Raw genomic sequence first — 115,343 nt, forward strand, 5'->3', positions numbered from 1 at the left:
TTGATGTACTGAAAGGAAGAAATACCATTACCACCAATGCCCTTGAAGGACTAAAAGTTGTGGAGATGATTGAAAGAATTTATGCTATTAATGCTTCTTGAGTTTAATTCTTGACTACTAAATAATGAAATGGATAAACATAAATACCTAATAATAAAAGGATGTGCTGGTTTAGGTAATAGAATGTATACTTTATGTAGTGCTATAAGCTATGCAATAAAAACTAACAGGAAAATTTATGTAGATTGGTCTGATGGTCAATATGGAGAGAAGGGAGAAAACATTTTTTATAAATATTTTTCTCTTAATGAGGTGGATTCAGTTAATGATTTATCTGAAATCACAAGAAACATTGAAAGGTTAACTTTTTATCCTTCTGTGTGGCAAGAAAACTTATGGGCTAGTTTATATGATTTATATTTACATGATTCAGGGGGAATTTTTCAAAAGATAAAGAAAAAGTACCTAGGTCGAGGAAGATTAAATATATTAAATGAATTTTGGAAATATAAGACTAAGAAAACGCAAAAGAGAACTGATTCTGAAGCTCGAGCTCTGTTAGCGTTGATAGATAAAAGAAATATGGCTATGGGAGGAAGATATAGTTATGATATTAAACAAAACGTAGTTTTTTTTTCAGATTTTATCCCAGAGTGTGACTTAACATTATTAAAAACCCATATTTGTTTAAAACCAATAATTGAAAAAAGGGTAGAGGCATTTCTAAAGATTAACAAGCTATCTAGTGGGTTTATAGGTGTACATGTAAGATACACTGATAATAAACCTGATGCCGCTTTAGACGGTTTGATAGAGCATTTAAAGAATTTGGTTGATGTAGAGAACGCTAGAATTTTTTTAGCTACTGATAATATTAAAATAGAGATGCTTTTTAAAAATACTTTTAACGAAGACTTGGTTTGCTATCCCAAATATTTACCTGAGAAACTTAGTGGTGGTTTACATCAATATGCTTTACATACAGGTGAATATTTTGTGGCAGAAAAAATATTTCAGGAAAGCCTAATAGAACTAGGAATTCTTACTAGATGCACTACTTTACTATATCAAGGTAATTCAACATTCTCCCAAGTAGCTAAATCGTTTAGAAGTAGGAACTTTTACAGTGTTGATTGGTTAAATCTTTCGATTTTAAGCTAATCTAATTATTACAAATGATGCTTAATATTTGTGGTCAGCACGAATTAAACCATATTGCTCTTAGAACTCACTATAAGCACCATGCAGAGTTAGGAGGGTATGATCTACTAGCAAATTATACAACTCCTAAAGCAGTTATAGGTATAAATGAGCAGCGTCCTCCTGCTATGATTCTACAAAAGTATAAATGGCTATATGAGCTATTAATAAAGTTAAAGTATAAGCCCGATCTTCTGCATATATACTATGCTGAAGAGTATCTGAGGTTCTCTCCATTCCTTTTTCCTAAAATACCGGTTGTTGCAACATTCCATCAGCCACCGGAAAATTTGGAAAGAGAAGTTATTTATGGAGACTACAGTGGAAGAGTTGGCAAATTTACACATGCATTAACAAAAAATAGATTTTCTAAGCTAGCAGCTGCCATTATTTTAGAGGAGAACCAGCGAGCTATTCTGGAACAGGTGATGCCTACTGAAAAAATTCATTTAATTCCGCATGGCGTTCATCCCGACCTATTCAGGGAAATTGCTTTTGAAGAAAGACAACATATATTAACTGTCGGAAATTGGCAGCGAGACTGGAAAGTATATGAAGAAATCCTTAAAATATTTTTTGAGATTAATCCAGAGCTTACATTTGTACTTGTCAACAGAAGCTTACCAAGTGAAATATTAGCTAGGTTAACTAAGTATCAAAATTTTAAATATACCAGAGAAATAAGTGATAGCGAACTTGAATACTTTTATAGGTCTGCATATTGTTTATTTCTACCACTGCTATCAGCTACAGCCAATAACTCACTTATTGAGAGCTTAGTTTACGGGTGTCCTGTGGTCACATCTGATGTATTTAGTATTTATTATCCATTTAAGGGCAATTATATCTCTTTTGAGCATAGCACTGAAGCTTATATAAATAGCATAAAACACTTTGTTTTACTATCTGAGAAGAAAAGGAAAGACGTTGCTCTAAAGGCTCAGGAGGAGGTTGCCGTAATTAAATGGCCTCGAGTTGCAGAGAAAGTTTTACAACTTTACAGTGAATTAATTCGCTCCAGCTCTTAATGTAGCACAATAAAATGTTACCGTAGCTAAAATATTTTCCTGTATGCAGAAGATCACAGTTGGTACAAACTCTTTCGGTTATAACCAGATAAGAAACTTCATAAATTTACCTTTTCAAGAGTTTAAGGTTTGTAAAAAAGTTGACTTGCTTAAAATACCCAGCCATATATACTTTCAGCTGAAAAATCAATCTCATTCTTTTTTAGCTAATCTATATTATGATCTAGGACTAAACAAAGTAGCTCTTTATCATTTTTTTAATGCGGTTAACGTTGGTAACACGCCTTGGATAACTACATTTGAACATTACTTACCAAGAGGTGCTCATAGGCCAGGAGTATTTGCCAATGAACAGATTTACATTGGGTTTGTTATAAAAAGGCTATTGCACAGTAGCTGTAAAAAGCTGATAGCAATGAGCCAATTTGCTTATGATGCGCAATTAAATTACTTGAATGCTTATGGGAGTTATGCTGACGAGATAAAACAAAAGATGTTGATTTTGCACCCTCAACAAGCTAAGTTAATAGATTCAGTTGCTCAGAAAAATACCTCTCCTAATTTTGTTACTTTCACAATTACAGGGGCAGATTTTTTTAGAAAGGGAGGAAAAGAGATTCTTAAAGTTTTTATTAGATTGTTTGATCAAAAGCAGCCTGTTCATCTGAATATTGTATCCAATCTCTCATTCGGTGATTATGCCTCTAAGACTACATTAGAAGATCAGAAATGGGCTTTTAGTATTATAAATAAATACCCTCAAATAAATCATTATAATTACTTGCCCAATGAAGAGGTATTAAATTTATTGCGTTGCTCGGATATTGGTCTCTTACCTAGTTATGATGAGACATATGGGTATTCTGTACTTGAGGCACAAGCGGCTGGCTGTCCTGTTATTACTACAAATGGAGCGGCATTTCCTGAAATTAATAATGATGATATTGGCTGGCTTATAAAAGTTCCTCTTGTAGAGGATAATCGCTCTATACCCCGAAGCAAGGATGCAAAGATGATTTTCTCTAAAATTGTAGAAGATAAACTATACGAAATTGTAAGTGAAGTAATTAATAACAGATCTTTAATAAGAGAAAAAGGAACTAAGAGCTTGGTCAGAATTGAGCAGGATCACCGTCCAATCACTCGTGCTAATATTATTGAAGGCATTTATAAATCTGCTTTGATGTAATTTACAAATCAAGATATTCCAGAACATTAACTCATGAATCATTCTTAAATGAAGATTGCTTTACTCACAGATGGAATCTATCCTTATGTTGTAGGTGGGATGCAGAAGCACTCTTATTATCTGGCCAAGTACCTAGCTCAAAATGGCGTATATGTTGATTTGTATCATACGGGCCCAACAGAAGCTAACACAACTAAACTAGATTGCTTTACAGAAGAGGAACTTGCATTTATCAATCCCATCTACATTCCATTTCCTTCAGTAGGCAATTTTTTAGGGCATTATGTTTTAGAATCGTATTTGTATTCAGCAGATATATACCATCTGTTAAAGAAAAGAGAACTCGCAAACTTTATATACGCACAGGGATTTACTGGCTGGAAAACTATAATTGAAAAGAAGAAGGGAGCAAATTTGCCACATGTTGGAGTAAATTTTCATGGAGTTGAGATGTTTCAGCAGGCACCTTCTTTTATTGTAAAGCTTCAATACCTTTTATTAAGTGCACCAGTGGCATTTCTTCTGAAAAACACAGATTTTGTTTTCTCTTTAGGCGGAAAGCTTACAGGTATACAGATGGCTTTAACTTCAAAAAAAATACTTGAAATACCTATAGGGATAGAGACGCATTGGCTAAAGCAAAGCCAACAGGCAAAAAATGAAACCGTAAGAAAGTTTGTTTTTGTTGGACGCTTTGAAAGGAGAAAGGGAATAGAGGAACTGCAGGAAGCCGTAAAAAATCTTAGTGAAAAGCATACTTTTACTTTTTACTTCATTGGCCCAATACCTAAAGAAAAGCAACTTAAGAATAAAAAGGTTAATTACCTCGGCCTAATCAAAAATGAGCAGGAGATAAAGAGGGTTTTGAATAGTTGTGATGTGCTTGTGTGCCCGAGCTATTCAGAAGGCATGCCAACTGTAATTTTAGAAGCGATGGCTTCTGGCTTAGCTGTGATTGCCACTGACGTAGGCGCTGTAAGTTTGTTGGTACAGGAGGAAACGGGTTGGCTGATACCGGTAGCAAACAAGCAGGCATTAGAGCAGGCAATTGTTGAAGCAATAAATTGCAATGAAACAGATCTAGAATCCAAAAAGAACAATGCAATAAAATTAGTTAAGAATAGATATACATGGGATTCTATTGTTAAAGAAACCATTGAGAAAGTTGTTAATCTTTAACATATTAAAGTACATGATATTATATCTGTAGTTCTTATAATTGAAAACAATTCTTACTTTGTTATTAGTAAAGCTTAAGATTTATTATTAAAGAAATCATGAAAATAGCAATATTAAGCGCAGGTCTTGATCATAGAAAGGATCGTGGCTATGAGAACTCTTCTAGGAATCTTTTTGAGAGTTTAAAGAAAGAGAAAATACAATATTTAGAAGTTTTTTTATTTAAAGGGTCAGGTAAACAAAGTGAGAATGAGATAGTTCTAAAAAGCTTTATAGATTTAAATTTTTTAGCCAAATGGGGATGGAAGCTTATTGGGGATTCATATGGTTTAGAATACATTTTATTTGCTCTACAATTTATAATTTATGCTAATAGAAAGGGGGTGAAATTTGATACTATTTACACACAAGAACCTAGGGTATCAAAAACACTCTTCCGTTTTAAGAGACTATTACCTGGAAAACCTATTCTGGTATACACAATGGGTATTAATTTGACTCCAGAACATTATATCAATGTGAGTGATAGAGTACATCTTGTTAATATAGAGCATTATAAAGCTGCAGTAGAAGCATATCCTGATGCTAAAAAATTTTACTTAATTCCGAATCCAGCCTCTGATAGTAAAAAATATAGTGGAAATAAATTAAAGAAAGATTTACTAGAAAAGTATAAAGTTCAAACATCTAAGATAGTTTTAAGCGTTGGTGCTATTGATGCACATATTAAGAGGATGGATTATGTGATTCAAGAAGTTTCTAAGTTAGATAATTCTTGGTCTTTAGTATTATGTGGAAAAGTTTATGATCCCACTTTAATTAATCTTGGCGTTCAATTATTAGGTAGAAGATTTATTAATGTCTTGTTACCACCAGATGAAGTGTCTGAAGTATATGCTTTAGCAGATATTTTTGTTTTAAGCTCGCTTATAGAAGGTTTTGGAAATGTTACTATTGAAGCTATGCAGAACTCTCTTCCTGTTTTACTTCATAAGCGTGAACTGAATGAATGGATTGTGGAGGACATAGAATTATTAGTTGATATGACAAAAGAAGGTGCATTATCAGATAAAATTAGAGAAAAGGCTTCAGAAGAATGGCTAAGAGAAAAAGGTGAGAATCTCAATTTGCTATTTCATACCAAATATCAGTGGGGTGCAGTTAAAAATATGTATCTTAAACTTTTAGAGGTAAAATAGTCAAAGAAGAGAATAGGCGTAAATTTGTAATCTGTTCAAGTTACCTTTTATATTTTTTCATTCATTTCATTATATATCAATTTGCAAATAATTAAAAAGAAGCATATTTGTATTGCCCAAAATTTTACAGGTTATAGTATTCTTAACTTTAAAGAGCTCTTCATGCTTCTGATATTCTGGCTTTTTACAGGTATAGTTTTAGGCCCCTTATCAATTCCTTTATTAGCTATTATAGCACTTTACTTGCAGAATCAGGGGAGGCATTTATTTACTTTTATTACCTTTTTCTTCACACTTATACTTTCTGATAGCCGAATTTATGCTTTATCCTTTTCTCAAGATCTGAAGACTGTCTTGTTACTTGCCCTCTTTATTCCTTTTGTATTTCCGGGTCGTTCTTTTATTCAGTTGGATTTTTCTAAATCAATACATAAGGCTTTTTTACCATTCACTACTTTTGCTCTCTTATGTTTAATTTTTAGCCCTGTTACCTTTACTGCATTCCAAAAAACATTTTCTTATTTGTTGTTATTTGTAATAGTGCCAATACTTTGCTACAGCCTTTATCAATCATACAAGGAGATCTTTTTAAAAGCTATAATTTATTTGGGAGCGGCAGTCCTAATAGCAGGTTATATTATGTTCCTGATAAACCCAGCTTGGGTGATGTATGCAGGAGGAGGACGCTCTTCAGGAGCTTTAGGAAACCCGAATGGGTTGGGAATGTTCTGTTTTCTTTTCTTTATGTTGTACTTCACTATAAAGCATTACTTTCCGGAAGTTACTTCAATGAGATGGAACATCCTTATCTACGTTTTAATTTTCTCTTCTTTGCTCTGGAGCGGCTCCAGAGGCCAAACCATTGCAGTTCTTATTTTTATTTCCAGTAAGATTTTTTCAAGGCGTAACAAAACAGTAGGCTTGTTGCTTTCGGCAGCGATAGGGATTATGCTTGTAACCATTGATATAGATATGGTTGCTATTGCACATACACTGGGCTTTGAAGAGTACCTGCGGATAGAAACGCTTGATAAAGCAGGGGGCAGGGTAATTGCGCGTGAATTTGCCTGGAAACAAATCCAAAAGAATTTCTGGATCGGAAAAGGTTTTGGCTATACGGAGTGGATTTATCTACAGAACTTTTATGAGCTTAGTATGAAGGGACATGAAGGGAATGCTCACAATGCTTTTCTAACTGTTTGGCTGGATACGGGTTTAATAGGTCTGATCTTGTTCTGCATAGGCTGGCTTATTGTTTTCCTTAAAGCAGCAAAGAATTCGTTTCTGGCTTTCCCTATTCTTTTTGCTGTGGTGGCCTCTAATATGGTAGAGTCGTGGCTGGCCGCTTCTTTAAACCCTTTTACAATACAGCTGCTCATGGTTCTAACTTTGCTGGTCTTCATTGTAAAGGATCAGGATAAGGAGCTAAAAGCTACCCGGCCTGATCTATAACAGCATGTATTCTTATAAATCAATGCGTCCAAGGTTCCTATACCTCTATACCGAACTGGCAGATTATTTCCTGGCATGTTTGAAAGCTTTAGTTGAAGAGCACCAGGCAGAAATTCACCTGGTACGATGGCCGATAAACCAGGAAGCGCCGTTCCAGTTTACTATACCTGCCGGAGTGGTACTGTATGAGAAAGCAGCTTATAGTCGGGCAGAATTAATAAAGATTGCGCAGGAACTGAAACCGAATCTCATTTTCTGCAGTGGCTGGATGGATAAGGATTACCTGGCTGTAGTAAGGTCTTTTCACAAACGCATACCTGCATTGGTAGGTCTGGACAATCACTGGACCGGTGCTCTGAAGCAACAACTGGCATGCCTGCTATCTCCTTTTACTTTGCATCGCTTATTTACTCATGCATTTGTAGCCGGAGCGCCACAAGCCCTTTATGCCCGTAAATTATCCTTTGCCCCTTCTCATATCTTACAAGGATATTACGCAGCTAACGTACCGGTATTTTACCAGCAGTACCTGGATAACCTGGCTGCTAAATCTGCTGCTTACCCGAAACGCTTTCTGTATGTAGGGCGTTATGTGCCTCATAAAGGATTAGATGTGCTCTGGCAGGCTTTTACAGAATTACAGGCAGAGCAACCTAATGACTGGGAGCTATGGTGTCTGGGTACAGGCCCACTGGAAAAGGAGGCGGTAAAGCATCCGAAGATCAAACATTTTGGTTTTGTACAGCCTGCACAGTTAGTAGATTTTATAAGCCAGGCAGGTGTTTTTGTATTACCTTCGTTGTTTGAACCATGGGGAGTAGTAGTGCATGAGTTCGCAGCTGCCGGTTTTCCGCTGATATGCACCGATAAGGTAGGTGCTGCAACTGCTTTTCTGGAGGATGGTCATAATGGTTATATCGTGAAGGCTGGCGATATAAACGCGCTTAAAGATGCATTAGGGCGCATTATAAAAATGACCGACCCTGAACTTCTTGAAATGGGTAAAAAAAGTACGGCGCTGGCCTTAAAAAACAATCCATCTGTTTGGGCATCAAAACTTATAGAGCTTGTTCAGGTACGAGCAAATAGGTAATTTATAACTCTTAATCTCTAACTGATAACTACCACAACATGTGCGGCATTAGCGGAATAATAGGGGTAGAATCCGAACAGGCGCGTCCGGCATTGGAAGCAATGGTTGCTGCCATTGAACACCGGGGACCTGACGACAGCGGGGTAGTAGTGGAGGATGACGTAGCTTTAGGGCAGCGGCGTTTATCTATTATTGATCTTTCTTCAGCCGGCCACCAGCCAATGGTAAGTGAAGATGGCAATCAGGTGCTGGTATTTAATGGGGAGATCTATAATTACCGGGAGTTAAAACAGCAATTGAGTTCCTATTCATTTAGAACAAATACGGATACCGAAGTTATACTTGCCGCCTATGAACGTTGGGGAAAGGACTGCGTGCAATATTTCAATGGCATGTTTGCCTTCGCCTTATGGGATAAAGCGAAAAATGAAATACTTATTATCCGGGACAGGCTGGGTATTAAACCACTTTATTACTACCAGCAGAACGGAATCCTAATTTTCGCTTCCGAGGTGCGGGCACTGCTAGCAAGCGGGTATGTGCCCCGAAAATTAAACATTGCTGCCCTTTCAGATTACCTGCGTTACCAGACTGTGCATGCCCCTGATACGATGGTAGCAGGCATTAAAATGCTATTGCCTGGCCATGGATTGCTAATAAGGGGAGGAATACCCGAAGTGTTCAGGTATTGGTCAGCATCTGAAAACTACAGCCGCGAAGCGGAAGGAAAAAGCTATGAGGAAATAAAGCGGGATGTACATGAGTTACTTCTGCATTCAGTCGAGCGCAGGCTGGTAGCAGATGTACCATTCGGTGCATTTTTATCAGGCGGCATTGACTCAAGTGCTGTGGTTGGACTGATGAGCCGCGTAGCTACGCAAAAGGTAAAGACCTTTGCGGTTACTTTTGAAGAAGAAGAATTTAGCGAAGCAAAGTATGCCGCTGCAATAGCCAAAAAGTTTAATACAGAACATACCGAAATCAGACTTACACCAAGTGACTTTCTGGAAACAATTCCAGCTGCTCTTAAAGCAATGGATCACCCTAGTGGTGATGGCCCCAATACCTTTGTTGTTTCTAAAGTAACAAAGGAAGCAGGCATCACGATGGCATTGTCAGGGCTGGGTGGTGATGAGCTTTTCGGCGGGTATGATGTATTCAAGCGCTTGCACATGCTACAGCAGTATCAATGGGTGGCTGCTCTGCCATTACTTGCCCGTAGGTTTGTAGGACATTCGCTTAACAGATTAAAACCTTCTGTTGCATCTGCTAAAATTAGTCAGTTACTTGGGTTGGCCTCTTGGGAAATGTCGCATACATACCCCTTGACACGTCAGTTATTTCCGGATACTATTTTGCGACATCTGCTAAACAAGCAGGAGCTTCTTCCTAATAAGGTTCAGGAATTACTCGCTCAGGATGAGCAGCAAAGCAGAAAAGAACAAATACTACCAGTACTTAGCCAGGTTTCTGTAGCTGAATTCAGCACCTATATGCAGAATACTTTGTTACGTGATACCGACCAGATGAGCATGGCACATGCCCTGGAGGTTCGAGTGCCGTTTCTGGATTACAAATTGGTAGAATATGTGCTTGGTGTTCCTGATAAGTACAAGTATCCTTACACGCCAAAGAAACTCCTAACAGATTCGCTTGGCGACCTGTTGCCATTGAACATCATCAACAGACCAAAAATGGGCTTTATATTACCCTGGCAGCAATGGCTGAAAGGGGAGATGTATCTATTTGCGGAAGAGAAACTAAAAAAGCTGGGATCACGTGGGCTGCTTGATGCACAGGTTCTAGAGGACCTTTGGAATAAATTCAATGCAGGTGATCCGATGATTTCCTGGTCCAGGATATGGTATTTAATAGTATTGGAAAACTGGCTGGAGGATAACAGAATTGAAAGCTGAAGTATTGATCTGCATAGATTGGTTTCTTCCAGGTTACAAAGCTGGAGGTCCGATTAAGTCTGTCGCCAATATCGTAAACAGCCTCAAAGCCACCACGAACTTCAGTATCCTGTGTAGTAATACAGATTTTGGTGATTTTTCGCCGTATGAGGGCATTGAGCCTAACTGCTGGCTACATCAGCAGGGGTACAGAATAATGTACTTAGATAAAAAGCACCAGCACATTGCCACTTACAGGGAGCTGCTGAGGGAAAAGAAGTATGACATTATCTACCTGAATAGTTTATTTTCCTTCAAGTTCACATTGCTGCCATTCCTTGCTCATAAGCTTTACAGGAATAAAGCAGACGTAATACTGGCCCCACGCGGTATGCTTGGAGCAGGAGCTTTGGAATTCAAAAAGAAGAAAAAAAGCTTGTTCCTTTACATGGCTAAAGCTATAGGTCTTTTCAAGAACATAACCTGGCATGCATCCACTGAACTTGAAGCTTCAGAGATCAAAGCAGTATTTGGAGAGGCCGCAAAAATCAAGGTAGCTACTAATATTTCAACTGTTGCTTCAGCTGTAGATAAGCTTCGTGAAAAGACTGCAGATAACACGACTTTCTTCTTTTTATCCCGCATCTCCCCGAAAAAGAACCTACTTGGTGCACTGAAGATGTTAGACAGTACAGAATTAGATAACCAAGTCAATTTCAAAATTATTGGCCCAATAGAAGATCAATCTTATTGGAAACAGTGCCTGGAACAGATAGCTTTATTGCCTGACAATGTGAAAGCAGAGTATGTGGGCGCTGTGCCAAATGTGAAGGTTCAGGCGCTGCTTAAAGATTGCCACTTTCTGCTATTGCCTACGCTGAATGAAAATTTTGGGCACGTTATAATCGAAGCCTGGGAGGCTGGCTGCCCAGTTATTCTTAGTGATCAGACACCATGGCGCGATCTTGCAGCTTCTCAGGTGGGATGGGATATCGCCCTGGAAGATCAGGAGGAATTTATTCGCGTTATCCGCTACTGTATTCTCATGAATCAAGCGGAATACGAAATATACTGCAGGAAAACACAGAAATTTTTAAAAAACAGAGTTACAACTGAAGAAATACTAGCTCAAAATAAAGCACTTTTTAGGATTTAAATGACTGTAGAGAATCAAAAACAAGTAAAACTCGCTTCCTTTAATAACGACTGGTACAATCCTGGTGCCGGAACTATTAAAAGGACGCTATGGTATTTTATTAATGTTATCTTCTTCTTAAATCCATTAAACCCTGTAAGCGCTGTTAAAGTATACCTGTTGCGCCTTTTCGGGGCAAAGGTGGGTAATGGAGTAGTTATTAAACCTTCTGTTAATATCAAGTACCCATGGCTGCTGCGTATTGGTAATCATGTATGGATAGGCGAAGAGGTTTGGATTGATAACCTGGCGCAAATAGAACTCGACGATAATGTGACTTTATCACAAGGCGCAATGCTTCTTACCGGCAGCCATGATTACACTAAAGAGACTTTCGATCTGTTGGTGGGAGAAATAACCCTTGAAACAGGAAGCTGGATAGGAGCAAAGGCAATTGTTTGCCCTGGCATTACCTGCGGTTCGCATAGTGTGCTGGCAGCCGGATCTGTCGCAACCAGGAACCTTGCGCCTTATACTATTTACCAAGGCAACCCCGCTGAGCCGAAACGCAAACGCCATATAAAATAAAATTCAGCATTTATACTTATACCAGCACCCAAGCTTTGAAAGTCTCCATCATAACCATTGTTTATAACAACAGGGAAACGATAGCCGATGCCATTAAATCCGTACTAGGCCAGACGTACAAGAACATAGAATACATCGTTGTTGATGGGCTTTCGACAGACGGAACGGTAGACATTATCCGGAGCTATGGGAGCAGAATAACAAAGTTTGTTTCTGAGAAGGATGGCGGGCTTTACGATGCTATTAATAAGGGCATCAGGATGGCGACAGGTGATGTGGTCGGCCTTTTACATTCTGATGATATCTTTGGTAGCCCGGATGCCATTGAGCATGTTGTGAACGCATTCCAGATGCATGCTACTGATAGTGTGTATGCGGACCTTGTATACGTGGACCGGGCAAAACCTGATAAGATAATTCGAAACTGGAAGTCCGGTGCATACAAACGCCAGAACTTTATATATGGCTGGATGCCGCCGCACCCGACCTTCTATGTAAAAAAAACAGTTTACGACAGATTGGGTTTATATAACATGAGCTTTAAAAGTGCTGCTGATTATGAGCTTATGCTCCGCTACCTGTACAAGCATACTATTACAACATACTACATTCCTGAAACGCTTGTTCGAATGCGGGTAGGTGGGAAGAGTAATGTAACGTTGAAGAACAGGATACGGGCAAATAAAGAAGACTATAAAGCTTGGATTATAAACGACCTTAACCCACGCATTTATACCCGTTTTTTAAAGCCTCTCCGTAAAATATTTCAGTTTGTTTAAAGCTTTAGATTCATCCAAACAATTTCTACTTAACTCAAGCATTATCCTCTGGTTTTTAAAATACTCTTATTAAGAGAAAGGTACAGAGAAAAATAAGCTGACTGCTATTTGGCGAAGTATAAATACTAAAGTTGGAAAAGCGACTTTAGCAAATGCCTTAAAACAAAAAAGCTCTTGAAATTTCTTTCAAGAGCTTTTGCGGTCCGGACGGGACTCGAACCCGCGACCTCCGCCGTGACAGGGCGGCATTCTAACCAACTGAACTACCGGACCAATACTTTTAAAATCAGAGCCTTTTGCTCTACTTGCGTTACCGCAGTTTTATCTGCGGTCTGGACGGGACTCGAACCCGCGACCTCCGCCGTGACAGGGCGGCATTCTAACCAACTGAACTACCAGACCATTTTTGTGTTTCCCTTATCGTTTAAGGTGATGCAAATGTATAGGGTTATTTTTAATTGTGCAAGTGCTTCCTACTATTTACAGCCTATATTTTTGCATAAAAATCGTAAGATGTTCAAAACCAAATATTTTATTTTTTAAATGCACGATAATTTTTATACTTACGCATCACCATTAACGGAAACTGTTAAATTTGTAACTGAAATTAGCGATCGAAAATATGCTTTTGGATTTTGAACAGCCTATAGCCGCTTTAGAGGGCAAACTGCAGGAAATGAAAAAACTGGCCAGCGAGAGCCAGGTTGATGTTTCGGATGCTGTAAAGGCGCTGGAAGAGAAAATAAAAACTCTTAAAAAAGAAACGTATGCCAACCTTACCCGCTGGCAGCGTGTGCAACTATCTCGCCACCCCGACAGACCTTATACTTTAGATTACATCGAAGGTATAACAGATAAGTTCGTAGAACTGCACGGTGATCGCACTGTGGGTGATGATAAAGCCATGGTAGGTGGCTTTGGCGAGATAGACGGACGCAGCGTAATGTTTATAGGTCAGCAGAAAGGCCGCAATACCAAACAGCGCCAGTTGCGTAACTTTGGTATGGCCAACCCGGAAGGCTATAGAAAAGCGCTGCGCCTGATGAAGATGGCCGAAAAATTTAATCGCCCTATTGTTACGCTGATAGATACACCCGGTGCATTTCCTGGTTTAGAAGCTGAGGAACGAGGACAAGGGGAGGCCATTGCCCGCAACCTGAAGGAGATGTTTATGCTGAAAGTACCGGTTATCTGTATCATTATAGGTGAAGGTGCTTCGGGTGGTGCATTAGGTATTGCCATTGGCGACCGTGTAATGATGCTTGAAAACACCTGGTATTCGGTAATCTCCCCGGAATCCTGCTCTTCTATACTTTGGAGAAGCTGGAACTATAAAGAACAGGCTGCCGAAGCTCTTAAACTAACAGCTACAGATATGCTGAAGAATAAGTTAATTGATGGTATCATTAAAGAACCATTAGGTGGAGCACATACAGAACCAGTTAAGATGATGCAGACTTTCAAGAAAGAAGTTATTAAGATGCTGAACGAACTGGAGGCTATTGACGCTGAAGATCGTATCATGCAACGGATTGATAAATTCTCAGCTATGGGCGTGGTGATGGAAGGCTAAGTTTCATAGTTTTCTAGCTATAAAGTATGAATCCGGTGTGGTGCCAGTAAAAGCGCTGCTCCGGATTCATTTTTTTTGTACATTCATATCTGATAAGTTTTTCTTTACAGCCTAATCACCACTATGAAGCTACATGTATTAAATACCGGATTTTTTAAACTGGATGGAGGCGCTATGTTTGGTGTAGTGCCTAAAACCATTTGGCAGCGCACTAACCCTGCCGATGAAAACAACCTGTGTACATGGGCTATGCGTTGCCTTTTAATCGAAGATGGCGACAAGTTGATTATGATTGATAATGGCATAGGGGATAAGCAAGACGCTAAATTTTTCAGCCACTATTATCTGCACGGGGAAGATACTCTGCAAAAATCTCTGAACAAGGCTGGTTTTACGGAAGATGATGTGACGGATGTTTTTCTTACGCACCTGCACTTTGACCATTGTGGCGGTAGTGTGAAGTATAAAAACAGTGAAGGAGCGCTAGAGTTAGTATATAAAAATGCTACTTACTGGTCTAACGAGAATCATTGGAAATGGGCAACAGAACCTAACATGCGCGAAAAAGCTTCTTTCCTGAAAGAAAATATACTTCCCATACAGGAGAGCGGCCATCTGAAATTCATTGACCCTTCACAACCTTCTCCATTTCCACAATTCGATATTTTTTATGCAAATGGGCATACAGATAAAATGATGATACCCATTATACCTTATGAAGGCAGAAAAGTAGCCTTCATGGCCGACCTTCTCCCTTCTTCAGGCCATATTCCGTTGCCTTATGTGATGGGTTACGATACGCGCCCTTTGCTTACGCTGGAGGAAAAAGCTAAGTTCCTCCACACAGCTGCAGATGAAGGTATTGTGTTATACCTGGAGCATGATCCTGTTAATGAATGCTGTACTGTGCAACACACTGAGAAAGGCGTGCGTTTAGAGAAAACATTTTCTTTAAACGAACTATAAATTATGCGGATAGGCCTGGCACTATCAGGTGGAGCGGCCAGAGGCATTGCGCATCTGGGTGTACTTAAAGCACTGGACGAACTTGATGTTAAAATAAGTATACTTTCGGGCGTTAGCTCCGGGGCAATAGCTGCTACCTTTTATGCAGCCGGCTATACACCTGATGAGATTTTAAAACTGATAAAAGAGCTCAGTGTTTTTAAAATAATGCGCCCGGCATTTGGCACTATTGGCCTGATGCACTTATTGGAAGTAGAAAAACTTTATGAAAAATACCTGGGCACTGATGCTTCTTTCGAAAAATTAAATATCCCGGTTATAATAGGTGCTACCGAAATGAACCAGGGTATTGAAGTATATTACTCGAGTGGTAATATCATAAAACCGCTGCTTGCTTCATCGGCCGTACCTATACTTTATCGCCCCATCGATTTTGAAGGCAGGATGCTTAATGATGGAGGCCTGCTAAACAACATGCCTGTAGATTGCCTGGAAGGAAATTGCGACATAAAAATTGGCGTCCATACTAATCCTATAAACCATCAGGCAAAAATAACAACCATTCGCAGCATGATAGAGCGCACAGTACAGTTGGCTATCAATAACAACGTAAAACTACGCATGCACCTCTGCGACCTGCTCCTTGAGCCACAGGAGCTAAAATATTACCGTCTGATGAGTTTCAGAAAAGCTGACCAAATATTTGATATCGGCTATCAGTATACATTAAGTATGGAAAAGCACATTAAATTACTCGTTGAGGAGAAAGAAAAAACTTTATAGTATACCTTGATTTTATTAAGGTATACTATAAAGTTCCAGTCTAGGTATGACCAGTTTCTAACTTATTATTAAAATAACATGCCAATAATATAATTAATATATTATTTTATTGATTTATATATAGCTATTCTTATTAAATTTTCGTATCAGGAATAAGTATAAACTAATTCCTTCTATGAAAAAAACACTACTCTTTATCTTTTGCTTCTTGCCTTTTATCAGCTTTGCCCAGGAAAATGAGAGTTTTTTAATTAAGGCTAAAGTAAAACAGGGATCTTTAATGCTTGGGGGTACCATTTCTGCTTATGCCTATCAGTTTACCGATGAGCTTTCCAATTCATCTGAAATTCAAAAAGGAAATATCATTCAGGCACAAATGAAAGCCAAAAATGGTTACTTCGTGCTGCATGATCTGGCTGTAGGTCTTGATATTTCTTTAAACCATGTCAGTAAAAAAATAACTTCTGATACAGAGAAAGAACTTTTGCCTGACCGAACTACCTATCTGCTAGCTGGCCCTTTTGTAAGATATTATTTGGATAACGGTATTTTCGGAGAGTTAACAATCCAATCCGGGCTACTGAACTTATTTCCGTCTGGTAAAAAGTATAATTTAATGGAAGGGGGTTTAGGAGTTGGCTATGCATTTTTCTTTAATGAGAAATTTTCTATTGAACCGACATTGGCAGTAAGATACTTTCAACAAAAGGAAGACGACAGAAAAAATACCACGCTCGGACCTGTACTCGGGGTAGGTATACAAGCTTATTTATTGCGTAAGAAAGCACACGTAATTAAAAAGGCATTGTAAATATGTTTAATTATATGTATTTATACATTTTAATTAAACCGCCATACTGGCTACAAGTAGCTTTTATGGCGCTTTACAACTAACTACATGTTTGCTAAATTCTTATCTAAATTAATTTTTAAAGTTTCGGGGTGGAAGCTGCAAGGTAATCTGGCCCCACAGGACAGGCGTTGTGTAATGGTAGCAGCTCCTCATACCAGTAACTGGGATTTTATTTACGCACGCGCTGCTTTTTACCTTATGGATGCGCCAATCCGGTTTACCATTAAAAAAGAATTCATGCGCTTTCCATTTGGTGGTCTTCTTCGCGCTATGGGTGCTTTGCCTATCGACAGGTCTAAAAACACGAAAATGGTAGATGCCATGATCAGGATTTTTAAAGAAACTCCGGGCGATATGTGTGTAATGGTAACGCCCGAAGGCACTCGTAAGTACCAGCCACGCTGGCGCCGGGGCTTTTACCATGTAGCAGTAGGAGCAGGAGTGCCTATTGTGCTGGGTTATCTTGACTATGCTAAAAAAGAAGCCGGAATAGGGCCTACTATTTATCCGACAGGCGATATAGAAGCCGATATGGAATCTATACTTGCTTTTTATCGCACTAAAACCGCTAAGTATCCTGAACAGGGGGTAAGGTAATTAATTACTTAAACTTGCGCTGCCAAAAACCTACACCAAAATGCATATAGAAAATCTACGCGAAATTTGCCTCTCACTGCCGGGAGTATCAGAAGATGTTAAATGGGGAGCAGATCTTTGCTTTTTAATCGGGGGTAAGATGTTCTGCGTTACCAACCTCGAAGGAACACCTACAGTATCTTTTAAAGTACAGGACGAGGAATTTGAAGCCCTGACTGTTTCTGAAAGTATAATTCCGGCCCCATACATGGCCCGTAATAAATGGGTGCAGGTCCAAGACTGGGATAGGCTTACTAATCAAGAGTGGGATCATTATGTTAAACAATCTTATTCATTAGTAAAAACTAAACTAACAAAGAAACTGCAAAATGAGATAGATGCTATAGGCACAGGGAGCTAAGCTTGTTATCAAGTATAGACTCTAACTAAAAAGGGCTCGGCGAAATAATCGCCGAGCCCTTTTTAGTTAGAGTCTATACTTGCGTTATGCTATTTGCCTCAGATCTACAGGAATAACTCTTGAGATACCAGCTTCGATCATTGTAATGCCATACATCACATCAGTAGAAGCCATTGTACGTTTGTTGTGCGTTACAACTATAAACTGAGAATCGTTGGAGAAGGTACGGATAATATTGTTGAACTTATCAATATTGGCATCATCCAGCGGCGCATCTACCTCATCAAAAATACAGAAAGGAGCCGGCTTTAAGAGGTAAATCGAGAAGAGCAACGAAATTGCTGTAAGCGTTTTCTCACCACCGGAAAGCTGGTTTATAGTTAACGGACGCTTACCCTTCGGTTGCGCCATGATCTCGATACGAGATTCCAGTGGATTCTTCGGATCTGTTAGTACCAAGTCGCAATTATCTTCGTCGGTAAACAGACTACGGAATACACGTATGAAGTTGCCTTTTATCTGATCAAAAGCCTCCATAAACTTCTCCTTGGCAACAGTGTCTATTTCATTGATAGTGTCAATCAGGGTATTCTTAGCATTAACCAGATCGTTACGCTGCTCAGTTATGAACTTGTTACGTTCCTCGATCTCAGTGTAAGCTTCAGCAGCCATCGCGTTTACAGGGCCCATTCTATCGAGCGCATTCTTGGCTTCAGCTATGTGCTTGCTCAGTTCATCATTACTCAGCTCGATCAGTAACTCCTGCTCAGGTGCAGGAGAAGCGAAGTCTTCTTCCGAAATATTGAACTCGGCGGCCAAACGCTCCTGCACAGATACAAGCTTGATTTTCGTATCATTTATAGTTTGCTGCATACGCATCAGCAATTCATCTGCATTCTGGCGCTTGCGCTGTAGCTCACGTATGGTTTTGTCTTTCTCGTCCAGCTCGCCACGTAGCGTAAAATATTTCTTCTCTATAGCTTCCAGTTCATATCCAAACTCGCGGCGGGCTTCAGTCATACTTTCTACTATAGCCTCGTTTTCTTCAATAAAATCTGTAGCCTGCAATGTTTCCTCTTCGGAGCGGGAAAGCTCCTGACGAAGTCCCTCAATGCGTTCCTGGTTAGTTTCTACCGACTTCTGCTTGTAACTGATTTCCTGCTGAAGGCTGGCAAAACGGTTCTTTAACTGGTGGAACTGAATGTTCTGCTGATTATACATGCCAGAAATAACCGTAATCTGCTCTTGCTGCTGCTCTACCTGCGAAGTATAAACGGCAAGTTCATCTTCCAGTCGCTTCAGTTCCTTCTGATCAGCTTCTGCCTGAGGCGATACTTCACGGCTTTGGATTCTAAGCTCTTCCAGGCGCTGCTGTAACTCAGCCTGTTTCAGGTTAAAATTATTTTTGTTTTGCTGGTGCTGTTCATGCCTGATTCGGACAGTCAGCAGTTCCTGCTGCTGTTTGGCAACATCTTTCTCCAGCAGTTTTATACTTTCTTTCTGCGACTCGTTTTTGTGGTTAAGTAGGATCTGGTTCTGTGTATTTACACGACTTTGCAGAATATCAACTTGTTTAGTCAGTTCTGCTACCTCAAGCTCTAACTGCTCCAGGTTTTGCTTACGGCCTAAACGGTTGCCATCAAACAAGCCTACTGAACCGCCCGATAAGCTAAGCGGCTTTTTAATAGCAGAGCCATCTTTAAGTATAATCGTGCGGTAATCTTCAGAGGAAAAATCGTCTTCAGAATCATCGCTGATGTATACGTTGTTGAGCATATACTTAAGAAGGCTGCTATACTTTTTGTCAGCCGAAACAACTTCATAAGCTGCCTTTAATTTTCCGTCGCTGAAAGTACCGGTAGGTTCCAGTTCTTCTATTTCGGAAAGTATGATAAAGTTTGCGCGACCTTTGTTCTGGCTCTTTAGCAGGCTGATAGCATCCACAGCATCCTGTAGTTCATCCACTACAAAGAAGTTCATGTAAGGCTCGAGGTAACTCTCGATAAGTCCTTTGTAATCAGGCTCACAAACTATAATATCTGAAAGGAGAGGAGCTGGTTTATTCCAGTACTCGGCCTGGCATAAAAACTTAATTGCCTCCGGAAAACCTTCCATGTTCTCTACCAGCGATTTGGTAAGCGTGTACTGGTTCTGCTTAGCATCAAGCGTACGGTTCAACTCTACCAGTTGCTCTTTCAGCAGCTCAATATCAGCTTCTGTTTTCTCAATTTGCTGCAACAGCGTTTCTTCTTTGGCCTGCAAACGAACGAGCTCAGAAGTCTTTTCCTCAAGTATAAACTGTGCTTCGTGTAACTGCTCTTCCAGGGCACGGCCATCCTCATCGGCTGTCAGCTGCTGTTCCTGCAGTCGGCCAAGTTCCATTGTGGTGCTCTGGATCTGAACATTGCTAATTTCAAGCGACTTGTGCAACTGGAAAACCTCGTTCTGTTTCTGGTGCTGCAGCTTTGTCAACTCTTGGAAAGCCTCCTGCAGGGTTTGCTTTTGCTCATTAGCGTATTGTAATTCTTCCTTCAGATTATTCACCTGATCCTCGGCATCAGCAAAGCTTTCCTGTACAGTTTCCAGTTCTTCGCGCAGCTGAAGTATACTATCTTTAGTATGGTCGAGGTTGGCAGTGTCCTGGCCAATTTGCTGGCGCAGTTGCTGCATGCGCTCCTTCAGGAAGTTACTGCGCTCGGCCTTGAGTTTTATCTCATTTTCTAACTGGCGCAGCTTTGCAGTTTGCACCTGCATGGTTTTCTGGCTTTCGGCCAGAGCTTCCTGGGTGCGGTTCAGCTTTTCTTTCTGGTCGGCTATAGCATCTTCGGCTTCAGTAACAGCAACTACATAGCCTTCTTTAAGCTCAGTTTCATGCTGCACATCCTGCTCCAGGCGCTGCAAAGTATGCTGGTATTGCGAAATATTACGGCGAGCAAACTCTAAGCTATGCTTTTTATAGTCGTCTTTTAGTTGAAAATAACGGATAGCCTGTTTAGCCTGGCGCTCCAGCGTTTTCATATTCTTGCCAATCTCAAAAAGCACATCTTCCACGCGCTCCAGGTCGGCATCTGTTTCTTCTAATTTTTTAAGCGTCTGCTTTTTGCGAACCCTGAACTTAGAAATTCCGGCAGCTTCCTCAAATAAAAGTCGGCGGGAGTTTTCTTTATCGTTCAGCAGCTCATCTACCATTTTAAGCTCGATAATGGCATAGCTGTCAGAGCCGATACCAGTATCCAGGAAAAGCTCGTTAATATCTTTTAAACGACAGGTTACACCATTAAGCAGGTATTCGCTATCGCCGGTACGGTAATATTTACGCGTTACCGTTACCTGCGAGTATTCGGTTGGCAAAACGCCGCGGTTATTGTCGAAGGTGATGGATACCTCGGCCATTTGCACCGGCTTGCGGGTTTTGGAACCATTAAAAATCACGTTCTCCATTTTATCGGAGCGGAGATTACGGGTGCGCTGTTCACCTAAAACCCATCGTATGGCATCCACAATGTTGGACTTGCCACAGCCATTTGGCCCCACAATACCGGTTATACCTTCGTCGAAATTTATAACGACTTTGTCGCCAAAACTCTTGAACCCTTTAATTTCTAATCTTGATACTTGCATTCGCTCTGCGGAATCTCTTCAATCTAAACTCAAAAATAAGACTAATTCTGATACCTCTGTACTTTAAGCAAGTATAAAATAAAGGTTAATGAGGCTAAAGAAAGTATAAATAGCTATATTTGGTTAGAGACTTTACTATGGAAGATTATAAACTTTTACTTTACATTCTGGCAGCTGTAGCTTATTTCCTGTTCTCGGCCTGGCGAAAAGCTTTTAAAGGATCAGGTGAGGTTATGCCACCTAACCAGCAGCCAGCCAAAGAGAAAGAGATGCCTGTGAAGCCTTTAAGGCCGATAGCTCCACGTACATCGTTTGAAGATATTTTACGTGAATTACAACCAAAACTGGAACGTGCTAAAGAGCAGGAAGCTGCTACTTTGGAAGAGTATAAACCAAGGCAACCCAAGCCTGTAGTAAACTATGAAACGATAACTCCGAAAGCTATATCGCTGGAAGAACCTGCAGACAGAAGTGTAGCTGATAAAAAAATGCAGGAGAGTAGGCGTGAGGCTTTTAAACCATACGCTATTAAACAACAACAAGTATCGCCTTATGCCAAGTTGCTTCGCAACCCAAACACTGCGAGGGAGGCATTTATACTTTCAGAGATCTTCCAAAGAAAGTATAATTAACGCTTTCAGATAAATTACAGCAGACTTTTATACTTGGTGCAAGTATATTTTCAGGTAAAAAGAAGTTACATGTACTGCGTTAGGGCATAGGCTAAAATATTGGCTCCCATTTTAAGGGCTTGCTGGCGCTTCTCCTCAGGGTCGTTGTAAATTTCCTGGTCTTCCCAGCCATTCCCCAAATCGGTTTCATAAGTATAAAAGCATACCAACCGTCCCTCGTGTATTATGCCAAAACCCTGTGGCGGTTTATTATCGTGCTCATGAATTTTTGGCAGGCCGTTGTTAAATGGGTATTTCTGGTGATAGATCGGGTGATTAAAAGGAATCTCTACAAACTCGTATTCCGGAAATACTTTCTTCATCTCTTTCCGGATAAACTTATCCAGGCCATAGTTATCGTCGATGTGCAGAAAGCCGCCGCTGATAAGGTAATTTCGTAAATTTTGTGCTTCTGCATCGGAGAAAACCACGTTTCCGTGCCCGGTCATGTGGACGAAAGGGTAAGTAAACAACTCGGGGCTGCTAACTTCAACTACACCTTCTTCAGGCGCTATGTTCATGTTGAGGTTCTGGTTACAAAATTTTATCAGGTTGGGCAATGATGTTTTGTTTGCGTACCAATCGCCGCCGCCGTTATACTTTAGCTTGGCTATTTTAAAACTATACTTTTGCTGCGCCATTGCTGTACAGCACAGCGCTAGTAAACAAAATAGGAGATAAGTACGCTTCATAAACTCAGCTCAGGTGGTTATACTTGGTCTTAAAGAGGCTCATAAATATCATGCAGCACATGCAAGGTATGGCAGGCAACAAGTGCAGCAGTCTCGGTACGCAATCTGCTTTGCCCCAACGTTACCGGCCTGATGCCGGCATTATAAGCAGCAGCTATTTCGTTCTTAGAAAAATCTCCCTCAGGGCCTATCATGATGCAATGCGGCAGACCGTGCCTGTAGTAATCCTTTACGCTTTTAGTGGCATCATCTTCTAAATGAGCAATAAATGTGTTTTTAGCATCACAGGTCTGCACAAACCGCTGATAGGATTGCAGTGCATTCAGTAAAGGAAGATAGCCCTTCTGCGATTGTTTCATGGCACTGATTGCTATCTTTTCCAGTCGGTCTGTTTTAAGTTCACGCCTTTCAGAATGTTCACACAACAAAAAAGAAATTTCACTCACACCTATTTCTACTGCCTTTTCTACAAACCACTCCATCCGGTCCATATTTTTAGTAGGCGCTACGGCTATATGCACATAGTAAGGTAGCTTACCGAATTCTACCTGCTTATCTATCACCTGTAGCTGGCAGCGCTTTGGATGCGCATCCTGAATAATGGCTGTATACATACCGCCAACGCCATCTACCAGGTATACTGTATCGCCATGCTGCAAACGTAATACCCGTGTACAATGCTTGGATTCATCTTCCGGAAGTGTAAAAATATCGGAGGCAATATCTGGTGTATAAAAAAGGTGCACGCTTATGATCTGATTAAATAATGTACTTAAAATTTGGGGAAAATAATACCTGGCAAACTGACAAGTATAAAATTACCTCTCTAATTAGTATACGAAAGTATAAACTTCAGTGTAAATGTCCGAAAAAAGAAAAGCCTCCCTGGTTTAGCAGAGAGGCTTTAAAGTATAAATACAGGAGATTAGTCCAGAACCACCTCTACCTGAGGCGCACCAGCCAGAATCTCATCATTTGCATATTCTGCATACTTAGTAAAGTTCTTCACGAATTTACAAGCCAGGTCATGCGCTTTGGTGTCATAAGCTTCTTTATCGGCCCAAGTATTGCGTGGGTTTAACACCTCTTCCGGTACATTAGGGCAAGATGTCGGCATTTCAACACCGAAAATCGGATGCTTTACAAAATGTACGTCATTCAGCTCACCGTTAAGTGCCGCCGTGATCATAGCACGTGTAAATGGCAGTTTCATGCGAGAACCAACACCGTAAGGGCCACCGGTCCAACCTGTATTGATCAGCCACACGTTTACATTATTTTCTCTCATTTTCTGGCCCAGCATCTCGGCATACTTAGTTGGGTGAAGCGGAAGGAATGCAGCACCAAAGCAAGCAGAGAAAGTAGTTTGCGGCTCTGTTACACCAACCTCAGTACCAGCAACTTTTGCAGTATAACCTGAAATGAAATGGTACATTGCCTGGCTGGCGTTCAGCTTAGAGATCGGAGGCAAAACGCCAAATGCATCAGCAGTCAGGAAGAAAATATTCTTTGGAATATCAGCTCTAGAAGGCTCAATAGCATTATCAATGTGATTGATAGGGTAGGCCGTACGGGTGTTCTCAGTAACAGAGTTGTTTGTATAGTCTACTGTACGTGTTCCTTCTACAAAACGTGTATTTTCTACAATTGCTCCGAATTTGATAGCATCCCAGATCTGTGGCTCTTTCTCGCGGGTAAGGTCAATAACTTTTGCGTAGCAACCGCCTTCAAAGTTAAATACAGAGTCTGCAGCCCAGCCGTGCTCATCATCACCGATCAGTCCACGGTTAGGATCAGCTGAAAGGGTAGTTTTACCTGTACCTGATAGACCGAAGAAAATAGCTGTATCGCCTTCTGCGCCAACATTGGCAGAGCAGTGCATAGATAGGGTGTTTTTCTCTTGTGGCAGAATGTAGTTAAGTACCCCGAAGATACCTTTCTTCATCTCGCCGGCATAACCTGTGCCACCGATCAGGATCATGTTCTTTGTAAAGTTGATGATCGCGAAGTTAGACTGGCGGGTGCCATCTACTGCAGGATCAGCTTCGAACTCTGGAGCACAAATAATGGTGAATTCAGGCGTATGGTTTGCAATTTCCTCTTCGGTAAGGCGAAGGAACATGTTATTGCAGAAAAGATTCTGCCATGCCTGGGTGTTAACTATACGCAGGTTCAAACGATAATCCGGGTGAGCGCCGGCATAAGCATCACGCACATACAGTTTGCGGTCTTTCAGGAAATCAACCATCTTAGCATGTAGCTGATCGAATTTCTCGGGATCGAAAGCGATGTTTATATCACCCCACCAAACGGTATCTTCCGTTTTGGCATCTTTCACCACGAAACGGTCTTTGGGAGAGCGGCCGGTAAATTTACCTGTGTCGCACATCAGGGCGCCAGTGTCTGTCAGTACGCCTTCGCCATTTTTGATGGCTTCTTCTACCAACTCAGCAGGACTAAGGTTCCAAAGAATTTCTTTGGCCTCATTTATGCCTAAGCTATCCAAACCTACTGCATTAGATTTATTACCAGATTGTTTCATTTGAAAATAACGTGTTTTTAAGGGAGTAAGTAGTTTGTTTCACAACTATGCTACAAAAATAGAAAAAATTGCATATTTTACTAAGATTAAAACAAATTTATAATGGCATCCTATAACGTTACCATACCCATAACGGAAATTTTTTGCCAATGTGGGTGTAAACTAATATATTTACCTTCTATGTATACTAATCTAATCTAAACAATCACTCATTTAAACGTCTATGTCTGTCAACCAACAATCCCTTACCGAGCAGGTAAACGATCAAAACGCTTCGGGCGAGGCTGCTGCAAAGGGAAAACAAAAACACCCTAAAGGGCTGTACTTGTTGTTTTTCACTGAGCTTTGGGAGCGTTTCAGCTACTACGGTATGCGAGGCCTTCTCACCCTGTATCTTGTTAAAACTGCCCAGGAGGGCGGTTTGGGCTTTAGCGAGGCCAGTGCAACCCTTATTTACGGCTGGTTCACAGGACTAGTATATCTTACGCCTATAGCAGGTGGTTGGTTAGCCGACAAATATATCGGTCACCGACGTGCCATTCTTATAGGTGGTGTAACTATGGCTTTAGGTCAGTTCAGTTTGTTCTCTACTCCTTATTTAGGGGTGCAAATGACCTACCTTGGCCTATTACTGCTTATCCTGGGTAATGGTTTCTTTAAACCTAATATTTCTTCTATAGTAGGTAATCTTTATGCGCAGGGCGATCCTCGCCGCGATTCAGCCTTCACTATTTTCTATATGGGTATCAACATTGGAGCTTTCCTGGCGCCACTTGTTTGCGGTTACCTTGCTGAAGATTACTTCGCTACCAAAGAAATGGTGAATGGCGTTGAAACTGTAACGCGTTATGGCTTCAACTATGGTTTCCTTGCTGCTGGTATCGGTATGGTTATAGGCCAGATCGTATTTAATACATTAGGTAAGAAATACCTGGGTAACCTGGGTCTGAAACCTGTTAAAGCTGAAAACGACCCTGCGACAGGACAACCAGCCAAAGCTGCCAAACTATCTAAAGAAGAAATAGACCGTGTATCGGTTATCTTTATCATATCATTGTTCGTTATCTTCTTCTGGGCTGGTTTTGAGCAGGCTGGTAGCTCTCTTACACTTTACACTGACAAATACATTAACCGCGAAGTTTTCGGTTATCTGATCCCGACATCATGGTTCCAGTCTGTTAACCCGTTGTTTATAGTTGCTTTTGCACCGCTTACAGCAAACTTATGGTTAACGCTTGCAAAACGTGGAAAAGACCTGAGCATCCCTACTAAAATGGGTATGGGTATGGTGCTGCTAGGTATTGGTTTCTTCTTCATGGTTGGCGCAGTAATGGAGCGTGGCGGTTCTGAAGACACTGCTGTTAAAGCTAGCCTTGCCTGGTTAATTGCTACTTACTTCTTCCATACTATTGGTGAGCTTTGCCTTTCTCCAATTGGCCTTTCTATGGTAACTCGCCTTGCGCCTGTAACTTTAGTATCGATGCTGATGGGTGTTTGGTTCCTGGCTCCGTTCGTAGCGCAAATTGCCGGTGGTTATATCGCATCTTATGTTGAAGAACTTGGTGCATTAACTATATTCTCTGCAATTGGTGCTTTTGTAATAGTTGCCGGTTTAATTTTAATAGCACTTACACGTAAGCTGATGCACATGATGCACGGCCGAGGCTAAGCTATATTATTAATTTACAAAAAAGGGTCTGCTTAAATTAAGCAGACCCTTTTTTATTTAAAATATTTCATACTTTTGCAATCCAACACAAGCAGCACTTAACACACTGTCTATTTGTTGTTTGTATGTATTTATACTATATTTTAAATTTATAACTATAGCAGAATATTTACACTTTTAGCCCATGTTATTCTTATTCCGAAAATGGCAGCACACTGCAGCATTTTCATTGTTACTATTAGCCGGCACTGCCTGCAGTTCATCAAAAGATTCCAGTAATTCCGCTGAGCCAGAACCTGGAACAAAGATTTATACCATCAAGAAAGGAGCACATAGCTCCAGTAGTCCATTTAAAACGGTTTCTACAAGTTTAATGCGCTTTGAAGTGGTATTTGACAGTACAGCAATTTATTCCACCTCTACGCCCTCTAATCAAGCCGATATTAATAAATTATATGGGCTTTCCGATTGCAAATCTGATCATCATACAAACAGCGCACGATTTGGATGGCGTTGGTACAAAAACCAACTGGAAATCCATGCTTATACTTACAAGAATAAAAAAAGACAGTCAGCCTATATTGGTAGCGTAGCTATTGGCAAACCTGCTGTTTATGAAATTAAAATAGAAGACAACGAGTTTGTATTTACCCTTAATGGCGTGCAGACAAGACTGCCAAGAGCCTGTAACGGAATAGGTGAAGGCTACCAATTGTATCCATACTTTGGCGGCGATGAAGTTGCGCCGCACGATATTAAAATTAAAATTAAAGAACTGTTATAGGTTATTATTAATGCGGCGTCAGACCAATTTGAGATGGCAGTTGCAAGAAAGATACTTTCCTAAGTATAACATGTTCTTAAAGTATAAAAAAACGCCCCGGGCAATAATGCCCGGGGCGTTTTTTTTTTAAGTATAAACTATGGGATGCAGATTACATCATGCCACCCATACCGCCCATACCACCTGGCATAGCAGGAGCACCTTTATCTTCTTCCGGCTCTTCAGAAACTACACACTCAGTAGTTAATAATAAACCAGCAATAGATGCAGCGTTCTCCAGTGCAAGACGAGTTACCTTAGTCGGGTCAATGATACCAGCAGCAAACATGTTCTCAAACTTGTCGTCGCGGGCATTGTAACCGAAGTCAGCCTTGCCTTCGCGCACAGCCTGTACCACTACCGAACCTTCGCCACCAGCGTTAGAAACGATTGTTCTAAGCGGAGCTTCCAGTGCAGTTTTGATGATCTGAACACCAGTCTGCTCATCAGCATTGTATACATTAATGCCATTAAGGGCATCTAAAGCACGGATCAGGGCAACACCACCACCAGCAACGATACCTTCTTCAACGGCAGCGCGTGTAGCGTGTAATGCGTCATCTACGCGGTCTTTTTTCTCTTTCATCTCAACCTCAGTAGAAGCACCGATATAAAGGATAGCAACACCACCAGAAAGCTTCGCTAAACGCTCCTGAAGTTTTTCTTTGTCATAGTCAGATGTTGTAGTTTCCATCTGCGCCTTGATCTGGTTTACACGAGCAACGATATCATCTTTCTGACCTGCACCATTTACTATGGTAGTGTTATCTTTGTCGATGATCACTTTCTCAGCTTTACCAAGATACTCTAACGTAGCGTTTTCAAGCTTGTAACCACGCTCTTCTGAAATTACAGTACCGCCAGTAAGAATAGCGATATCTTCCAGCATTGCTTTTCTTCTGTCGCCGAAGCCAGGAGCTTTAACAGCAGCAATTTTAAGAGAACCACGCAGTTTGTTAACTACAAGTGTAGCAAGCGCTTCACCATCTACATCTTCAGAAACGATGATAAGTCCTTTACCAGTCTGAACAACCTGCTCCAATACAGGAAGCAATTCTTTCATGGTAGAAACTTTCTTGTCGTAGATCAGGATAAAAGGGTTATCAAACTCAGCTTCCATCTTCTCAGGGTTAGTAACGAAGTATGGAGAAAGGTAACCACGGTCAAACTGCATACCTTCAACAGTTTTCACCTCAGTTTCAGTACCTTTTGCTTCTTCTACAGTGATAACGCCGTCTTTACCAACTTTATCCATCGCATCAGCGATCATCTGACCAATTTCAGCATCATTGTTAGCAGAGATGGTACCTACCTGAGAGATTTCAGAAGAGTTCTCGATCTTTTTAGACTGCGCACGCAGGTTCTCAACAACTGCATGTACAGCCTTATCGATACCACGCTTCAGGTCCATTGGGTTAGCACCAGCTGCTACGTTCTTAATACCGGCAGTATAGATAGCCTGTGCTAATACGGTAGCAGTTGTTGTACCGTCTCCAGCCTGGTCAGCAGTTTTAGAAGCAACTTCTTTCACCAGCTGAGCTCCCATGTTCTCGATCGGGTCTTTCAGATCGATTTCTTTTGCTACAGAAACACCGTCTTTTGTTATGGTTGGTGCACCAAATTTCTTATCGATGATTACGTTACGGCCTTTGGGGCCTAATGTAACCTTCACAGCATTCGCTAATTTGTCAACGCCAGACTTAATTTTGCCACGTGCGTCAGTATCAAAAGTGATGTTTTTAGCCATAGTTGTATCTATTTCTTGATTTGTTTAAACTAGGTTTTACTTAAAGAATTGCCAGAATATCAGATTCACGCATGATCAGGTAATCGTTACCGTCTACCGAGATCTCAGTGCCAGCGTATTTGCCATACAAAACTTGGTCGCCTACCTGTACCTGCGGTTTTAGAGTGGCACCCTGCTCAGAAACTTTACCTTCGCCAACGGCTACTACCTCGCCACGCTGTGGTTTTTCTTTAGCAGTGTCAGGAATAATGATACCAGATTTGGTTTTTTCTTCTGCTGCAGCAGGAGCTACAATTACTCGGTCTGCTAATGGTTTAATGCTGATTGACATAGTTTGTTATGTTATGAAGTTTATATGGTTGATATTTTAGCTTTTTAACCTCAATGTTATTATCACTTCTTGTGCCAAGCATCGTTTTAAGCTCGTTTAAGCCAATATTTCAGAAAACAGGGCACATAACCTGACATTTTTGTCAGGTTATGTCAGGTTTACTTTGTGGTTACGCAATTTACTGCCATAAAGGGGAGCGGGTATAAAAGAAAAAAGCCGGCACACAGGCCGGCTTTGCAAATTCTTATAGTAATGCTTACTGCTGGTTGGCAGTATCTACCATGGCAGGAATATCGCCTGCACCCGGAATAGCAGCTGTTGTATCTGTACCGGCACCTGGTACTGTACTAGGTGCAGCAGGAAGCTGAGACTGACGTGCACGCTCTTCGTTAACGCTTCTGTTAACAGAAGTATCCTCAGAAGAACCAACAAGCATATGCGAAGCAAGTGTTAATACAATCAGAGCGATAGCAAATCCCCATGTAAGTTTCTCTAACAAGTCGCCTGTGCGCTTAACGCCCATTAACTGGCTTGTGCTACCACCAAATTGGCTTGAAAGTCCGCCACCCTTAGGATTTTGGGCCAGCACAACTAAAATAAGCAGTACGCAAATGAAAACAATAATACTGATGAGGGCGATGTACATATTAGTTTATGTTTTGTAATTTTTCTATCTGTTCGGCAAAGTAAGCTTTTTTTTCCGGACTTTTCAAAATCAGTTGTTCATATATTTTAATTGCCTTATTTACTTTTCCCTGCTTTAGGAAAATATTGGCAAGGCTCTCAGAAGCCATTCCTTTCTTTATTTTAGAACTTTTAAGCGAAAGATCTTCCTGTGGCTCCGGTTTCATTTTCACATTAGCCATCGTTTTCAGGCGCGGATTAAGCTTCAGAAACTGGTCAATAATATCTAACTGGTGGCTAAGTGCATGTGCACTAGGCTGTATGGCTTTCTCTAATTCGTGAGTTTTGCTATACTCCAGTATAAGTTCAGGATGAAAGTCAAATGGCCGTGGGGTTGTATTTTCATCCTTTAGCTGCAACACTTCGCCTAAACGGCTCGATCCCATCCAATAGCCCAGCGAATCTTCAGAATAAAGCCTGTCAATCTCATCCGGAGAGTAAATTATTTCAGCAGATTCGTGATCAGCTTCTATAATATCCGATACTTCAGTGGCAGGAGTAAATGGGATTTCTGAAGCAGGCTTTGCTATCTGTACAACTATATCATTCTCAAAGTATAAATCAGCTGCCTGATCAAGGGCTACATCCAGCGAAAGCGTGATTTCTTCTTTTTCAGATTCCTCCAGCTCCGCCAGCAATTCGCCGGTTTCGCTAAAATGATCTGCAAAAGTTTGTTCTGGCTCTGTGCTAACAGGCAGCAGCGGTGGTACCGCAACAGGCCGGGCAGCCAACAGATCGGTAGAAGAGGAGCTAAGTCTGTTAAATGTAAGCAGCATAGCGAGTTCAGAATCTATACTATTTTCAGCTTCTTCAGCGTTAAATAATACAGGATCTGTATCTTCTACGTCAGGTATAGACAAAGTATAAACTTCGGCTTCTGTTTCGTGTAAAGCTTCCGTTTCTTCAGTAAGTATAACTTCTGGTTCTTCTGAAACGGCAATCTCTTCGTAGGAAGTATAAACTACCGCTTCAGGCTCTTCAACGGCAACTACTTCTTCAACTAAAACAGCAGTAGCTGCAGTTTCTTCAATGGCAAAAACCGGCTCGGGAGCATACGAAGTATAAATAACCCGCTTTAAAAGTTGTCGGTCGGTAGCATACGAAGAGGCACGACGCAGACGTTGTGTAGAAAGCATACTGCCTTTGTCATAAGCTGATTTGGCCAATAACAAATGTGCAGTCTGACAATACGGAAAGGTAGCCGCAACCTTTTCCAGCTCTTCTGTCTGCTGGTCAGAGATGTTGGATACCTGTTGTATCAGTTGTAGGAAAGCCGATTTATTCATGCAAGGTTAATCGCTTATGCAGCGCCATTCATTACCAGTTAGCTACGCTTTTATTAAATACATCCGTTACCAGGCGCTCTGTCATCTGCTCAATTGAAGCAGGTGGAATCTGTGTTACATCCACGTTCTGCTGAAAGTCCTGTGAAATAGAAAACAGCTGATCGAAGTTCTGTTCCGGGTTCTTGGTATTCGTAAAACGAACCTGCACGCCCAACGTCAATCTGTTCAAAGCGGCCTGGTCATTATTGCCTTCGCGCTGAATTGCGGCCGGGCTAACAGTAAAGCTAACAATCTGTCCTTCCAATTGCAAATCGCCTTCACGTTGCAGAATGGTAAGATTCGTATTTCGGCGGTAAAAATTCTTAAAGTTGTTTGTTACGATCTGTGTCAGGTTTGCAGGTCCTTCGCCGGAGCTGTTGTCAAAGTTCTGAATAGAGATGGTTTTAATTTCGGGCGCAATAGAGGTTCCTGTAAAAGAATACACCCCGCAGCTGCTGCATACTACCAGCAACAGCAGCAAACTGTACCCGATAAACTTAAAGTTAGTCTTCAATGTCATACTGCTTTAATTTGCGGTAAAGTGTTCTTTCTGAAATGCCCAGATCATTGGCTGCATACTTGCGTTTATTGTTATGCTTTTTCAGGGCCTTAAGTATAAGCTCTTTTTCTTTGTCCTCCAAAGACAGGCTTTCTTCTTCTGTCTCATGGGTAATATCTTCAACCTTTTCTTCCTCTTCAACCTGGTAAGTGTCTACCTTTGTGGGATTTACCGGCAAGTAAAAGCCATCAGCTGACTCTGCATGCTGAAAACTACGCGCAGGCGCATAATGGTGGTCAATGTTTTCGAAAAGATGGCCATGTTCCTTTAAAAGCTCACTTCCGGGTGGCTGATGGGTTAGCAGCTCAAAAACTAGCTTCTTCAGTTCAGAAACATCACGGCGCATGTCAAATAGAACTTTGTATAAAATGTCGCGCTCAGAAAAACCCTGACTTGCAGCTTTATCCTTGCCACCAAATAAGGCAGGCAGGCTACTGGTTTGCTCGCGGGGTAAATATTCGCGTAACTTCTGCGCATTTACTTCACGATCATACTCCAGCACCGAAATTTGCTCCACTATATTTTTTAGCTGACGGATGTTACCCGGGAAACGGAAATTAAGCAGTTCCTGAATAGCATCTGGTGTCAGCGTAATCGGCTTTACTTTATACTTCTCAGAAAAATCGCTCGCAAACTTGCGGAATAACAGGTAAATATCTTCGCCGCGTTCCCGCAAAGGCGGTACAGCAATCGGAACAGTACTAAGGCGATAGTATAAATCTTCTCTGAAACTACCTTCTTCCACCGCGTTCAGTAAATTTACGTTGGTGGCAGCTACCACACGCACATCAGTTTTCTGTACTTTAGAAGAACCTACTTTTATAAATTCGCCATTCTCTAACACTCGAAGTAAACGAGCCTGTGTGCCAAGTGGCATTTCGCCAATCTCATCTAAGAAAATGGTGCCGCCATCAGTTACCTCAAAATAACCTTTACGAGCTTCCTGAGCGCCCGTAAAAGAACCCTTTTCGTGCCCGAAGAGCTCAGAATCTATAGTTCCTTCTGGAATAGCGCCACAGTTAATGGCTATAAACTGCCCATGCTTCCGTGGGCTGAGTTGATGGATAATCTTTGAAAATGATTCCTTGCCACTTCCGCTTTCACCGGTAATCATCACCGTCATATCGGTAGGGGCCACCTGTACCGCTACCTGTATGGCATGGTTAAGCAGAGGGGAGTTACCAATTATGCCGAAGCGCTGTTTTATACTTTGAATATCGATGTTGCGCATGTGTTTAATGTGCTAATGAGGTAATGTGCTGATGTGATAATTGTTTAATGTGCTCATTTTAAAAATGTCTGAATCAGCACATTATCAAATTAAACAATTAGCACATTAATCTACCGCTTCCCCGAAAAGGGTACCAACGCTGCAGTCGGTAACAAATACGTTTACATAGTCGCCTTTTTTGTAATGCTTCTTGTCAAAGACAACTACCTTGTTCTGGTCGTTACGGCCGCTTAGTTGCTGGTCTGATTTTTTAGAGAAGTTTTCTACAAGCACTTTATGCACCTTGCCGATATCGCGTTTATTCCGATTAAGGGATGTTTCGCGCTGTTTGTTAATCACTTCATCCAGTCGGCGCTTTTTTACATCCAGCGGAATATCATCTTCCAGCTTGCGGGCAGCTAAAGTACCCGGACGCTCTGAGTAGAAGAACATGTACGAGTAATCATACTGCACATAATCCATCAGGCTTAGCGTATCCTGGTGCTCTTCTTCGGTTTCTGTGCAGAAACCAGAGATCATATCGGAAGAAATACCGCAATCTTCACCAAGTATGCGACGGATCGCATCTACACGGTTAATATACCAGTCACGGTCATAAGTACGGTTCATCAGTTCCAGCACACGCGAGTTACCGCTCTGGGCTGGCAAGTGTATGTATTTGCAGATGTTGTCATACTTTTTCATAGTGTATAACACTTCATCTGTAATGTCTTTAGGGTGAGAAGTTGAGAAACGCACACGCAGATCAGGGCTCACAAGTGCTACCATCTCAAGCAATTGCGCAAAATTCACGTTTTCAATTCCATCTTCAGAAGACCAGTGGTAAGAGTCTACGTTCTGGCCAAGCAGCGTAACTTCTTTATAGTTCTGGTCAACAAGATTCTGTACTTCACGCACAATAGAATGCGCATCGCGGCTACGCTCGCGGCCACGGGTAAACGGCACCACACAGAAAGAACACATATTGTTACAACCACGCATGATCGAAACAAAGGCACTTACGCCATTGCTGTTCAGGCGGATGGGGTTGATGTCAGCATAGGTCTCTTCACGCGAAAGCAACACGTTAACTGCTTTCTGGCCACCGTCTACTTCACTTATAAGGTTTGGCAGGTCGCGGTAAGCATCCGGGCCGACTACCAGATCCACTATCTTTTCCTCTTCCAGCAACGTCTTTTTCAAACGCTCGGCCATGCAACCCAATACACCTACCACCAGGCTAGGCTTCTTCTTTTTATGGTAGTTAATCTGGCCTAAGCGGTTGCGTACAGTCTGTTCTGCTTTTTCGCGAATAGAGCAGGTGTTCAATAAAACAACATCCGCAAGTTCAATCTGTGAAGTAGTATCAAAACCATCCTCAAAAAGAATAGACGACACAATCTCGCTATCTGAGAAGTTCATGGCGCAACCATAACTTTCGATGTATAGTTTGCGCGATTTGCCTGTGTTTACTTCTTTGGTAACTTGTGTATCACATGAAGCGGCTTGCTCCGGCGTGCGATTATCTATAAACTCTAAATCTTTAATCAGTGAATCCATACTAAACCTATTATAAGCGCAAATATACAAGATTCCGCCTTAAAACGTGACAGAATGACAGAAACTATTGTAAAGTTAAAGTAAATTTAAAAAGCTGAATTTAGTATATAGGCTACACTTGTCAGCACATAAAAACCTTAGTAGCAGCAAAGTATGAAGTAACAGAAAACTAATTGCCCAACACAGCAAGTATAGCTTTGGCTTTGAGCAGGCACTCTTCGTACTCTTTATCCGGATCAGAATCAAAAGTAATCGCACTGCCAACCATAAAAGAAAGGTAGCTGGTAGCGGCATTGTATTGTATACTTCGGATAACTACATTAAAATCACAATCCTGATCTGCAGTAATGTAACCAAAAGCGCCTGAGTATAAACCGCGCTTTGTACTTTCTACCTCCTCAATTATCTCCATTGCCCTGATTTTAGGAGCCCCCGTCATACTGCCCATCGGGAAAGCACCTGTCAAAGCATCCACCAGATCACACTCAGGCCGGAGCTCGCCAACTATAGTTGAAATCATTTGGGAAACCTGCCTGAAGCCATAAATACCGAACATTTCCTCTACCTGAACAGTGCCCGTGGCGCAGGAACGCCTCAGGTCGTTGCGCACCAGGTCCACGATCATCATGTTTTCGGCAAGTTCTTTTTCATCGTGTCGGAGCTGGTGTTGCAGTATTGCATCTTCTTCTGGCGTTTCGCCACGGCGTATGGTTCCTTTAATCGGCTGCGAAATAAGTTTGCGGCCTTCTTTTTTGAGAAATCGCTCAGGAGAGGCGCACAACAGAAACTTATCGTAACATTTCAGGAAACCTGAAAAAGGAGTGGGGGAAGCCTGGTTTAACGACAAGTATAAACTAATCGGATCTATTTTAACCTGCTCTGCATAAAACTCCATACAGTAGTTAAGCTCGTATACATCGCCTTCCAGTATATGATTTTTGATTCGTTCTACCTGCGATTTATACTTCTCTTTGTATACTTTCTGCTGCACATTAACCTGGGCTGGCATAGCGGCTACAACACTGTCATGCGCAAGAATATCAGCAAGTATAAAATCAGGATTACCAACTGAGTAATTTATACTTACACTATCCTCTTTAAAGTATACATATACCTGCGGTTGAAAGAAAAACAAATCAGGAAAACCGACATTATCGGTGTGTGTGCTTTCTAATTTTTCTAATTGATTTTTTAGATCGTAGGAGAGGAAACCACACAAAAGTTCTTCCTGAGCGGTTAAAGCATTACGTAAACCAACGAAGGCATTTTGCTCATCAACAGATACAGGTTCGCTATTCGAAACAGCTAATAAATTCTCAAACCCATTGTGCGGGTAAGGAATCTCATTGGAAGTATAGTAGGCAACCAAAGAAAATTGCTGCGCCCAATGCAGGGCTTTTAATTTAAAAACCTCTAATGCAACAGGTAACCCAGTAGCTTTAACTTCTTTAAAATACATAGTATAATTTGCAGGTTTAGAGCGCAGATAATGCCAGCTTGGCTTTTTGGTCAATACTGTTTTTGTAGGCGTGGCCTTTATAGCTTATAGCCTTTCTGAAGTATACTTTAGCTTTAACCGGATCATTTTCTGACTGGTAAATATAACCTAATTGCAGGGCAGCATTAGGCGCAAAGTATAACCCGGAATTAAGATCAGTGCTTATTGTTTGGTTATAGAAGCGTTTTGCCAGCATAACTTCATTAAGGTCATGATAAATGCGAGCCTTTCGGTAAAAATATTCGCCCTGTAAAGCTTGCGGAGTAGCCTTCGTAATTTCTAAACGGTTTAGTTCTTTCAGCGCCTCACGACCATAGCCACCATCAGAGTATAGTCTTGCCAGGAGCAAATGCCTGTTCAATGGCAAGTTTTCGTCTGCGAAACGTTCTGCATAAACATCTTCTTCCACCACTGCCTTGCCCAACGCTTTCACCTGAGCCAGATGAAACTCTGCCTGCTTAAAGTTATTATCTAACCAAAATGCTAAATAGAGTTTAAAATGAGCTGATTTGAGATAATGTTGCCCCTTGTGCTTAGAAAGAAAAATCTTGTTCTCCTGTACAGATCGTTCTGTATTGCCGCGGCATAAGTATAATTCAGCAGCCATGTGGTACAGGTATGGGAAGGCTAAATAATAGCTACCAGTTGGCCTGTTTTGCAAACTATACAGCGCCTCATTGCTTTTCTTTAGCTTCTTGTTTACATAAGCTGTAACAAAAGTATAAAGCAAGTTATCCGGCTCGTCCTTTGCCAGTTTTTGAATAACGGCTAATGTAGTATATCCTTGCTGCTGGTCTAGTTGCTGCTGCAATAAAGCATGCAATACCAATGCTTCTTTATAGAAAGGATTTTCTTTGCTGGTAGCTGACCTTAAATTGGCTAGTCCGGTTGCTAAGCTGCCCTGCATGCCCATTATATTGAGAAACCACTTATAACTATCCGGCACAGACCCGATCAAGGCCTGCATTAAACCTAATGACTTTTTGTTGGGGAGAAAACCAGGATATAGTTTAGCATTGGCCTCGTATTGCAGGTAAGCTAGACGGAAATCCCATGCCGCTGCCAGGCGGTGCCCGAAAATAAGTTTACTGATTGCCAGTTGGGCTCGTATTTCAGCTATACCATAACCAACCCACGGCGAGGCCTCTTTAAGATCTGATAACTGTTGCAGCCTTTTTTCCTGCGCTTTGAGCAATTCGTTATAATCATGTGGGTTTTGCTGTACGCATAAAGTCAGGAAATCAGGGTAGTTGGCAACAAGTATAGCTACTGCATTCCGGCTATCGGATTGCAGCTCTTTTTGAATAAGCGTCCGCCCGGTAGCAGTTTTCAGTTTTATACTTTCAGAATAAGCCCTGGCAATATTGCTGTTAAAAGAGGAGAGCGCAAAAGTTGGCAGGTTGAACAGGCAGATGCACAGCAACAAAAAAAAAGGATGGGGTTTAGCCATCCTTTTTATGTTTTTACTAAAGCGTACTACGCTCCTCATATTTTATTAGAATATGCGCTGCTCTACACCGGCTAAAATTCTGCCGCAGTGCTCGCAAACGATAACTTTTTTCTGCGCTGCAATATCAGCCTGACGCTGAGGAGGAACAGTGTTAAAGCAACCACCGCAGGCATCACGCTTTACCGTTACAACAGCCAGGCCGTTGCGAACGTTTTTGCGGATACGGTTGTAAGCGCTAAGCAAACGCTCTTCGATGTGCGTAGAAGCTTCTGTGCGATCGTGTTCTAGCTTTTGCTCTTCTTCTTCGCTCTCAGATACAATCTGGTCCAGCTCATGCTTTTTGTTCTCAAGGTCTTTGCGACGCTCTTCCAAACGGTGCTTTGTGCCTTCTACCTCGTTGTTTTTCTGCTCGATCTGGTAATGTGCTTCTTTGATCTTCTTTTCAGCGATCTGGATTTCCAGTTTCTGAAGTTCTATCTCTTTTGTGATAGCATCATACTCGCGGTTGTTGCGCACATTTGACTGCTGATCTTCATACTTGCGGATCAGGCCTTCTGCATCTTTGATAGACTGCTTGCGTTGCGCAATGGCTTCGTTAAGAGAAGCTACATCATCATCAAACTTGCGTACCCTTACCTCATAGCCTTCAATTTCATCTTCAAGGTCACGAACCTCTTCGGGCAGGTCACCCCTTACGCGTCTAATTTCATCAAGCTGCGAATCGATGCTCTGAAGCTTTAATAGAGATTCCAATTTACTGGCTACCGTACTTTCCATGTATTAAAAAGTGTATCTGATAGGGTTAGTGTTTACGTTCGATAAATAGACTGCAAAAGTAGCAAAGTTTTTTGAAATCGTATCATAAAAAATCTCCTTCGTAAAGACTTCGCTCTCATAATGCCCGATATCGGCAATCATTATCCGGTTTTCTGCATCAAAAAACTCATGATACTTTACATCCCCGGTTACAAGAGCATCGGCACCGCTACGGATGGCATCCTTAATTAAAAAGCTGCCGGAACCACCGCAAACTGCCACGCGCCTGATTATTTTACTACCAACTGAAGTATAACGTAGGCCCTGCAACTGCATTTTATCTTTCAGATACGCCAGAAACTGCTCTTCTGTTAAATCTGGTGCAAGTTCGCCAACCATTCCGATGCCAACTTCCTGGTTCGTATTTTCTAAGGCTGTTATATAATGGGCTACTTCTTCGTAAGGGTGTGCTTTTACCAGCGCTGCCATAAGATTGTGCTGCATATAGGCCGGAAAAATTACCTCGATGCGGTTTTCCTGTACTTGCTCTGGTTTACCAACCTGACCTATTTTAGGGTCTGCACCTTCAGTAGGCAAAAATCTACCGGTTCCCTGTACCTGGAAACTACAGTTGCTATAGTTGCCAATCTGGCCGGCTCCGGCTTTATGCAAGGCATCCAGCACTTCATCTGTATTAGCTACCGGTACAAAAACCACCAGTTTCATCAGGGTCTGGGGCTTATTTACCAATATCCGTGTGTTCAGTAACTCCAGTTTTTCAGCGATTTTGGCATTTACACCGTTGTGCACATTGTCTAAATTGGTGTGACAGGCAAAAATGGCAATATTATGCTGTATGGCTTTAATAATAGTACGCTCTACATAACTGCGGCCGATTAGCGATTTTATACCTTTAAATATAACCGGATGGTGCGCCACTACCAGGTTGCAGCCTTTAGCTATAGCCTCTTCCAGCACTTCTTCGGTGCAGTCCAGCGTCACAAGCACGCCTTTTACTTCATCAGCACCGTTTCCTGTTTGCAGGCCAGAGTTGTCGTAGCTTTCCTGGTAACGGGGAGGAGCGTAGGCTTCCAGCACCCTGATAACATCCTGTATTGTTGCCATGTAATTCTTCTTTATGTCTTATAGCTGTATCGGCACGTTAAAATTAGTAATTTTGCGCCAGCTATAACACTATGGTATACTATCTGAAATTGCTGCTCTGGCCTTTTGCCTTTCTCTACGGTCGTATAATGGCAGTGCGAAATCTGCTTTACGATGCTGGCCTGCTGCCTTCCCGCAGGTTTGGTTTGCCGGTTATAGCAGTTGGCAACCTGACCGTAGGCGGCACCGGAAAAACCCCGCATGTGGAGTACCTGTTGCGCCTGCTTCAATCTTATAGTATAGCTACGCTTAGCCGGGGTTACAAGCGTACTACTAAGGGATTTATACTTGCAGATAACAGCTCAACTGCTGCTATTTTAGGCGATGAGCCTTTTCAATATCACCAGGATTTTCCGGAGGTAGCTGTAGCTGTATGCGAAGACCGGGTTAAAGGAGTGGAGCTGCTTCTGAAAGCAAAACCCAATGTGGAAGTAGTGGTGCTGGATGATGCCATGCAACACCGCCCAATCAGGCCGTCTTTTAACATTCTGATCACAGATTTTTTCCGGCCATTTTATAAAGACCTGGTTATGCCAGCCGGCCTGTTGCGCGAACCAAAAGCCGGAGCGAAGCGGGCAGATGTAATTATTGTAAGTAAATGCCCTGCAAATTTGCCAGCTGCGCAGAGAGAAAGTATAACCGCAAGTATAAAAAAGTATAGCAAGGCGCCGGTATTTTTTTCTGGTTATACTTATGGAGCACCAGTTGGTATAGGATCAGAAAGTAGCATAAATAATGATGTTATTTTACTGACAGGTATAGCCAATGCAATGCCGTTAAAGCAGCAACTTCAGCAACAGGGTTATACAATACTCGAACATATAAATTACCCGGATCACCATCTTTATACTTCCCAGGATTTGCTTAAACTAAAAGAGCAAATACACAAGTATAAATCACAAAATATCAGCATTATAACAACCAGAAAAGATGCTGTAAAATTAGAGTCGGGGGAGCTCTCAGAAATGACACGCCTGTTACCAATTTTCTATATACCGATCGAAGTAGAATTACTGGAAAAACAAGAGGAGTTTGATAGTATGATCGGGCAGCATGTTTTACAGCAATTCAAAAATGTAATTAGATCGTAAAACAGCATACTCAGATTAAATTTATACTTTGCTTTAGCCAGAACGCACGCCGGAAATGTGCTTGTTGTGCGAAAATCACTAATTTTGAACTGTGAGAAAAAATCTATTAGCTGGAATTATACTTATACTTTGCCTGCTAGCGGGCAAAAGCGCTACGGCGCAGATTGTAGATGATTCGACGCGTGTGCTTTACAGCCCGAAAACAACGCTAAAACTTTACGAAGAAGACGTACTTCAGGGGAAATACACAGAGTCGCGCATCGATACAAGTATACAGAACACACAGAACGAACGCTACTGGTTTCATGATACCACTTACTACCAGCATTTGGGCAATGTTGGTACAGCTGCTAAACCCTTGTTTTTCAATTCGCCCAACAAAATTGGCATCCGTTTAGGTAAAAACGCTTTCGACCGCTACGCTTACAACCCCGAAAGAATCAATTACTTTAATACACGCTCTCCATACTCACATATTTATTATGTACAGGGCTCACGTGGCGAAACCGTTTTTGAAGGCATTTATGCTCGAAATATTAGCCCAACATGGAATGCCGGCATTGCCTATAATATAGTTTCAGCTACCAAACAAATAAACGTTCTCAGCCGCCGCGAAAATCTTGATAACCTGATAGACCATGAAGGCCTGAAAGCATTTACCCATTACCGCTCTAAAAAAGGGCGTTACGATTTGTTTGCCAACTTTACGTTTATGAAGCATGAGCAGATTGAGCAAGGTGGGGTACGCAGATCTGAGACAGAAACTGGCGAAGATACTTTTGAATATGAGAACGACTTGGCTTACCTGAACCAGGCCTCTAACCAGGAATACCGCAATAACCTGCATGCCCTGCAGATTTTAAAAATTGCCGGCGAGCATTTAAAAGCTTACCATACTATAGATTACCGCACGCAACGCAACGAGTTTAAAGACGATGCCTTACCAAGAGATGCCAACAATGTGCTGGAGTTTTACCCGGATACTATTATAAACTACGATTCTGTAAAAACCCGTGACCGTACAATCTATAAGGAATTACAAAATATAGTTGGCTTTACCGGCAACAGTAAAATTTCCTTTTATAAAGCTTATGTAAAGCACCGCAACGGCAATTTAGAGTATAGCTCCGTAGACTCGGCCAATGTAAGAAAAGCTACGGATATAAACCGTAACCAGATTTTTGTTGGTGGCCAGCTGCGTTTCAATTATAAAAAAGCGTTGCTACAGTTTGATGGCGAATACCAACTGGCTAAAGATTACCGCCTGATGGGGGTTGCAAAACTTGGCTTCCTTCAATTTACGCAGTCACGTATCAGTCAATCACCTTCGCTGGTGCAGGAGCGTTACCTGAGCAATCATTTCGATTGGAATAGTAACTTCGAGAATTCCGTTACTGACCGTTCAGAAGCTACAATTACGGCAAAACTTGGGGCAAAGCAGTTTGTGCGTATTGGCGCTAACTTTAATAACATCAAGCGCTATATCTACTTTAACCAGAATGCCGAAGCAGCACAGTTCAGCGGAAGCCAGCGCATATTCGGCGGACAAATTGAGCACCATATCCGTTTTGGCCCTATTCATTTCGAAAACTTTGCTGCTTACACCAACACAGACGAGGCAGAAGCTATCAGAATACCGGAGTGGTTTGTTAACTCTAAATTATACTTCCAGGGCTTCCTTTTCAAAAAAGCATTATTCGGGCAGTTTGGTGTGGAAATGAATTTGCCTACCGACTACAAGCCTGATGCCTACATGCCGGTTACGCAACAGTTTTACCTCCAGGACAACTTCCTTTTCAAGACCTATCCGGTGGTGGACGTATTCATAACTGCTGACATCAAAACCCTGAACGTATTCCTGAAAATGGCGCACGTAAACGAAGGCTGGCTGGAACCTGGTTACTATACTACCCCAGGTTTCCCGGGCATGCGCCGCAGCTTTGTATTTGGCATTAAGTGGATGTTCTTCGATTAAGACCACTTTAAGCCAGATTTTATACTTTAGATTATTATTCAAATGTCTACTTCTCAACCAACAAAAACTATACTTCGCCTGCAATTGCCAACTGATCCGCGGTGGGTAAATATTGCAGAAAAGAACATTGAAGATATATTGGTAGACCATGCTTATTGTGAGCAGAAAGCAGCCACATCGGCCATTTCGCTTATAGTTAAGTACCCTGATAAAACCAAGTTGGTTGATGAATTGACCGACTTGGTTGCAGAAGAATGGAGCCACTTTGAGCGTGTACTGGCTGAACTTAAAAAGCGTGGCTGGGGATTAGGCCGTAACCGTCCGGATGAGTACGTGGTAGAGCTTGCCAAACACATCCGTAAAGGCGACAAGCGCGAGCGCCAACTCATGGACCACCTGCTAGTAAATGCCTTAATAGAAGCCCGCAGCTGCGAACGTTTTAAACTTCTCTGGAAAAACATCCAGGACGAAGACTTGCAGAAATTTTACTACGAACTGATGGTGTCAGAAGCTGGCCATTATGTAAGCTTTGTAAAGCTGGCAAAAGAATACATGCCGGCAGAAGAAGTGGATGCCCGCCTGAAAGAACTCCTCGAAATTGAAGCTGAAATAATCAGAAAGCTCGAGCCACGGCCAGACAGAATGCACTAGTACAGGGAACAGTGAATGGTAAGCAGTTATTTACTGGAGTAAACTTGTAAGTATAAAAGCAAAGGCCGGAATGAAACTCCGGCCTTTGCTTTTATACTTTAACAAAAATTAATTCTGATAACTGTTTACTGCTTATTGAAAACTGAAATCACGTTTTCTGCTTTTTCTTTTTAGCCGCAGGGAAAAGGATATTGTTAAGTATAAGCCGGTAACCAGGCGAGTTTGGATGAAGTGCAAGATCTGTTGGTTCTTCGCCTACCAAATGCTGGTAATCTTCCGGATCGTGGCCGCTGTAGAACGTCCAGGTGCCTTTTGCATAAGTGCCGTGCATGTATCTGATCTCACCCAGTTCCTTGTTTTCACCCATCACTACAACTTCAGGTTTAACCAGGCCTTTGCGGAAAGCGGTAGTTTGCCCCATAAAGCCTTTTATAGTTTTAGCATGGTTCTGCGTGAGCATGGTAGGTATAGGGTCCCATTTGGCAGAGTAGGTAAACAACTGGAAATAATCATTCTCCTCATTTACCGGGCGTTCCTGTGGTTGCACATCTATGTTCGAGTACTCATACTCCAGCGGGTTACGCACCAATTTAAAATCGCGGAAAGCAAAAGTTTTAGTATAATCAAGCTTTTCCTGCATTTGCGGGTCAGCGCCGTCGCCATCATACATAGCTTCCACCATATCCACTCCTTCGCCTGCCAGGGCAATATCATAGGTATCTGTGGCAGAGCACATCGCAAACAGGAAACCGCCGCCGGCTGTAAAATCTTTAATCTTATTCACTACTGCCAACTTCAATTGCGATACTTTCTTAAAGCCGAGCTTTTTGGCAGAGGTTTCTGCTTCCAGCTGCTGCTCCTGATACCATGGGTAATGGCGGTAACTAGCGTAAAATTTGCCATACTGGCCTGTGAAATCCTCATGGTGCAGGTGCAGCCAATCATACTTGGGTAAGTCGCCACGCATAATTTCCTCATCATAAATTATGTCGTAAGGGATTTCGGCATAGGTCAGAACCAAAGTAACGGCATCGTCCCAGGGCATTTTAGTTTTCGGTGAGTATACAGCAACTTTAGGCACTTTCTCCAGCTTCATCACATCCATATTTGCTTCCGGATCGCTTATCTGGTTAAGTATACTATTATACTGTGCATCTGAAATAACATTATAGCTTATACCTCGAACCACCAATTCGTTTTCAAGCTGCGGTGCATGCTGGAAGGCAAAACTGCCGCCACGGTAATTGAGCAACCAATCTACCGGCACATCCTTGGAAAGTACCCAATAAGCAGCTCCATAGGATTTCAGATGATCTTTCTGGGCATCATCCATTGGCACCAGAACCACAGAAGCCAGACTAACTGAAGTATAAAACAGCAGCGCAAAAAGAGCAAGTATAAATCGGGTTGGCATTAAAATCCTTGTCTAAAGTATAAACAAATGTAAGAAATGGATACTTTTATCATAAAATGAAACTAACTTAGATGTTTAGCACATCTTTGCTATACTAAACGAAAATTAAGAATAAAAGCGCATAATTATTTTGCCGGATGAACCTGATCGAAAATATACGCGAGGGCCTGCGTGCCATTAAAGGCAATATGCTACGCACCGTACTAACTGGCCTTATTATTTCTATCGGCATTATGTCGCTGGTCGGAATTCTGACGGCTGTAGATGGTATCAAAAACTCCCTGGACCAAACTTTTTCCAGTTTAGGAGCCAACTCTTTCGATATCCGAAGAAAAGGCTTTAATAACAGGGGCAACCAGCGCGGGCGAACCGAGAAAGTGTACCCGGCAATTACCTATGAGCAGGCTCGTTCTTATAAAAACTTATTATCTAAGGATGCGCGTGTAAGTCTCTCGGCACGTATTTCTGGGGCTACCGTGGTTAAAAGTGAAAAAGATAAAACCAACCCAAATATAAGCATTGCTGCCGGCGACGAAAATTACCTTCAGAACCAGAATATGAACCTGGCAAATGGTCGCGGTTTTTCAAGTTTCGAACTCGAGTATGGTACTAACGTGGCTATTATTGGCAATGAAATAAAAACAAAGCTTTTCCCTAAAACCGATCCGATAGGTTCATACATCACATTTTTAGGCCGGCGGTTTAAGATTATAGGTCAGTTGGAAAAAACAGGCGGAAGTATGGGTGGAGGCGGAGGAGACCGCACCATTGTTATCCCGCTGGAAACCGGCAGGCAAATTCCGCAACCTGGCAACTCAGTTCTTAACTATGATATTAAAACGGCTATACCAAAGCCCGAAGAACTAAATTACGTGATGGGAGAAGCTACCGGCATTATGCGCAACGTACGGCAGGACGCTTTGGGCCAGGAAGAATCTTTTGAAATAAGACGCAGTGATTCTTTATTACAAAGCCTGAATGAAATTTCCGGTTATTTAAAAGTAGGTGGCTTTGTGATCGGGTTTATCACCTTGCTTGGTGCGTCTGTTGGTTTGATGAATATCATGATGGTTTCGGTAAATGAGCGCACCCGCGAAATAGGCGTTCGCAAAGCCTTGGGTGCCACTGCCGTTCAGATTCGTCAGCAGTTTCTTATAGAAGCGATTGTTATTTGTATACTTGGCGGTATAGTTGGTGTGTTCCTGGGCATACTGATGGGCAACGGCATTGCCGCACTTATTGGCGATGGCGGCTTTATAGTACCGTGGATCTGGGTTATAGTTGGCCTTACCATTTGTGTGGTTGTGGGAGTTATTTCCGGCTACTATCCGGCCTTTAAAGCCTCCAAACTCGACCCGATTGAATCGTTACGTTACGAGTAGATCAATCTACAAAGTATAAAATAAAGGCCCTTGCTATACTAGCAAGGGCCTTTATTTTGCTAAAGTATAAAAGCAGCACAATAACTCAACTCAGAAGTATAACAAAGTATGAACCCACAAAAAACCCCTGGCTATAGGAGCCAGGGGTTTTTATATCAGAGGAAATAAGCTTAACTATTTCTTTTTAGCTTCTTCCTTCGGTTGATCTTTTTCTTTCTTGTACTGCTCGTTCAGGCCTTTCACTACAGCAGAAGTAATATCCAGTGTAGAATCGCTGTAAAGTATGGCAGAGTTTCCGCGTGAGTACGTTAACACCATTTTGTAACCATTCTCTTTGCTGTGGTCTTTCAGGTAAGATTCTACTTTGTCGTAGATCTTTTTCATCTCTTCGCCTTCTTCAGATGCCAGTTCGTTACCTGCATTCTGATTAAGTGCAGCTAATTGCTGTTGCTTCTGTGATAGACGTTGCTCGGTAGCGGCACGTTGCTCAGCGCTCATGCCTGCAGCTGCCTGCTGGTACTGCGCTACTTCTTTCTGGAAAGCACCTGCTTTAGACTGAAGGTCCTGCTCAGCTTTCTTAGACTTGCCCTGCAGGCGCGTACGCACATCTTTAAAGTAGTCGTAATTAGCCAGAAGTGAATCAGAATTTACGTAAACGATACCTTCTTTTGGCGCTTCTGTAGTGGTTTCTCCGGCTGTAGTGCCAGTGGCAGCTGTTTTTGGCTGGTTGTTGCAGGCAAACATGGTGGCTGCCATAGCTACTCCCAAAGCGATTCTTGTTACTTTCACAGTTGGTTCTTTATTCTTAAAATTGATTTTTAATATATTCTGGTAGAAATATAAAGCATATTTATGAAAGCATCATAATTTAATGCCTTTTTAATGCTGCAAAACCTCTTTATAAGTTTCTTCAGCCTCCATTAACCCGCTAGCATTTACAGTGGTCAGGCGTACATGCTTCTGCTCGTTAACCAGTACCGGGTCATACTTGGCAACCACGCGCACATAGTTTTCTGTAAAACCTTCCATCAGCCCATCCTTCACATCGTCTTCGAACAGCACATTAAATACTTTACCAATGTTCTGCTCGTAAAAATGGCGTTTCTTCTTTTCAGAAAGTATGCGAAGCATGTCAGCACGGCGGTTGCGATCTTTTATACTCACTTTACCCGGCATTTCAGGCGCCAGTGTATTTTCGCGTTCAGAGTATGGGAATACGTGCAGGTAACTCACATCCAGGCCGTTTAAGAAGTTATAAGTCTCCAGGAAATCTTCTTCTGTTTCACCCGGAAAGCCCACAATCACATCCACGCCAATACAGCAATGCGGCATCAACGCTTTAATAGTGGCTACACGGTCGGTATACAGCTCGCGCAGGTAACGGCGGCGCATCAGCTTTAAAATTTTATTCGAGCCGGATTGTAACGGAATATGGAAGTGCGGCATAAAGCGTTTGCTCTGCGCCACAAATTCTATAATCTCATTACTTAACAGGTTAGGTTCGATAGAGGAGATACGGAAACGGTTTATACTTTCAACCTTATCGAGCTCCTGCACCAGTTGGTAAAAGCTCTCCACGCGCTTGCCTTCCTGCAAACCGAAATCGCCGGTATTTACACCTGTCAGCACAATCTCTTTTACACCGGAAGCAGCAATGTCATGCGCCGACTTTACCACATTCTCTATACTATCGGAGCGGCTGTTGCCACGGGCCAGGGGTATGGTACAGAAAGTGCAGGAATAATCGCAACCATCCTGTACTTTAAGGAAAGTGCGCGTACGATCGCCAAATGAATAAGAGTTATGGAATGTATTAGCTTCAGAAATGGCGCTTGCCAGCACTTGTGGCTTGCCCTGTTTTACAAAACCATCCAGAATATCCACCAACTGAAACTTCTCGGCTGCACCTAAAACGGCATCAACACCCGGAATTTCGCTGATCTCTTTTGGCTTAAGCTGTGCGTAACAACCTATTATCGTAATAAAAGCATTGGGAGAATGCTTCTGGGCTTCCTTCACAATTTTGCGGCATTTCTTGTCGGCGTTATCTGTAACAGAACACGTATTGATGACATAAATGTCTGGCGTATCGGTAAACTCTACTTTTTCGAAACCACGCTCCTGGAACATACGCCCGATAGTGCTGGTTTCGGAGTAGTTAAGTTTACAACCTAAGGTATAAAAAGCTACTTTTTTCATAATCAGGGTACAAAGGTACAAAAAGTAATTCTGAAAGTGCGAATGCGATAAGTTGCTATTAAAGGAACAATTAGTAAATAACTAAAAACCTGATTAACTACAGCTTAAAGTATAACTGGCTGGTTTTTAAAATCTTGCACATTTATACTTACTTCTTCAGAAAATCTTCAAAAGAATACTGCATATAAGCCTTACCAATATCAACCTGCTCGATTGTTACTGAAGCATCGCGCGTAATTGGCTTTTTAGATACATTATCATAAGTTAAAACTCCTTGCGGCGTGATAAAACCAAAGCCATCATTGAATACATAAAACGCAAAAGGATAATCAGTTGAAGCCATTAAGTTGCGGCCCCACTTAAAGTCCTGGTGCGGGAATTTTAGCTGGGCAAGCAGGGTAGTGGCTATATCGGTTTGCGAAGCCAGGGTTGTAACTTCTTTGCCTTTTTCAGATATAACACCGCCGGTAAGTATAAATGGTATCCGGAATTTTGCTGGCTCATGATTGGCGTTGTTTCCTGGCAACGGGTGGCCATGGTCTGCAACAATAACCACGAGGGTATTTTGCCACCAGGGCTGTTTTTTAGCCTCCGTTATAAACCTGCCAAGTGCCCAATCAGTGTAATAAACCGAATTCTTGAACTTGGCAGCGTCATCCGTTCCCGGAAATTTAGCCGGAATCGGAATTTCGAATGGTTCATGGCTACTCAAAGTATAAACCGTTGAAAAAAAAGGCATTTTTTCCTGTTTCAGATCTTTCAGCACGCGTTCAAACAAAATATGGTCATGGGCTCCCCATTTAGAGTTATAGCTTTCTGCCGGAAAATCCGCCTTATCGACCAGCTTATTATAGCCGCCATTGAGCAAGTATGATTTTATATTGGCAAACTCCAGCTCGCCGCCATAATAGTAACTTGTGGTATATCCCTGCTGCCTGAATACTTTGCTAAGTTGCGGCAGCTTCTCAGTTTTCTTTGGGGTTTTAATAATTGAAGTTGTTGTTTGTACCGGGTATCCACTTAGCAAAGCCACCATACCTTTTTCACTTCGGTCGCCGCTGGCATACATGTTTGTAAAACTGATGCCTTCAGCAGCAAGCTTATCCAGGTTAGGGGTTACGCCCTGTTCGCCTCCCAAGCTGCCAACCAGTTTTGCAGTATAACTCTCCAGTATAATAAAGAGCACGTTCGGTTTTGGGGTAGAAATAACTGTGGCAAAAGAATCGGTAGTAGTAGTATAAAGTTGCTCCACTCTACCCTCGGCCTCTGGCATTTGCATGTAGCCATACGGGTTTTTATGAACCTTATTATACTTTAGCAGAGCGTGCATCAGGTTCCAGGGCATGTTTAGGCCGGCATGGTTAGCGTAGGGGTTTTCAGAAAAATAAGCCACGCTTTGGTTGATCGGGATTTGCTGAATGCCCCCGCGTAAAGGCAACACCAGCAATATCAGGTATAAAAAGGAGGCAGAAATCATAGGCCATCTGTTATGCTGCAACCTGAATTTCTCGGGATCGAAGTATAACTTAAACAGAAGAATAAATAACGAGCTGATAGCGATCACTACTAAAAAAAGCAGGAATAAAGGCGCATTGGCAGCGGAAGCCGCCATCTCGCCGGGTGTGTTCAGATATTGCAGCGGCGATGCATCCAGCCGGAAACCCCAGAAAGTATAAAGCTCCAGATCAGCTGCCAGCAAAATGGTCATAAATACGAGTAAGGTATAAGTATAATACCTCACCAGCTTAGCTACATTAAGTTTAGGTAAAAGGGCAGCTATAAACAGAGCCAGAAAAGGCAGCAGCGAAGTATAAGCTGTAAAAGAAAAATCCAGGCGGGAGCCAAACAGAAAGGTTTTAGCCACCTCAGAAGCTGAAAGCTGCTCAGTCCGGTCTAAATGGTAAACCAGGAAAATGCCACGGGCTACTATATAATAGAGTACCCAGAACAAAAAGTATAAGGGCTGATAAAATATTCTTCTTTTCACGGGTGCAAATATACGCTATTACGCTTGCCTATGTAACCCAAGTATGCAGAAGAAGATTCCAACTAGTCACCCTATTAGAATTAGAGACCCACTTTCAAAAAATACATAAAATATATAAGCGTCCCCCTAACACAAGAGGGGCTATTCAAAAATAATCTACAGAATTCAGAATACACCCCCTAAATTTTTAAAGGGTATTATTTGATAATGTTATTTTAAGTATAACTTTGTGGTATACATAACCACCTTTAACCCATGGCTATTCTTCGATTTAAGGCACTGGAATTAGTAAGCCAGCGCAAAACACAGGAGGTTGCTCAATCTTCTGAAAAGATCTCTGATTTTTACGGCGAAAATGTGTTTGGCTTCGATGAGATGCGGGCTACCATGTCGTCTGATAATTTCAAGCGCTTGCAGCGTACAATTGAAGCCGGTGAAAAAGTAGACCGCCATCTGGCAGATGCGGTAGCTTCTGCCATGAAAACCTGGTCGATGAGCAAAGGTGCTACGCACTACACACACTGGTTTCAGCCCCTGACAGGCTCAACTGCCGAAAAACATGACTCATTCTTCGACCTTTCTTCGGATGGAGATGCAATAGAAAACTTTAAAGGTAACGCTTTGGTGCAGCAGGAACCGGATGCGTCGTCGTTCCCGAGCGGAGGTATACGAAATACATTTGAAGCCCGTGGTTACAGCGCCTGGGATCCTTCGTCGCCAGCTTTCCTAATACAGAACGCCGGCACCAAAACACTTTGTATCCCTACAATTTTCGTTTCTTATACTGGCGAGGCACTCGATTACAAAACGCCTTTGCTTAAATCACTGCACTTGTTAAGCCAGGCTGCGTTGCCGGTTTGCCAGTATTTCGATAAAGATATAACTAAGGTAAGCACCACTTTAGGTATAGAGCAGGAGTATTTCCTGGTTGATCGCGCCCTTTGGGAGGCACGCCCTGACCTGGTTATGACCGGCCGTACTTTAATTGGACATGCACCAGCTAAAGGCCAGCAGCTGGAAGACCATTATTTTGGTTCTATTCCAAGCCGTGTGCACGCCTACATGGTTGATTTTGAAAGAACAGCCCTGAAACTTGGCATTCCGTTAAGAACACGCCACAACGAAGTAGCGCCTAACCAGTTTGAGTGTGCTCCAACTTTTGAAGATGCCAACCTGGCCGTAGATCATAACCAGTTGTTAATGGATGTGATGGACCGTGTAGCAGAGCGCCATAACTTTAAAGTGTTACTTCATGAGAAACCTTATAAAGGCGTAAACGGCAGCGGCAAACATAACAACTGGGCCATGAGCACTAACACAGGCGTAAACCTGTTGGCACCTGGTAAAAAGCCGAAAGAAAATCTGCAGTTTCTGACGTTCTTTGTAAATACTATTATGGCTGTTTACAAGCACGCCGACCTGTTACGCGCAAGTATAGCATCAGCCAGCAACGACCACCGTTTGGGAGCCAACGAAGCACCTCCGGCAATTATGTCGGTTTTTGTGGGCCAGCAACTAACAGCTGTTCTGGATGAGCTGGAGCGCACTGCCAAAGTACCGATGGAGAAAGGCGATAACATGTACCTGAAACTGGGCATCGATAAAATACCGGAAATCCTACGCGATAACACAGACCGAAACCGTACATCGCCTTTTGCCTTTACAGGTAATAAATTCGAGTTCCGCGCGGTAGGTTCTTCTGCCAACAGTTCTTCTTCTATGACGGTGCTTAACACCATTGTTGCCGATCAGTTAGTGGAATTCCGCAAAACAGTGGATGAGTTGATAGACGGCCAGGGTATGAAAAAGGAGCTGGCGATTATTAAAGTGCTTCGCGATTATGTAGTAGCCTCTAAAGCAATCCGTTTCGAAGGCAATGGCTACTCGCAGGAATGGGCTGACGAAGCTGCTACCCGTGGATTATCTAATATTAAATCTACGCCGCTTGCCCTTGATGTGTATGAGCGCGAAGAAACAAAAGAGGTTTTCATAAAACATGGAATCTTTACAGACCTGGAGCTTTGCGCACGCCATGAAATTCTACTGGAGGATTATATTAAAAAGATCCAGATCGAGTCGCGTGTTTTAGGTGACCTGGCCGTGAACCACGTAATACCTACGGCAGTTGCTTACCAGAACAAGCTTATCCAGAACATTCGTGGTTTGAAAGAGCTTGGCCTGGAAGATGAGTACATGCAGACAACGCTGGAGTCTATCAAGAAAATGTCGCGCCACATCTCTACCATCCAGCGCAATGTTGACGAAATGATCGAAACGCGTAAAATAGCGAACAAACTAGATAACGTGCGTGACCGTGCTATTATGTACAACGAGAAGGTACTCAGCTATTTCGATACCATCCGCTACAGCGTAGATAAACTTGAACTGATGGTTGACGACGAAGACTGGCCACTGATTAAGTACCGCGAGCTGATGTTCAGACGCTAATATTTTATACTGCATAAAACAGTCAAGGCACCTAAATCGGGTGCCTTGACTGTTTATACTATATACTTAGGAAAGACTTTTTCTTACCCTTGTCCAAGTTTATACTTCAGGCTATCAACCGAGAAGTATAACTTACTCAATTATCGGTGTTTTTATACTTACTCATAAGCTCTCCGCCAACTTTGGCAAGTATAAGCGGAATAAGCACAACAGCTATACCAACCGCAATTATCCTCCGGAGTCCAAGTCGCATGATCAGGTTACTTACAATGTTATCCCGCATTTGTTGCATCATAAATCTGCCGGCCCTGGTCATTGGTTTGCCTTTCAGTATTTCCTGCACTTCGCGCCAGTTCCCGCGCTCCAACTGCCTTTTCAGAAAATCTAAAACTGAATCTTTGGTAATAAGTATAGCTTTGCTCAGCTGCTCCTGGCGTAAACGGCTCCACTGCAGCAATTCCTGCAATTTCATGTCCGGGTGTTTGGGAAGAAAAGCGCGCATGTGTATCATAACCGCAAATTTTACCGTGAATTACTTAATCAAGTAAAGTCTTGCTGTTGCCACCTTGAAACTTGTAGCGAATAAGCATTACCTTTACGTGTTCAGCTTTTTGAACAAAGCAACTTATACTTTAGTTAAAGAAACGAAGCATTCTATAGCTTAGCTTTATGAATAAGAACTATTGCCCCAGCCTTACAGAATATGTACGCAGGAAAACCATTGTAGTCAATATTGGCGACGTGCCCATGGGTGGTAACAATCCGATCAGGGTGCAGTCTATGACCACAGTTGACACCATGGATACTATGGGTTCAGTGGAACAGTGCATCCGCATGATAGAGGCCGGTTGCGAATATATCCGGATTACAGCGCCAAGTATAAAAGAAGCTGAAAACCTGCGTAATATCCGCGATGAGTTGCGCAAACGCGGTTATAATGTTCCCTTGGTTGCTGATATTCATTTTACACCAAACGCTGCCGAAGTTGCTGCCCGTATTGTTGAGAAAGTACGGATTAACCCTGGAAATTACGCCGATAAGAAGAAATTTGAAGTTATAGAGTATAACGACGAAACATACCAGGCTGAGCTGGACCGCATCCGTGAGCGCTTTCTTCCTTTAGTGCGCATCTGCAAAGAACATGGCACGGCTATGCGCATCGGCACTAACCATGGTTCGCTTTCAGATCGAATACTTAGCCGTTACGGCGATACACCGCTTGGTATGGTTGAAAGTGCGCTTGAATTCCTGCGTATTTGTGAAGCGGAGAACTATCATAACATCGTTATCTCAATGAAAGCTTCCAATACCCAGGTAATGGTGCAGGCGTATCGCTTGCTGGTACAGAAGCTGGAAGAAGATGGCATGCAGCCATATCCGATGCACCTGGGTGTAACAGAGGCTGGCGAGGCTGAGGATGGCCGTATAAAATCGGCAGTGGGCATTGGCACTTTACTGGAAGACGGCTTAGGCGATACCGTACGTGTTTCGTTAACAGAAGCACCAGAGGCTGAGGCTCCTGTAGCCAAAGCTTTAATAGACCGCTATACTCACCGCGCTGAAAAAGCATCGCCAATTAAGCCTGTTTGTAACGTTCCTATTGACCCATTCCAGTATCACCGCCGCGAAACAGTAGAAATAGAGAACCTTGGTGGTCAGAATGTACCGCGCGTAATCGCTGACCTGAGCCGGTTAACCGATATCAAGTATGCCGACCTGAAATGTGTAGGCCACCTGTATTCTATGCTGCTCGATAAGTTTAACATGAACGACCTCGGCGCAGATTATATTTATACCGGCGATACACCTGTCAGCTTTATGTTACCAAACGGGTTAAAGGAAATACTTAACTATACACCATGGCTCCTGAACGAGCAACAGGATAACCGGCACCCGCTTTTAACAGCAAAACAATACCTTCCGGCAAAAGAAGAAAACCTGCACCCGAAGCTCAACTTTGTGCAGCTAACCCTTGCCGACCTGACCGACGAAATGCTGCAACGTCTTAAGCAGGATAATACGGCTGTACTGATGCTGCATACTGCCAATGAGCATGCCATGCCGGAGCTGCGTAAATGTTTCTTCAGGTTAATGAACAACGGAATTCAAAATCCGTGCATCGTTCAGCGAGAGTATGCCGACCTGACCTCAGACGAGATACAGCTTTATGCTTCTACAGATGTGGGTGGCCTGCTGATTGACGGACTTGGTGATGGAATTATACTTGGCACCGAGCTATTGGCTGAACGCGAAAAAGGAGAGTGGCTACAAACTATTGAAAAGCTGAATAACCTGAGCTTTGGCATATTACAGGCTGCCCGTACCCGCATGAGCAAAACAGAATACATTAGTTGCCCAAGTTGTGGTCGTACCCTGTTCGACCTGCAGGAAACCACGGCCATGATCCGCAAGCGCACTGACCACCTGAAAGGAGTGAAGATTGGGATTATGGGCTGTATAGTTAATGGCCCTGGCGAAATGGCTGATGCTGATTATGGGTATGTTGGTGTAGGTAAAGATAAAATTGCTTTGTACCGCGGCCAAACCGTTGTAAAAAAAGCAGTGCCTGCCGACCGTGCCGTAGACGAACTGATAGAGCTAATCCGCGAAGATGACAAATGGATTGAGCCTGTAAGACTGGAAGAATAACATAACTTAAATTACTGTTTTTCAAATCTTTTCCAGCCAATTACTGTTTAAGATTAAGTATAACAATAGCTTTCAAAAGTGCTTTTGTTATACTTTAAAAATCGATTTTCTATACCAGCTATACAACATGAAGGGATTATTTGATTTTACTGAAGTAGCCACCTACTTCTTCCGCAAAAAGGACCCGAATCGTAAAACTAATTTTAACCTGCGTACTATGCATTTCATCAATAAACTATCTATTGTGATGTTTTTGATGGGCGCTATTTACTTTATAGTTACACATTTATAACCTGTGAACATAGAGGAACTGCGGGAATACTGCCTTGCAAAACCAGGCACTACTGAAGAACTCCCTTTTGATGCCGATACGCTGGTGTTTAAAGTATGCGGTAAGATGTATGTACTTTGCAGCCTGTCAGATTATGAGAAAGGAATAGCGCTTAAATGTGAACCGGAACAGGCTATTGAGTTACGCGAAATGTACCCGCAAGTACTGCCCGGGTACCACATGAGCAAAATCCATTGGAATACCGTGTTGCCGGAATCCGGCTTGCCTGATAGCCTTTTACGTAATTGGATTGACGATTCCTACAACCTGGTAGCTTCTAAACTTACAAAAGCTCAAAAGCAACTGATAGGATTTTAATTTAAGTATAAAAATATTTCAGCTGAAAAGAGTCGTTGGTAAACTAAACAAGTTCGCCAGCGACTCTTTTTATTTTATTCAGATTATCAATTAGTTATACTTCATCCATAACTATATTAAAACATTATTAAACGTGCTTCATTACTTATTGCTTCATAAAAAATGAATTTATTCAATTTGCATCAAAGGAAGTAACAGCCGAAAAGCAATAAGAAGCTAATTCATGAAAGGCAAAAAATATCTTCTATAATCGACAAAACTTGAATAAGTCTCTATGAAATCTCAATAATTATGGTTAAAATTGAGAAACTCACCTTAACAAGTAATATGCCTTTAGAGAATGAAATTGGATTGTCTAGCTTTCGCAATGAATGGCAGAAAGCCAGCATGAGTGTCTTGTACACCCATGGTTTCTTATACAATGGATACGAGAGCTTCTTTAAAAAACATCAGGTTACATCACAGCAGTTTAACGTACTCAGGATTTTATTAGAGCAATTCCCAAGGCCAGTTTCTACGTCGTTCCTGCGTGATAAAATGCTCGATAAAATGTCGGACGCTTCGCGTTTGGTTAGCCGTCTGCATGCTAAGGGCTTGGTAGAAGTTACTCAGAACCTGAAAGACAAGCGCCTGGTTAATATTGTTATATCTGCCAAAGGCCAGCAACTGGTTAGCCAGGTAGATAGCGATATTTATAACCTGGATGCTTTGGTGCAAGGACTTACTGAAGATGAAGCCATGCAGCTTACCGATTTACTTACAAAAGTTCGACAATCAATCAAGACTGTGCATGAGAGAATTTCTACACCTGAACAAGTTTAGATTCTAGGCTAAACACCCTTAAACAGCTAAGCCTGCCTTGGTGCTTTTCAGCATTAGGCAGGCCTTTTTATTTTTACTGATGCTTAAAGGTTTTCTGAAGTTTAAATCAGGAGGTATGAACCATATAAAAACCGAAGAGCCGCTAAACATTGGCTGTTATAACGGCTCCCGGTATAGTTAATTGGTAAGATGGAAGTCTTTATACTACCACGTTAATGATTTTGTTAGGTACTATAATAATTTTCTTTGGTGATTTTCCATCAAAAAACTTAGTTACCTGCTCATCAGCTAAAACTGCCTTTTCCATTTCTTCGCGAGGCGTGTCGATAGCGAAAGTCATTTTGCCACGGGTCTTACCATTTACCGATACAGGGTACTCATACGTGTTCTCTACCAGGTATTCTTCTTTCCATTGCGGGAAAGTAGCATACGTTATACTTTCTGAATGCCCTAAAGCCTGCCAGATCTCTTCAGTGATGTGTGGCGCGTAAGGAGCAAGTATAATAGTAAGTGGCTCCAGTATAGCACGCTTGTTTGTCTTCAACTGTGTCAGTTCATTTGCGCAGATCATAAAGGTAGAAACCGATGTATTGAACGAAAAACGCTCAATATCTTCTTCTACTTTTTTGATTGTCTTATGTAATGTCTTCAGCTCTTCTGCAGTAGGCGCATCCTCTGAAACCGAGAAGTTACCATCGTTGTCATGGAATAATCTCCAGTATTTCTTCAGGAATTTGTGCACGCCATCCATTCCGTTGGTATTCCATGGCTTGAACTGCTCCAGTGGGCCCAGGAACATCTCGTACATACGTAGCGTGTCGGCGCCCATTCGCTCTACCAGATCATCCGGGTTCACAACGTTATACTTCGATTTCGACATCTTCTCGATCTCTACCCCAACGTTATACTTCCCATCTTCCAGTATAAATTCGGCATCAGCATTCTCAGGTCTCCACTTTCTGAAGGCTTCAATATCGAGCACGTCGTTCTCTACAATGTTCACATCCACGTGTAACTGCGTTGTCTCATATTGTTCTTTCAAACCATAAGAAACATACTTATTTGTGCCGTTAATGCGGTAAACAAAGTTAGAACGGCCCTGGATCATACCCTGGTTGATGAGCTTTTTGAATGGCTCGTGTTCAACTACCAGTCCCAGGTCATACATAAACTTGTTCCAGAAGCGGGAGTAGAGTAGATGCCCGGTTGCGTGCTCAGAGCCTCCAATATATAAATCTACATTTCTCCAGTACTCGATCTTATCTTTTGCAGCAAACTCATTGTTGTTTTGCGGGTCCATGTAGCGGTACCAGTACCAGCTGCTGCCTGCCCAACCCGGCATGGTGCTTAGTTCATACTCATACTGGTTGTTATACTTCCAGTCTACAGCGCGGCCCAGTGGTGGCTCACCGGTTTCGGTTGGCAGGTAGGCATCAATTTTAGGCAGCTCCAGTGGTAACTCCTCATCCTTCAACAACTGCGGAATGCCATTTTTAAAGTATACCGGCACTGGTTCACCCCAGTAACGCTGACGACTGAACACGGCATCGCGCATACGGTACTGCACACGACCCTTGCCAACACCTAGTTCTTCAGCTTTGGTTATACCTGCTTTTATAGCCTCTTTTACATCCAGCCCATTCAGGAAACCGGAATTGATGATCTTACCTTCTTTGGCAGCGTAGGCTTCTTCTTCTATATTTCCGCCTTCAACCACCTGCTTTATTGGAAGGTTAAAGTGCTTGGCAAACGCATAGTCGCGGGAGTCGTGGCCCGGAACGGCCATAACTGCACCAGTACCATAGCCTGCCAGCACATAATCCGCAATCCAGATCGGCACACGTTCTTCAGAGATTGGGTTGATGGCGTAAGCTCCTGTAAACACGCCGGTAACGGTTTTTACGTCGGTCATACGCTCACGCTCCGAACGGTTTTTGGCTACGTTCACATATTCCTCAACTGCGGCACGCTGGGCATCTGTCGTTATCTGCGCTACCAGGTCATGCTCCGGAGCAAGTACCACAAAGGTAGCTCCGAAAATAGTATCGATGCGGGTCGTAAATACTTTAATATGGCCATCACCTTCAATCGCAAAGTCCAGCTCGGCACCAACCGATTTACTTATCCAGTTGCGCTGCATTTCCTTAACCGGCTCCGGCCAGTCTATCTCTTCTAAACCTTGTAGTAAACGCTCGGCATAGGCTGTGATGCGCATCATCCACTGGCGCATTTTCTTACGCTCAACTGGGTAACCGCCACGCTCTGATACACCACCAACTACTTCGTCGTTAGCCAGTACCGTACCCAGGGCAGGGCACCAGTTTACGATAGCTTCGGCAACATAAGTTAATCTATACTTCAGCAGCATTTCAGCCTGCTGCTGTTCGTTCATACTTTTCCAGTCTTCAGCAGTGAAGGCAGGGGTATCTTCGTCGCAGGCGGCGTTTACATTAGCATTACCGGTAGCTTCAAACTCAGCGATCAGTTTCTCTATACTTTCAGCTTTATCCGAAGTATAGTTATAGTAGCTGTTGAACAGCTGCATGAAGATCCATTGCGTCCATTTGTAGTAACTTGGGTCGGAGGTGCGCACTTCGCGTTCCCAGTCAAAAGAGAAACCTATATTTTTTAGCTGCTCTATATAGCGGGCAATGTTCTGCTCGGTAGTAATGGCAGGGTGCTGGCCAGTTTGTATCGCATATTGCTCGGCTGGCAAACCAAATGAGTCGAAGCCCATTGGGTGCAGCACATTAAAACCTTTCAGGCGCTTGTAACGGCTCACAATGTCAGAGGCGATATAACCAAGCGGGTGGCCAACGTGCAAACCTGCACCAGATGGATACGGGAACATATCTAGGGCGTAGTACTTAGGTTTGTCGTTGCTTTCGTTGGCTTTAAACGTCTGGTTTTCTTCCCAATAACGCTGCCATTTTTTCTCAATCTGAAGGAAATTATACTCTGACATCTGTTCTGTATGTATCGCGGATGATATTCTTAAACCGTAAAAATAACACAGTTTCTGTAATTGTCGCGCTCAAATTGCTGATTGTTGAGCAGGAGTGAGGTTTTATCTCGTGTAAGAACCGTATTAATTTGCCTTTTAACCAGTATAAAGTATAAATGAACAACCTTACGCTATTGCTTTACCTCGCTGACTAAAACCTGTACATTTGTACTATAAACTAACTATAGAAATGGAACAATACGATCTGCTGGATGTACCGCACCTGATTTACGTAATGGACCCGATGTGCTCCTGGTGTTATGGATTTGCTCCGGTACTTAAAAAGATAAAAGAAGAAAATACCGGCAAATTAAACTTTAAACTGGTACTTGGCGGTCTTAGGCCCGGCACTACTGAGCCAATGGACGAGCAAATGAAGAATACCGTGAAGCTCCATTGGCAGGAAGTTGAAAAAGCTACCCATCAGCCTTTTGATTATACTTTGTTCGACCGTGAAAATTTTGTTTACGACACAGAGCCTGGCTGCCGTGCAGTTGTAACCATGCGGTACCTGAAAAGAGAAGCAGAACTGGAAATGGCCGAAGCAGTGCAACATGCTTTTTATGCTAAAAACATTGACGTTACAAAACCTGAAGTATTAGCAAGTATAGCTGCTCAATTTGGCATAGAAGAGGAAGCGTTTCTGGAAAAATTTAATTCAGAAGAAATAAAAGAAAAGACGCAGCAGGATTTCCTGATCGCGCGCCATGTACAGGCCAACGCTTTCCCGAGTTTATACTTGCTGAATGGGCATCAGATTATGTTGGTTAGCCGGGGCTACCGCAATTACGAAGCCGTAAAAAGTAAACTGGAAGAAACACTGCTGAAAACGAAGACAGCGTAAACATCCTGTAGCACATATCCAAAACAGGCTCTTGTGCTAAGGAGGCCGCCAAATTAGAATTTCTATTTAACCAATGTTTTAGCTGCTGTTGCAGGTATAGCATTGGTTTTTATTTTTATGACAGCGCCGAATGCTATACCTTATCTAATTTTCAGAATACAAAGTATAATAGGTGTCCTTGCTATACAAATTTACTTTTTGCTGCATGCACTATAAAAATCCTGAAGTATGAGCAAACACAACCATAAAACTGCCATCAGCCACATATCAAAAAAAAGTATTCCTTATCACGAGCTGGTGCTGGGCGCCAACATCCGGAAAAGTATTTTTGACCTCATAAAAAGAGATTATCCGGATTTTACAGAAGAATCCTACCTGTCTGAAAAAGAGCTTAATAAATACCGTAAAAAATACCTGGAAGAAATACTGACCCGGGAAGTAGGGGAACTAACGAAGCTCGAAAAAGAAGTAATGGAAAGTATCAATCAAAACGAGTTACTTTCTACAAACATCGAGTTTGAGTTGGATGAGCAAATTACCCTGGGCAACCGAATTGCGGATAAAGTGGCTAGTTTTGGCGGCAGCTGGACATTTATACTTTGTTTCTTTGGGTTTATACTTTTATGGATGTTGGTTAACTTATTTTTACTAGCATCTAAACCATACGACCCCTATCCCTTTATACTCTTAAACCTGATCCTATCATGTCTGGCTGCTATACAAGCTCCCATTATTATGATGAGCCAGAACCGCAAAGAAACAAAAGATCGCCAGCGCTCCATTTACGATTATAAGGTAAATCTAAAGGCAGAATTGGAGATACGGCTACTACACGAAAAACTAGACCACATGATCGTGCACCAGAACCAACACCTGATTGAGATACAGGAAATACAGGTAGACCTGATGGAAGACATCCTGAACCGGATGAAGAAATAAGTATAAACTATAGTTTGGGGTGTAATGCCAGGATTGCTCTTAATGGATCTGTGCCATGCCAGGTTCCTTCGCTGCTAACAGGCTTAAAACGGGCAAAAAGCTCTTCGCTATACCATTTCTCAGCTCGTGTACGGCGCATTACTTCCTGGTGCATCGGGTGCTTATAAGCATACTGTTTCATTGCCTCCGCCGATTCCCAAACACTGAATGTTGCCTGCCGGATAAGCGGCAACTCACCTAAGCCAATAGAACACAGTAACCCTTCAGCAGTGTCCAGCGCTTTGCTGGCCTGCGGTACAAAGCGCCAGAAAGATGGCAAAGCCCGCCAGTTTATACTTGCCCGGGTAAGTACGGCAATAGGCCCATCTGTATACTTTTCATCCAATAAAGGAGAGAAGGGTTCGTGATCATCCCAGAGGCCATGCGACTGGTAAGGCAGTAACCGAACCGTCCATATCTCATTAGAGTGGTGGCGGTAGGTTTGCATTAAATCGGAGCGGTGCAGAAAATTTTCAGCCGCTTCTTCGCTTTCCCAGGTACATAGCAAGCCATAACGCCTGAAGTTGGGTTTTATGCTAAATCCTTTTCCGTGCCCGCTGCCTAACAGCTTATAAAATAGTAACCCCGGCACATCTTTTAAGTATGGCCTGGATGTGCCCATCTGAGCTAATCCCCAGCGTAAGTGGCCGTTTCGTATTCCAAAAAGGGTAAGCGTAGTAAGGCGTGGCATTGGAGTAAGCAGGTTCTGCAAAGTATAAAACTGATAATAATGCGGATGTACGAAGATACAAATCTGTAAACAAAAACACCTGCCGGTACCAAAGGTTTAGCAGGTGTTTTTGAAGTATAATTCTGGCAATTACAGGTTTATCTTTTTATTCTCGCCTGGTTTATATTGCTCCCCGGTAATAGCTGCTTTTGCTACCCCAATCAGGTGCACAACAGCGCTGTTAGGAGAGTCCCAGTACTCAGCCTTATCTATTGTTACTTTTATAAGCCCTATATTCGGATCATCTTTACCTTCCGGAAACCAGGCTTTTAGAGCAGGATTCCAAAGCTCATCAATCTTTTGTTTATCTTTCGTAAGTGTTGCCTTACCCGACACCGATACATAGAGGTTATCATCTGGTTTAGAATAGCTTAAGTTTACATGAGAATCATTCTGTAGCTCATGCGATTTACCTGATTCATACCCGGTAAAAAACCAGATAACGCCATCCTCCTTAACCGTCTGGTTGCGCATCGGGCGGCTGCGCAAACAACCATCGTCTTCCACGGTGGTCATCATGGCAATATCAATATCTTTTATCTTATCAATGAGTGTCTGCAGATTTTCTTTTTGATTATCGTTCATAGCTTTCTTATGTTGTGTTTTGCGTTTAAGAGTACGGGGTGCAACTGCATTGGGTTTATAGTGCTGTTACCGCCCAACTTTAACTGAAACAAAACACCGCCGAAGATGTTTATATCCGATATACTTAAGCCCCAATTACCTTGAATTTTTTAGCCCACGTGTTTCTTTCTGGTAATGATGAAGAATTGTTACTTGGCAATTTTATTGCTGATTCGGTAAAAGGCAAACAGGCAGCGCTATACTCTGAAGGTGTGCAGAAAGGTATACAATTGCACCGCCTCATAGATGCCTACACCGACACGCATCCTGTAGTACACCAGACAAAAGAACGCCTGCGATACAAGTATAAAAAATACGCCCCGGTAATTGCCGACATGTATTATGATCATTTCCTGGCAAGCAATTTTACCGATTATTCCATTGAGCCTCTACCTGTTTATACTTCCAGAATCTATACTTTGATAAATACTCATTTCGAGCTGCTCCCGCCACGAATACAGCGTTTTTTTCCGCACATGATGCAACACAACTGGCTGCTGAGTTATGGAGAAATAACAGGTATTGCTCAGGCACTGGGCGGCCTGAGCCGTCGTACAAGTTTCGAATCAGGTATGGAAACTGCAGCCGTAGAACTTCAGGAAAACTATAGTTTATATGCACACGACTTCAGAGTTTTTTTCCCGGAGTTGGTGGCGTATGCAGAGCAGGTGAGAAGAGAGCTGCGGCAATAATGAACGAAAAAGAGCAGCTTTTCAGCTGCTCTTTTCAAACGTATCAATAAGTAATTTTGCCTGGCTTAATGATGGTGTCCACCTTCGCCGTGTACGTGACCGTGATCAAGTTCTTCCTGAGAAGCTTCACGTATCTTTTCTACTTTGCCCTGGAAGTATAATTCCTTGCCGGCAAGTGGGTGGTTAAAGTCCATGGTTACAGCCTCTTCAGTTACTTTAACCACACGGCCCTGCAGCTGGTTGCCTTCGCTGTCGGCCATAGGTATAAAATTACCTACTTCCAACATGTTTTCAGGTACAGCACCTTCCACCTGGAAAACTGTTTTAGGTAGTTCTACCACAGCGTTCTCATCAAAGTCACCGTAACCGTCTTCTGCATTCAGTTTAAAGTCAAACGCATCGCCAACACTCAGGCCGTCGATGTTTTCTTCAAACTGATCAGGTAAACCGCTCATGCCGTAAATAAACACCATCGGGTGCTCAGCTGTAGCCGTTTCCAGAAGCGTTTGCTCGCCGTTCTCGTTTTGTACACGCAGCTCGTAGGTGAGCGAAACCACTCTGTCTTTTTCGATTTTCATATACTATCTTTTTGATCAGGAAACGGAAAGGTACGGAATTAAGATGCCACTTTTTAACCTTTGTATCCTACGCCTGCTAACCGCCTCATTTCTATACTACTTTTTTATACTTCAGATTCTACTCAGGGCATACACTCGGTAAGCTCCCAGGCACTTTTATACGCGCTTATAGTTTCTATGTAAGCCATAAACGACTCGTAAAACGGATGCTGGCTCAGTGTGGCGCTGTCTCCTACAATTACCAGTTTCTTTTTAGCACGCGTCATGGCCACATTCATTCTCCTGATATCGCTCAGGAAACCGATTTCGCCTTTATCGTTGCTGCGCACCATACTGATGTAAATAATATCGCGTTCCTGGCCCTGAAAACTATCTACTGTACCAACTGATAACTGCCTTTTGGTACGAAGCTCATGCAGCAGTGGCGTATGTTCAACACGGTCTTCGAGGTAATTGATCTGGGCGCGATAAGGAGCAATTACACCAATTTTAAGCGGGTTTTCGTGCTCCTCATACTTATAGTCTTTCAGCAACTGCAGCAGGTGGTTGAGCATCAGGTTTGCCTCATCGGGGTTAGCTGAGCTCTGCGTTTCGGCCATGTCGGTTTCGTTAAAACCGCAGCCGGCGGTATCAATAAACTCGATGGCAAGACCTGACGCAAACTGCTCATGAAAATTGCTGAGGTCAGTACTATGCACGCTTTCATGCGCCTGAAGCTCGCCGTTATAAAATTGCTGGTTCGAGAACTGCATGATATGATGGTGCATGCGGTACTGCGTTTTCAGCATTACAGCCACATCCGGCTGGCGCTCAATACATTTTTCAAACAGCGTTTTGCCGAGTCCTTTTTTCTCAGCTTCGAAAGACTTAACAGTAGGAGGTAGCTGGCAATGGTCGCCGGCCAGAACCACACGGTTTGCTCTTGAGATCGGAATCCAGCAGGCTGGTTCCAGCGCCTGAGCTGCTTCATCAATAAATACTGTATCGTATTGTATGTGGCGGATAGCTTTATTGGCAGCACCTACCAGCGTACACGTAATTACCTGCACGTTTTCAAGCAGATCATCTGTAATGTAATGCTCCACGTTATCAGCTTCATCCAGCAAACGATGGCTTTCCATTTTGTATAACTGGCGCTGAGCACGCTCTTCATGCCCGAACTTGCGCTTGTACTGGTAGGCCAAGCGCTTATATTCTTCAGCCGTTTTCCTGATCTCTTTCAGGTCTTTATAGGCACGGTGCGCCATAATCTGGGCATCTAAAGTATGTTCCAGCAACACATCCGATACCCGCGACGGATTACCGATCCGGATAACATTTACGCCTTCGTTCGCTAATTTTTCAGTGAGTAGATCTACAGCCGTGTTGGAGGGGGCAGTAACCAGCAGACGCTTCTGTGTTTTAAGCGTCTGAAGTATGGCCTGCACCAGCGTAGTAGTTTTACCTGTACCCGGAGGCCCGTGTATGATGGCTACATCTTTTGCCTGCACAATTTTGCGCACCGCTTCGTTCTGCGACTCATTCAGTACCGGGTTATTTGTATAGTCTTCGGTAGTAAAACGGGCTTTTTCATCCCCTAAAAGTATATCGCGAAGCTCTGCCAGGCGTGTTTTATGCGCGTCCAGCACTTTTTTCATCGCAATCTCCATTTCGCGGTAGCTCATCTCATCAAACGTGAGGTCGATGCCCAGGCGGCCATCGTCTACCCAATCCGGAAGGTCTTCTTTATTAGTAGCCAGCAGTATTTTGTTGCGCTTAATACCAACTATAACGCCCGGCAGGTTCTGGCGCTCGCCGTTGTTACTGAAAAGCGCAGCTGTTTTGCCCGTCTGGAAAAGATGCAGCTGGTCGCGGTCTTTGGTACGCTCCAGCTCTATCACTACTTTGTTACCAAAACCCAGTTCTTCTTTTGCAATAGTAACCGGGTACCAGCAAAAACCCATTGCTTTACGCTCAGCTATGGTGCTTTTCAGGCTTTTAATTTTGTATTGCTGGCGGTCTTCTTCCTGTTCAATCTTAAGCAGTTCCTGTACCTGCTTCAGTTCATAAAATATTTCGCTCATGTATCTCAAAAAGAAAGGCTGGTTAATGCTCCAGCCCTTGCTATGCTTATAACGCTTTTTGTCTGAATTTATACTTCGGCCTGTATTATACGGGCATCAGCAAAGTATAACAAAAAGGATTATTATTTTGCTCCATTTTACGGAAGTTTATACTTGTTTAATTTACAGGTTTATACTTCCGTTCTTAAGCCTTCTTGCTGTTCTTAGCCTTGCTTAACTTAACCTGCAGCATAACCGCGTAGAGTAAAAGTATAAAAGCAGCTACTGCAAGTATGGCAATTACTTTGTCTTTGCCATAGCGTTTTTCATTGGACGCGTTCAGTTCAACTTCCAGGTCTTTTATACTACGTTCACGCTTTTTTATCTGACTTTGCAAGGTGCTAACCTGGCTTTGTAAGTCTTCAAAACGGCGATCTATCGAGCGTTGGTCTTCTACTTTTATTTTGCCTTCGCGCTGAAACTCTGCTGTGCTCTCGGCTACCTTTTTTATACTTGCCACTTTTATGGCAGCAATAAGTTCAGAATCTTTATTGATGATCTTTTTAAGAGTTTCGATAATGCTCAGCAGATCTTTCTTAGATTTTTTGCCCCAGAAATTACTGTTTTGCTGGTTATAAAACTGGTACTCCATGATCAGTTGTTCGCGCTCACTCAGCAGGTGCGTCAATCTCTCGTCCTGTGCTTTTGCTTTTGCTACTTGTGCAGCAGTAGGTGCAGCGGGTTGCGTTTGTGCCCCCTCCGGTTCCTGAAATTGTGCTTGAGCGCCTGCAAACCATAAGCAAAGTGTAACAGTTGCCAGTAATCTTTTCTTCATCTTTTCTCCCTTGTTTGTTTTGAACAACACGCAAATATGGCCATCCTTATTGGATTAGACATTAATTTTTTTTGTTCGTTTTGTAAATCAATCAGAATAAAACAAGCTTATTGTTAAACATCGGTACAACTTTAACCTTCAATAAAAAAGCAAGGTACAAGCCCTAAATAAAAGAGAAGGTATAAAATTTGATTTGCAGCAAGGGGTAGTTCGAAACAAAGGGTGAGAGGTAAAATGCAACTCGATTATAAACCATGGCTTATAATAGTTAACTAAGCTGCTCGTAAACCAATAATTCAAGAAAATGAGCATCGTCATTTTGGACTTAACTCAAAGGTTGTATATTTACTACCACATTAACTATGCTTATTGGTTGTAGTTTAAACAAATTTAACCCTGACCCATGAAAAAGATATTTCTATCAATTGCGCTGGCAGCTTTAGTTGGTGCCGGTACTGTGTCTACTGCTTTAGCCTGCGAAGGCGGTAAATGTACGATGGCCCATACCAAAGATGGCAAGTCTAAAAAAGGCAAAAAAGGAACAGCCGGTACAGAACAATGCCACATGAAATCAGCTACTGCGGGTAAAACGCCTGACTCCTGCTGTATGAAAAAAGACGGGGCAAAAGCTGATGCTTCCAAAGCTACTAAAGAGACTAAATCTCAAAAGTAATTTATACATAGTACTGTTTACAAAAGCCTTCTGCCAAAGCAGAGGGCTTTTGCTTTTTTATACTTGCTGATAGTAAAGATACTTCTGGTTTTATACTTGTATAGCTATACTTAAAACTGCTATCTTTAGCTTTCGAGATTTATAAAACTGCCTAAACCACACCATGAAGCAATATTTAGACCTGATGCAGCATATCCTGGACAACGGGGTACGAAAAGAAGACAGAACCGGAACAGGCACTTTAAGTGTTTTTGGTTACCAGATGCGCTTTAACCTGGCTGATGGTTTTCCGTTGGTTACTACCAAAAAAGTGCATTTAAAGTCTATCATACACGAGCTGCTATGGTTTTTGAAAGGCGACACCAACATTGCTTACCTGAAGGAGAATGGCGTGAGCATCTGGGATGAATGGGCAGATGAGAACGGTAATTTGGGCCCGGTTTATGGCTCGCAGTGGCGCAACTGGCCAACCCCTGACGGCCGCCACATCGACCAGATCACACAAGTAGTCAATCAACTTAAAAACAACCCGGATTCGCGCCGGATTATAGTAAGTGCCTGGAATGTGGCCGAAATCGAAAACATGAAATTGCCGCCATGCCATGCTTTCTTCCAGTTTTATGTAGCCGAAGGCAAGTTAAGCTGCCAGCTTTACCAGCGCTCTGCCGATGTGTTTCTGGGCGTGCCTTTTAACATTGCATCGTATGCCTTGCTTGTGCTTATGATGGCGCAGGTTACCGGCCTGGAACCAGGCGAATTTATCTGGACGGGCGGCGATACGCACTTGTATACCAATCACCTGGAGCAGGCCCAACTGCAGCTTACCCGCGAGCCTCGCCAACTGCCAACCATGAAAATAAACCCGGATGTGAAGGATATTTTCAGTTTCAGGTTTGAGGATTTTGAGCTTGTTAACTATAATCCGCACCCGGCTATAAAAGCGCCTGTAGCAGTATAAAACGCAAAAGTGTAACAACATAAAAGCCCGAAGCAGCAAGTAAAAAGATTGCTGATTCGGTCTTTATCGTTTACTTATATATAATCAGGAGAATATGGCCTGTTGCATCTTGTCAATAAATGCCTGGTCTGTTTTTATTTCAACTCGGTTTATACTTGCTATACTTCTGATTCCGGTAACATTTGCCGCAAAAACAGCATCTGCATGCTGTAATTTATCCGGGTTGAAGTATACTTCCTTCACTTTTATACTTTGGTTAGTGCACCATCTTAAAATATTGCGCCTGGCAATGCCATTTACGCAGCCGGTATCCAGCGCTGGCGTATGAAGCACCTCTTCTTTAAGCCAGAAAATGTTAGAAGATATAAGTTCAGATACAATTCCTTGTCGGTTAAGCAACAGCATATCATCATAGTTCTGTTCCTTTTTTTCAATACCTGCCAGCACATACAGAAGCGCATTCGGGCCTTTAAAATAGGAGAGAGGTGAGTGGTTGGTAAACACATTGCGGCATACACCAATTTGTAAAGCTTGCTGTATTGTAGTCTGTACCGGACTTATCGTTGCCAGCCATTCTATGTCGTTTGTTTCAGGGGTGTAAAGCCCGGCACCTGCACGCCATACTTTAAGTTTTAATCTTCCCTTATCGATCAACTGGTTTTGTTCGGCAAGTTGCAGTAATTGTTTTTCTAAAGAAGTAGATGCAAAAAAGGAAGGTAATTGCATTTGCAACGATTGGGCAGCTGACTGCATACGCGCTAAATGGTCAGGCCAGAAACGTAACGTGCCCTTATCCAGAATGATAGTTTCAAAAAAGCCATCGTTGAACTGGAAGGCCCGGTTATTTAATGGCATTCTGAGCTCATTTTCAGGTATACACTCTCCGTTGTAAAGCAGGTACATAAATAATTAAGTATAACGAACGGAAAGATACTATTTTTATAACAGCTTGGTATGAGGTATCAAAAACACAAAAGCAAATTAATAAACTAGTCAGGCTAATACTTTATTATTTTAACCGATCAGCATAAAGCGCTTACCTGGCAGAGCTTTCACCATACCTTTAAATTCGAGCCCCAATAGTACCGATGCGAGCAGACTAACCGGAACCTGTGCTTTCCAGCTCAGGTTATCCATGTGTTCTTCACGGTTTTGCATCAATACCTGTAGTACTTTCATTTCATCCTCCGAAAAATCAGCAGGATTTAGAATAGTTTTGGAAGCCACTTTTTTAGCAGCGGCTTCGTCTTCCAGGTCCCAGTTCAGCAATTCTACAAGGTCTTGCGGCGAAGTATAAACTGCTGCCTTATGCGATTTTATGAGGTAATTGGTGCCTTCTGAAACCGAAGAGTTAATATTGCCAGGCACAGCCATTACTTCTTTATCATAACTATGGGCAATGTCAGCGGTAATGAGGGTACCGCTTTTAAAGGCAGCCTCTACTACGATTGTGCAATCAGACATGCCGGCGATAATACGGTTCCGGGCCGGAAAACGAGGGGCATCCGGTTTAGTACCAAAGGTGCTTTCAGTGAGTAAACCACCGTTCTCCATCATTTTTTCGGCATACTTGCGGTGCACTGCAGGATAAATAATGTCCGGGCCGCTGGCCATTACTCCGATAGTAGGCAAACCTGCCTGCAATGCTGCTCTGTGTGAAATTATATCAACACCATAAGCCAGACCGCTTACAACCATCACGTTATAGGGTTTCAGGCCTTCCACTATGCGCTCGGTTATACTTTGCCCATAACTGGTTGGTTTACGGGTGCCTACAATGCTTATAATGCGTTTGTAGTTGAAGTCAGTGTTGCCGCGGAAGTATAAAAGTACAGGTGCGTCAGCAATCTGTTTCAGGCGGTCGGGGTAACGTGCTGAAGTATAAAACAGAATATGAACGTCCTGTTCTTCTGCCTTTTTTAGCACCTCTTCAGCCTCTACTAAGGCATATCGGAAGTTATCTGTCAGGTTACGAACTATTTTATCGCCAACCCCTGGTATCTTCAGTAATTTACCCGGAGGCGTAGAAAACACAGCTTTAGCCGAACCGCAATAGCTTACCAGCTGGCGCGTGAGCTGTGCGCCAATGCCAGGCAATTTGGTAAGAGCAACTTCGTAAAGGCTGTTTTCAGACATGCCTCACAATACGCATGTTACGCTTTGGTGTTTAGTTGTTGCTTTATACCTACCAGAAATTCACGAACTTTTTCAAGCGACTGAATGATCTCGATCTTGTCTTTGGTCTGCACCGACTTGTTCTTCATCATTTCTTTAGCCCCTTGTATAGTATAGCCACGCTCTTTAACAAGATGGTAAACCGAACGGAGATTCTCAATATCTTTCTGGGTATACTGGCGGTTACCTTTTTTACTTTTTTTGGGGCGCAATTGCTCAAATTCGGTCTCCCAGAAACGGATCAGGGAAGGGGCAACATCAAAAATAGCAGCTACTTCACCGATAGAATAATACTGCTTCTCTATTTCTTTTTCTTTATAAGGCATATTAAAAGTCTAAAACGTGGGCAGAAACAGACTAATTTTCGGGCCAATGCTACTGATTACAGGTAAAATATGCTACTTTTGCCTAGTAACAGCCATACAGGCAGCTCCTGAAAACCGGTGTTTCTGAATGGCAAAAATTCGATATTTTTTGTTCTTAAACAACAAGTATAGCACTTAGTATCTAAAGGCTTAATACTCATACATGAACTCAGCTGAGATAAGAAAACAGTTCCTCGACTTTTTTGCTTCCAAGCAACATCAGATTGTGCCATCGGCACCATTGGTGGTAAAAGATGACCCTACGTTGATGTTTATTAACTCGGGCATGGCTCCCTTTAAAGATTATTTTCTGGGCAACAAACCTGCGCCGTACAAACGCATAGCCGATACCCAGAAATGCCTGCGTGTGAGCGGAAAGCACAACGACCTGGAAGAAGTAGGTTACGATACCTACCACCATACCATGTTCGAAATGCTGGGCAACTGGTCTTTTGGCGATTACTTTAAAAAGGAGGCGCTGGCCTGGTCATGGGAATTGCTCACAGAAGTATACAAACTGCCGAAAGACAGGCTGTACGTTTCTGTATTTCAGGGCGATGAATCAGAGAACCTGCCAATGGATGAGGATGCCTTTAACATCTGGAAGTCAATGATAGCTGAGGACCGCATTTTGATGGGTTCAAAGAAAGATAATTTCTGGGAAATGGGCGATACAGGTCCGTGCGGTCCGTGTTCTGAGATTCATGTTGACTTACGAACAGAGGAAGAAAGAGCGCAGGTTGATGGCAAAACACTTGTGAATAACGACCACCCGCAGGTAGTGGAGATCTGGAACAACGTATTCATGGAGTTTAACCGCCTGGCCGATGGCTCGCTGGTAAAACTGCCTGCACAGCATGTAGATACAGGTATGGGCTTCGAGCGTTTGTGCATGGCTATCCAGGGCAAGCGTTCCAACTATGATACCGATGTTTTCCAGCCGCTGATCCAGTTTATTGCCAAGGAGGCAGGCGTAACATATGGCGAGAACGAGAAAACAGACATCGCTATACGTGTAATGGCAGACCATATTCGTGCTATTGCATTTGCTATTTCCGACGGTCAGTTGCCATCAAACAACAAGGCTGGTTATGTAATCCGCCGTATACTTCGCCGCGCAGTACGCTACGCCTTCACATTCCTGAATTTCAAAAAGCCGTTCCTGTATAAACTGGCAGCCGTACTGGCCGACCAGATGGAAACTGTTTTCCCGGAACTGAAGCAACAGCTTAGCTTTGTTCAGCGTGTTATCGAGGAAGAAGAGAACGCATTCTTAAGAACGCTTGAAAATGGTCTGAAGAGACTGGATGCGCTGGAGGATAAATTCAAAGAAAACAATAATACCATCGATGGCAAAACCGCCTTTGAGCTATACGATACCTTCGGTTTCCCGCTGGATTTGACAGCTCTTATTGCCCGCGATAAAGGCCTTAAGGTAGACGAAGCAGGTTTTAGCGTGGAGATGGAGCAGCAGAAGAACCGTTCCCGCAACGCATCTGCATCAGAGCAAACCGACTGGGTTATACTTCAGCCGGACGTGGTTAACGAGTTTATTGGCTACGATGTAGATACTACGGAATCTCATATTGTGCGCTACCGCCAAGTAAAAACCAAGAACAAGAGCGAGTATCATATTGTACTGGATAAAACTCCTTTCTATGCTGAAAGCGGTGGCCAGGTAGGCGATACAGGTTACCTGATTTCTGCCACAGAGCAGATCGAAGTGCTGGATACGAAGAAGGAAAACGATCTTATACTTCATATTACTTCCAAACTTCCCCAAAATCCGGAGGTTGCATTCAAGAGCCAGATAGATGTGGAACGCCGTAACCTGATCCGTAAGAACCACTCGGCTACGCACTTACTGCATGCTGCTTTACGTAAAGTTTTAGGTGAGCACGTTCAGCAAAAAGGCTCTTTGGTAAGCGAAAAAGTACTGCGCTTTGACTTCTCTCATTTTGCTAAAATAGAGGAGGCCCAATTGCGTGAAATTGAGCATATCGTGAACGAGCGCGTGCGCCAAAGCATCCCGTTGGAAGAGCAACGCAACACCCCGATTGCCGACGCAAAGGCAATGGGCGCGATGGCTTTGTTCGGAGAAAAGTACGGCGAGTTTGTTCGTGTAATTGCTTTTGACCGTGAACACTCGGTAGAGCTTTGCGGAGGTACGCACGTGTACAATACAGGCGAGATTGGTTACTTTAAGATAGTATCTGAAAGCTCTGTTGCTGCTGGCGTACGTCGTATTGAGGCGCTGACAGCAGCCGCTGCTGAAGATTATATGCAACAGCAACTGAATGAGCTGAATGCCGTGCGTGAAGTACTTGGTTCGCAGAGTAACATTTCAGGTGCTGTAGAAAAGCTTCAGGAAGAAAACAAAGCATTGCAGAAACAACTGGAAGCATTCGAGCTGAAACAACTTACTACACTGAAAGACAGCCTGGTACAGAAAACGCAGCAACTGGATGGTGTAAATTTTGTAGCTGAGCAGGTAAATGTCAGTAACGCTGATTATCTGAAGAAACTAGCTTTTGATATGCGACAGGCAGTAGATAACCTGGTGCTTATACTTGCCGCGGAGATCGAAGGCAAACCACAGATCGCGGTAATGCTTTCGGACAACCTGGTTTCTGATAAAAAGCTGAATGCCAGCCAGATGGTGCGCGAATTGGCGAAAGAGATCAAAGGTGGCGGCGGCGGCCAGCCATTTTATGCAACAGCTGGTGGTAAAGAAACAGCCGGCTTGCAAGCCATACCAGCCAAAGCACTGGAGTTAGTAAAATCAATGATTAATAACGGATAATGATTTACTCATAATGAAGATTGATTCATACTTAAAGTATAAATCAATCTTCATTGATCATTAAAACAATGGATAAAGCAATAAGAGATAAATACCAGGCAATTATAGGTCTGGAAGTGCACGCGCAGCTGCTAACAGAAAGTAAGGCCTATTCGTCTGACTCTACTGAGTACGGCGCTATGCCTAATACAAACCTGAGCGTTATTACACTTGGCCACCCGGGCACATTACCACGCGTGAACAAGAAAGTGGTTGAAATGGCCGTGAAAATGGGTCTGGCTACAAACAGCGAGATTACACGTTACAACCTGTATGCCCGCAAAAACTATTTCTACCCCGATCTTCCGAAAGGTTACCAGATTACGCAGGATAAAACTCCGATCTGTACGCATGGCCACTTGGTTGTAAAAGATGCAGAAGGCAACGACAAGCGTATTGGTATCACCCGCATTCACATGGAAGAAGATGCTGGTAAATCAATGCACTTAGCCGGCGAAACTGAAACGCTGGTGGACTTCAACCGTGCCGGTGTTCCACTTATCGAGATCGTTTCTGAGCCGGATATCCGTGATTCTGTAGAAGCTTACAACTACCTTACCGAGATAAAGCGACTGGTGAAATACCTCGATATCTGCGACGGTAACATGGAAGAAGGCTCTCTGCGTTGCGATGCCAACATTTCTGTGATGCTGAAGGATTCGCCACTTTGGGGAACCAAGGTAGAAGTGAAGAACATGAACTCTTTCCGTAACGTGCAGCGTGCCATTGAGCACGAGATAGAGCGCCAGATTGAGATCATTGAAAATGGTGGAACAATCGATTCAGAAACCAGGAACTTCGATGCTAATACCGGCAGCACCACAGCCATGCGTTCAAAAGAAACCCTGAATGATTACCGTTACTTCCCGGAGCCGGATCTTCCGCCGTTGGTTATAGAGCAGGAATGGCTCGATAGCATTCATGCTAACATGCCAAGCTTGCCACAGGAGCTTTACAAGCGCTTTACGCAGGAGTATGGCCTGCCTGAGTATGATGCCGCCGTATTAACCGATGCAAAAGAAGTAGCTTTATACTTTGAGGAGCTTTGCAAGCATACTTCTAACTATAAAGCAGCCTCTAACTGGGTAATGGGCCCTGTTAAATCATACTTGAACGAGCTGCAGCTGCACATCAAAGACTTCCCGCTACAGCCGGAAAGTATAGCAGGCATTATTGCTTTGGTAGATGATAATAAGGTGAGCCATTCGGTAGCCTCTAAAAAGATATTCCCTTACCTGTTAGAGAACCCGGGCAAAACGGCACAGCAAGTAGCCGAAGAACAAAACCTGTTACAGGAATCTGATTCGGATGAACTGGCACAGATAGTTGCAGCTGTGCTTGCCGAAAACCCTGCCAAAGTAGCAGAGTATAAAGCCGGTAAACAATCGCTTGTAGGTATGTTTATGGGCGAGATAATGAAGAAAACCAAAGGTAAAGCCGATCCTAAAGTAGCTAACCAGTTGCTGCGCGATGGCTTAAACGCTTAAAACCTGATATCATGAAGTATACAAAGTATGTAGTACTGGCTTCGGCTGTAGTAATGCTGGCTGGTTGCAAAGGCAATAAATCAGCTTCTAATGCCGAAAACACTTATACTATACAAGGTAAACTACAAAATGCTACTCCAGGCAAGATATACTTATTCGAACTTGGCGATCAGCAGTTTATTGCCCGCGATACAGCTGAAATAGCACAGAATGGTACCTTTAAATTTGAAGGAACGGTAAAAGAACCAACCTTCTACCGCATCAGCCTTGATCAGCAGAACGGCATGATGCTGGTGCTGGACAATAACGAGATAAAAGTTGAAGCCGATGCTAAAGACCTGAACAATACTGTTAAGGTAGAGGGATCTGAAGATTCTCAACTGTTCCAGCAACTGAATAAACTGGTAACTGAATCGCGTCAAAAGGAAGTAGAACTGGGCGAGAAGTTTAACAAGGCTATGGCAGAAGGTAAAACCCAGGAAGCCGAAGCACTGAGAAAAGAGTACCTGGGTATGCAGAAAAAGATAAAGGACTTTATCGCAGCACATCCCAATTCAGTTGTATCAGCTTTTGGTACTTTAAGCTTGGTTGACCCTAAAAACGATTTTGCTTTTGCTGATAGCATGGCCAACCTGTTTAGCGAGAAACTACCTAATTCAAAGTATACCGCCGTTCTGAACGAGCGCCTGAAAGGCTTGAGAACAACAGCAATCGGTTCTGTTGCACCGGATATTAGTTTACCTGCACCGGATGGTGGTAGCGTTGCATTATCATCGCTGCGTGGCAAGTATGTATTAATAGATTTCTGGGCTAGCTGGTGCGGACCGTGCCGTAAAGAGAACCCGAACGTGGTGCGCATGTACAATCAGTATAAAAACAAAGGCTTCGAAATTTTCGGCGTATCATTAGACCAGTCAAAAGAAAAATGGTTAAAAGCGATAGCAGACGATAAACTTACCTGGCCACATGTATCTGATTTGAAAGGATGGGAGAGTGCTGCCGCACAACTTTATGGTATAGAGGCTATTCCGCAAACTATACTTTTAGATAAAGAAGGTCGCATTATTGCAAAAAACCTTCGTGGCCAGGAGCTGGAAGAGAAGTTGGCCAGTGTACTGAAATAAGCAATTATAAACCAAAGTATAAAAGAAAAGCCCATCCTGAAGAGGATGGGCTTTTCTTTTATACTTATCTAATACCTATAAAAAAACCTGCTTCAGCGCATTCCAAAGGTGCTTTTTCTGCTCCTGGTCTTTATCCAGCACTTCCAGCGATTGCGAAAACACGACTGGCACTTCGCCAACAACAACAGGCTTGTATAAAGTAAACTTATCATGCGGCAAGGCAGTGTCTAAACGGCTGGCAAAGCTGATGATGTAATTCACTTTATAGGCAGCCGCAAGTTCTTCAAACACAACTACCTTCCCGGAAACATTATTTACAAACAGCACATCGGCTATCTGGTAGCCAATAGCCTGAAGTATACGCTGCAGAAATTCAGATTTCGGTAAAGCTATAAAGGCTGGCTCAGGTAATGTAACCAGTACTACCAATCCTTTCGCGTCATTACCTATGCTTTCGTATGCAGCTGGTGCTTCAACTTTAATTTTAGGTAATTTAGGTATAGCAGTGGCAGGTAAAACTACTGGTTCTGGTATTTGCCCACTAACAGGCTCTTTTTCCGGCGTAAGTATATCTGCGGTAATAGCAGTTTCCGGAGATTGAACAAAAGTTTCCTCGCCCGGAACCAGGTAAATGGTTTCGGGTAAAAAATTTCTGAAAAACTCGCTGTTCAGGTTATCTGCCTCCAAAGCTGCCATACTTATTATGCTTCTTCTTCTTTTATATCGAAGATTGATTTCAACTCGTTTGCCTCGCTTGGCTTCATGCGGCCGGCAAGTACCAGGCGCAACTGACGGCGACGTAACGCACCATCGTAATGGCTAATTTCTTCTTCTGTTTCAGGTATGGCTTCCGGAACATCAATCGGGTTGCCAAGCTGGTCTACCGCCACAAAGGTGAAGTATGCCTGGTTCGATTTTACTTTCTTACCGCTCGGAATGTCTTCCGCCCATACATTAATATGCACCTCCATAGAAGAACTGAAAGCACGTGTCACTTTTGCTTCTAAGGTAACCACGTTGCCCAGTTTTATACTTTCTTTGAAAGAAACGTTATCTACTGAGGCGGTAACTACAATTCGGTTTGAGTGTTTTTGGGCAGCAATTGCCGACACAATATCCATCCAGTGCATCATTTTACCACCCATCAGGTTGTGCAGGGTATTGGTATCGTTGGGCAATACCAACTCCGTCATGATCACGTAGGATTCTTTTACTGTTTTTTGTTTGCGCATTGTAAGTTTTTGTAAACTGCGGGCAAAGATACGTTGCTACACCCGAATCATAAAACGGTTGAGCCGATTTGCCTTAGAATTTGCAAAAGGATAATAATTTAAATTATAAATGAAGCTGACAAAGCAATACGTAGCATTACAGGGTGTTACAGTTCAGCTTCCCAACCAGACTTGCCCAACAGCGGTACAAACTTAAAATCAGAGAATTCTTCTTTCGTAAACTCGTTCTCGTTAACGCGGGTAATTCGCAGCATTTTCTGGCTTTGCTCATTACCAACCGGTATAACTAAAATGCCTCCCACAGCCAACTGACGCACTAAGCTTTTGGGCACAGCAGGCGCACCGGCTGTAACTATAATTTTATTGAAAGGGGCATGTTGCGGTAATCCTTCCGAGCCATCGCCGCAAAATGTTTTAGGATGCAAGCCATAGGTTTTAAAGAACTTTACAGCTTTCTCATACAAGGGCCTGTTATACTCTATGGTATAAACGTTAGGCGTAATCTGCAGCAAAACACTGCACTGGTAACCAGAGCCCGTACCAATTTCAAGTACTTTATCTGTACTTTTAAGTTCCAGTAGTTCTGTCTGGAAGGCAACAGTATAAGGTTGCGAAATGGTTTGACCTTCGCCAATCGGGAAGGCTTTATCCTGGTAGGCCTGCTCCAGAAAGGCTTTCTCGAAAAAGAAATGCCGGGGTACGGCTTCAATGGCAGCCAGCACACTTTCATCGTAAATTCCTTTATCCCGAAGTTGTTTTACTAACGTGCGGCGCATGCCTTTGTGCCTGTACGAATCTGTCTGCATCTCTTTTACTATGTTAAAATATAAATTACGGAACTACTAAAGTAGTTTACTCTTAACGCCCTTGCCGGGTTGATATTTGCGAAAATAATGAACCTAAGCCAATTTTTCGGTATAGAATCTTACATTTGCATTGTTGCCAACCTCTTAATCAGGGTAAATTTTACAGAAAATAACGCACAGAACTATGTTTACAGGCATAATTGAAACATTGGGAAAAGTTGTATCTGTTCGTGAAGAAGACACTAACAAGCATTTTACAGTTTGGTCGCCCTTCACACACGAACTGCAGATAGACCAAAGCGTAGCCCATAACGGCGTATGCCTTACCGTAATAGCTATAGCAGGCGATACCTATACTGTTACTGCTATCGATGAAACTCTTAAGAAAACTAACCTGTATTCTTTAAAGGAGGGAAATGCTGTAAACCTGGAACGTTGTCTGCAGGCTAATGGCCGCTTCGATGGTCACATAGTGCAAGGCCACGTTGATCAGACCGCTGTCTGCCAATCAGTAATTGATGAGAACGGAAGCTGGGTTTTCACATTCAAATATGATGCGGGCTTAGGTAATGTAACAGTTGAGAAAGGCTCTATTTGCGTAAATGGCATTAGCCTGACGGTTGTGAATTCCAAAGAAGATGCGTTTTCTGTTGCCATCATACCGTATACTTACGAACACACCAACCTGCACGAAATTAAGCCTGGCGATACTGTAAACCTGGAGTTTGATATTGTAGGAAAGTATGTAGCCCGTATGCTAGCTGGCCGAGGATTAATTTAAGTAAATACTTATACCTGTGCTGTAGTAATTGCGATTATACTATAGAGCACAGGTTTAAACTCATTTTACAAAGTTTGGGTATCTTTTCAGCCAGATGGTATAAGCCAGAGAACTGACATAAGCTGTAAAAGCACCTACCAAAGCGCCCCCAATAATATCCCCCGGGAAATGTACGCCCAGGTAAATACGACTATAGGAAACAACAACTGCCCAGGCAATCAGCACTATCTTAAATATAAAATAACGGTCGGAGAGGATCAGGTTAAAGAATACGGCCAGCGCAAAACTGGTAGAAGCGTGCGATGACAGGAAACCGAATTTGCCGCCACAGCCTTTAACAATATTAACCATAGCCGAAAGCTCCGGATCGTGACAGGGGCGAAGCCGTTCAAAAGCGGGCTTAAAGATACCTGACGCTACAAAATCAGCCAGACCAATTGCCACAACAGCCATCAGCAACATAGGTATACTTTGGCGGCGATAGCGGAAAATAATATAAGCAACCAGCAACACATAAAATGGGATCCAAACATACTTGTTCGAAGTATAAATCATGATATCATCCCAAAACGTACTGTGCTGCTCGTTCAGAAAAAGGAACAACTCTTTATCCAGCTTCTCCACCGATTCAACCATACTTAGATAACGTTAATCCAGTCAATGTCCTTTTTCAGGTAATTCAGGGTTTGCTCTTCGGCGCTACCAGGTTCAGGTTTATGGTTGTATACCCAGGATGCATGCTGCGGCAAACTCATAAGTATGGATTCTATGCGGCCTTTTGTCGCCAGGCCAAACTTGGTGCCACGGTCATATACCAGGTTAAATTCTACGTACCGGCCTCTGCGTATAAGCTGCCACTGTTTTTGTTGCTCGTTATAAGGCAGGTCACGGTTCTGATTGATGATGGAAGTATAAAATGGAGCAAAGGCACGGGCTACATCCTTGACGAATTCAAAGCGTTGCTCCAGCGTAAACTCATTTGTTGCCATTAGCCTGTCGAAGAAAATGCCGCCTACGCCACGGGTCTCTTCGCGGTGCTCATTGTAGAAATAATCGTCAGCCCACTTTTTAAACTCCGGGTAATAGCTTGGGTGGTGCTTGTCGCAAACTGCTTTCATGGCCTTATGAAATTCCTGCGCCTGCTTCAAATCCACGTAAATCGGGGTCAGGTCTATGCCACCGCCAAACCATGCCTGGCCGTTACCTGCTTCAAAATAGCGAACATTCATGTGTGTAATAGGCACCATCGGGCTGTGCGGGTGCATTACCACCGATACGCCAGTTGCAAAGTAATTCGGGTCCGGCATTTCCAGCATTTTCAGGAACTGGGGAGATAGCTGCCCGTGTACAGCAGAGAAGTTAACGCCACCTTTTTCGAGTACGTTGCCATTTTCGATGATGCGCGAAATACCGCCGCCACCTTCGGCATGCTGCCATGCATCTACCTGGAAAGTAGCACCACCATCACAGGTTTCAAGGGCTTCTACAAGCTCGTTCTGGAACTGGCGCATAAATGCTTCAACTTCTTCTCTGTACATATTTTTAAACTTAGGATATAAGACGCAAGACACAAGAACTCTCAAAAAATTATGAGCACATGCATGTGAACCGTATGAATTCAGATCAACTCAAGGCACATTAGTTTGTTGTGTGTCTTAAATCTGAAATCTTGTGTCCTTAAAAGTAAGCGCAAAATTACCGAATTATGACCGTTCTACCGAACCATCATCTATATTTTAGAAAGAAGTCAGAATTTCTTAATTTCGGGCAAGACTAAAGTATAAACTATGTCAAAAGATATGTTGGAGGATTTTACAGTAGACGTTGCGATACTTAAAAGAGCCTACCGCTTAATGATAACTGCCAAAACCCTGGCAGACAACTACGAAGAAAATAAAACCATCTGCAGCAAGTATGTGCACAGCACCTCGCGCGGGCACGAAGCCATACAACTGGCAGCCGCTTTCCAGCTGCAATCCTACGACTATGCCTCGCTTTATTACCGCGATGATTCTATGCTGTTAGGTATAGGCATGCAGCCTTACGAGCTAATGCTTCAACTGATGGCTAAAGCTGATGATCCGTTTTCAGGTGGCCGCACATACTATGGTCATCCTTCTTTAAAGCGCGAAGGCATGCCCACTATACCGCATCAGAGTTCAGCTACCGGCATGCAGGCCATTCCGGCAACGGGTATGGCGCATGGCATTTCATACTTAGAAGGACAAGGCCTGCTGAAAGGCGGCGAGAAACCGGTGGTACTTTGCTCGCTTGGTGATGGCTCCGTAACCGAGGGTGAAGTAGCGGAAGCTTTCCAGATGGCTGTGCTGAAGAATTTACCGATTGTATACCTGGTACAGGACAACGACTGGGGAATTTCCGCCACAGGTAAGGAAATGCGTGCCATGGATGCTTACGAGTATGCTGCTGGTTTTAAAGGAATGGAGCGTTTACGCCTGAACGGATCTGACTTTGCCGAGTCTTTTGAAGGTATGCGGGTAGCATTTGAGTATGCCCGCCAGGTGCGTAAACCCGTGCTGGTACATGCTAAAGTTCCGTTGCTTGGTCATCATACTTCAGGCGTACGCCGCGAGTGGTACCGTGGCGAAAACCTTAACGAGCACAGTGTAAACGACCCGATTCCGAAGCTAAAGCAAGCCCTGCTGGACATGGATGTAACACCTGAAGAAATTCAGGAACTGGAGCAGGATGCAGTACAAACTGTAGCAGATGATTACCAGCGTGCATTAAATGCACCCTCTCCGGATCCAACTACTTTCGATCAGCATGAGTTTGCACCTACGCCGGTAACCGAAGAAAAAGGAAACCGCACACCGGCAGGCGCCGAGAAAGCCATTATGGTGGATGCTGCCCTGCATGCCGTAGACGATATTCTTCGCACGTACCCGGAAGCTTTATTTTATGGCCAGGATGTAGGCGGTGAATTGGGAGGCGTCTTCCGTGAAGCAGCTTTGCTGGCTAAAAAGTATGGCGATGCCCGCGTATTCAATACCCCGATACAGGAAGCTTATATAGTTGGTTCAACGGCTGGCATGTCGGCAGTGGGGGCCAAGGCTATAGTTGAGATACAATTTGCAGATTATATATGGCCGGGTATGAACCAGCTGGTAGAAGAGCTTTCCAAGAGTTGCTACCTGTCTATGGGTAAGTTTCCTGTTCAGTCTGTTATTCGTGTTCCTATAGGTGCTTATGGTGGCGGCGGTCCTTATCACTCAGGTAGTGTGGAATCTACTTTGCTAACCATACGTGGTATAAAAGTTGTTTACCCGAGCAATGCAGCCGATATGAAAGGCCTGATGAAAGCAGCCTTCCTGGACCCTAACCCGGTTATCATGCTGGAGCACAAAGGTATTTACTGGTCTAAAGTACCGGGTACCGAAGATGCCAAAACCATTGAACCGGATGAGGATTACATTCTGCCACTTGGCAAAGCAAACATTGTGCAGCAGGCCAGCGAAGAAGAAATGCGTAAGAGTAACAGCCTGACGATCATTACTTATGGTATGGGTGTGTACTGGGCTAAAACAGCTTCAAAACAGTTCCCGGGAAGTATAGAAATTGTAGATTTGCGCACGCTGAACCCGCTGGATTATGAAACAGTGAAAACATCAGTAGAGCGCCATGGCAAAGCCTTGGTTCTGACAGAAGAACCACTCATGAACTCTTTTGCTGAATCATTGGCTGGGCGTATATCTAAAGATTGTTTCCAGAAACTGGATGCACCGGTTTATACGTTGGGAGCCGCAAACCTTCCGGCCATTCCGCTGAACGTAGAGCTGGAAAAGATGATGCTACCAAATGCTGATAAAGTAGCCACTATGATCGAAGAGCTATTGAATTACTAAGAAGTATACATTACAAAACTAAAAACAGAAAAGCCTCTGCAAATGCAGAGGCTTTTCTGTTTTTAAGAGATTTATACTTTACACCATATCTGAAACAACACTGCTATTAGAAAGGATAACCAATACCAATATTAAGGGCACTCTGGTTGCTACGCGTAAAGAAATCGGAAAATCTAAAATCGCCAAGTATAAACTTATTACCAGGTAGTCCGGCAGGGTCGTAAACTTTAGTAGCGAAATCAAACCGAAGTATAACTACCGAAAGATCGAGGCGCAAACCAAAGCCGGTTCCTACGGCCAGTTCTTTATAAAACCTGTTGAATTTAAAGTCAGCGCCCGGTTTGTTTGCTACCTCCTTCAGAAACCATACGTTACCGGCATCTACGAAGAATGCTCCGTTCAGAAATCCGAAAATGTTGTAACGATACTCCACATTGGCTTCAAGAAGTACTTCACCGGGTTGTTCAGGCTCGAAATCACGAACTTGTTCAACATCGCCGCCTGCACTGGTAGAATCTTTAAACAACCCGAATGAACCTGGCCCCAGGCGACGTGGTTGCCAGGCGCGTACACTTGATCCGCCTCCTGCAAAAAAGTATTTATCGTAAGGTAATACCTCTGACTGAAGTATAGGAGAGGCAACCCCCATGTTAATCCGGTATACAAAAAACTGCTTATTACCCAGTGGTAAATAGCGTCTATAATCCGGGTTAATCTTGGCAAACTGAAAAGTGCGCAGATCTCCCAGACGAACGCTTAGACCAAGTTCTTTTGTCAGGCCGCCAATCTCGGCAAGCGTTCTGAAATAACGGGCATTACGGGTTTGGGTAAAATCGTTGGTGTTATAGATCAGGTTAAAAGACATAAAAGAGAGGAACGAGCTCTCAAAACTTTCCAACAACGATCTGCTTCCCAAACTATAGCGCTCCAGACTTTCCTTGAATCCAGGGGAAATAGTATCTACCTGCGCAATCTGGAGATTAACAGGTGAGAGGATGTATTGCAGAATTGGAGGCTGCATCGGCCTTCTGGCCTTCTGCCAGATGTAATCCAGCGAGACATCGTAATTAGTGCGTTTATACTCCTGGCGATCTACGTTCGTATAACCGGTATAAATACGGGTACGCGGGTTAAAATCTGAAAGTGCATCGCTGTTAAAAGGAAGCAGAAACCGAGGAAAAGATAAGGCTACATCAGCTCCTAATTCCCGGATCATAACAGTTTTTAGCTCATCCGTAAGATTTACCTGGCCTTCCAAACCGCCGCGCAATCCAATATCGAGGTTCTCTGCCCCATGAAAAACATTCCGAATGCGCAGGTTAATACTGGCAAAAGGGCCCGGGCGCCTTTCGGTATAGTTTAAGCCAAGCTCTGTTGTTTCCTGGTACTTTTTATTTGGAACCGCATTAATGAAGGCATTCAGTTTATAGCTATTTGAGTCGGCTGGGTCTGTTGCGCGGGTATAAACTACATTACTGAACTGGAACACATCCAGGTCGGAGAGTTTGCGTTGTGTAGTGGCAGTACGCAGCTGGCTATACCGCTCTCCAGGGTAAATATCCACTTTCTTATCGAGCACGCGTTTCGAATAATCCAGGTCGTAGGAAAGATAGTTTACGCCTTTGTATACCACCGTATCGCGCGGAATACCGAAGCGGTCTGCATCAGTTTTAAAGTATACATTGTTGATAGTATAAGCCCGGTGAAGCGAGTCTTTTTCGGGTTTTTGTATGATGGTGCGTAACCTGACTGAGTTTCCTCCAAAGCTGGTATCTACTTCGAACTCAATATAGGCGCGGGCAAAATCATAATAGCCACGGTTTTTCATTAACTCATACACTCGGTCACGTTCCTGCGAGAGCATCTCCTCGTCGTAAATATCACCCACATTTACCAGCGAGCGCACTGACCTGGCCTGCAGAATATTCAGCATGGCCGTGTCGGGAGCATTATAATTTATACTTGAGTAACGATAGGGCGCGTTCTCGTTTAGATTAAGATCAATATATACTTTCTTGCCTTTCTCGGTTTTTACATAATCAGCTGTATGGTTAAAGTAACCTTTAGAGTTCAGGTAAATTTTAATCTGATCCATGGTCTCAACCATTAAGGTAGAGTCATAGATGGCCGGGGGTTCGCCGAGCTGCATCACAAAATTTCCTTCTTCCTTCTTTTTACGGACACGTTCTATACGGGCATCAATACGGGTTTGTATTTTCCTTACCTTGGTGGTATCGGTGCCGGCTGCCTGCATGCGCTGCTGTTTTTTTTCGCCAAGCCGCTTAATGCGTGCATCAATTTTTTCAGGGCTGTAAAAGTTTTTTCCCAGGTAATAAAACCACAGATAAGGGGCTGAACCGAGTACCATCCGGTTGGGTTTCTGCTGGTAAAGTGACTGTATGGCAGCAGGATCTATGTTTTTCAGTCCTTTGGGTTTTATACTTACTAATAGCTGTTCATCCTCAGCTAGCTGGCGCGTGGGCACACATGCTGTGATGCTCAGAATTGTAATTACCAGTCCTAATATGTAAAATCGTGATCTCAAACGTATAGCAGCTATGTTGTCAAAAGCAGTGATAAAGTATATAAACTCGTTGCAAGTAAAAAAATACCGCAACCAACACCAAGCCTTTGTGGTTGAGGGTGCCAAAAGTGTATTAGAATTGCTTCTTTCGCCCAACTTTGAACTGCAGCACCTCTTTGTGACAGAAACTTTTTACAAGGAGCATACAGCCGTATTGGATAAAGGTTTTAAGTATGACATTGTTACAGAACAAGAGCTTGTAAAAGCTGGTACTTTTGCAACCAACAACGCAGCCTTAGCCGTTGCAGGTATGCGCAATTTACCTCCGCTGCAAGTTACGCCTAAAGATCTTGTAATTGCCCTCGACGATATACGTGACCCCGGAAATTTAGGAACTATACTTCGCATTGCCGATTGGTACGGAATTGATACTGTAATTTGTTCCGAAGCCTGCGCCGACTTTTACAACCCTAAGGTAATTTCAGCTACTATGGGCTCTTTTACCCGCGTTAAAACCTATTACCTGAACCTGGAAGCATGGCTGGCCGAACACGCCGATAAGTATAAAGTATACGGAGCCTCGTTAGCCGGCGAAAACCTGCACAACATGAAGCTAAAGCCAGAAGGTATAATTGTGTTAGGCAACGAAGCCAACGGCATACGCCCGGAAGTGGCCACGCACATTAACCAGCTCATTAAAATACCAGCCTTTGGCAAAGCCGAATCTTTAAATGTTGCCACCGCAACAGCCATTATTATTGACAACTTCCGAAGGGGAGACGCTTAAAACAAAAGAGCCCGATAAATCGGGCTCTTTTGCAATTCACTTAATCACGCAGCTTCTTTAATTTATACTTTACAATCTGATACCAAAGCTGATCACGTTGGCTTGCGGACCGCGGTTGTCTTTGAACAGATCATTCATGTTATACTTTACAAACAGATCAAGGCCTCTGTATCCAACTACACCTTCTACACCATACTGGAAATCAGAGAGGTTATAGCTGCCGCGTATTTTGTCTTTTTCAGTTCTGTTGTTCTCTTCATACTTCAGCTTGGCGTGGCTGCCCAAACGGTAGCCGGCAAAAGCTCCCGCACCAATTTTAAAGCCATCCTTGTTATTTTTTGTTTTAAACTTGAGCATGGCCATCAGTGGTACATTTACGGCAGAGTGTGTCAGTTTAGATTTATCGTAGTCAATATCGGCTACTCTGCGGAATTGCGTCTGGTCGTCTATATCTTCGATCACTGCGTTTTTATCAAACATATAGTTGTTGAACGAAAACTCCAGCCCTGATACCAGGTGGAAAGGACTTTCTTTACCACCAATCTGCGAAACCAGGTGCGAGTTAAGGCTGATATAACGTGAACCCAGCGGCTTCAGGTCAGGTACAAAGGCTGCATCGTTTGTATTCACAAAATTGTTCAACCCCAGGTCTACTCCAAAATTGAAGCGTGTGGCTTTGTAAGGCTTTTCGTGGTGGATGGTATCTTCGTCAGAAGTAGTATTTACGTCTACTCTCGTGTCGTCGCCATCTTCTTCAATTTCTACGTCAATTTTAAAATTCTTATTGATACGGACCTCATGTTTCTCTTTTGTAACCTTGCCGTCTTTGCCGGTTTCCTGTACCATAATGGTCACGTTCTCAGCACCCTTTTCACCATCTTTTGAAGTATTAAAGGTAACGGTCATCTCTTTGGACTTCATGTCCTGGTTGGCATTATCCATTTTATCCACCTGTTTCACATACTTATTCAGTTCGCGCATCAGCGAGTCGAGGCTATAGTTCTGGAAGGCCTGCAGCTGCTCCATGTTTTTGAGGTACAGCACCATTTTGGCGCCGTTAGCCATTTTAACTACAATTGTGTCCTGGGCTCCGAGGCGTTCTTTTACGGTAAGGCCGCCTTTGGCAGACACACCGGTAGCAGCAGCCATGAAAATGGCCATGATTAGTAAAATGCGTTTCATAATTTTAGGAGGTTAGAGATTAATAACTTTTGAGAATTTTTGTTTACCGATCTGGGTTCCGAGTGCAATTTTGTTTGCGTTTATGCCAAGGTCAGCAAGTTCGACCGGTTCGCCGTTACTTAGGTTGCGTACCTGTTTGAAAATGTTTTTGGCTAGACGGGCCTTCTTTTCAATACCCTGCTCTTCGGTTGCTACTGGCTGTGCTGGCTGAGATGCAATTGCGCGCTTAATAACGATCTCAACAGGCTCGGCATTCAGGTTAGCAGCTTTAGTGCCTGTACTTGCAAGTATAGCAGGTGCTTCAGGCTGAACTTCCGGTGTAACACTTACTGGTTGAGCAGTAGTTTTAGAAGATGCAACTGAGCTGGCCTTATGTGTTTTGTGCTTTATACCAGTTGCTTTTTCTGCTGACCTTTTCATAGTATTTTTTTCTGTTACATTGGCAATCGCTTTCGCTTTTGTAACCCTTTCTGTAACCTTAGATGCAGATCGTTTTACTTCGGTTGCCCCGGCATCAAAAACTTTTTCATTTTTTTCTTCTGCCTGGGCTATTTCGGTTGCCTTTGTTTCTAAGGGCTCCACAATTACAGGCCTTTCTTCTAACTGGCGGGTTTCATTCTTAACCACTACATCGCGAAGCTCTGGTGCATTTGTTTTTATATTGTAAAACACAATACCAACAGTAAGCAACAACGATAAAGTAGCCGCAATAGAAGAATACATCCACAGGAAACGTTGCTTGCCTGCTTTTGGCTCATCCATCGGCAGAACTTTTGGCTGCTGCTGAGGCATTTCTTCCTCCATGCGTGCCTGCAGGCGGTTCCAGAGATCGGCAGGAGGTGCAGGGGCAGCTTTGCCCAGCCGGTCGTTAAATAATTTATCTATTTCTTCAGGTCTCATGGTTTTTTTCCTTTCTTAACTGGCGATAGCCTCTTGCCCTGTAAGGCGGCGCTGCAACATAGCGCGGGCCTTGCTTAGCTGTGACTTCGATGTTCCTTCGGTTATATTTAACATATCCGCAATTTCCTTGTGCGAAAAACCTTCAATGGCATACAAGTTAAAAACCGCCCTGTAACCAGCAGGCAACGTATGCAGCAAATCTAAAAGCTCTTCCTCTGCCAGTTGGTGGTCGGCGCCGGAGGTACCGGCCACTTGTACGTGTCCGTCTTCAATGGCCATGTGCATTGGTTCTTTTTTTCGCAGAAATCCAAGTGCCTCATTTACCATAATGCGGCGCACCCAACCTTCAAAACTGCCTTTGGCCTCAAAACGGTCTATGTTCTGGTAAATTTTCATAAACCCGTTCAGCAACGCTTCTTCGGCATCCATCTGGTTTTTAAGATACCGCATGCACACGCCAAACATAGGAGAAGCAAAGCGATCATACAGATACTTCTGTGCTTTACTTTCGCCCTGCTGGCATCCCGCTATCAATTCAGCTTCCGTCACGGTTTGTAAAAGTTTTATCAAATAGTTTTATACTTTCTAAGGCAGTTAATGCAAAGATTTGTGTCTCTTTGGTTGGTAGATGCAAACACCCGGGGCTGAGGTTGCCTGAGGATATATAAATTTCTAATATTTTTTTGAAATAGCCTTATCGTTAACTATATATAGCTGACTATCAACTATAAAATATTGTCTACTAATTATAAATATTTATTCTGAAGAGAAGTATAAATCCCATGCTGTGAATTATACTGCAAAAAATCGGGCAATTACTGCAGCTTTAAATTATAAAGTATGGATAAAGAGAATGCGGCAAAGTATAAATTACCGGCCAAAGTATAGCAAACAGGAGAGAGGGCTTAAACGAACTATATAAGCATAAAAAAAGCGAAGGCCCCTACAAGAGGAGCCTTCGCAATATTGAATTAAATTCAACTTTTAGCCATTCTTTTATACGGAGGCATTTTTATTAAGGTTGCGTGGTTATCAAATTTTCTAAAATTTCCCAGGTATTTTTTGCGAGTATTTTCTGGCCTTCTATTGTAGGGTGCACGCCATCCGCCTGGTTCAGCTTCGGGTTTCCGCCTACGCCATGTAGCAGAAACGGTATAAGAGCCACTTTTTTCTCTTCTGCCAGCCTTGTATATACTTGCTTAAATTCATCGGTAAAGTTGCGGCCCATACTTGGCGGCATCTGCATTCCGGCCAGAACAATTTTTACATCCGGGTTCTTTTCACGCACTTTATCTATAATCGTACCCAAGTTCTGATAGGTATCAGTCGGACTGATGCCCCGCAAGCCATCGTTAGCACCCAGTTCCAGCACAAAAACATCAACAGGTTGTTTCAGTAACCAACTGATGCGGCTTTTACCACCGGCTGATGTCTCGCCGCTTACGCCGGCATTGATAACTTTATAAGGCAGATCCAGCGAATCTATATATCCCTGAATAATTGCCGGAAAGGCTTGATCAGGCTCTAAACCGTAACCAGCAGTAAGGCTGTTACCAAAGAATAGTATGGTTTTATCTTTAGTGGTTTTAGCAACTTCTTTATCGGCTTTGGCAGCTCCTTCTTTATCAATTACGGCAGCAGTATCGGCGCTTTCTGTCTGGCCGCAACTATAAATTCCGGTCAGCAGAAGAAAGTATAACACTAATAAATTTATCTTTTTCACTTTATATTCCTCTGATTTTCTAATTTTATATGATCTGTTAAAACCTATAACGCCTCAATTTAGTTATTTGGTTTTGATGTTATGTGCCAAATTACATGTTTCTGGCATATTAACTACCTCACATACTTAAACAAAATATTACGCCCAGTGTCTACTATCCTTGAAATAAAAAACCTGAATAAAACCTATACCAGTGGCGACAAGCACCTGACCGTATTGCACGACGTTAATTTTGTGCTGCAGGCAGGCGATACCTGCTCCATAGTTGGCCCATCCGGGAGTGGTAAAACGACTTTACTTGGCTTAAGTGCAGGTCTTGATAGAGCAAGTTCAGGCTCTGTTATACTTAGCGGCATTAAGCTGGATAATTTATCCGAAGATGAACGGGCACAGGTGCGTAACCAGTACGTAGGTTTTATTTTCCAGAACTTTCAGCTGATACCCACTTTAACCGCTCTGGAAAATGTGATGGTGCCACTCGAGCTGCGCGGCGAACGTAATGTGCAGCGCCAGGCGATGGATTTGCTGGCACGCGTTGGCTTGGCCGATCGTCATGACCATTATCCTACGCAACTTTCGGGTGGCGAGCAGCAACGCGTTTCTATTGCAAGGGCTTTTTCTAACCGGCCAACTATACTTTTTGCGGATGAGCCAACCGGTAACCTGGATGAAGAAACAGGCGAAAAGGTAGAAAAATTACTCTTCGAACTGAACCGGGAGGCGGGCACTACGCTGGTACTTGTAACCCACGACCTGGAACTTGCCGAGAAAACGCAGCGCATTATCCGCATTAAAGGCGGAACTATAGTTTCTGATACGGGAGCTCCTGAAGCCATTGCAGCCCAAAACGATACAAATTCAGACTTCAATCAGGAGGCATGAGCTTAAACTGCTGTCTTTCTTTAATTCACTTTTTAAACCTGATCTATCTCCTGTGCCCGATACTTTAATACATCCTCAACAGAAACAAAAACTACAGTTAGGCTGGCTTCTTAAAATGGCTTGGCGCGACAGCAGACGTAACCGCAGCAGGCTGGCGCTTTTTATTTCTTCTATTGTGCTGGGTATTGCTGCACTGGTAGCTATTAACTCATTCAGTGATAACCTTCGCACCGATATAGACAAGCAGGCCAAATCGTTAATAGGAGCCGACCTTGTGGTTATGAGCGGCAAAGAATTGGAGCCGGCAATGGTAAAGGTACTCGATTCAATTGGAGGAGACAGGTCAGATGAGCTTCGTTTTGTTTCAATGGTATACTTTAAAGCATCGCAGGGTACTCGCCTGGTGCAGGTAAGAGCTTTGGAAGGAGGCTTTCCATATTATGGTGCTATAGAAACAGAACCTGCCGAAGCAAGCCGTACCTTCCGGCAAGGCCGAAAAGCACTGGTAGATCATACTTTATTACTGCAATACAATACAAAGCCAGGCGACTCTATAAAAGTAGGTGAGCTATCCTTTGAAATTGCAGGGGCCTTACACAAGATACCCGGTCAATCTGCCTTAACTGCCACTATCGCCCCGGCTGTTTATATACCACGCCAGTACATTGACCAAACAGGATTAATGCAGAAAGGCAGCCGTATCAGCCGCTACTTCTATTATAAATTACCTCCGAAAACCGATGCCGATAAACTGGCTAAAAAGCTCGAACCTCGGTTTGAGGAAGCCGGTATAGATTTCGATACTGTAAAAAGCCGGAAAGAAAGTACTGGCCGCGCCTACAGCGACCTGGCCAGATTTCTTGCGCTGGTTGGTTTTGTTGCACTCTTATTAGGATGTGTGGGTGTGGCAAGTGCCGTGCATGTTTACATACGGGAGAAACTGTCAACTATAGGCGTGTTACGATGCCTGGGCGTTAGCGGTAAGCAGGCTTTTCTCATTTACCTTTTCCAGGTGATGGCCATGGGATTTATCGGATCTGTGGTCGGAGCTATACTTGGCAGCCTGATTCAGTTATACTTACCACAGCTTTTCCAATCGTTTTTGCCAGTAGAAGTAACAGTAGCAGTATCATGGGCAGCTATAGCCGAAGGCATTGCCATAGGTATGATAATATCATTGCTATTTGCGCTGTTGCCGTTACTTACAATTCGAAATATTTCCCCGCTCATTACATTGCGCTCCGGCGTGGAGCATGTTAGCTCCCAACGCGACCCACTTCGGTTGAGCATATACTTTCTGATACTGGCATTTGTACTGCTATTTGCGCGCATGCAGCTGGGAACATGGTTGCAGGCACTTTCTTTTACGGCAGGAGTTGTAGTAGCATTTATAGTATTGGCCTTGATCGCCAGACTGATGATGTGGCTGGTACGCCGCTTTTTTCCGGTACATTGGGGGTACACCTGGCGCCAGAGCCTGGCAAACTTATACAGGCCCAATAATCAGACGCTGCTTTTAACGGTTTCAATCGGGCTGGGTACTACACTTATTGCTACCTTGTTCCTGATGCAGCGCGTTTTACTAACTGAGGTTGCGATTGCCGGCAGCGAGAACCAGCCAAACCTGGTGCTCTTTGATATCCAGAATTCACAGAAAGAAAATGTTGCTAAGCTTACACGCCAGCAGGGTTTACCAGTGCTGCAGCTTGTGCCAGTAGTAACTATGCGCCTGGAAGAAATGAAAGGTCTGACAGCTGCAGATGTAAGGAAAGACACCACGCTGGGCATACCAGACTGGGCTTTTAACCGCGAGTACCGCGTTACGTACCGCGATACTTTAATCAATTCGGAAAGAGATGCAGGCGGCAAATGGCAAGGAACAGTTACAGATATTTCAAAACCTATACCTATCTCGCTGGAAGTAGATTATGCAGAACGCCTTAAAGTAAAACTAGGAGATACTTTGTTATTTAATGTGCAGGGAGCGATGATGCCAGCTATAATTTCTCACCTCCGAGAAGTGGAGTGGAACCGCGTTCAAAGTAACTTCCTGGTAGTGTTCCCGAAAGGCGTTTTAGAAGAAGCGCCGCAGTTTCATGTACTAATGACGCGCACAAAATCTGACGTCCAATCTGCCCGGTTCCAGCAAACCATGGTACAGCAATTCCCAAACGTTTCCGCTATCGACCTGGATCTTATACTTCGGACCTTAGATGATATCATCAGCAAAATTTCCTTTGTAATCCGGTTTATGGCTTTATTTAGTATCAGTACAGGTTTACTGGTACTGGTTGGCTCTGTTAATATCAGCAAGTTTCAGCGCGTACAGGAAAGCGTTCTATTACGTACGTTGGGCGCCAGTCGCAAGCAAATTCTAGCCATTACAGCTTTAGAATACTTGTTTTTAGGAGCACTTGCAGCCGCAACAGGTATAATACTTTCGCTGGCAGCAGGCTGGGCTCTTGCCGTGTTTAGTTTTGAAGTGAAATTTGTACCGGATTTTGCACCACTGCTTTGGGTATTTTTAGGTATAACAGCATTAACGGTATTTATCGGGATGCTGAATAGCAGAGGCATTTTGAATAAACCTCCGCTTGAGGTTTTGAGACGTGAGGCGTAGAAATATTTTGCCGCAAAAAACTCAAATTTACACGCTTTAAAACAAAAAAGGGATCTCTTAAAAGATCCCTTTTCCAATGTGCATAGACAACAAATGCCATCTGCCCATTTTATAGTTTTATACGCTGCCTGAATAGTAAAGTTATACTTTAGCAAAAGTAATTTATACTTCTTAATAACTATCCGACGCAAGCATTACCAATGTGCAGTGGTGCAGCGTTTCTATATTTGCATCCTCAGCTAATTGCTCCAGTTCTCGGTTCTCGGTGCCAGGGTTAAAAATTATACGTTTCGGCTTCAGCGACAAAATATAGTCGTACCAGGAAGGTTGGTTTTGCGGGCCAACATAGAGTGTTACTGTGTCAACGCCATCTACCTGCTGCTCCTTATCTGTAATTATCTGAAGCCCTTCAACTTCCCCTTTTCTGATTCCAACAGGCACAACTTCGTGGCCATGTTGCTTTAAGCGGTGAATTGCTTTATAGGCATACCGACCCGGATTATTGGTGGCTCCTAAAACAACGGTCTTTTTCATATCGCTATCTAATAAAGTCTGAATAGATTATACTTAATAACTGACTTAATAGATGTAACGTTTTGTTTAAAGCGAATCTGCCTTAGGTGCTAAGTATAAATTAATTAAAGCACCCGTTTAACCTTGGCTGCCAGCATTTCGGCACAACGTTCTCCATCCATGGCAGCAGAAACAATGCCACCGGCATAACCAGCACCTTCGCCGCACGGGTATAGGTTTTTAATCTGCACATGTTCCAGAGTATCACGGTCGCGCGGAATACGAACAGGAGAGGAGGTACGGCTTTCAACACCAACTATCTGGGCATTATTTGTTAGATAGCCACGCATTTTGCCCCCGAAAGCTTTAAAACCTTCGCGCAGCCTGTAAGCCATATCATCAGAGAAAAGCTCGTTCATGTCTACAGCAGCTAAACCAGGCTGATAAGATGTTTCTAGCAACTCGCCACCAACCTTGCCACGCGTAAAGTCTTGTAACAACTGAGCAGGGGCAACCTGTGTACCGCCGGCTATTGCACAAGCTTTTTGCTCCAGAGCCTGCTGCATACGTAAACCTGCCAGTGCGCCATACCTTGCTACCTCCATATCTTCCAGCTCTATGGCAACCACTATACCTGAGTTAGCGAACTTGGAATCGCGGCGGCTAGGCGACATCCCATTTACAACCACCTCGCCGGGCGCAGTAGCTGAAGGCACTATAAAACCACCCGGGCACATACAGAAAGAGAAAATGCCCCGCTGCTTATTTTTATAATAGGTTTGCTGAACAAGGGCATAAGACGAAGCCGGCAAGTATAAACCACGATCATCGCACTTATACTGGATACTGTCTATGAGTTGTTGCTGGTGCTCAACGCGTACGCCCATCGCAAAAGGCTTTGCCTCGATTGTTATTCCTTTATGGTGCAACAATTCAAAAATATCGCGGGCACTGTGGCCTGTTGCCAGAATCACACCTTCGCCTGTATATTCCTGGCCATCCTGCGTAACTACACCACGCATTTCGCCTTGCGTAACTATAAAATCAGTTACTCGCTTATCAAAATGTACTTCACCGCCAGATTCTCTTACGGCTTCACGAAGTGTTTCTATGATCTTAGGGAGTTTGTTTGTTCCAATGTGCGGGTGCGCATCAAAAAGTATATCCGGTGTAGCACCATGCTGAACAAATATCTGAAGGACACGCTGTACATCGCCTCGCTTTTTTGAACGGGTATAAAGCTTACCATCAGAATAAGTGCCGGCACCGCCTTCGCCAAAACAGTAATTTGAATCCGGGTTAACGACATGCTCTTTGTTGATGGCAGCCAGATCGCGGCGGCGGCTTCGCACATCTTTTCCACGTTCCAGAACAACCGGTTTTAAACCAAGCTCAATACAACGCAGGGCAGCAAATAATCCGGCTGGCCCGGCACCAACTATAATAACCTTTTGGGCATTACTGACATCAGGGTAAGTATAAACCGGGCTTAAAATATCGGCAGGTGGGTTGTCTAAGTATAGATCGGCACGCACACGAAGCAGTACACTTCTGCCTCTAGCATCTATAGAGCGCTTAATGCGGTGAATGAACTTTACAGCTTCTGGCTGCAGGGCAGCGCTTTTAAGTAGCTCCTGCTCCAGCAATTGGTTATCAAACGCCACTTCAGGCGCCAGCACCACTTCAATTTCTTTCTTATTCATTTACAACAGGTAAGGTAGTTAACCTTAAACTTTATAATGGTTGTTTGATAATTACTGATTGTTGATTCAGCTATAGTTTGTTGATAACAACACAAAGTTAATGCAAATTCAGTCTACATAAAAAAAGACCTCACAGCTATGGGAAGCACAGTGAGGTCAGAATTATATAGTATAGCATCTCTAAGATTGGAGATATCTATTTCAAGTTTTAATTAGAAAGCATTTTCTCCCGAAAAGCAGTATCAGATTTCTCGCTAAGGCTCATAATAAAGCGTTTCCAGTCAAACAAATTAACAATTAAATTTCACCGTTCAGTACTTTCTCAACCCAACCTTTTCCCCATTCGTTCAGTTCAAGCTCGCTCCATAGTTCCGGGTAAAAAATGCGCTTCTGGAATTTCGGAGGTAAATATTTCATCCAGTTTGTGCCGCCTGTAGCCGCAATTACTTCAGGGTCGCGCTGCAGGTAACGAACCGCTGATTTATAATGCATGAGTGGCCAGTTAACATTTACATTGCTGTCAAGCTCGCGCATCTGTCTGATCAGGCGGGGGTTTTGCTGTTCTTCTTCCGGTAAGCGCTTATAAACAGACCATACATTTTTCTGCTCATATTCTTTTGCAAAAGCGATCAGTTGTGTTGTGTATTTTTCCTCGAAACGGATCAGGGTTAGTGTTTTAGCACCTGAAGATACTTCAGTAGCACCTTCTTTCCAGTAAATGCAGCCCATCATTTCCTCTTGTGTGCTTTGCAGGCCCAACACTTTGCGTTTTTCTTTATCAACCAGGTTGCGCAGCTCGGTAGATGCTATTTCTATAAAACGGTACTGCACCGACTGAAAACCACTTGCCGGCATAAGTGCCATCCTGAATTGCAGGAACTGCTTAGGGTCCATGCCATCCACCATTACATCAAACGAATCAATCAGGTTTTCGAAATAGCGGTTAATACGCTTTAAGCGTTTAATTAACAAGTCGCCCGTAATACCTTTATCTTCACCTATTTGCTTATACTCTTCCAGGCAAAGCTTAAAGTATAGCTCCGTAATCTGGTGGTACATAATAAAGATCTTCTCATCCGGAATAGTAGTGCGCGGATTTTGCAGGCTCAGCAGCGTATCCAGGTGTATATAATCCCAGTAATTAATAAAATCTGTGTGGTACAGTCCCTCCAGATAAGCGGCCAGATCCTGGCCCAGGGGCACATATTTTTGCTCCAATCGCTTTAACTGCTCCAGCACTTCCGGCTTAAAAGCTTGCTCTATTGTTTGCATAATGTTAAATTAGTGAGACACTGCAATTTCAGTACAAAGTAAATAAAAACTTCTGTTCAAAAGCAGGCAGAGGTATAAAATATAGAAGTATTCCTTTTTAATGCCCGACCCCATATCAATCAGGCAACCAAGCTGTAACTTTCTGCATCTTTAACACAGCATACTTATTCAGCATAAAAAATCAAACTGAATTTTTAGGTGGTTACAATAACCTGATTGGTAGAACAAAATCTACTCTTTGTCTAAATTAAGGCATTTTCCCTGTAAAAGCCTATGAAAATGCCAGTTTATTACTAAATTTGATTTTCACGATATTACCCATACTTTATACTTACAATGGCTGAGAAAAGTAGTGTTTTTGATATGATTGGGCCAGTAATGATTGGGCCCTCCAGTTCGCATACGGCTGGGGTGGTGCGTATTGCCCGTGCTGCAATCCGTATTCTGGGCGCAGCACCTGAAGAGGCTGTTATCACATTTTATAACTCGTTTGCCCGCACCTATGAAGGCCACGGGAGCGACCGTGCTATTATTGCCGGCCTGCTGGATTTTAAAACAGACGATAAACGCATTAAAGAAGCTTTTGACCATGCCAGAGAGCGTGGGCTGAAGTATACATTCAAATCGGTGGGCAATGCATCTACCATGCACCCCAATACCATTAAGCTAAACCTGAAAGCCGGCGACCGCAATGTGGAAGTTATAGGCCAAAGCCGTGGGGGTGGTGTGATCAAGATTGTGGAAGTGGATGGTTTTACAGCAGATTTTTCAGCAAACCTGCACACGTTGATAATTGATGCGGACGATGTAAAAGGAAGTATAGCCTTCATTGCTTCTATACTTGCTCACGATGATTGCAACATTGCTACTATGAGCGTGTCCAGGAAAGGTAAAAACGAAATGGCCCGCCAGTTCATTGAAATGGACTCAGGTATAAAACCAATTTCGCTGGAGTACATGAAGCAACTCAGCTGGGTAAAACATGTGGTTTACATACCTAACATTGACCTATAACCATCTTAAAAACTATGAAAAAATTGTCTAAAAATCTGCTGCTGGTAGTAGGCCTGATGATGGCGGGCGCCTCGGCAGGTATGGCACAGGATCAGGGTGCCGGATCGGATGGAATCTGGTCTTTGGAGGAAGCAATAAATTATGCTAGGGCCAATAACCTGCAGGTAAAACAGAGCAAAGTAAACAGGGATTTAGCCAAAGCAGATCTTAACCAATCCAAGTTCTCGCGTTTGCCAAGTATAAATGGTAGTGCCAACCATAACTATAGCTATGGTACAACCCTTAACCAAACCATTGGCGAACTTAGAAACGAGCAATACCGCAGTAACAGTTTCTCGCTGAACGCTTCTGTGCCTTTGTTTATGGGTTTTCAGTATACTAACCAGGTAAAACAAAACACGCTAGAGTTGCAGGCAGTTGAACAAGACATTTTATCAGCTCAGAATGATATTACTATTCAGCTAGTTACTTCTTACCTCAACATCCTGTTTGCTCAGGAACTGATAAAAACTTCTGAATTGCAGCGCGACCTTACACGTCAGCAACTGGAGCGCACCAGAATTTTATTTAAAGCCGGAAGCGTAGCCGAAAATGCTATACTTGACCTGGAATCTCAGTTAGCTACCGATGAGCTGAACCTGATAAATGCACAGAACCAGCGCGATATTTCGCAGCTTCAAATGGTGCAGCTCCTGAACTTGCCTAAGTCAGACAACTTCCAGATAGAAATTCCTGCAATTCCGGAACCAGACCAGAGCCCGACTCTTGTAAATGCCACCGATGTATATGAAGTTGCACTACAAACTCTGCCTGCCATTAAAAGTGTAGACCTGAGAGTTTTGAGCGCTAGCAAAGGAGTTGACATTGCACGAGGCAGCTATTTCCCGAGGCTTTCCTTGAATGGCGGCATGAACACCTTCTATAACACAGATAACCAACTTCTGGACACCGATACTCAGCCTGTAATAACTGGCTATAGACCGGAAACATTTGGTTACTATGATAATGAAGGCCAAGAGGCATTCACTTTGTATGTGCCACAGATCTCAAGCGCTACCAAAGATTATCCGTTTGCAGATCAGTTTAAGAACAACCTTGGTAAGCAGTTCGGCTTTTCGCTTCAGGTACCAATATTTAACGGGTTACAGGCTCGCTCAAACGTAGAACGCGCAAAAATGCAACAGCAAACCGCCCAGATAAACGCAGCCAATGCCCGTAATAACTTAAGGCAAACGATTGAACAGTCTTATGTAGATGCCCTTGCAGCTCAACGCAAGTATGTTGCGGCAAAAAATCAGGTTACATCTGCAGAAAAGAACTTCCGCAACGCTGAATTAAGGCTGAATAACGGCGTTATCAATACAGTAGATTTCAATGTGATTGCTAATACGTACCGTTCTGCTCAGTCTAGCTTAATTCAGGCTAAATACGAGTATACTTTTAAATTAAAAGTTCTAGACTTCTACCAAGGCAAAGACCTATCTTTCTAATTCACCCATGGCTACTAAAAAATCAAAAAAGTTAATCCCGATTCTTATTGTTGTACTGGTTATACTTTTAGGTGGCTTGCTGGCCGCCAAGAAATTTGGCTGGATAGGCAAAGAAGAAGGAACCGAAGTTGTGCTTGCAAAAGCAAAGAAAGCTGAAATTGTAGAGAAGGTAAGTGCCTCAGGTAAAATTCAGCCGGAAACAGAAGTTAAAATAAGCCCGGACGTTTCAGGCGAGATCATTGAACTGAATGTAGAAGAAGGCGACAGCGTAGTTAAAGGCCAGTTGCTTATCCGTATTCGCCCCGACAATTACCAGTCGTTTGTTGATGCGCAGCAGGCTGCTGTAAATGCTGCCCGTGCTAACCTTTCGCAGTCAAAAGCAAGGCTGGCACAGGCCCAGGCAAACAATGTACAGGTAGGCCAGAACTATGCCCGTAATAAAAAACTATTCGACCAGAAAGTAATCTCAGAGGCAGAGTTTCAGCAAATAAAAGCCAGCTACGAGTCTGGTAAGCAAGAAATAGAATCGTTGCGCCAGAGCGTACGAGCTTCTGAGTATAATGTACAGAACGCGCAGGCATCTTTAAAAGAAGCCCGCGAAAACCTGAACAAGACCACTATTTATGCCCCGGTAAGTGGTATCGTATCAAAACTTAATGTAGAGCGTGGCGAGCGCGTGGTGGGTACATCGCAAATGGCCGGTACTGAAATGCTACGCATCGCCAACCTGAACAACATGGAAGTGCGCGTGAACGTGAATGAGAACGACATTATCCGTGTAGGCCTCGGCGACTCCGTTATAGTTGAGGTAGATTCATATACCAGCAAGGATGAAAAGTTTAAAGGCATAGTAACATCTATAGCCAACACAGCAAAAGATGCCGCTACCCTGGAAGCTGTAACTGAATTTGAAGTACGCGTACGCTTGCTTAATGAATCGTACAGCCACCTTGCCAAGAGCAATAAACGTCCGTTCCGCCCGGGTATGACCGCTTCAGTAGATATCATTACAGAGCGCAAGAACGATGTTTTATCTGTACCTTTGTCGGCGGTTACAACACGCTCTAACGAAGAAGAAGTCTCTGAAAATGGCAAAAATAAAAGCGACAAAGAGGATAAAGGAGCTGCAGAACCGGAGAAACCAAAAGCACCTGTGCAGATAGATGAAGTTGTTTTTGCTTATGACAAAGCCAATAATACCGTTAAAGTTGTAAAAGTTAAAACCGGTATAAGCGATTTCGATAATATTGAGATTATCAGCGGTTTAAAAGAAGGACAAGAAGTTGTATCGGGGCCTTTCAGAGCTGTATCCAAAACACTGAAAGATGGTGCAAAAGTAGCCGTTAAAGATGCGAAGTCATTAGATAAATCAGCCATCGCCGCCGAAACAAAAGACGAAGAATAAAGAATAGCATACAGGATTTGGAAAAAATAGCAGTAATAGGAGGAGGTAGCTGGGCAACAGCACTGGTTAAAATTCTTTCTGAAAATCATTCGCAGATACACTGGTGGATGCGCAGCTCAAATGATGTGCAGCACCTAATAAATTACCGGCATAACCCACGCTACCTGAGCGGCGTACAGTTCGACCTGAATTATGTAAAGCCATCTACAGACCTGAAAGCTGTAGTGGCAGCCGCCGATTGGGTTATACTTGCTGTGCCTGCTGCTTTTATAGTTGAAGCACTGGATGATCTGCCTAAAGATGCTTTCAAGGATAAAGTAGTGGTTTCTGCCATAAAAGGCATGGTTCCGAAAGAAAATATCCTTGTTACGGATTATGTAGAGAAATACTATCATGTACCTAACACACACCAGCTTGTTATAGCGGGCCCTTGCCATGCCGAGGAAGTTGCTCTCGAAAAACAATCTTACCTGACCATTGGCTCGCATGACCTGGCTACAGCCGAACGCTTCTGCGAATTGCTTCGCAACCGCTATGTAAAAGCAAACCCCCTTGATGACCTGGATGGCATAGAATACTGTGCCGTGATGAAGAACATTATTGCCCTAGCCTGCGGTATTGCCCGTGGCCTTAACTATGGCGATAACTTTCAGGCTGTAATGGTATCTAACGCCATGTTCGAGATTGAGCGCTTCCTGGATGCGGTAATGCCTATGCACCGTGCCCTGAACGGCTCTGCCTATCTCGGCGATCTACTTGTAACAGCCTATTCGCAGTTCAGCCGGAACCGTACGTTTGGTAACATGATCGGGCATGGCTATACTGTAAAATCTGCGCAGATAGAGATGAACATGGTGGCCGAAGGTTATTATGCCGTTCAAAGTATTTATGAATTGAATAAAATACTGAAGGTAGATATGCCTATCACTACAGCAGTATACCTTATACTTTACGAGCGTATTTCACCTGCAGTAGAATTTGAGATACTTAAAGATAAGTTCAAGTAAACCAATTAAGTATAAAATAAAAGAGGCGTACTTTATCTCTAAGTGCGCCTCTTTTATTTTATACTTCCCCAGACCTTTTTAAGGGTTGGTATATAGTATCGCCCATTGCCCTGTAAATGGCTACTAAAACAATTGCAGCTACAAGTAAAGCTGAAAGTATAGCTACAAAAGAAATAAATTCTGACAGCGGCATGTACTGTATGTTTTGCCAATGAAGTATAAGCAAAACGACCGAAGTCATCAGTAAGCCAAAGAGGCCCAGCATAAAAGCGCGTGGCATAGAACGGGAAGGCAGCCTGTCTATCAAAGTCTGGCTTTTAAGGTGCCAGTGCAAAGGGTGCACTTGTTTTGCCCGCAGCGCCTTTCTGGTAAGTTTGGTAGTAACCCAGCCAAAAACCATAGCCTGTATAAAGCCACCAGTTAAAATGTGCAACGCTATACCCGATGGCCCCCACAAAGGCACAACAGCTGTATTATGCCAAAGTAGCCACGCAATAATAATATTGAGCAGCAGGTTTCCGAAAGCAAGGGTGGGCGCAAGAGTAAGTATAAATCTATAGTTTATGTTCAGGTGCATACACAATGTTATAGTCCAATTATACTTTTACTTGTTTAGGCAAAATCCGGATGAATCTGTGTAAATTTTATAGTATAATAATAGCCCATCTTTTAGCTTATTAAGGCAATTAATGATTCGCAAGCATCTTTAATCCAAAATTTTAAATTATAAATTTGTGCAAATCAGTTGGGCAGCATCAGACACAACAGCTGATTTTTACTATTTTTAGCGATATGAAACAGCACTACCTCCAGATTGATATAACAAAAGGCATGGCAATTGTGGCGGTTCTGTTACTACATTCGCTGCCTAAACAAACGTTGCTGCAAACCTATGCCATTTACCACATCTGGCAGGCTGTACCGGTTTTTATGGTGATCATGGGGCTCAATCTTGGGCTTTCTGCATCGGGTAAAGCAGTTTATTTTAAGGAGCTTTACACGCGCAGTTACTTTCAGAAAAAGGCAGTCCGTATACTGCAGCCAATCATCCTCATTTTTATACTTTCGCTTTTGATTGGATGGCTTTGGCTGGTCATTTTCAACGAAAACAAATTTACTTTCAACGTTTATACTTTTGTTGGCCTTTTGCCCATATCCGGCCGTGGCAATTACTTTGTTACCCTTTTGCTGCAGTCTGTGCTGCTGTTACCCCTGATCGGCTTTTGGCTTCGGAAAAAACCAATCTTAACAACGGCACTTCTTGTTTTGGCCGAGGTATGTTTTCATATTCTGAGCAAAAACATACCACTATTTGCTACAGAAAAATACATGTATGATGCCGCTTTTCCACGTTATTTTTCTGCCATAGCCCTAGGCTTCTGGCTTTCAAAAATGCTAACTAAAAAGCCTGCGCCGCAACTAATACTGTTACTCATACTTTCCGGGGTCAGTATTTTTTATTTATACTTACAAGTATACCAAAGCTTAAGCATTCCATACTTCCGGCAGGAGTGGCAAACTCAAAACCTGTTTGCATTCGCTTACGCCGGTTTGCTCATAATGCTCATTTTTAAGATTTTCCCGGGCAATTCACAAAACAGGTTGCTGCAATTAATTGGTTTGGCAGGCAAAGCGTCCTTTCATATTTTTCTGGTACAGGTGGTATACTTTGGCCTTTTCCCTTCACAGCAACCTGTATGGCAGAATCTGCTTGTATGCCTTTTGTCAGGCTGGCTGTTTTATAAGTTTGAAACAAGATTTACTACGCCGCTTACGAAAAGCCGAAAAACCAGCAAAGCACAGGTATAATGCATACATTACGCGTTACATGCGCTCTTATAGAACTTCACGGCAAAGTACTGCTGACGCAACGGAGCCAGCAAATGTCGCAACCTTTGTTGTGGGAGTTTCCGGGAGGTAAAATCGAGCCAAACGAATCGGAAGTAGATTGCCTGATACGCGAGATAAAAGAAGAACTGGGTCTAACGATTGTACCACTACAGCGCCTGACAGCTGTTACACACGATTACGGCAGCAAACGAATAGAGCTAATACCATATATCTGTCGTCTTCAGGAAGGAGAAATTATATTGGCCGAGCATAAGGCATACAGTTGGGCCACGCAATCAGAACTATTAAAATATAACTGGTGCCCGGCCGATGTTCCAATTGTGCAGGAGTACATCCGGCTGAAAGTATAAACCAAGTATAAACCCCGATAGTAGCTTTACCTTCGGATGAATTAGCCGTACCTTTGCCTTATGGAATTACCTCTTTCTTTTGCACAACGCATGCAACATATTTTGGGAGCTGAATACGAAGCTTTTGAAAGTGCATTGCAGAAGGCGCCGCCGATTAGTATACGCGTTAACAGCCAGAAATTGCAGACACCCGGGCAACTACAGCAGGTACCCTGGGCAGAAAATGGCTATTACCTGCCCGAACGCCCTTTGTTTACGCTTGACCCACTTTTACATGCCGGCGGCTATTATGTGCAGGAGGCTAGTTCCATGTTTCTGGAGCAGGCACTTAAGCAAACGGTGGATCTTTCGGAGCCTTTGCAGGTGCTCGATCTTTGCGGCGCGCCGGGAGGTAAATCAACCCACCTTGCCAGCCTGATCTCAGCTGACAGTTTGCTAGTATCGAATGAAGTGATCCGCAGCCGTGCTTCTATACTTGCTGAAAACATCGCAAAGTGGGGAACCGGCAATGTATTGGTAACCAATAACGATCCGCGTGAATTTGGAAAGCTTACTTCGTTTTTTGATGTAATGGTGGTTGATGCCCCATGCAGCGGGGAAGGCATGTTCCGGAAAGATGCAGGCGCCATACAGGAATGGTCAGAAGAGAATGTGAAGTTGTGTGCGCAACGGCAGCAGCGGATTCTGATGGATGTATGGGGAGCCCTTAAACCCGGAGGTATACTTATTTACAGCACCTGCACCTGGAACGAAGCCGAAAATGAACAGAATATGGCGTGGCTGGCCGGGCAGGAGCAGGCTCAAAGTATAAAACTTGATTTCGATCAGGCCTGGGGCGTAGTTAACACCACACTGGCCGGTATAGAGGGTTATCGATTTTACCCGCACCGTGTGCAGGGCGAAGGTTTTTTTATGGCTGTGCTACGCAAAACAGGAGGCGATGAAACAGCTTATACTATTGGTAGTAAAAAGAAGAAGTATAAACTGACGCATGCCGGAAAAAAAGAAAAAGCATTGGTGCAGGATTGGCTGGTTAACCCGGAAAATTTTGAATGGCTGCAACACAACGAAATTATTTCGGCCTTGCCGGCTGCAATTTTTGAAGCTGCCGATGAAGTATACCAGAAACTTTACGTGATCTATGCCGGAACGGAAGTGGCGGAAGTAAATGGCAAAAAGATAAAACCACTCCAAGGCCTCGCGCTTTCGAAATACTTAAATAAAGATGCTTTCCAAAGTATAAACCTGGAGCTGGAGCAAGCCCTGAAGTACCTGCGAAAAGAAGACATCAGCCTGGGTTCTAACGGCAACAATTGGGTGCTGCTGCAGTACCAGGATCTGCCATTGGGTTGGGCAAAACAGATTGGCAATCGCATCAACAATTATTACCCGAAAGAATGGCGCATCAGAATGGAGCTGCCGCAGCCTTTCGATACAAAGCAGATTTTCACATTATTGAATTCCTGATAAAAAATCCTGTAAGCAAACCTTACAGGATTTTTTATTTAAAGCGACATAACAAATGCATTTGTTGTTTCTCCGTAAAACCACCTGCAAAGCCATAACTTACTAACTATGAATCCACTTAAACTAAGCCGCTTTTACAAAAACTATAAGCTCCTGCTATTCTGCCTGCTGGGACTTGTATTTAGTGTTCAGGCGCAGGTGCAGCCTGCACAGCAGTTTGGTAAACTCTTCGAGGAAGTGCAACTTACAGCTGTTTTCCCTGATTCCAAGACTTTCCCGGATTGCATTCCGCTTTCGCCACCGGAAGTAATTATGCAGGCTTACCAACAGCAAAGAAACCAGCCAGGCTTTAATCTGAAGGCGTTTGTTCTGAAGCACTTCCAGTTACCTCCGGACAAGAGCAGTACTTTCAAAACCGATACTGCAGCTACCATAGAACAGCATATCAGGCAACTATGGCCTGTACTAACCCGGCAACCTGAACAACAGAATAGCTCCCTGATTCCACTTCCATATCCTTACGTTGTACCCGGCGTGCGCTTCCGCGAAATCTATTACTGGGACAGCTACTTTACGATGTTAGGCTTGCAGGAATCCAGCGATACAGCGCTTATCCGAAGCATGGTGGATAATTTCACCTACCTTATACATACAATCGGTCATATCCCGAATGGGAACAGAAGTTATTACACAAGCCGCTCACAGCCACCATTTTATGGACTTATGGTTCAGGTTTTGGTGCAGGAGCTAGGCGATAAAGTAATTCTGAAGTATAAACCAGCTCTTCAGAAAGAATATGATTTCTGGATGAATGGAGCTAATGCTGTAAGCCCGGATAAGCCAGCATTTAGGCGGGTGGTTCGCTTACCAAATGGCAGCATACTTAACCGGTATTGGGACGATAATCCAGCACCGCGCCCAGAGTCTTTTAAAGAAGATGTAAAGCTGGCGCACCTTTCCGGCAGAAACCCTCAGGAAGTTTACCGTCACATCCGGGCTGCAGCAGAATCAGGCTGGGATTTCAGCAGCCGCTGGTTATCGGATAGCAAATCGCTGCAAACCATTCATACTACCGATATTATACCCGTAGACCTGAATGCCTTATTGTACAACCTGGAGCTAACATTGGCAGATGCAGCAAAAATGGATGGCGACAGAAATACCGAACGGGAGTATAAGCAAAAGGCCAAAGCACGAAAAAAAGCACTCCTGAAATATTGTTGGAGCAAAAACGAAAAGTTTTTCATGGACTATGATTTTGTGAAAGGCCGAAACACTCCTGTTAAATCGTTGGCAGCAGTTTTCCCCTTATACTTTCAGATGGCAAAAAGAAAGCAGGCTAAGGCAGTAGCGCACAAACTGGAACAGGATTTTCTGAAGCCCGGCGGTTTAGTTACAACGCCAAACAAAACCGGTGAACAATGGGATGCCCCGAATGGATGGGCTCCGCTGCAATGGATGAGTATACAGGCACTCCGTAACTATGGCCATACTACTTTAGCCGATACCATAATTAACCGCTGGGTAAACCTGAACGAACAGGTATATAAACGTACCGGCAAGCTGATGGAAAAGTATAATGTAGCAGAACTTAACCTGGAAGCTGGCGGAGGCGAGTACCCTTTACAAGACGGCTTTGGATGGACCAATGGTGTGTTGCTCAAACTACTGAACGCGCCTGTTATACTTAAAAAGGCTGAGAAAGAAAAAGCCGGAGAAGCTTACAAATGAAGCGCCTCCGGCTTTTAAAAATTATAGTTAAATACTATTCTACAAACAGCACTAATCCTTTCAGGTATTCGCCTTCCGGGTGGAAGATCGAAATCGGGTGATCGGCAGGCTGGGAGAGATGGTGCATAATTTTAATGTTGCGCCCTGCCTCAATGGCAGCCGCCATAACCGTGTTGTTGAACAGGTATTTATCTACTACCTGCGAGCAGGAGAATGTAAACAAAATGCCTCCCGGCTTTATTTTCCGCATTGCTTCCGCATTCAGGCGCTTGTAACCCATCAGGGCGTTGTGGCGCACGTTCTGGCTTTTGGCAAAAGCAGGCGGGTCAAGTATGATCACATCATAACGATCTTCCTTGCCACGCAGAAACTCAAATGTATCGATCGCAAAAGCTTCGTGGCGGTCAGGTGCCTGGCTTAGTGCGGCGTTGCGCTCTGTTAATTCAATTGCTTTTTTAGAACTGTCTACAGAATGGACTTCTTTAGCCCCGGCATTTAGCGAGTAAACCGAAAAGCCGCCTGTATAGCAGAAAGTATTAAGTACAGATTTATCTTTCACATACTTCGCCAGCAATTCACGGTTTTCACGCTGGTCAATAAAGAAGCCTGTTTTCTGACCGCTTTCCCAATCCACAAAAAACTGGTTTTCGTTTTCGGTAACCACCGTACCGGCAGATGATTCGCCGAAGAGATAACCGTTTTTAGCCTCAGCAGCAGCTTTTTGCGGCAGCGATTCGGCACTTTTATCATATATAGCTTTTAAAGCTCCGCCATATACTTCCTGCAAGGCTTTGGCAACCTGGTGACGGGCATTGTGCATACCCAAAGAGTGCGCCTGTAAAACAGCCGTATCTTTGTAAACATCCACAATAAGACCTGGTACGCCATCGCCTTCGGCATAAAGCAAACGGTAAACATCTGTATGCGTGTTTCCGATCAGGCCAACCTGCAGGCGGTAATCATAGGCTTTCTGTACTTTGCTTTTCCAGAAATCATAGTTTGGTTCTACCTGCTCAAAAGAGAAAATACGCACGGCAATAGAGCCGGGCGCGTAATGTCCCATGCCCAAGAACTCGCGCTGCTTGGAGTATACTTCCACCACATCGCCCTCAACCGGCTCGCCTTCCATTTTGCGGATGGCTCCCGAAAATACCCATGGGTGGAAACGCTTCAGCGAGTGCTCTTTGCCTGCTGCCAGGTACAATTTTGCTGTTATATTCATTAGTAAATAAGCAGAAGTATAAGCTCCTGCAAAACGTTATAAATTAGTATTCAGGTAAGGCAACAGGTGCAGGTATAATTTCTGCACAGGCAAACCTACCACATTAAAATAAGAACCTTCAATCTTTTCAATCCCGATCATTCCGATCCATTCCTGTATGCCGTAAGCGCCGGCTTTATCAAATGGTTTGTACTGCGTGATGTAGTAATGAATTTCAGCCTCGGTCAGTTCCTTAAAGTATACTTTGGTTACATCATGGAAAACAGCTTTGCTGTCGTGAGTTGCCACACATACGCCGGTAATTACCTCATGCGATGTTCCGGATAAAGCGCGAAGCATACTTGCAGCTTCTGCATAATCGGCAGGTTTGTTCAGAATATTATCACCGAGGCAAACAATGGTATCGGCCGTAATCAGTATCTCAGTTTTAAGCTCATCCAGGTAATTATCAGCTTTATGAGAGGCAAGGTATTCGGCAACTTCTTCGCGCTGAAGGTGCTCCGGAAAATCTTCGTGCACTTCTTTTACACGCACTTCGAACTGTAAACCCAGGCCGGCCAGCAGCTCTTTCCTGCGTGGCGAGTTAGAAGCAAGCAGCAGTGGTCGAGACAAATTCATCTTCTTTAATGGAGCTAAATAAAAACCCGCAAATCACCTTCGGGTAAAAAAACGTTGATTTCTGTGGCATGATGGCACCGCTATAACACACGCGCTTCACCTGTTCCATAGACACTTCATTTGTGATAAGTGCTAGGCGGGCCTGGCCTGAATCTACCTGGCTGATGCAGGCGGTAAAATTGCGCTCATAGCTAAGGCCTTTGTAGTCGCGCTGTTCCTGGCGGTAAATGCCTAACACCTTTTCAAACACAAAATAATGCATCACGGTCAGGTCCAGGTCTTTCACTTCCTGCGGAAAATTCCAGTCAATTTGTTCGTGCACTTCCGGTTTAAGGCGCAGTTTATAGGCATTGCCCGACAAGTATAAACCAAAGGCCCATTGCTTACCGGCAATTACCTCATTCAACTCGAAAGGGTCTTCTTTAGGAATTACCGTAAAGTATGCAGCCAGCTTTTCAAGGAACTCTTCATCGGTCAGGCTCATGTGTTTAAGCACACGATGCGTTGGCAAAATACGCAGGTCGTCAGACTCGGAGTTGGTAAGGTACATTAGATGATAATTATAAGCCTCTTGCCCGGTATGATTGGGGTTAGCGGCCATCATCTTTTTACGGTACTCCAGCGAGCCTTCATACCTGTGGTGCCCATCGGCTAACAATACCTGCCGGCCGCGCAAAGTTTTCAAAAAGAAACTTATTACCTCATGATCATGAATAATAGCCAGAACATCGCGCACACCCTGGTAATCTTCGGTTTCATAAATCGGCGATTTTATACTTTCATCCATAAACCGCTCCAGCAAATGCTCCGGATCAGTATAAAGGCCATGCGTGGCGCTGGAATTGAGTAAAGTTTTTTCAAGCAGCTCTATGCGGTCGTTAACGGCGCTGGGTATAGTATTTTCGTGGCGTAGCAGCACATTCTCGCTCCAGTCATATGCCTTTATGTGGCAGATAAATCCTTTACGACAGTACTCTTTATCACTGCCCGCCAGGCGGAAATATTGGTAATACACATATATACCCGGCAGCGCGTCCTGAGTAAGTATTTGCTTATCTTTCCATTCTTCCAGCAGGCTGGCGGCTTCTTCGGCAGGTTTAGTACCGCGCGGCACCGAAAGGTGTATGCTGTTTAAGTTATTCCGGTATAATGCCTCACGCTGCTTTGCCGATACCACATCAAACAAAGGAGACGTCAGTTCATCAATGTTCTGGCTCAGTTTACTGCTGTAGCGCCATGCTTTAATAGGTAATATTTCTGCCATCTAAAAAGATGTTAAAGTATAAGGTATAGGAGAGAATCAGGGAGCCAGGCGCTTGCAATGCCAGATGTTGCTTTCCATCTCATACAAAATGCGGTCATGCAGCCTGCTAGGTCGGCCTTGCCAGAACTCTATGCTATCGGGTACCAACTGGTAACCTCCCCAGTGCGGCGGGCGGGGAATCTGCTCTAAATCCTGGAACTGTTGCTTATAATTTAGTTCGGCTTCTTCAAGTTCTGAGCGGCTTGCTATGGGTTGGCTCTGCGGCGATGCCCAGGCACCTATCTGGCTCTCAACCGGCCTGCTATGGAAATAATTGTCCGAAACCTGCGCCGGCACCTGCACAACTTTGCCTTGCACGCGCACCTGGCGCTCAAGTTCTGGCCAGAAAAAGGTAAGCGCTGCAAACGGGTTTTGAGACAATGCGCGGCCTTTGCTGCTGGAATAGTTTGTAAAAAAAGTAAAGCCATCCTCGGCAACATTCTTTAACAATACCACACGTGCATCCGGGCGACCCTCTTTTACCGTAGATAATACCATAGCAGTAGGTTCATTTACCTGAGCCTGAATAGCTTCCTGTAGCCAAAGCTTAAACTGCTCGATCGGGTCCTGCGCAACAGAATCCTCTGAAAGTGCCTGGCGGGAATAGTTTTTCCGGATATCGGCAATGTTGTGTGTTAGCGACATGGTATCTTAGGATTTGGCCAAAATTATAAAATATTCTGCTGTAGATAAATAAATTTATACTTGCTGCCACAAACAAAGTACCTTGGTTGCAGTTTCTTAAGTATATAGCTAAATTGTAGCAAGCAGCCCTGTGGCGTTACCATATCGCCTGCTTTGCGTAGTAGTTAATGTAGCTAGCAAACCTGACGCAGCAAGTGCAACACCTAATTTAATAAACCCTGATTTAGCAGATGGAAGAAGAAAGGTTGACAAAGCCGCAAAGCGGAAGCATACTTATATCAGAGCCATACCTCGGAGATCCTAACTTTGAGCGTACCGTGGTGCTGTTGTGCAGCCATGATGCAACAGAAGGCTCTTTTGGCTTGGTACTCAACCGTGTATCTAACCTTAAATTATCTGATGTAATAGACCTTTACAACGATTCTTTTGACATGACGCTTGGTATTGGCGGCCCTGTGCAGTATAACACGCTGCATTATGTGCATCGCATCTCGCAACTCGCTCAGGCAGTAAAGCTGGGCGAGGACGTTTTCTGGGGAGGAGATTTTGAAATGTTGCGTAACATGATCGGGTCTGGTATTGTATCAACATCAGATATAAAATTTTTTTTAGGCTACTCCGGATGGACCCCTGGCCAGCTGGAAGAGGAAATCGACAAAAATGTTTGGATCGTAAATAACAATGCTGCGAATAAATTATTTAATTTGGAGGCAGATACCCTTTGGCGTAATATTCTGCGGCAGATGGGAGGCAAGTATAAGGTGCTGGCAAACTACCCTGTAGACCCACGCCTGAACTAAACGGTCCTTACGTTGTACCTAAAAACGAAGTCATGACAACCGATAACAAGCATATGGACACTACCGGAGCTGAGGCCAACAAGCCAGAGAATAACGAAGCTTTAAATTCCGCACAAAGCCAACCGGACACCCCGCAAGGTATACTGGAAAAGCGCCTAGCTGAGCTGAACGCTAAAACAGGGGAAAATATTAACCAGGAAGTGCCGAAAGAGGAGCAACCTGAAATAAAGCCTGAGCTTAAAACCGAACAGGAAACAGCAGATATCGATGTCTGGACAGATGTTTTCGCTGACGCCCAGGTAAACGTTGAAAATGATACACAGGAAACAACACAGCAGGAATCAAAACTATTCGCACCTGATCCTTCTGTAGCTGCCCCAGCCGATGTAACCGCAGTAGCGCCTCCGGTGCATGCTACAGGTACGCCAATAGCAGTAACCGAACATCACGAAGAAGAAGAACTGGAAGAAGAGGACACTACCGATTATAGCCAGCTCTCAATCGATGAATTGCGCCAGCAGCTTGCCAAAGTTTTAAAGAGTGCCGATTCGCGCAAACGCCACCAAACTATAAATGAAATAAACCGCCATTACGACCTTAAATTCCAGGCTGAGAAAGCAGAAGCGCTGGAGAAATTTAAGCAGGAAGGCGGCACGGAAGAAGATTTTGAATACCATGCACCTGCCGAGCACCAGGAGCTGGATAAATTGTTGGTTGCCTACCGCGATGCCCGCCACCATGAGCGCCAGCAAACAGAAGAACAGCGCCAGCGCAATCTTGAGAGAAAACGTGAGTTGCTAAACAAACTGCGCATACTTGTAGAATCTGCGGAAACCAAAAACAGCAACGATGAGCTGAAGAAACTGCAGACCGAATGGAAATCTATAGGCCAGGTACCAGCAGGCGAAGCACAAACGCTTTGGGACTCCTACCATGCACTTCTTGATATTTTCTACAACAACCGCAGCATATTCTTTGAGCTGAAAGAGCTTGACCGCAAGCGTAACCTGGATGCTAAATTGCAACTCATTGAGCGTGCAGAAGCGCTGCAGAACGAGCCATCTATTAATAAAGCCCTGCAGGAACTTCGCCACCTGCACGAAGAATGGAAAAACCTCGGCCCGGTACCAAACGACCAGCGCGACATTATCTGGGACCGATTCATACAGGCTTCAGAAAGGGTACATGAGCACCGCAGAGCTTACCAGGAAGAGCGTAAAACGCATGAAATGACCAATCTGGCCACCAAACGCGCTTTACTTGACCGCCTTCATACTTTCCAGAACTTTAACACTGACCGCATAAATGAATGGCGCGATAAAACTGATGAAATTCAGAAACTGAAAGAAGAGTGGGATGCTGCCGGATTGGTTCCGAAAGAATATGCAGAAGAAATAAACAAAACGTTCTGGAGCAATTACAAATCCTTCTTCCAGCATAAAAACCAGTTCTTTAAAGGTTTGGATGAACAGAAAATGCAGAACCTGCAACTTAAAACGCAGCTATGCGAAGAAGCCGAACAACTGAAAGAAAGCACTGACTGGAATACGACAAAAGAAAAACTGATACAACTACAGAAACGCTGGAAAACAATAGGCCGCGTTCCGGATAAATACTCAGATAAGATATGGCAACGCTTCCGTAGCGCATGCAACGAGTTCTTCGATCGTAAGCAGAACCATGAACAGCAGAAAGGTGCCGAACTGGAAAAACTTTCGTCTGAGAAAATGGAGTTGTGCGATCGTATCACAGAAAAGCTTTCGCAGCCCAATGAGCCCGGCACAATGGCTGAGTATGAAGAATTTATAGCGCAATGGCGTGCCCTGGATCAAAACAACAAACGCTCGAGCCCGAAAGTGGAGGAGAAGTTTGTAACCCTGCTGGAGCATTACCTGGAGCGTGTGCCGGAACTGAGTTATGAAGACCGCAGCGAGCTGCTGGTAAAACTACAGGTAGACCGCCTGAAGCACAGCCCTGACTCAGCCCATAAACTGCAGCAGCGCGAACAAACGCTTCGCCGTGAGATATCACAACTACAGAACGATATCCAGACACTTAATACGAACATCGAGTTTTTCTCCCGTTCTAAAAATGCAGAAGCCTTGCGCCAGGAGTATGAAGGCCGCATAGCTGAGGCTCAAAAACGCATCGAAGTTCTGAACCGGCAGCTAAGAGCTTTCAGAGGCTAAAATTTTTATATCTGAGTTTCAAAACATTACC

Annotated in this window: 99 protein-coding genes and 2 tRNA genes; 52 read left to right on the forward strand and 49 right to left on the reverse strand. The window is 43.3% G+C overall.

Translation table 11 applies throughout. The annotated features are described in order from the left end of the window. Positions 1-129 precede the first annotated feature (129 nt). From LWP20_RS10175 to LWP20_RS10225, 11 genes are all read left to right on the forward strand, one after another. On the forward strand, positions 130-1,161 hold the full coding sequence (locus LWP20_RS10175; protein WP_242928038.1) for an O-fucosyltransferase family protein: 1,032 nt from the start codon (positions 130-132) through the stop codon (positions 1,159-1,161). 14 nt (positions 1,162-1,175) lie between these two features. After that, a complete protein-coding gene (locus tag LWP20_RS10180; protein ID WP_242928039.1) occupies positions 1,176-2,228 on the forward strand; it encodes a glycosyltransferase in 1,053 nt (350 codons plus the stop codon). Between the two features lie 43 nt (positions 2,229-2,271). Further along, complete coding sequence (locus tag LWP20_RS10185) at positions 2,272-3,417, forward strand: glycosyltransferase (protein WP_242928040.1); 1,146 nt, start codon at positions 2,272-2,274, stop codon at positions 3,415-3,417. A gap of 48 nt (positions 3,418-3,465) precedes the next feature. Beyond that, entirely contained in the window at positions 3,466-4,596 is a 1,131-nt protein-coding gene (locus LWP20_RS10190; RefSeq protein ID WP_242928041.1) for a glycosyltransferase family 4 protein, read from the forward strand. A gap of 98 nt (positions 4,597-4,694) precedes the next feature. Next, positions 4,695-5,795, forward strand: a complete 1,101-nt coding sequence (locus LWP20_RS10195; RefSeq protein ID WP_242928042.1) for a glycosyltransferase family 4 protein — start codon at positions 4,695-4,697, stop codon at positions 5,793-5,795. 162 nt (positions 5,796-5,957) lie between these two features. Then, positions 5,958-7,247, forward strand: coding sequence for an O-antigen ligase family protein (locus tag LWP20_RS10200; RefSeq protein WP_242928043.1), 1,290 nt, complete (start codon positions 5,958-5,960; stop codon positions 7,245-7,247). A 22-nt stretch (positions 7,248-7,269) separates the two neighbouring features. Beyond that, positions 7,270-8,340: a glycosyltransferase family 4 protein gene (locus LWP20_RS10205; protein WP_242928044.1), complete on the forward strand. Its 1,071-nt coding sequence runs from the start codon at positions 7,270-7,272 to the stop codon at positions 8,338-8,340. Positions 8,341-8,378: 38 nt separating this feature from the next. Next, positions 8,379-10,256, forward strand: coding sequence for an asparagine synthase (glutamine-hydrolyzing) (asnB, locus tag LWP20_RS10210; RefSeq protein ID WP_242928045.1), 1,878 nt, complete (start codon positions 8,379-8,381; stop codon positions 10,254-10,256). Beyond that, entirely contained in the window at positions 10,246-11,391 is a 1,146-nt protein-coding gene (locus tag LWP20_RS10215; RefSeq protein WP_242928046.1) for a glycosyltransferase family 4 protein, read from the forward strand. The genes asnB and LWP20_RS10215 overlap by 11 nt, the downstream gene beginning before the upstream one ends. Next, positions 11,392-11,958 carry a WcaF family extracellular polysaccharide biosynthesis acetyltransferase gene (locus tag LWP20_RS10220; protein ID WP_242928047.1) on the forward strand — a complete coding sequence of 189 codons (567 nt, stop codon included), beginning with the start codon at positions 11,392-11,394 and terminating at the stop codon, positions 11,956-11,958. Positions 11,959-11,993: 35 nt separating this feature from the next. After that, a complete protein-coding gene (locus tag LWP20_RS10225) occupies positions 11,994-12,737 on the forward strand; it encodes a glycosyltransferase family 2 protein (RefSeq protein ID WP_242928048.1) in 744 nt (247 codons plus the stop codon). A gap of 199 nt (positions 12,738-12,936) precedes the next feature. Here LWP20_RS10225 and LWP20_RS10230 read toward each other — a convergent pair. After that, a tRNA-Asp gene (locus LWP20_RS10230) sits at positions 12,937-13,010 on the reverse strand. A 55-nt stretch (positions 13,011-13,065) separates the two neighbouring features. Next, a tRNA-Asp gene (locus LWP20_RS10235) sits at positions 13,066-13,139 on the reverse strand. 220 nt (positions 13,140-13,359) lie between these two features. Between LWP20_RS10235 and LWP20_RS10240 the strand changes: the two genes are divergently transcribed. The 6 genes from LWP20_RS10240 (at position 13,360) to LWP20_RS10265 (ending at position 17,909) form a co-directional block, all read left to right on the forward strand. Continuing rightward, complete coding sequence (locus LWP20_RS10240) at positions 13,360-14,310, forward strand: acetyl-CoA carboxylase carboxyltransferase subunit alpha (protein ID WP_242928049.1); 951 nt, start codon at positions 13,360-13,362, stop codon at positions 14,308-14,310. A 123-nt stretch (positions 14,311-14,433) separates the two neighbouring features. Further along, entirely contained in the window at positions 14,434-15,276 is an 843-nt protein-coding gene (locus LWP20_RS10245; protein WP_242928050.1) for an MBL fold metallo-hydrolase, read from the forward strand. Positions 15,277-15,279: 3 nt separating this feature from the next. Next, positions 15,280-16,059: a patatin-like phospholipase family protein gene (locus tag LWP20_RS10250; protein WP_242928051.1), complete on the forward strand. Its 780-nt coding sequence runs from the start codon at positions 15,280-15,282 to the stop codon at positions 16,057-16,059. A gap of 175 nt (positions 16,060-16,234) precedes the next feature. Continuing rightward, positions 16,235-16,870, forward strand: coding sequence for a hypothetical protein (locus LWP20_RS10255; protein ID WP_242928052.1), 636 nt, complete (start codon positions 16,235-16,237; stop codon positions 16,868-16,870). Between the two features lie 87 nt (positions 16,871-16,957). Next, a complete protein-coding gene (locus LWP20_RS10260) occupies positions 16,958-17,509 on the forward strand; it encodes a 1-acyl-sn-glycerol-3-phosphate acyltransferase (RefSeq protein ID WP_242928053.1) in 552 nt (183 codons plus the stop codon). A gap of 40 nt (positions 17,510-17,549) precedes the next feature. Next, positions 17,550-17,909 (forward strand): MmcQ/YjbR family DNA-binding protein, encoded by a 360-nt coding sequence (locus LWP20_RS10265; RefSeq protein ID WP_242928054.1) that lies wholly within the window; start codon positions 17,550-17,552, stop codon positions 17,907-17,909. 84 nt (positions 17,910-17,993) lie between these two features. On the opposite strand, the gene smc is transcribed toward LWP20_RS10265, so the two are convergent. Next, positions 17,994-21,530 (reverse strand): chromosome segregation protein SMC, encoded by a 3,537-nt coding sequence (gene smc / locus LWP20_RS10270; RefSeq protein ID WP_242928055.1) that lies wholly within the window; start codon positions 21,528-21,530, stop codon positions 17,994-17,996. A gap of 137 nt (positions 21,531-21,667) precedes the next feature. On the opposite strand from smc, the gene LWP20_RS10275 reads away from it, so the two are divergent. Beyond that, positions 21,668-22,162 (forward strand): hypothetical protein, encoded by a 495-nt coding sequence (locus LWP20_RS10275; RefSeq protein WP_242928056.1) that lies wholly within the window; start codon positions 21,668-21,670, stop codon positions 22,160-22,162. A 65-nt stretch (positions 22,163-22,227) separates the two neighbouring features. Here the strand turns inward: LWP20_RS10275 and LWP20_RS10280 are convergent, their stop codons facing one another. The 3 genes from LWP20_RS10280 to pckA all read right to left on the reverse strand — a co-directional run bounded on the left by LWP20_RS10280 (position 22,228) and on the right by pckA (position 25,435). Continuing rightward, a complete protein-coding gene (locus LWP20_RS10280; RefSeq protein WP_242928057.1) occupies positions 22,228-22,893 on the reverse strand; it encodes a DUF4159 domain-containing protein in 666 nt (221 codons plus the stop codon). Positions 22,894-22,922: 29 nt separating this feature from the next. Further along, complete coding sequence (locus LWP20_RS10285; protein ID WP_242928058.1) at positions 22,923-23,639, reverse strand: 16S rRNA (uracil(1498)-N(3))-methyltransferase; 717 nt, start codon at positions 23,637-23,639, stop codon at positions 22,923-22,925. A gap of 179 nt (positions 23,640-23,818) precedes the next feature. After that, positions 23,819-25,435 carry a phosphoenolpyruvate carboxykinase (ATP) gene (gene pckA, locus LWP20_RS10290; RefSeq protein ID WP_242928059.1) on the reverse strand — a complete coding sequence of 539 codons (1,617 nt, stop codon included), beginning with the start codon at positions 25,433-25,435 and terminating at the stop codon, positions 23,819-23,821. 223 nt (positions 25,436-25,658) lie between these two features. On the opposite strand from pckA, the gene LWP20_RS10295 reads away from it, so the two are divergent. Together LWP20_RS10295 and LWP20_RS10300 are read left to right on the forward strand one after the other, a co-directional pair. Then, entirely contained in the window at positions 25,659-27,104 is a 1,446-nt protein-coding gene (locus LWP20_RS10295; protein WP_242928060.1) for a peptide MFS transporter, read from the forward strand. A gap of 184 nt (positions 27,105-27,288) precedes the next feature. After that, on the forward strand, positions 27,289-27,888 hold the full coding sequence (locus tag LWP20_RS10300) for a hypothetical protein (protein WP_242928061.1): 600 nt from the start codon (positions 27,289-27,291) through the stop codon (positions 27,886-27,888). A 151-nt stretch (positions 27,889-28,039) separates the two neighbouring features. Here LWP20_RS10300 and groL read toward each other — a convergent pair whose 3' ends face one another. The 11 genes from groL to LWP20_RS10355 all read right to left on the reverse strand — a co-directional run bounded on the left by groL (position 28,040) and on the right by LWP20_RS10355 (position 40,172). Beyond that, a complete protein-coding gene (gene groL / locus LWP20_RS10305) occupies positions 28,040-29,674 on the reverse strand; it encodes a chaperonin GroEL (RefSeq protein ID WP_242928062.1) in 1,635 nt (544 codons plus the stop codon). A 40-nt stretch (positions 29,675-29,714) separates the two neighbouring features. Next, positions 29,715-30,005: a co-chaperone GroES gene (gene groES / locus LWP20_RS10310; RefSeq protein WP_137758645.1), complete on the reverse strand. Its 291-nt coding sequence runs from the start codon at positions 30,003-30,005 to the stop codon at positions 29,715-29,717. A 256-nt stretch (positions 30,006-30,261) separates the two neighbouring features. Then, complete coding sequence (gene secG / locus LWP20_RS10315; protein WP_242928063.1) at positions 30,262-30,651, reverse strand: preprotein translocase subunit SecG; 390 nt, start codon at positions 30,649-30,651, stop codon at positions 30,262-30,264. 1 nt (position 30,652) lies between these two features. Then, positions 30,653-31,975 (reverse strand): DUF8458 domain-containing protein, encoded by a 1,323-nt coding sequence (locus LWP20_RS10320; RefSeq protein WP_242928064.1) that lies wholly within the window; start codon positions 31,973-31,975, stop codon positions 30,653-30,655. A 31-nt stretch (positions 31,976-32,006) separates the two neighbouring features. After that, positions 32,007-32,534 carry an LptE family protein gene (locus LWP20_RS10325; protein WP_242928065.1) on the reverse strand — a complete coding sequence of 176 codons (528 nt, stop codon included), beginning with the start codon at positions 32,532-32,534 and terminating at the stop codon, positions 32,007-32,009. Further along, positions 32,518-33,804, reverse strand: coding sequence for a sigma-54 interaction domain-containing protein (locus tag LWP20_RS10330; protein WP_242928066.1), 1,287 nt, complete (start codon positions 33,802-33,804; stop codon positions 32,518-32,520). Before LWP20_RS10330 ends, LWP20_RS10325 begins: the two co-directional genes overlap by 17 nt. A 105-nt stretch (positions 33,805-33,909) precedes the next feature. Beyond that, entirely contained in the window at positions 33,910-35,343 is a 1,434-nt protein-coding gene (gene miaB, locus LWP20_RS10335; RefSeq protein WP_242928067.1) for a tRNA (N6-isopentenyl adenosine(37)-C2)-methylthiotransferase MiaB, read from the reverse strand. Positions 35,344-35,512: 169 nt separating this feature from the next. After that, positions 35,513-36,802, reverse strand: a complete 1,290-nt coding sequence (locus LWP20_RS10340; RefSeq protein WP_242928068.1) for an anthranilate synthase component I family protein — start codon at positions 36,800-36,802, stop codon at positions 35,513-35,515. A gap of 16 nt (positions 36,803-36,818) precedes the next feature. Further along, complete coding sequence (locus LWP20_RS10345; RefSeq protein WP_242928069.1) at positions 36,819-38,291, reverse strand: tetratricopeptide repeat protein; 1,473 nt, start codon at positions 38,289-38,291, stop codon at positions 36,819-36,821. Between the two features lie 45 nt (positions 38,292-38,336). Further along, positions 38,337-39,068: a zinc ribbon domain-containing protein gene (locus LWP20_RS10350; protein ID WP_242928070.1), complete on the reverse strand. Its 732-nt coding sequence runs from the start codon at positions 39,066-39,068 to the stop codon at positions 38,337-38,339. A gap of 3 nt (positions 39,069-39,071) precedes the next feature. Next, positions 39,072-40,172, reverse strand: a complete 1,101-nt coding sequence (locus LWP20_RS10355; protein WP_242928071.1) for a Nif3-like dinuclear metal center hexameric protein — start codon at positions 40,170-40,172, stop codon at positions 39,072-39,074. A gap of 71 nt (positions 40,173-40,243) precedes the next feature. Here LWP20_RS10355 and lpxK point away from each other — a divergent pair, with 71 nt between their 5' ends. The 3 genes from lpxK (at position 40,244) to LWP20_RS10370 (ending at position 43,928) form a co-directional block, all read left to right on the forward strand. Continuing rightward, positions 40,244-41,302, forward strand: coding sequence for a tetraacyldisaccharide 4'-kinase (lpxK, locus tag LWP20_RS10360; RefSeq protein WP_242928072.1), 1,059 nt, complete (start codon positions 40,244-40,246; stop codon positions 41,300-41,302). A 91-nt stretch (positions 41,303-41,393) separates the two neighbouring features. After that, on the forward strand, positions 41,394-43,277 hold the full coding sequence (locus LWP20_RS10365) for a putative porin (protein ID WP_242928073.1): 1,884 nt from the start codon (positions 41,394-41,396) through the stop codon (positions 43,275-43,277). A 42-nt stretch (positions 43,278-43,319) separates the two neighbouring features. Beyond that, entirely contained in the window at positions 43,320-43,928 is a 609-nt protein-coding gene (locus LWP20_RS10370) for a MiaE family protein (RefSeq protein ID WP_242928074.1), read from the forward strand. Between the two features lie 148 nt (positions 43,929-44,076). Here LWP20_RS10370 and LWP20_RS10375 read toward each other — a convergent pair whose 3' ends face one another. Next, entirely contained in the window at positions 44,077-45,342 is a 1,266-nt protein-coding gene (locus LWP20_RS10375) for an asparagine synthetase B (RefSeq protein ID WP_242928075.1), read from the reverse strand. A gap of 137 nt (positions 45,343-45,479) precedes the next feature. Between LWP20_RS10375 and LWP20_RS10380 the strand changes: the two genes are divergently transcribed. Beyond that, the gene (locus LWP20_RS10380; protein WP_242928076.1) at positions 45,480-46,724 is read left to right on the forward strand and encodes an ABC transporter permease; all 1,245 of its coding nucleotides are present in this window, start codon (positions 45,480-45,482) and stop codon (positions 46,722-46,724) included. Positions 46,725-46,898: 174 nt separating this feature from the next. Here LWP20_RS10380 and LWP20_RS10385 read toward each other — a convergent pair whose 3' ends face one another. From LWP20_RS10385 to LWP20_RS18365, 3 genes are all read right to left on the reverse strand, one after another. Further along, on the reverse strand, positions 46,899-47,513 hold the full coding sequence (locus LWP20_RS10385; RefSeq protein ID WP_242928077.1) for an OmpH/Skp family outer membrane protein: 615 nt from the start codon (positions 47,511-47,513) through the stop codon (positions 46,899-46,901). Positions 47,514-47,603: 90 nt separating this feature from the next. After that, the gene (mtaB, locus tag LWP20_RS10390) at positions 47,604-48,923 is read right to left on the reverse strand and encodes a tRNA (N(6)-L-threonylcarbamoyladenosine(37)-C(2))-methylthiotransferase MtaB (protein WP_242928078.1); all 1,320 of its coding nucleotides are present in this window, start codon (positions 48,921-48,923) and stop codon (positions 47,604-47,606) included. Between the two features lie 148 nt (positions 48,924-49,071). After that, positions 49,072-50,910 carry an LTA synthase family protein gene (locus tag LWP20_RS18365; RefSeq protein WP_242928079.1) on the reverse strand — a complete coding sequence of 613 codons (1,839 nt, stop codon included), beginning with the start codon at positions 50,908-50,910 and terminating at the stop codon, positions 49,072-49,074. A gap of 255 nt (positions 50,911-51,165) precedes the next feature. Between LWP20_RS18365 and LWP20_RS10400 the strand changes: the two genes are divergently transcribed. After that, positions 51,166-53,358: a glutamine synthetase III family protein gene (locus LWP20_RS10400; RefSeq protein WP_242928080.1), complete on the forward strand. Its 2,193-nt coding sequence runs from the start codon at positions 51,166-51,168 to the stop codon at positions 53,356-53,358. Positions 53,359-53,494: 136 nt separating this feature from the next. Here the strand turns inward: LWP20_RS10400 and LWP20_RS10405 are convergent, their stop codons facing one another. Next, positions 53,495-53,869 carry a hypothetical protein gene (locus tag LWP20_RS10405; protein ID WP_242928081.1) on the reverse strand — a complete coding sequence of 125 codons (375 nt, stop codon included), beginning with the start codon at positions 53,867-53,869 and terminating at the stop codon, positions 53,495-53,497. 158 nt (positions 53,870-54,027) lie between these two features. Between LWP20_RS10405 and ispG the strand changes: the two genes are divergently transcribed. The 4 genes from ispG (at position 54,028) to LWP20_RS10425 (ending at position 57,478) form a co-directional block, all read left to right on the forward strand. Continuing rightward, the gene (ispG, locus tag LWP20_RS10410; protein WP_242928082.1) at positions 54,028-56,007 is read left to right on the forward strand and encodes a (E)-4-hydroxy-3-methylbut-2-enyl-diphosphate synthase; all 1,980 of its coding nucleotides are present in this window, start codon (positions 54,028-54,030) and stop codon (positions 56,005-56,007) included. Positions 56,008-56,134: 127 nt separating this feature from the next. Continuing rightward, a complete protein-coding gene (locus tag LWP20_RS10415) occupies positions 56,135-56,299 on the forward strand; it encodes a DUF6728 family protein (protein WP_242928083.1) in 165 nt (54 codons plus the stop codon). Positions 56,300-56,302: 3 nt separating this feature from the next. Further along, entirely contained in the window at positions 56,303-56,656 is a 354-nt protein-coding gene (locus LWP20_RS10420; protein ID WP_242928084.1) for an MmcQ/YjbR family DNA-binding protein, read from the forward strand. A gap of 327 nt (positions 56,657-56,983) precedes the next feature. Further along, positions 56,984-57,478, forward strand: coding sequence for a MarR family winged helix-turn-helix transcriptional regulator (locus LWP20_RS10425; protein ID WP_242928085.1), 495 nt, complete (start codon positions 56,984-56,986; stop codon positions 57,476-57,478). 199 nt (positions 57,479-57,677) lie between these two features. Here LWP20_RS10425 and leuS read toward each other — a convergent pair whose 3' ends face one another. Continuing rightward, entirely contained in the window at positions 57,678-60,443 is a 2,766-nt protein-coding gene (gene leuS / locus LWP20_RS10430; RefSeq protein WP_242928086.1) for a leucine--tRNA ligase, read from the reverse strand. Between the two features lie 229 nt (positions 60,444-60,672). Between leuS and LWP20_RS10435 the strand changes: the two genes are divergently transcribed. Next, positions 60,673-61,326 carry a DsbA family protein gene (locus tag LWP20_RS10435; protein WP_242928087.1) on the forward strand — a complete coding sequence of 218 codons (654 nt, stop codon included), beginning with the start codon at positions 60,673-60,675 and terminating at the stop codon, positions 61,324-61,326. 228 nt (positions 61,327-61,554) lie between these two features. Then, complete coding sequence (locus LWP20_RS10440) at positions 61,555-62,265, forward strand: DUF1003 domain-containing protein (RefSeq protein ID WP_242928088.1); 711 nt, start codon at positions 61,555-61,557, stop codon at positions 62,263-62,265. A 7-nt stretch (positions 62,266-62,272) separates the two neighbouring features. Here LWP20_RS10440 and LWP20_RS10445 read toward each other — a convergent pair whose 3' ends face one another. Further along, on the reverse strand, positions 62,273-63,016 hold the full coding sequence (locus LWP20_RS10445) for a spheroidene monooxygenase (protein WP_242928089.1): 744 nt from the start codon (positions 63,014-63,016) through the stop codon (positions 62,273-62,275). Positions 63,017-63,124: 108 nt separating this feature from the next. Then, entirely contained in the window at positions 63,125-63,619 is a 495-nt protein-coding gene (locus LWP20_RS10450; RefSeq protein WP_242928090.1) for a pyridoxamine 5'-phosphate oxidase family protein, read from the reverse strand. 140 nt (positions 63,620-63,759) lie between these two features. On the opposite strand from LWP20_RS10450, the gene LWP20_RS10455 reads away from it, so the two are divergent. Further along, on the forward strand, positions 63,760-64,350 hold the full coding sequence (locus tag LWP20_RS10455; protein WP_242928091.1) for an acyl carrier protein phosphodiesterase: 591 nt from the start codon (positions 63,760-63,762) through the stop codon (positions 64,348-64,350). A 65-nt stretch (positions 64,351-64,415) separates the two neighbouring features. On the opposite strand, the gene LWP20_RS10460 is transcribed toward LWP20_RS10455, so the two are convergent. The 3 genes from LWP20_RS10460 to LWP20_RS10470 all read right to left on the reverse strand — a co-directional run bounded on the left by LWP20_RS10460 (position 64,416) and on the right by LWP20_RS10470 (position 67,805). Beyond that, positions 64,416-64,928: an FKBP-type peptidyl-prolyl cis-trans isomerase gene (locus LWP20_RS10460; protein ID WP_242928092.1), complete on the reverse strand. Its 513-nt coding sequence runs from the start codon at positions 64,926-64,928 to the stop codon at positions 64,416-64,418. Between the two features lie 122 nt (positions 64,929-65,050). After that, positions 65,051-66,991 carry an AAA domain-containing protein gene (locus tag LWP20_RS10465; protein WP_242928093.1) on the reverse strand — a complete coding sequence of 647 codons (1,941 nt, stop codon included), beginning with the start codon at positions 66,989-66,991 and terminating at the stop codon, positions 65,051-65,053. A 184-nt stretch (positions 66,992-67,175) separates the two neighbouring features. Continuing rightward, positions 67,176-67,805 (reverse strand): hypothetical protein, encoded by a 630-nt coding sequence (locus tag LWP20_RS10470; protein ID WP_242928094.1) that lies wholly within the window; start codon positions 67,803-67,805, stop codon positions 67,176-67,178. A gap of 403 nt (positions 67,806-68,208) precedes the next feature. On the opposite strand from LWP20_RS10470, the gene LWP20_RS10475 reads away from it, so the two are divergent. Both LWP20_RS10475 and LWP20_RS10480 read left to right on the forward strand, forming a co-directional pair. Continuing rightward, positions 68,209-68,478, forward strand: a complete 270-nt coding sequence (locus LWP20_RS10475; RefSeq protein WP_242928095.1) for a hypothetical protein — start codon at positions 68,209-68,211, stop codon at positions 68,476-68,478. 163 nt (positions 68,479-68,641) lie between these two features. Then, complete coding sequence (locus LWP20_RS10480; protein ID WP_242928096.1) at positions 68,642-69,436, forward strand: thymidylate synthase; 795 nt, start codon at positions 68,642-68,644, stop codon at positions 69,434-69,436. A gap of 84 nt (positions 69,437-69,520) precedes the next feature. Here the strand turns inward: LWP20_RS10480 and LWP20_RS10485 are convergent, their stop codons facing one another. From LWP20_RS10485 to LWP20_RS10495, 3 genes are all read right to left on the reverse strand, one after another. After that, positions 69,521-70,339, reverse strand: a complete 819-nt coding sequence (locus LWP20_RS10485) for an aminotransferase class IV (protein ID WP_242928097.1) — start codon at positions 70,337-70,339, stop codon at positions 69,521-69,523. Positions 70,340-70,450: 111 nt separating this feature from the next. Further along, on the reverse strand, positions 70,451-71,572 hold the full coding sequence (dprA, locus tag LWP20_RS10490) for a DNA-processing protein DprA (RefSeq protein ID WP_242928098.1): 1,122 nt from the start codon (positions 71,570-71,572) through the stop codon (positions 70,451-70,453). Positions 71,573-71,589: 17 nt separating this feature from the next. Then, positions 71,590-71,937, reverse strand: a complete 348-nt coding sequence (locus LWP20_RS10495; protein WP_242928099.1) for a MerR family transcriptional regulator — start codon at positions 71,935-71,937, stop codon at positions 71,590-71,592. 202 nt (positions 71,938-72,139) lie between these two features. On the opposite strand from LWP20_RS10495, the gene alaS reads away from it, so the two are divergent. The 3 genes from alaS (at position 72,140) to LWP20_RS10510 (ending at position 77,429) form a co-directional block, all read left to right on the forward strand. Beyond that, positions 72,140-74,779: an alanine--tRNA ligase gene (gene alaS / locus LWP20_RS10500; protein WP_242928100.1), complete on the forward strand. Its 2,640-nt coding sequence runs from the start codon at positions 72,140-72,142 to the stop codon at positions 74,777-74,779. Positions 74,780-74,847: 68 nt separating this feature from the next. Next, a complete protein-coding gene (gatB, locus tag LWP20_RS10505) occupies positions 74,848-76,305 on the forward strand; it encodes an Asp-tRNA(Asn)/Glu-tRNA(Gln) amidotransferase subunit GatB (RefSeq protein WP_242928101.1) in 1,458 nt (485 codons plus the stop codon). Between the two features lie 11 nt (positions 76,306-76,316). Then, positions 76,317-77,429 (forward strand): TlpA disulfide reductase family protein, encoded by a 1,113-nt coding sequence (locus tag LWP20_RS10510; protein WP_242928102.1) that lies wholly within the window; start codon positions 76,317-76,319, stop codon positions 77,427-77,429. 75 nt (positions 77,430-77,504) lie between these two features. Here LWP20_RS10510 and LWP20_RS10515 read toward each other — a convergent pair whose 3' ends face one another. The 3 genes from LWP20_RS10515 to LWP20_RS10525 all read right to left on the reverse strand — a co-directional run bounded on the left by LWP20_RS10515 (position 77,505) and on the right by LWP20_RS10525 (position 79,467). After that, positions 77,505-78,125: a hypothetical protein gene (locus LWP20_RS10515; protein ID WP_242928103.1), complete on the reverse strand. Its 621-nt coding sequence runs from the start codon at positions 78,123-78,125 to the stop codon at positions 77,505-77,507. Between the two features lie 5 nt (positions 78,126-78,130). Beyond that, positions 78,131-78,661, reverse strand: a complete 531-nt coding sequence (locus LWP20_RS10520) for an acyl-CoA thioesterase (RefSeq protein WP_242928104.1) — start codon at positions 78,659-78,661, stop codon at positions 78,131-78,133. Positions 78,662-78,807: 146 nt separating this feature from the next. After that, a complete protein-coding gene (locus LWP20_RS10525; protein ID WP_242928105.1) occupies positions 78,808-79,467 on the reverse strand; it encodes a protein-L-isoaspartate(D-aspartate) O-methyltransferase in 660 nt (219 codons plus the stop codon). Between the two features lie 184 nt (positions 79,468-79,651). On the opposite strand from LWP20_RS10525, the gene LWP20_RS10530 reads away from it, so the two are divergent. Continuing rightward, the gene (locus LWP20_RS10530) at positions 79,652-80,248 is read left to right on the forward strand and encodes a riboflavin synthase (protein WP_242928106.1); all 597 of its coding nucleotides are present in this window, start codon (positions 79,652-79,654) and stop codon (positions 80,246-80,248) included. 60 nt (positions 80,249-80,308) lie between these two features. Here LWP20_RS10530 and LWP20_RS10535 read toward each other — a convergent pair whose 3' ends face one another. Together LWP20_RS10535 and hemF are read right to left on the reverse strand one after the other, a co-directional pair. Then, positions 80,309-80,884: a phosphatase PAP2 family protein gene (locus LWP20_RS10535; protein WP_242928107.1), complete on the reverse strand. Its 576-nt coding sequence runs from the start codon at positions 80,882-80,884 to the stop codon at positions 80,309-80,311. 2 nt (positions 80,885-80,886) lie between these two features. Continuing rightward, on the reverse strand, positions 80,887-81,786 hold the full coding sequence (hemF, locus tag LWP20_RS10540) for an oxygen-dependent coproporphyrinogen oxidase (RefSeq protein WP_242928108.1): 900 nt from the start codon (positions 81,784-81,786) through the stop codon (positions 80,887-80,889). Positions 81,787-82,035: 249 nt separating this feature from the next. Between hemF and LWP20_RS10545 the strand changes: the two genes are divergently transcribed. Beyond that, positions 82,036-84,114 (forward strand): alpha-ketoacid dehydrogenase subunit alpha/beta, encoded by a 2,079-nt coding sequence (locus tag LWP20_RS10545; protein WP_242928109.1) that lies wholly within the window; start codon positions 82,036-82,038, stop codon positions 84,112-84,114. A 106-nt stretch (positions 84,115-84,220) separates the two neighbouring features. On the opposite strand, the gene tamL is transcribed toward LWP20_RS10545, so the two are convergent. Further along, positions 84,221-86,659 (reverse strand): translocation and assembly module lipoprotein TamL, encoded by a 2,439-nt coding sequence (tamL, locus tag LWP20_RS10550; protein WP_242928110.1) that lies wholly within the window; start codon positions 86,657-86,659, stop codon positions 84,221-84,223. Positions 86,660-86,672: 13 nt separating this feature from the next. Here tamL and LWP20_RS10555 point away from each other — a divergent pair, with 13 nt between their 5' ends. After that, positions 86,673-87,425: a TrmH family RNA methyltransferase gene (locus tag LWP20_RS10555; protein ID WP_242928111.1), complete on the forward strand. Its 753-nt coding sequence runs from the start codon at positions 86,673-86,675 to the stop codon at positions 87,423-87,425. Positions 87,426-87,494: 69 nt separating this feature from the next. Here LWP20_RS10555 and LWP20_RS10560 read toward each other — a convergent pair whose 3' ends face one another. From LWP20_RS10560 to LWP20_RS10575, 4 genes are all read right to left on the reverse strand, one after another. After that, positions 87,495-88,607: an outer membrane beta-barrel protein gene (locus tag LWP20_RS10560; RefSeq protein ID WP_242928112.1), complete on the reverse strand. Its 1,113-nt coding sequence runs from the start codon at positions 88,605-88,607 to the stop codon at positions 87,495-87,497. A gap of 12 nt (positions 88,608-88,619) precedes the next feature. Continuing rightward, positions 88,620-89,507 (reverse strand): hypothetical protein, encoded by an 888-nt coding sequence (locus LWP20_RS10565; RefSeq protein WP_242928113.1) that lies wholly within the window; start codon positions 89,505-89,507, stop codon positions 88,620-88,622. A 15-nt stretch (positions 89,508-89,522) separates the two neighbouring features. Further along, a complete protein-coding gene (locus tag LWP20_RS10570; RefSeq protein ID WP_242928114.1) occupies positions 89,523-90,056 on the reverse strand; it encodes an RNA polymerase sigma factor in 534 nt (177 codons plus the stop codon). Between the two features lie 466 nt (positions 90,057-90,522). Beyond that, complete coding sequence (locus tag LWP20_RS10575; RefSeq protein ID WP_242928115.1) at positions 90,523-91,230, reverse strand: arylesterase; 708 nt, start codon at positions 91,228-91,230, stop codon at positions 90,523-90,525. Positions 91,231-91,377: 147 nt separating this feature from the next. Between LWP20_RS10575 and LWP20_RS10580 the strand changes: the two genes are divergently transcribed. Both LWP20_RS10580 and LWP20_RS10585 read left to right on the forward strand, forming a co-directional pair. After that, complete coding sequence (locus LWP20_RS10580) at positions 91,378-92,112, forward strand: ABC transporter ATP-binding protein (RefSeq protein ID WP_242928116.1); 735 nt, start codon at positions 91,378-91,380, stop codon at positions 92,110-92,112. A gap of 52 nt (positions 92,113-92,164) precedes the next feature. Next, positions 92,165-94,732, forward strand: a complete 2,568-nt coding sequence (locus LWP20_RS10585) for an ABC transporter permease (RefSeq protein ID WP_367615747.1) — start codon at positions 92,165-92,167, stop codon at positions 94,730-94,732. 171 nt (positions 94,733-94,903) lie between these two features. Here LWP20_RS10585 and LWP20_RS10590 read toward each other — a convergent pair whose 3' ends face one another. From LWP20_RS10590 to LWP20_RS10600, 3 genes are all read right to left on the reverse strand, one after another. Beyond that, positions 94,904-95,266, reverse strand: a complete 363-nt coding sequence (locus tag LWP20_RS10590; protein ID WP_242928117.1) for a CoA-binding protein — start codon at positions 95,264-95,266, stop codon at positions 94,904-94,906. A gap of 104 nt (positions 95,267-95,370) precedes the next feature. Further along, positions 95,371-96,948: an NAD(P)/FAD-dependent oxidoreductase gene (locus LWP20_RS10595; RefSeq protein ID WP_242928118.1), complete on the reverse strand. Its 1,578-nt coding sequence runs from the start codon at positions 96,946-96,948 to the stop codon at positions 95,371-95,373. Between the two features lie 297 nt (positions 96,949-97,245). Next, a complete protein-coding gene (locus LWP20_RS10600; RefSeq protein WP_242928119.1) occupies positions 97,246-98,220 on the reverse strand; it encodes a tryptophan 2,3-dioxygenase family protein in 975 nt (324 codons plus the stop codon). 336 nt (positions 98,221-98,556) lie between these two features. On the opposite strand from LWP20_RS10600, the gene sdaAB reads away from it, so the two are divergent. The 4 genes from sdaAB to LWP20_RS10620 are packed head-to-tail and all read left to right on the forward strand — an operon-like array spanning position 98,557 to position 103,136. Beyond that, the gene (sdaAB, locus tag LWP20_RS10605; protein WP_242928120.1) at positions 98,557-99,234 is read left to right on the forward strand and encodes an L-serine ammonia-lyase, iron-sulfur-dependent subunit beta; all 678 of its coding nucleotides are present in this window, start codon (positions 98,557-98,559) and stop codon (positions 99,232-99,234) included. A gap of 14 nt (positions 99,235-99,248) precedes the next feature. Next, the gene (locus tag LWP20_RS10610) at positions 99,249-100,724 is read left to right on the forward strand and encodes a TolC family protein (RefSeq protein WP_242928121.1); all 1,476 of its coding nucleotides are present in this window, start codon (positions 99,249-99,251) and stop codon (positions 100,722-100,724) included. 7 nt (positions 100,725-100,731) lie between these two features. Continuing rightward, the gene (locus LWP20_RS10615) at positions 100,732-102,129 is read left to right on the forward strand and encodes an efflux RND transporter periplasmic adaptor subunit (protein ID WP_242928122.1); all 1,398 of its coding nucleotides are present in this window, start codon (positions 100,732-100,734) and stop codon (positions 102,127-102,129) included. Between the two features lie 17 nt (positions 102,130-102,146). Further along, positions 102,147-103,136 (forward strand): NAD(P)H-dependent glycerol-3-phosphate dehydrogenase, encoded by a 990-nt coding sequence (locus tag LWP20_RS10620; protein WP_242928123.1) that lies wholly within the window; start codon positions 102,147-102,149, stop codon positions 103,134-103,136. 58 nt (positions 103,137-103,194) lie between these two features. Here the strand turns inward: LWP20_RS10620 and LWP20_RS10625 are convergent, their stop codons facing one another. Then, entirely contained in the window at positions 103,195-103,713 is a 519-nt protein-coding gene (locus tag LWP20_RS10625; protein WP_242928124.1) for a hypothetical protein, read from the reverse strand. 215 nt (positions 103,714-103,928) lie between these two features. On the opposite strand from LWP20_RS10625, the gene LWP20_RS10630 reads away from it, so the two are divergent. From LWP20_RS10630 to treF, 4 genes are all read left to right on the forward strand, one after another. Further along, entirely contained in the window at positions 103,929-104,945 is a 1,017-nt protein-coding gene (locus tag LWP20_RS10630; protein WP_242928125.1) for an acyltransferase family protein, read from the forward strand. Beyond that, complete coding sequence (locus tag LWP20_RS10635; protein WP_242928126.1) at positions 104,945-105,337, forward strand: (deoxy)nucleoside triphosphate pyrophosphohydrolase; 393 nt, start codon at positions 104,945-104,947, stop codon at positions 105,335-105,337. The genes LWP20_RS10630 and LWP20_RS10635 overlap by 1 nt, the downstream gene beginning before the upstream one ends. Positions 105,338-105,397: 60 nt before the next feature. Next, positions 105,398-106,804 (forward strand): methyltransferase RsmF C-terminal domain-like protein, encoded by a 1,407-nt coding sequence (locus LWP20_RS10640; protein WP_242928127.1) that lies wholly within the window; start codon positions 105,398-105,400, stop codon positions 106,802-106,804. A gap of 108 nt (positions 106,805-106,912) precedes the next feature. Next, entirely contained in the window at positions 106,913-108,535 is a 1,623-nt protein-coding gene (treF, locus tag LWP20_RS10645; protein WP_242928128.1) for an alpha,alpha-trehalase TreF, read from the forward strand. Positions 108,536-108,569: 34 nt separating this feature from the next. Here treF and LWP20_RS10650 read toward each other — a convergent pair whose 3' ends face one another. From LWP20_RS10650 to pdxH, 4 genes are read right to left on the reverse strand one after another with little or no spacing between them, the layout of a single operon-like run. After that, positions 108,570-109,757, reverse strand: a complete 1,188-nt coding sequence (locus LWP20_RS10650) for a class I SAM-dependent rRNA methyltransferase (protein ID WP_242928129.1) — start codon at positions 109,755-109,757, stop codon at positions 108,570-108,572. A gap of 36 nt (positions 109,758-109,793) precedes the next feature. Then, entirely contained in the window at positions 109,794-110,375 is a 582-nt protein-coding gene (locus tag LWP20_RS10655; protein ID WP_242928130.1) for a Maf family nucleotide pyrophosphatase, read from the reverse strand. Continuing rightward, positions 110,341-111,639 (reverse strand): DUF1015 domain-containing protein, encoded by a 1,299-nt coding sequence (locus LWP20_RS10660; RefSeq protein ID WP_242928131.1) that lies wholly within the window; start codon positions 111,637-111,639, stop codon positions 110,341-110,343. The genes LWP20_RS10655 and LWP20_RS10660 overlap by 35 nt, the downstream gene beginning before the upstream one ends. Positions 111,640-111,675: 36 nt before the next feature. After that, positions 111,676-112,323, reverse strand: coding sequence for a pyridoxamine 5'-phosphate oxidase (gene pdxH / locus LWP20_RS10665; protein WP_242928132.1), 648 nt, complete (start codon positions 112,321-112,323; stop codon positions 111,676-111,678). Between the two features lie 230 nt (positions 112,324-112,553). Between pdxH and LWP20_RS10670 the strand changes: the two genes are divergently transcribed. Together LWP20_RS10670 and LWP20_RS10675 are read left to right on the forward strand one after the other, a co-directional pair. Beyond that, a complete protein-coding gene (locus tag LWP20_RS10670) occupies positions 112,554-113,123 on the forward strand; it encodes a YqgE/AlgH family protein (protein WP_242928133.1) in 570 nt (189 codons plus the stop codon). Between the two features lie 32 nt (positions 113,124-113,155). After that, complete coding sequence (locus LWP20_RS10675) at positions 113,156-115,312, forward strand: DUF349 domain-containing protein (RefSeq protein WP_242928134.1); 2,157 nt, start codon at positions 113,156-113,158, stop codon at positions 115,310-115,312. Positions 115,313-115,343: the final 31 nt, after the last annotated feature.

The organism is Pontibacter vulgaris (assembly GCF_022758145.1).
GTDB lineage: Bacteria > Bacteroidota > Bacteroidia > Cytophagales > Hymenobacteraceae > Pontibacter > Pontibacter vulgaris.

Excerpts from the sequence above, each read along its gene's own strand:
- asnB (WP_242928045.1), top strand. The coding sequence starts at position 8,379 with ATGTGCGGCATTAGCGGAATAATAGGGGTAGAATCCGAACAGGCGCGT.
- alaS (WP_242928100.1), top strand. The coding sequence starts at position 72,140 with ATGAACTCAGCTGAGATAAGAAAACAGTTCCTCGACTTTTTTGCTTCC.
- LWP20_RS10635 (WP_242928126.1), top strand. The coding sequence starts at position 104,945 with ATGCATACATTACGCGTTACATGCGCTCTTATAGAACTTCACGGCAAA.
- LWP20_RS10295 (WP_242928060.1), top strand. The coding sequence starts at position 25,659 with ATGTCTGTCAACCAACAATCCCTTACCGAGCAGGTAAACGATCAAAAC.
- LWP20_RS10610 (WP_242928121.1), top strand. The coding sequence starts at position 99,249 with ATGAAAAAATTGTCTAAAAATCTGCTGCTGGTAGTAGGCCTGATGATG.
- treF (WP_242928128.1), top strand. The coding sequence starts at position 106,913 with ATGAATCCACTTAAACTAAGCCGCTTTTACAAAAACTATAAGCTCCTG.
- LWP20_RS10615 (WP_242928122.1), top strand. The coding sequence starts at position 100,732 with ATGGCTACTAAAAAATCAAAAAAGTTAATCCCGATTCTTATTGTTGTA.
- LWP20_RS10630 (WP_242928125.1), top strand. The coding sequence starts at position 103,929 with ATGAAACAGCACTACCTCCAGATTGATATAACAAAAGGCATGGCAATT.
- LWP20_RS10480 (WP_242928096.1), top strand. The coding sequence starts at position 68,642 with ATGAAGCAATATTTAGACCTGATGCAGCATATCCTGGACAACGGGGTA.
- LWP20_RS10190 (WP_242928041.1), top strand. The coding sequence starts at position 3,466 with ATGAAGATTGCTTTACTCACAGATGGAATCTATCCTTATGTTGTAGGT.
- LWP20_RS10320 (WP_242928064.1), bottom strand. The coding sequence starts at position 31,975 with ATGAATAAATCGGCTTTCCTACAACTGATACAACAGGTATCCAACATC.
- smc (WP_242928055.1), bottom strand. The coding sequence starts at position 21,530 with ATGCAAGTATCAAGATTAGAAATTAAAGGGTTCAAGAGTTTTGGCGAC.
- LWP20_RS10450 (WP_242928090.1), bottom strand. The coding sequence starts at position 63,619 with ATGAACGATAATCAAAAAGAAAATCTGCAGACACTCATTGATAAGATA.
- LWP20_RS10510 (WP_242928102.1), top strand. The coding sequence starts at position 76,317 with ATGAAGTATACAAAGTATGTAGTACTGGCTTCGGCTGTAGTAATGCTG.
- LWP20_RS10660 (WP_242928131.1), bottom strand. The coding sequence starts at position 111,639 with ATGGCAGAAATATTACCTATTAAAGCATGGCGCTACAGCAGTAAACTG.
- LWP20_RS10565 (WP_242928113.1), bottom strand. The coding sequence starts at position 89,507 with ATGAGACCTGAAGAAATAGATAAATTATTTAACGACCGGCTGGGCAAA.
- mtaB (WP_242928078.1), bottom strand. The coding sequence starts at position 48,923 with ATGAAAAAAGTAGCTTTTTATACCTTAGGTTGTAAACTTAACTACTCC.
- pdxH (WP_242928132.1), bottom strand. The coding sequence starts at position 112,323 with ATGTCGCTAACACACAACATTGCCGATATCCGGAAAAACTATTCCCGC.
- LWP20_RS10380 (WP_242928076.1), top strand. The coding sequence starts at position 45,480 with ATGAACCTGATCGAAAATATACGCGAGGGCCTGCGTGCCATTAAAGGC.
- LWP20_RS10330 (WP_242928066.1), bottom strand. The coding sequence starts at position 33,804 with ATGCGCAACATCGATATTCAAAGTATAAAACAGCGCTTCGGCATAATT.
- groES (WP_137758645.1), bottom strand. The coding sequence starts at position 30,005 with ATGTCAATCAGCATTAAACCATTAGCAGACCGAGTAATTGTAGCTCCT.
- LWP20_RS10440 (WP_242928088.1), top strand. The coding sequence starts at position 61,555 with ATGAGCAAACACAACCATAAAACTGCCATCAGCCACATATCAAAAAAA.
- LWP20_RS10525 (WP_242928105.1), bottom strand. The coding sequence starts at position 79,467 with ATGCAGACAGATTCGTACAGGCACAAAGGCATGCGCCGCACGTTAGTA.
- LWP20_RS10300 (WP_242928061.1), top strand. The coding sequence starts at position 27,289 with ATGTTATTCTTATTCCGAAAATGGCAGCACACTGCAGCATTTTCATTG.
- lpxK (WP_242928072.1), top strand. The coding sequence starts at position 40,244 with ATGGTATACTATCTGAAATTGCTGCTCTGGCCTTTTGCCTTTCTCTAC.
- LWP20_RS10485 (WP_242928097.1), bottom strand. The coding sequence starts at position 70,339 with ATGTACCTGCTTTACAACGGAGAGTGTATACCTGAAAATGAGCTCAGA.
- dprA (WP_242928098.1), bottom strand. The coding sequence starts at position 71,572 with ATGTCTGAAAACAGCCTTTACGAAGTTGCTCTTACCAAATTGCCTGGC.
- secG (WP_242928063.1), bottom strand. The coding sequence starts at position 30,651 with ATGTACATCGCCCTCATCAGTATTATTGTTTTCATTTGCGTACTGCTT.
- LWP20_RS10375 (WP_242928075.1), bottom strand. The coding sequence starts at position 45,342 with ATGCCAACCCGATTTATACTTGCTCTTTTTGCGCTGCTGTTTTATACT.
- hemF (WP_242928108.1), bottom strand. The coding sequence starts at position 81,786 with ATGTACAGAGAAGAAGTTGAAGCATTTATGCGCCAGTTCCAGAACGAG.
- LWP20_RS10250 (WP_242928051.1), top strand. The coding sequence starts at position 15,280 with ATGCGGATAGGCCTGGCACTATCAGGTGGAGCGGCCAGAGGCATTGCG.
- LWP20_RS10675 (WP_242928134.1), top strand. The coding sequence starts at position 113,156 with ATGACAACCGATAACAAGCATATGGACACTACCGGAGCTGAGGCCAAC.
- LWP20_RS10650 (WP_242928129.1), bottom strand. The coding sequence starts at position 109,757 with ATGAATATAACAGCAAAATTGTACCTGGCAGCAGGCAAAGAGCACTCG.
- LWP20_RS10555 (WP_242928111.1), top strand. The coding sequence starts at position 86,673 with ATGTTGTCAAAAGCAGTGATAAAGTATATAAACTCGTTGCAAGTAAAA.
- LWP20_RS10325 (WP_242928065.1), bottom strand. The coding sequence starts at position 32,534 with ATGACATTGAAGACTAACTTTAAGTTTATCGGGTACAGTTTGCTGCTG.
- gatB (WP_242928101.1), top strand. The coding sequence starts at position 74,848 with ATGGATAAAGCAATAAGAGATAAATACCAGGCAATTATAGGTCTGGAA.
- LWP20_RS10245 (WP_242928050.1), top strand. The coding sequence starts at position 14,434 with ATGAAGCTACATGTATTAAATACCGGATTTTTTAAACTGGATGGAGGC.
- LWP20_RS10220 (WP_242928047.1), top strand. The coding sequence starts at position 11,392 with ATGACTGTAGAGAATCAAAAACAAGTAAAACTCGCTTCCTTTAATAAC.
- LWP20_RS10590 (WP_242928117.1), bottom strand. The coding sequence starts at position 95,266 with ATGAAAAAGACCGTTGTTTTAGGAGCCACCAATAATCCGGGTCGGTAT.
- pckA (WP_242928059.1), bottom strand. The coding sequence starts at position 25,435 with ATGAAACAATCTGGTAATAAATCTAATGCAGTAGGTTTGGATAGCTTA.
- ispG (WP_242928082.1), top strand. The coding sequence starts at position 54,028 with ATGAATAAGAACTATTGCCCCAGCCTTACAGAATATGTACGCAGGAAA.
- LWP20_RS10640 (WP_242928127.1), top strand. The coding sequence starts at position 105,398 with ATGGAATTACCTCTTTCTTTTGCACAACGCATGCAACATATTTTGGGA.
- LWP20_RS10415 (WP_242928083.1), top strand. The coding sequence starts at position 56,135 with ATGAAGGGATTATTTGATTTTACTGAAGTAGCCACCTACTTCTTCCGC.
- sdaAB (WP_242928120.1), top strand. The coding sequence starts at position 98,557 with ATGGCTGAGAAAAGTAGTGTTTTTGATATGATTGGGCCAGTAATGATT.
- LWP20_RS10275 (WP_242928056.1), top strand. The coding sequence starts at position 21,668 with ATGGAAGATTATAAACTTTTACTTTACATTCTGGCAGCTGTAGCTTAT.
- LWP20_RS10515 (WP_242928103.1), bottom strand. The coding sequence starts at position 78,125 with ATGGCAGCTTTGGAGGCAGATAACCTGAACAGCGAGTTTTTCAGAAAT.
- LWP20_RS10205 (WP_242928044.1), top strand. The coding sequence starts at position 7,270 with ATGCGTCCAAGGTTCCTATACCTCTATACCGAACTGGCAGATTATTTC.
- LWP20_RS10260 (WP_242928053.1), top strand. The coding sequence starts at position 16,958 with ATGTTTGCTAAATTCTTATCTAAATTAATTTTTAAAGTTTCGGGGTGG.
- LWP20_RS10600 (WP_242928119.1), bottom strand. The coding sequence starts at position 98,220 with ATGCAAACAATAGAGCAAGCTTTTAAGCCGGAAGTGCTGGAGCAGTTA.
- LWP20_RS10465 (WP_242928093.1), bottom strand. The coding sequence starts at position 66,991 with ATGAGCGAAATATTTTATGAACTGAAGCAGGTACAGGAACTGCTTAAG.
- LWP20_RS10460 (WP_242928092.1), bottom strand. The coding sequence starts at position 64,928 with ATGAAAATCGAAAAAGACAGAGTGGTTTCGCTCACCTACGAGCTGCGT.
- LWP20_RS10195 (WP_242928042.1), top strand. The coding sequence starts at position 4,695 with ATGAAAATAGCAATATTAAGCGCAGGTCTTGATCATAGAAAGGATCGT.
- leuS (WP_242928086.1), bottom strand. The coding sequence starts at position 60,443 with ATGTCAGAGTATAATTTCCTTCAGATTGAGAAAAAATGGCAGCGTTAT.
- LWP20_RS10355 (WP_242928071.1), bottom strand. The coding sequence starts at position 40,172 with ATGGCAACAATACAGGATGTTATCAGGGTGCTGGAAGCCTACGCTCCT.
- LWP20_RS10400 (WP_242928080.1), top strand. The coding sequence starts at position 51,166 with ATGGCTATTCTTCGATTTAAGGCACTGGAATTAGTAAGCCAGCGCAAA.
- LWP20_RS10175 (WP_242928038.1), top strand. The coding sequence starts at position 130 with ATGGATAAACATAAATACCTAATAATAAAAGGATGTGCTGGTTTAGGT.
- LWP20_RS10530 (WP_242928106.1), top strand. The coding sequence starts at position 79,652 with ATGTTTACAGGCATAATTGAAACATTGGGAAAAGTTGTATCTGTTCGT.
- LWP20_RS10495 (WP_242928099.1), bottom strand. The coding sequence starts at position 71,937 with ATGCCTTATAAAGAAAAAGAAATAGAGAAGCAGTATTATTCTATCGGT.
- LWP20_RS10470 (WP_242928094.1), bottom strand. The coding sequence starts at position 67,805 with ATGAAGAAAAGATTACTGGCAACTGTTACACTTTGCTTATGGTTTGCA.
- LWP20_RS10180 (WP_242928039.1), top strand. The coding sequence starts at position 1,176 with ATGATGCTTAATATTTGTGGTCAGCACGAATTAAACCATATTGCTCTT.
- LWP20_RS10185 (WP_242928040.1), top strand. The coding sequence starts at position 2,272 with ATGCAGAAGATCACAGTTGGTACAAACTCTTTCGGTTATAACCAGATA.
- LWP20_RS10670 (WP_242928133.1), top strand. The coding sequence starts at position 112,554 with ATGGAAGAAGAAAGGTTGACAAAGCCGCAAAGCGGAAGCATACTTATA.
- groL (WP_242928062.1), bottom strand. The coding sequence starts at position 29,674 with ATGGCTAAAAACATCACTTTTGATACTGACGCACGTGGCAAAATTAAG.
- LWP20_RS10200 (WP_242928043.1), top strand. The coding sequence starts at position 5,958 with ATGCTTCTGATATTCTGGCTTTTTACAGGTATAGTTTTAGGCCCCTTA.
- LWP20_RS10350 (WP_242928070.1), bottom strand. The coding sequence starts at position 39,068 with ATGGAAAGTACGGTAGCCAGTAAATTGGAATCTCTATTAAAGCTTCAG.
- LWP20_RS10265 (WP_242928054.1), top strand. The coding sequence starts at position 17,550 with ATGCATATAGAAAATCTACGCGAAATTTGCCTCTCACTGCCGGGAGTA.
- miaB (WP_242928067.1), bottom strand. The coding sequence starts at position 35,343 with ATGGATTCACTGATTAAAGATTTAGAGTTTATAGATAATCGCACGCCG.
- LWP20_RS10240 (WP_242928049.1), top strand. The coding sequence starts at position 13,360 with ATGCTTTTGGATTTTGAACAGCCTATAGCCGCTTTAGAGGGCAAACTG.
- LWP20_RS10340 (WP_242928068.1), bottom strand. The coding sequence starts at position 36,802 with ATGTATTTTAAAGAAGTTAAAGCTACTGGGTTACCTGTTGCATTAGAG.
- LWP20_RS10655 (WP_242928130.1), bottom strand. The coding sequence starts at position 110,375 with ATGAATTTGTCTCGACCACTGCTGCTTGCTTCTAACTCGCCACGCAGG.
- LWP20_RS10345 (WP_242928069.1), bottom strand. The coding sequence starts at position 38,291 with ATGGCTAAACCCCATCCTTTTTTTTTGTTGCTGTGCATCTGCCTGTTC.
- LWP20_RS10535 (WP_242928107.1), bottom strand. The coding sequence starts at position 80,884 with ATGGTTGAATCGGTGGAGAAGCTGGATAAAGAGTTGTTCCTTTTTCTG.
- LWP20_RS10545 (WP_242928109.1), top strand. The coding sequence starts at position 82,036 with ATGTCAAAAGATATGTTGGAGGATTTTACAGTAGACGTTGCGATACTT.
- LWP20_RS10425 (WP_242928085.1), top strand. The coding sequence starts at position 56,984 with ATGCCTTTAGAGAATGAAATTGGATTGTCTAGCTTTCGCAATGAATGG.
- LWP20_RS10625 (WP_242928124.1), bottom strand. The coding sequence starts at position 103,713 with ATGCACCTGAACATAAACTATAGATTTATACTTACTCTTGCGCCCACC.
- LWP20_RS10475 (WP_242928095.1), top strand. The coding sequence starts at position 68,209 with ATGAAAAAGATATTTCTATCAATTGCGCTGGCAGCTTTAGTTGGTGCC.
- LWP20_RS10595 (WP_242928118.1), bottom strand. The coding sequence starts at position 96,948 with ATGAATAAGAAAGAAATTGAAGTGGTGCTGGCGCCTGAAGTGGCGTTT.
- LWP20_RS10435 (WP_242928087.1), top strand. The coding sequence starts at position 60,673 with ATGGAACAATACGATCTGCTGGATGTACCGCACCTGATTTACGTAATG.
- LWP20_RS10255 (WP_242928052.1), top strand. The coding sequence starts at position 16,235 with ATGAAAAAAACACTACTCTTTATCTTTTGCTTCTTGCCTTTTATCAGC.
- LWP20_RS10560 (WP_242928112.1), bottom strand. The coding sequence starts at position 88,607 with ATGAAACGCATTTTACTAATCATGGCCATTTTCATGGCTGCTGCTACC.
- LWP20_RS10405 (WP_242928081.1), bottom strand. The coding sequence starts at position 53,869 with ATGATACACATGCGCGCTTTTCTTCCCAAACACCCGGACATGAAATTG.
- LWP20_RS10370 (WP_242928074.1), top strand. The coding sequence starts at position 43,320 with ATGTCTACTTCTCAACCAACAAAAACTATACTTCGCCTGCAATTGCCA.
- LWP20_RS10520 (WP_242928104.1), bottom strand. The coding sequence starts at position 78,661 with ATGCGCAAACAAAAAACAGTAAAAGAATCCTACGTGATCATGACGGAG.
- LWP20_RS10280 (WP_242928057.1), bottom strand. The coding sequence starts at position 22,893 with ATGAAGCGTACTTATCTCCTATTTTGTTTACTAGCGCTGTGCTGTACA.